The sequence below is a fragment of the Azospirillum sp. UENF 211521 genome (genome assembly GCF_058780535.1).
The window spans coordinates 1,919,146-2,031,641 of sequence record NZ_JBSNCF010000001.1; the positions used below are offsets into that span (position 1 = coordinate 1,919,146).

Annotated in this window: 97 protein-coding genes and 1 tRNA gene (1 of these 98 running past the window's edge); 37 read left to right on the plus strand and 61 right to left on the minus strand. The window is 70.0% G+C overall.

Annotated features, from left to right (window positions below; translation table 11 throughout):
- Positions 1-117 precede the first annotated feature (117 nt).
- The gene (locus ACWPN5_RS08980) at positions 118-1,314 is read left to right on the plus strand and encodes an MFS transporter (protein WP_200477966.1); all 1,197 of its coding nucleotides are present in this window, start codon (positions 118-120) and stop codon (positions 1,312-1,314) included.
- A gap of 131 nt (positions 1,315-1,445) precedes the next feature.
- Here ACWPN5_RS08980 and ACWPN5_RS08985 read toward each other — a convergent pair whose 3' ends face one another.
- Together ACWPN5_RS08985 and adhE are read right to left on the minus strand one after the other, a co-directional pair.
- Positions 1,446-3,077, minus strand: coding sequence for a helix-turn-helix domain-containing protein (locus tag ACWPN5_RS08985; protein WP_492295227.1), 1,632 nt, complete (start codon positions 3,075-3,077; stop codon positions 1,446-1,448).
- Between the two features lie 293 nt (positions 3,078-3,370).
- Complete coding sequence (gene adhE, locus ACWPN5_RS08990; RefSeq protein WP_492295228.1) at positions 3,371-6,031, minus strand: bifunctional acetaldehyde-CoA/alcohol dehydrogenase; 2,661 nt, start codon at positions 6,029-6,031, stop codon at positions 3,371-3,373.
- 340 nt (positions 6,032-6,371) lie between these two features.
- On the opposite strand from adhE, the gene ACWPN5_RS08995 reads away from it, so the two are divergent.
- The 3 genes from ACWPN5_RS08995 (at position 6,372) to ACWPN5_RS09005 (ending at position 8,525) form a co-directional block, all read left to right on the plus strand.
- Positions 6,372-6,447 (plus strand) — tRNA-Phe (locus tag ACWPN5_RS08995).
- Between the two features lie 286 nt (positions 6,448-6,733).
- Positions 6,734-8,242, plus strand: a complete 1,509-nt coding sequence (locus ACWPN5_RS09000) for an FAD-binding oxidoreductase (RefSeq protein ID WP_492295229.1) — start codon at positions 6,734-6,736, stop codon at positions 8,240-8,242.
- A 118-nt stretch (positions 8,243-8,360) separates the two neighbouring features.
- Entirely contained in the window at positions 8,361-8,525 is a 165-nt protein-coding gene (locus ACWPN5_RS09005) for a hypothetical protein (protein ID WP_014199676.1), read from the plus strand.
- Here the strand turns inward: ACWPN5_RS09005 and ACWPN5_RS09010 are convergent.
- From ACWPN5_RS09010 to ACWPN5_RS09030, 5 genes are all read right to left on the minus strand, one after another.
- Entirely contained in the window at positions 8,509-9,063 is a 555-nt protein-coding gene (locus ACWPN5_RS09010) for a histidine phosphatase family protein (protein WP_492295230.1), read from the minus strand. The two genes, ACWPN5_RS09005 and ACWPN5_RS09010, sit on opposite strands and share 17 nt — an antisense overlap.
- Positions 9,057-9,752, minus strand: coding sequence for a phosphoglycolate phosphatase (gene gph, locus ACWPN5_RS09015; protein WP_492295231.1), 696 nt, complete (start codon positions 9,750-9,752; stop codon positions 9,057-9,059). Before gph ends, ACWPN5_RS09010 begins: the two co-directional genes overlap by 7 nt.
- Before the next feature lie 13 nt (positions 9,753-9,765).
- Entirely contained in the window at positions 9,766-10,911 is a 1,146-nt protein-coding gene (locus ACWPN5_RS09020; RefSeq protein ID WP_492295232.1) for an ABC transporter ATP-binding protein, read from the minus strand.
- Between the two features lie 14 nt (positions 10,912-10,925).
- Complete coding sequence (locus ACWPN5_RS09025) at positions 10,926-12,638, minus strand: ABC transporter permease (RefSeq protein WP_137118134.1); 1,713 nt, start codon at positions 12,636-12,638, stop codon at positions 10,926-10,928.
- Positions 12,639-12,713: 75 nt separating this feature from the next.
- Positions 12,714-14,060, minus strand: a complete 1,347-nt coding sequence (locus tag ACWPN5_RS09030; RefSeq protein ID WP_492295233.1) for an ABC transporter substrate-binding protein — start codon at positions 14,058-14,060, stop codon at positions 12,714-12,716.
- Between the two features lie 550 nt (positions 14,061-14,610).
- On the opposite strand from ACWPN5_RS09030, the gene aspT reads away from it, so the two are divergent.
- Together aspT and ACWPN5_RS09040 are read left to right on the plus strand one after the other, a co-directional pair.
- A complete protein-coding gene (gene aspT, locus ACWPN5_RS09035; RefSeq protein ID WP_492295234.1) occupies positions 14,611-16,299 on the plus strand; it encodes an aspartate-alanine antiporter in 1,689 nt (562 codons plus the stop codon).
- 21 nt (positions 16,300-16,320) lie between these two features.
- Positions 16,321-17,952: a bifunctional aspartate transaminase/aspartate 4-decarboxylase gene (locus ACWPN5_RS09040; RefSeq protein ID WP_492295235.1), complete on the plus strand. Its 1,632-nt coding sequence runs from the start codon at positions 16,321-16,323 to the stop codon at positions 17,950-17,952.
- A 30-nt stretch (positions 17,953-17,982) separates the two neighbouring features.
- Here the strand turns inward: ACWPN5_RS09040 and ACWPN5_RS09045 are convergent, their stop codons facing one another.
- From ACWPN5_RS09045 to ACWPN5_RS09065, 5 genes are all read right to left on the minus strand, one after another.
- Positions 17,983-19,323 carry a sigma-54-dependent transcriptional regulator gene (locus tag ACWPN5_RS09045; RefSeq protein ID WP_200477959.1) on the minus strand — a complete coding sequence of 447 codons (1,341 nt, stop codon included), beginning with the start codon at positions 19,321-19,323 and terminating at the stop codon, positions 17,983-17,985.
- 10 nt (positions 19,324-19,333) lie between these two features.
- The gene (locus ACWPN5_RS09050; protein ID WP_492295236.1) at positions 19,334-21,748 is read right to left on the minus strand and encodes an ATP-binding protein; all 2,415 of its coding nucleotides are present in this window, start codon (positions 21,746-21,748) and stop codon (positions 19,334-19,336) included.
- Positions 21,745-23,136: an ABC transporter substrate-binding protein gene (locus ACWPN5_RS09055; RefSeq protein ID WP_492295237.1), complete on the minus strand. Its 1,392-nt coding sequence runs from the start codon at positions 23,134-23,136 to the stop codon at positions 21,745-21,747. Before ACWPN5_RS09055 ends, ACWPN5_RS09050 begins: the two co-directional genes overlap by 4 nt.
- 101 nt (positions 23,137-23,237) lie before the next feature.
- A complete protein-coding gene (locus ACWPN5_RS09060; RefSeq protein ID WP_137142699.1) occupies positions 23,238-25,622 on the minus strand; it encodes an EAL domain-containing protein in 2,385 nt (794 codons plus the stop codon).
- Positions 25,623-25,750: 128 nt separating this feature from the next.
- On the minus strand, positions 25,751-26,644 hold the full coding sequence (locus ACWPN5_RS09065) for a LysR family transcriptional regulator (protein WP_137142698.1): 894 nt from the start codon (positions 26,642-26,644) through the stop codon (positions 25,751-25,753).
- Positions 26,645-26,921: 277 nt separating this feature from the next.
- Between ACWPN5_RS09065 and ACWPN5_RS09070 the strand changes: the two genes are divergently transcribed.
- Entirely contained in the window at positions 26,922-27,380 is a 459-nt protein-coding gene (locus ACWPN5_RS09070; protein ID WP_014199673.1) for a (2Fe-2S)-binding protein, read from the plus strand.
- A gap of 3 nt (positions 27,381-27,383) precedes the next feature.
- Positions 27,384-29,585: a xanthine dehydrogenase family protein molybdopterin-binding subunit gene (locus ACWPN5_RS09075; RefSeq protein WP_492295238.1), complete on the plus strand. Its 2,202-nt coding sequence runs from the start codon at positions 27,384-27,386 to the stop codon at positions 29,583-29,585.
- 119 nt (positions 29,586-29,704) lie between these two features.
- On the opposite strand, the gene ACWPN5_RS09080 is transcribed toward ACWPN5_RS09075, so the two are convergent.
- Both ACWPN5_RS09080 and ACWPN5_RS09085 read right to left on the minus strand, forming a co-directional pair.
- Positions 29,705-30,088 carry a bleomycin resistance protein gene (locus tag ACWPN5_RS09080; RefSeq protein ID WP_492295239.1) on the minus strand — a complete coding sequence of 128 codons (384 nt, stop codon included), beginning with the start codon at positions 30,086-30,088 and terminating at the stop codon, positions 29,705-29,707.
- 169 nt (positions 30,089-30,257) lie between these two features.
- On the minus strand, positions 30,258-30,686 hold the full coding sequence (locus tag ACWPN5_RS09085; protein WP_145689350.1) for an Lrp/AsnC family transcriptional regulator: 429 nt from the start codon (positions 30,684-30,686) through the stop codon (positions 30,258-30,260).
- 146 nt (positions 30,687-30,832) lie between these two features.
- On the opposite strand from ACWPN5_RS09085, the gene ACWPN5_RS09090 reads away from it, so the two are divergent.
- Positions 30,833-31,972 carry a saccharopine dehydrogenase family protein gene (locus ACWPN5_RS09090; protein WP_492295240.1) on the plus strand — a complete coding sequence of 380 codons (1,140 nt, stop codon included), beginning with the start codon at positions 30,833-30,835 and terminating at the stop codon, positions 31,970-31,972.
- 30 nt (positions 31,973-32,002) lie between these two features.
- Here ACWPN5_RS09090 and ACWPN5_RS09095 read toward each other — a convergent pair whose 3' ends face one another.
- A complete protein-coding gene (locus tag ACWPN5_RS09095) occupies positions 32,003-33,757 on the minus strand; it encodes a thiamine pyrophosphate-dependent enzyme (RefSeq protein ID WP_492295241.1) in 1,755 nt (584 codons plus the stop codon).
- A 290-nt stretch (positions 33,758-34,047) separates the two neighbouring features.
- Here ACWPN5_RS09095 and ACWPN5_RS09100 point away from each other — a divergent pair, with 290 nt between their 5' ends.
- From ACWPN5_RS09100 to ACWPN5_RS09115, 4 genes are all read left to right on the plus strand, one after another.
- Positions 34,048-34,974 (plus strand): PDR/VanB family oxidoreductase, encoded by a 927-nt coding sequence (locus tag ACWPN5_RS09100; protein WP_492295242.1) that lies wholly within the window; start codon positions 34,048-34,050, stop codon positions 34,972-34,974.
- A 28-nt stretch (positions 34,975-35,002) separates the two neighbouring features.
- Positions 35,003-35,428, plus strand: a complete 426-nt coding sequence (locus tag ACWPN5_RS09105) for a PAS domain-containing protein (RefSeq protein ID WP_492295243.1) — start codon at positions 35,003-35,005, stop codon at positions 35,426-35,428.
- A gap of 99 nt (positions 35,429-35,527) precedes the next feature.
- A complete protein-coding gene (locus tag ACWPN5_RS09110; protein ID WP_492295244.1) occupies positions 35,528-35,854 on the plus strand; it encodes a hypothetical protein in 327 nt (108 codons plus the stop codon).
- 146 nt (positions 35,855-36,000) lie between these two features.
- Complete coding sequence (locus ACWPN5_RS09115; RefSeq protein WP_014199667.1) at positions 36,001-36,174, plus strand: DUF1328 domain-containing protein; 174 nt, start codon at positions 36,001-36,003, stop codon at positions 36,172-36,174.
- Between the two features lie 4 nt (positions 36,175-36,178).
- On the opposite strand, the gene ACWPN5_RS09120 is transcribed toward ACWPN5_RS09115, so the two are convergent.
- Complete coding sequence (locus ACWPN5_RS09120) at positions 36,179-37,420, minus strand: S41 family peptidase (protein ID WP_492295245.1); 1,242 nt, start codon at positions 37,418-37,420, stop codon at positions 36,179-36,181.
- Between the two features lie 86 nt (positions 37,421-37,506).
- On the minus strand, positions 37,507-38,439 hold the full coding sequence (locus ACWPN5_RS09125) for a LysR family transcriptional regulator (RefSeq protein ID WP_492295246.1): 933 nt from the start codon (positions 38,437-38,439) through the stop codon (positions 37,507-37,509).
- Positions 38,440-38,542: 103 nt separating this feature from the next.
- Between ACWPN5_RS09125 and ACWPN5_RS09130 the strand changes: the two genes are divergently transcribed.
- Entirely contained in the window at positions 38,543-39,307 is a 765-nt protein-coding gene (locus ACWPN5_RS09130) for an SDR family NAD(P)-dependent oxidoreductase (protein ID WP_492295247.1), read from the plus strand.
- Positions 39,308-39,374: 67 nt separating this feature from the next.
- Here the strand turns inward: ACWPN5_RS09130 and ACWPN5_RS09135 are convergent, their stop codons facing one another.
- The gene (locus ACWPN5_RS09135; protein WP_145689359.1) at positions 39,375-40,022 is read right to left on the minus strand and encodes a DUF47 domain-containing protein; all 648 of its coding nucleotides are present in this window, start codon (positions 40,020-40,022) and stop codon (positions 39,375-39,377) included.
- Between the two features lie 165 nt (positions 40,023-40,187).
- Positions 40,188-41,096, minus strand: coding sequence for a transcriptional regulator GcvA (gene gcvA / locus ACWPN5_RS09140; protein WP_492295248.1), 909 nt, complete (start codon positions 41,094-41,096; stop codon positions 40,188-40,190).
- Positions 41,097-41,205: 109 nt separating this feature from the next.
- Between gcvA and ACWPN5_RS09145 the strand changes: the two genes are divergently transcribed.
- Complete coding sequence (locus ACWPN5_RS09145) at positions 41,206-42,876, plus strand: thiamine pyrophosphate-binding protein (RefSeq protein ID WP_492295249.1); 1,671 nt, start codon at positions 41,206-41,208, stop codon at positions 42,874-42,876.
- 116 nt (positions 42,877-42,992) lie between these two features.
- Entirely contained in the window at positions 42,993-44,495 is a 1,503-nt protein-coding gene (gene amaB, locus ACWPN5_RS09150) for an L-piperidine-6-carboxylate dehydrogenase (RefSeq protein WP_492295250.1), read from the plus strand.
- A gap of 63 nt (positions 44,496-44,558) precedes the next feature.
- Here amaB and ACWPN5_RS09155 read toward each other — a convergent pair whose 3' ends face one another.
- The 9 genes from ACWPN5_RS09155 to ACWPN5_RS09195 all read right to left on the minus strand — a co-directional run bounded on the left by ACWPN5_RS09155 (position 44,559) and on the right by ACWPN5_RS09195 (position 55,738).
- The gene (locus ACWPN5_RS09155) at positions 44,559-44,756 is read right to left on the minus strand and encodes a hypothetical protein (protein ID WP_145689363.1); all 198 of its coding nucleotides are present in this window, start codon (positions 44,754-44,756) and stop codon (positions 44,559-44,561) included.
- Positions 44,757-44,925: 169 nt separating this feature from the next.
- Positions 44,926-45,855, minus strand: coding sequence for a DMT family transporter (locus ACWPN5_RS09160; RefSeq protein ID WP_145689364.1), 930 nt, complete (start codon positions 45,853-45,855; stop codon positions 44,926-44,928).
- Between the two features lie 181 nt (positions 45,856-46,036).
- On the minus strand, positions 46,037-47,020 hold the full coding sequence (locus tag ACWPN5_RS09165; RefSeq protein WP_492295251.1) for a copper chaperone PCu(A)C: 984 nt from the start codon (positions 47,018-47,020) through the stop codon (positions 46,037-46,039).
- A gap of 157 nt (positions 47,021-47,177) precedes the next feature.
- A complete protein-coding gene (locus tag ACWPN5_RS09170; RefSeq protein ID WP_492295252.1) occupies positions 47,178-48,845 on the minus strand; it encodes an ATP-binding protein in 1,668 nt (555 codons plus the stop codon).
- 9 nt (positions 48,846-48,854) lie between these two features.
- Complete coding sequence (locus ACWPN5_RS09175; RefSeq protein WP_145689366.1) at positions 48,855-50,348, minus strand: ATPase domain-containing protein; 1,494 nt, start codon at positions 50,346-50,348, stop codon at positions 48,855-48,857.
- 282 nt (positions 50,349-50,630) lie between these two features.
- Positions 50,631-51,227, minus strand: a complete 597-nt coding sequence (locus ACWPN5_RS09180; protein ID WP_145689367.1) for a hypothetical protein — start codon at positions 51,225-51,227, stop codon at positions 50,631-50,633.
- Positions 51,228-51,357: 130 nt separating this feature from the next.
- Entirely contained in the window at positions 51,358-54,000 is a 2,643-nt protein-coding gene (locus ACWPN5_RS09185) for a PAS domain S-box protein (RefSeq protein ID WP_492295253.1), read from the minus strand.
- Between the two features lie 102 nt (positions 54,001-54,102).
- Positions 54,103-55,002, minus strand: coding sequence for a hypothetical protein (locus ACWPN5_RS09190; protein WP_492296372.1), 900 nt, complete (start codon positions 55,000-55,002; stop codon positions 54,103-54,105).
- Complete coding sequence (locus ACWPN5_RS09195) at positions 54,896-55,738, minus strand: hypothetical protein (protein ID WP_492295254.1); 843 nt, start codon at positions 55,736-55,738, stop codon at positions 54,896-54,898. Before ACWPN5_RS09195 ends, ACWPN5_RS09190 begins: the two co-directional genes overlap by 107 nt.
- A 1,049-nt stretch (positions 55,739-56,787) precedes the next feature.
- Here ACWPN5_RS09195 and ACWPN5_RS09200 point away from each other — a divergent pair.
- On the plus strand, positions 56,788-57,750 hold the full coding sequence (locus tag ACWPN5_RS09200) for a replication initiator protein A (protein WP_492295255.1): 963 nt from the start codon (positions 56,788-56,790) through the stop codon (positions 57,748-57,750).
- A gap of 14 nt (positions 57,751-57,764) precedes the next feature.
- On the opposite strand, the gene ACWPN5_RS09205 is transcribed toward ACWPN5_RS09200, so the two are convergent.
- Positions 57,765-58,691, minus strand: coding sequence for a LysR family transcriptional regulator (locus ACWPN5_RS09205; protein WP_492295256.1), 927 nt, complete (start codon positions 58,689-58,691; stop codon positions 57,765-57,767).
- A 68-nt stretch (positions 58,692-58,759) separates the two neighbouring features.
- Here ACWPN5_RS09205 and ACWPN5_RS09210 point away from each other — a divergent pair, with 68 nt between their 5' ends.
- Complete coding sequence (locus tag ACWPN5_RS09210; RefSeq protein WP_492295257.1) at positions 58,760-59,800, plus strand: YeiH family protein; 1,041 nt, start codon at positions 58,760-58,762, stop codon at positions 59,798-59,800.
- On the opposite strand, the gene ACWPN5_RS09215 is transcribed toward ACWPN5_RS09210, so the two are convergent.
- Both ACWPN5_RS09215 and ACWPN5_RS09220 read right to left on the minus strand, forming a co-directional pair.
- On the minus strand, positions 59,793-60,023 hold the full coding sequence (locus ACWPN5_RS09215; protein ID WP_492295258.1) for an Ada metal-binding domain-containing protein: 231 nt from the start codon (positions 60,021-60,023) through the stop codon (positions 59,793-59,795). The two genes, ACWPN5_RS09210 and ACWPN5_RS09215, sit on opposite strands and share 8 nt — an antisense overlap.
- A 159-nt stretch (positions 60,024-60,182) precedes the next feature.
- Positions 60,183-60,713, minus strand: coding sequence for a hypothetical protein (locus tag ACWPN5_RS09220; RefSeq protein ID WP_492295259.1), 531 nt, complete (start codon positions 60,711-60,713; stop codon positions 60,183-60,185).
- Between the two features lie 279 nt (positions 60,714-60,992).
- Here ACWPN5_RS09220 and ACWPN5_RS09225 point away from each other — a divergent pair, with 279 nt between their 5' ends.
- Both ACWPN5_RS09225 and ACWPN5_RS09230 read left to right on the plus strand, forming a co-directional pair.
- Positions 60,993-61,646, plus strand: a complete 654-nt coding sequence (locus tag ACWPN5_RS09225; RefSeq protein WP_200479917.1) for an HAD family hydrolase — start codon at positions 60,993-60,995, stop codon at positions 61,644-61,646.
- A gap of 110 nt (positions 61,647-61,756) precedes the next feature.
- Positions 61,757-61,954: a hypothetical protein gene (locus ACWPN5_RS09230; protein ID WP_014200232.1), complete on the plus strand. Its 198-nt coding sequence runs from the start codon at positions 61,757-61,759 to the stop codon at positions 61,952-61,954.
- 71 nt (positions 61,955-62,025) lie between these two features.
- Here ACWPN5_RS09230 and ACWPN5_RS09235 read toward each other — a convergent pair whose 3' ends face one another.
- The gene (locus tag ACWPN5_RS09235; protein WP_247888459.1) at positions 62,026-63,126 is read right to left on the minus strand and encodes a lipid II:glycine glycyltransferase FemX; all 1,101 of its coding nucleotides are present in this window, start codon (positions 63,124-63,126) and stop codon (positions 62,026-62,028) included.
- 444 nt (positions 63,127-63,570) lie between these two features.
- Positions 63,571-63,795 (minus strand): hypothetical protein, encoded by a 225-nt coding sequence (locus tag ACWPN5_RS09240; protein ID WP_014200230.1) that lies wholly within the window; start codon positions 63,793-63,795, stop codon positions 63,571-63,573.
- Between the two features lie 179 nt (positions 63,796-63,974).
- Between ACWPN5_RS09240 and ACWPN5_RS09245 the strand changes: the two genes are divergently transcribed.
- Together ACWPN5_RS09245 and ACWPN5_RS09250 are read left to right on the plus strand one after the other, a co-directional pair.
- A complete protein-coding gene (locus ACWPN5_RS09245) occupies positions 63,975-64,997 on the plus strand; it encodes an AAA family ATPase (RefSeq protein ID WP_145689376.1) in 1,023 nt (340 codons plus the stop codon).
- Positions 64,987-65,844 carry a ParB/RepB/Spo0J family partition protein gene (locus ACWPN5_RS09250; RefSeq protein ID WP_114861549.1) on the plus strand — a complete coding sequence of 286 codons (858 nt, stop codon included), beginning with the start codon at positions 64,987-64,989 and terminating at the stop codon, positions 65,842-65,844. The genes ACWPN5_RS09245 and ACWPN5_RS09250 overlap by 11 nt, the downstream gene beginning before the upstream one ends.
- Before the next feature lie 320 nt (positions 65,845-66,164).
- On the opposite strand, the gene xsc is transcribed toward ACWPN5_RS09250, so the two are convergent.
- From xsc to ACWPN5_RS09325, 15 genes are all read right to left on the minus strand, one after another.
- Positions 66,165-67,940 (minus strand): sulfoacetaldehyde acetyltransferase, encoded by a 1,776-nt coding sequence (gene xsc / locus ACWPN5_RS09255; protein ID WP_492295260.1) that lies wholly within the window; start codon positions 67,938-67,940, stop codon positions 66,165-66,167.
- 47 nt (positions 67,941-67,987) lie between these two features.
- A complete protein-coding gene (locus ACWPN5_RS09260) occupies positions 67,988-68,356 on the minus strand; it encodes a hypothetical protein (RefSeq protein WP_492295261.1) in 369 nt (122 codons plus the stop codon).
- A 40-nt stretch (positions 68,357-68,396) separates the two neighbouring features.
- Complete coding sequence (locus ACWPN5_RS09265; RefSeq protein WP_492295262.1) at positions 68,397-69,362, minus strand: dimethyl sulfoxide reductase anchor subunit family protein; 966 nt, start codon at positions 69,360-69,362, stop codon at positions 68,397-68,399.
- Between the two features lie 12 nt (positions 69,363-69,374).
- Positions 69,375-70,130, minus strand: coding sequence for a 4Fe-4S dicluster domain-containing protein (locus ACWPN5_RS09270; protein WP_492295263.1), 756 nt, complete (start codon positions 70,128-70,130; stop codon positions 69,375-69,377).
- Positions 70,127-73,123, minus strand: coding sequence for a molybdopterin oxidoreductase family protein (locus ACWPN5_RS09275; protein ID WP_492295264.1), 2,997 nt, complete (start codon positions 73,121-73,123; stop codon positions 70,127-70,129). The genes ACWPN5_RS09270 and ACWPN5_RS09275 overlap by 4 nt, the downstream gene beginning before the upstream one ends.
- A 118-nt stretch (positions 73,124-73,241) precedes the next feature.
- Complete coding sequence (locus tag ACWPN5_RS09280) at positions 73,242-74,150, minus strand: succinate--CoA ligase subunit alpha (RefSeq protein ID WP_145689382.1); 909 nt, start codon at positions 74,148-74,150, stop codon at positions 73,242-73,244.
- A complete protein-coding gene (gene sucC, locus ACWPN5_RS09285) occupies positions 74,147-75,271 on the minus strand; it encodes an ADP-forming succinate--CoA ligase subunit beta (protein WP_145689383.1) in 1,125 nt (374 codons plus the stop codon). Before sucC ends, ACWPN5_RS09280 begins: the two co-directional genes overlap by 4 nt.
- Before the next feature lie 11 nt (positions 75,272-75,282).
- Positions 75,283-76,710: an acylating sulfoacetaldehyde dehydrogenase gene (gene sauS, locus ACWPN5_RS09290; RefSeq protein ID WP_492295265.1), complete on the minus strand. Its 1,428-nt coding sequence runs from the start codon at positions 76,708-76,710 to the stop codon at positions 75,283-75,285.
- 46 nt (positions 76,711-76,756) lie between these two features.
- Complete coding sequence (locus ACWPN5_RS09295; RefSeq protein WP_492295266.1) at positions 76,757-78,310, minus strand: tripartite tricarboxylate transporter permease; 1,554 nt, start codon at positions 78,308-78,310, stop codon at positions 76,757-76,759.
- A gap of 24 nt (positions 78,311-78,334) precedes the next feature.
- Complete coding sequence (locus ACWPN5_RS09300) at positions 78,335-78,871, minus strand: tripartite tricarboxylate transporter TctB family protein (protein ID WP_200479019.1); 537 nt, start codon at positions 78,869-78,871, stop codon at positions 78,335-78,337.
- A gap of 52 nt (positions 78,872-78,923) precedes the next feature.
- On the minus strand, positions 78,924-79,913 hold the full coding sequence (locus tag ACWPN5_RS09305; protein WP_145689387.1) for a Bug family tripartite tricarboxylate transporter substrate binding protein: 990 nt from the start codon (positions 79,911-79,913) through the stop codon (positions 78,924-78,926).
- A 54-nt stretch (positions 79,914-79,967) separates the two neighbouring features.
- Complete coding sequence (locus tag ACWPN5_RS09310) at positions 79,968-80,966, minus strand: bifunctional enoyl-CoA hydratase/phosphate acetyltransferase (RefSeq protein WP_492295267.1); 999 nt, start codon at positions 80,964-80,966, stop codon at positions 79,968-79,970.
- A 14-nt stretch (positions 80,967-80,980) separates the two neighbouring features.
- Positions 80,981-81,868, minus strand: a complete 888-nt coding sequence (locus ACWPN5_RS09315) for an IclR family transcriptional regulator (protein WP_492295268.1) — start codon at positions 81,866-81,868, stop codon at positions 80,981-80,983.
- 209 nt (positions 81,869-82,077) lie between these two features.
- The gene (locus tag ACWPN5_RS09320; protein WP_492295269.1) at positions 82,078-82,887 is read right to left on the minus strand and encodes an IclR family transcriptional regulator; all 810 of its coding nucleotides are present in this window, start codon (positions 82,885-82,887) and stop codon (positions 82,078-82,080) included.
- A 458-nt stretch (positions 82,888-83,345) separates the two neighbouring features.
- Entirely contained in the window at positions 83,346-83,825 is a 480-nt protein-coding gene (locus tag ACWPN5_RS09325; RefSeq protein WP_103040629.1) for an Lrp/AsnC family transcriptional regulator, read from the minus strand.
- Positions 83,826-84,017: 192 nt separating this feature from the next.
- On the opposite strand from ACWPN5_RS09325, the gene ACWPN5_RS09330 reads away from it, so the two are divergent.
- The 11 genes from ACWPN5_RS09330 (at position 84,018) to ACWPN5_RS09380 (ending at position 93,947) form a co-directional block, all read left to right on the plus strand.
- Positions 84,018-84,398 (plus strand): Rid family detoxifying hydrolase, encoded by a 381-nt coding sequence (locus ACWPN5_RS09330; RefSeq protein ID WP_014200209.1) that lies wholly within the window; start codon positions 84,018-84,020, stop codon positions 84,396-84,398.
- A gap of 7 nt (positions 84,399-84,405) precedes the next feature.
- The gene (locus ACWPN5_RS09335) at positions 84,406-85,557 is read left to right on the plus strand and encodes a PLP-dependent cysteine synthase family protein (protein WP_145689391.1); all 1,152 of its coding nucleotides are present in this window, start codon (positions 84,406-84,408) and stop codon (positions 85,555-85,557) included.
- A gap of 75 nt (positions 85,558-85,632) precedes the next feature.
- Positions 85,633-86,130, plus strand: a complete 498-nt coding sequence (locus ACWPN5_RS09340; protein WP_014200207.1) for an L-2-amino-thiazoline-4-carboxylic acid hydrolase — start codon at positions 85,633-85,635, stop codon at positions 86,128-86,130.
- A gap of 32 nt (positions 86,131-86,162) precedes the next feature.
- Positions 86,163-87,296 (plus strand): ABC transporter substrate-binding protein, encoded by a 1,134-nt coding sequence (locus tag ACWPN5_RS09345; RefSeq protein WP_492295270.1) that lies wholly within the window; start codon positions 86,163-86,165, stop codon positions 87,294-87,296.
- 129 nt (positions 87,297-87,425) lie between these two features.
- Entirely contained in the window at positions 87,426-88,343 is a 918-nt protein-coding gene (locus ACWPN5_RS09350; protein ID WP_059399728.1) for a branched-chain amino acid ABC transporter permease, read from the plus strand.
- Entirely contained in the window at positions 88,324-89,391 is a 1,068-nt protein-coding gene (locus ACWPN5_RS09355) for a branched-chain amino acid ABC transporter permease (protein WP_119509291.1), read from the plus strand. The genes ACWPN5_RS09350 and ACWPN5_RS09355 overlap by 20 nt, the downstream gene beginning before the upstream one ends.
- Positions 89,392-89,399: 8 nt before the next feature.
- Entirely contained in the window at positions 89,400-90,167 is a 768-nt protein-coding gene (locus tag ACWPN5_RS09360) for an ABC transporter ATP-binding protein (RefSeq protein ID WP_094307113.1), read from the plus strand.
- Positions 90,157-90,900, plus strand: a complete 744-nt coding sequence (locus ACWPN5_RS09365; protein ID WP_492295271.1) for an ABC transporter ATP-binding protein — start codon at positions 90,157-90,159, stop codon at positions 90,898-90,900. Before ACWPN5_RS09360 ends, ACWPN5_RS09365 begins: the two co-directional genes overlap by 11 nt.
- 19 nt (positions 90,901-90,919) lie before the next feature.
- Positions 90,920-91,450 (plus strand): L-2-amino-thiazoline-4-carboxylic acid hydrolase, encoded by a 531-nt coding sequence (locus ACWPN5_RS09370; protein ID WP_051658725.1) that lies wholly within the window; start codon positions 90,920-90,922, stop codon positions 91,448-91,450.
- Positions 91,447-92,646: a M20 aminoacylase family protein gene (locus ACWPN5_RS09375; protein WP_492295272.1), complete on the plus strand. Its 1,200-nt coding sequence runs from the start codon at positions 91,447-91,449 to the stop codon at positions 92,644-92,646. Before ACWPN5_RS09370 ends, ACWPN5_RS09375 begins: the two co-directional genes overlap by 4 nt.
- Entirely contained in the window at positions 92,643-93,947 is a 1,305-nt protein-coding gene (locus ACWPN5_RS09380; protein ID WP_492295273.1) for an NAD(P)/FAD-dependent oxidoreductase, read from the plus strand. Before ACWPN5_RS09375 ends, ACWPN5_RS09380 begins: the two co-directional genes overlap by 4 nt.
- Positions 93,948-93,963: 16 nt before the next feature.
- On the opposite strand, the gene ACWPN5_RS09385 is transcribed toward ACWPN5_RS09380, so the two are convergent.
- Positions 93,964-95,166: an MFS transporter gene (locus ACWPN5_RS09385; protein WP_492295274.1), complete on the minus strand. Its 1,203-nt coding sequence runs from the start codon at positions 95,164-95,166 to the stop codon at positions 93,964-93,966.
- Positions 95,163-96,356: a serine hydrolase domain-containing protein gene (locus ACWPN5_RS09390; RefSeq protein ID WP_492295275.1), complete on the minus strand. Its 1,194-nt coding sequence runs from the start codon at positions 96,354-96,356 to the stop codon at positions 95,163-95,165. Before ACWPN5_RS09390 ends, ACWPN5_RS09385 begins: the two co-directional genes overlap by 4 nt.
- 116 nt (positions 96,357-96,472) lie before the next feature.
- Here ACWPN5_RS09390 and ACWPN5_RS09395 point away from each other — a divergent pair, with 116 nt between their 5' ends.
- Positions 96,473-97,381 carry a LysR family transcriptional regulator gene (locus tag ACWPN5_RS09395; RefSeq protein WP_492295276.1) on the plus strand — a complete coding sequence of 303 codons (909 nt, stop codon included), beginning with the start codon at positions 96,473-96,475 and terminating at the stop codon, positions 97,379-97,381.
- A gap of 82 nt (positions 97,382-97,463) precedes the next feature.
- Positions 97,464-99,584: a tetratricopeptide repeat protein gene (locus ACWPN5_RS09400; protein ID WP_492295277.1), complete on the plus strand. Its 2,121-nt coding sequence runs from the start codon at positions 97,464-97,466 to the stop codon at positions 99,582-99,584.
- Positions 99,585-99,590: 6 nt separating this feature from the next.
- Here ACWPN5_RS09400 and ACWPN5_RS09405 read toward each other — a convergent pair whose 3' ends face one another.
- From ACWPN5_RS09405 to ACWPN5_RS09420, 4 genes are all read right to left on the minus strand, one after another.
- Entirely contained in the window at positions 99,591-100,466 is an 876-nt protein-coding gene (locus ACWPN5_RS09405) for an FkbM family methyltransferase (protein WP_492295278.1), read from the minus strand.
- A 375-nt stretch (positions 100,467-100,841) separates the two neighbouring features.
- Positions 100,842-101,084 (minus strand): hypothetical protein, encoded by a 243-nt coding sequence (locus ACWPN5_RS09410; protein ID WP_040137885.1) that lies wholly within the window; start codon positions 101,082-101,084, stop codon positions 100,842-100,844.
- A 109-nt stretch (positions 101,085-101,193) separates the two neighbouring features.
- Positions 101,194-101,622 (minus strand): VanZ family protein, encoded by a 429-nt coding sequence (locus tag ACWPN5_RS09415; protein ID WP_145689403.1) that lies wholly within the window; start codon positions 101,620-101,622, stop codon positions 101,194-101,196.
- 100 nt (positions 101,623-101,722) lie between these two features.
- Complete coding sequence (locus ACWPN5_RS09420) at positions 101,723-101,923, minus strand: hypothetical protein (protein WP_145679878.1); 201 nt, start codon at positions 101,921-101,923, stop codon at positions 101,723-101,725.
- A gap of 305 nt (positions 101,924-102,228) precedes the next feature.
- Between ACWPN5_RS09420 and ACWPN5_RS09425 the strand changes: the two genes are divergently transcribed.
- Positions 102,229-102,909 (plus strand): LuxR C-terminal-related transcriptional regulator, encoded by a 681-nt coding sequence (locus ACWPN5_RS09425; protein WP_014200193.1) that lies wholly within the window; start codon positions 102,229-102,231, stop codon positions 102,907-102,909.
- Between the two features lie 61 nt (positions 102,910-102,970).
- Here ACWPN5_RS09425 and ACWPN5_RS09430 read toward each other — a convergent pair whose 3' ends face one another.
- The 6 genes from ACWPN5_RS09430 to ACWPN5_RS09455 all read right to left on the minus strand — a co-directional run bounded on the left by ACWPN5_RS09430 (position 102,971) and on the right by ACWPN5_RS09455 (position 110,838).
- Positions 102,971-104,572 (minus strand): sensor histidine kinase, encoded by a 1,602-nt coding sequence (locus ACWPN5_RS09430; protein WP_145689404.1) that lies wholly within the window; start codon positions 104,570-104,572, stop codon positions 102,971-102,973.
- A 143-nt stretch (positions 104,573-104,715) separates the two neighbouring features.
- On the minus strand, positions 104,716-105,303 hold the full coding sequence (locus ACWPN5_RS09435; protein ID WP_145689405.1) for a DUF6655 family protein: 588 nt from the start codon (positions 105,301-105,303) through the stop codon (positions 104,716-104,718).
- Between the two features lie 267 nt (positions 105,304-105,570).
- Positions 105,571-107,304, minus strand: a complete 1,734-nt coding sequence (locus tag ACWPN5_RS09440) for a fructose-specific PTS transporter subunit EIIC (protein WP_492295279.1) — start codon at positions 107,302-107,304, stop codon at positions 105,571-105,573.
- A gap of 35 nt (positions 107,305-107,339) precedes the next feature.
- Positions 107,340-108,302, minus strand: coding sequence for a 1-phosphofructokinase (pfkB, locus tag ACWPN5_RS09445; protein ID WP_492295280.1), 963 nt, complete (start codon positions 108,300-108,302; stop codon positions 107,340-107,342).
- A complete protein-coding gene (locus ACWPN5_RS09450; RefSeq protein ID WP_492295281.1) occupies positions 108,299-108,739 on the minus strand; it encodes a putative PEP-binding protein in 441 nt (146 codons plus the stop codon). The genes pfkB and ACWPN5_RS09450 overlap by 4 nt, the downstream gene beginning before the upstream one ends.
- Entirely contained in the window at positions 108,640-110,838 is a 2,199-nt protein-coding gene (locus ACWPN5_RS09455; RefSeq protein ID WP_492295282.1) for an HPr family phosphocarrier protein, read from the minus strand. Before ACWPN5_RS09455 ends, ACWPN5_RS09450 begins: the two co-directional genes overlap by 100 nt.
- A 221-nt stretch (positions 110,839-111,059) precedes the next feature.
- On the opposite strand from ACWPN5_RS09455, the gene ACWPN5_RS09460 reads away from it, so the two are divergent.
- Positions 111,060-112,088, plus strand: a complete 1,029-nt coding sequence (locus ACWPN5_RS09460) for a LacI family DNA-binding transcriptional regulator (RefSeq protein ID WP_492295283.1) — start codon at positions 111,060-111,062, stop codon at positions 112,086-112,088.
- Between the two features lie 127 nt (positions 112,089-112,215).
- On the opposite strand, the gene ACWPN5_RS09465 is transcribed toward ACWPN5_RS09460, so the two are convergent.
- On the minus strand, positions 112,216-112,496 hold the 3' end of the coding sequence (locus tag ACWPN5_RS09465) for a TetR/AcrR family transcriptional regulator (RefSeq protein ID WP_145690998.1). It continues 484 nt past the right edge of the window; only the last 281 of its 765 coding nucleotides appear in the window; its start codon lies off the right edge, out of view; the stop codon is at positions 112,216-112,218.

The window sequence follows — 112,496 nt, forward strand, 5'->3', positions numbered from 1 at the left end:
CTGCATGACTGATGCGGTTTGTGAAAGTGCGATAGGGTCTGTTTCAGAGATCATCGCCTTGGGCTCAGTAGCCCTCTCCCCTCTGGGGAGAGGGGATGTTGCAAAAGGACCCCTGTCATGAGCATCACCGACACAATGCCCCACACATCAACCCACACGCCCGACCACACCCGGCTCGGGCGCGGGCTGACCTTCGCCATGGCGACCGCCGCGGGGCTGGCCGTCGCGAACATCTACTACAACCAGCCCATGCTGGGCCTGATCGAGGGCGACCTGCCCGGCCCGCTGACCGGCATGATCCCGACCGCCACGCAGTTGGGCTACGCCGCCGGCCTGCTCCTGCTGGTGCCGCTGGGCGATCTGGTGGAGCGGCGGCGGCTGATCGTCGGACAGTTCCTCCTGCTCGCCGCGGCGCTGGTCGCGACGGCGCTGGCGCAAGGCCCCGCCCTGATGGTCGCCGCCTCGCTGCTGCTCGGCGTCTCGGCGACGGTGGCGCAGCAGATCGTCCCCTTCGCCGCGCATCTCGCCTCGCCGCAGCGGCGCGGGGCGGCGGTGGGGACCGTCATGTCGGGGGTGCTGACCGGCATCCTGCTCAGCCGCACGCTGGCCGGCTTCGTCGGCACGCACGAGGGCTGGCGCGCCATGTTCTGGCTGGCCGTGCCGCTGGCGCTGGGTGCCGCCGCGCTGATGGCCGTCATGCTGCCGCGCAGCCACCCGAACGCAACCATGCGCTACCCGGCGCTGATGCGCTCGCTGGTCCATCTGTGGCGGGAGTTCCCGGCCCTGCGGCTGGCCGCGGTCACCCAGGGGCTGCTGTTCGCCGCCTTCACCACCTTCTGGACCATCCTGGCGCTGCGTCTGGCCGAGCCGCGCTTCGGCCTGGGCGCCGACGCGGCGGGGCTGTTCGGCATCGTCGGCGCCGTCGGCATCCTGGCCGCCCCGCTGGCCGGGCGGATCGCCGACCGCAGCGGGCCGCACCGGGTGATCCTGCTGGGCACGCTGCTGACGCTGGCGTCCTGGCTGCTGTTCGGGCTGTGGACGTCGCTCGCCGGTCTGGTCGCCGGGGTGATCCTGCTCGACTTCGCGGTCCAGGCGGCGCTGGTGTCGAACCAGCACCTCGTCTACGCCCTGCGCCCCGAGGCCCGCGCCCGGCTGAACACCATCTTCATGGGCGGCATGTTCCTGGGCGGCGCCGTGGGGTCGAGCGCGGCGACGCTGGCCTGGAACGCCGGCGGCTGGACCGCCGTGACCGGGCTGGGCATCGCCGTCGCCGCCCTGGCCACCGCGCTCCAGCTCGCCGCGCGGCGCGGCTAGGCAAGGTCCGACGGACAGGGTCCGCGAGGCGGCTGGCGCGAGCGCAAAAGTGCTCGCGCCAGCCGCCAGCCGTTCTGGAGGGCGCCCATGGTTCATGGACACCAGCGCCCGGCACCCATCGGCCGATTGGCTCACCCGCGGACGGCGGTCAGGTTGCGCCGATACTCGCGCGGGCTTTCCCCGACGAGGCGGCGGAAGCTCTTCTCGAAATGGCTGAGGTCGCCGTAGCCGACGCTCATCGCCACCTCGGTGATCGGCAGCCGGCGCTCGGCGGCCAGCAATTCGCGCGCCTTGTGGATGCGGATGCGGCCGAGCAGACCCTTGAAGGAGGTCTGAAGCTCCGTCCGGAACAGATAGCTGAGGTGGGACGGGCTGACATGCGCCTGCCGGGACAGCTCATCCAGCGTGATCGGGTCGGCGAAGCGCTCGCCCAGGAACAGCAGCGCCTTGCGCAGACCGCCGTGCAGCCGGGCCAGGGCGTCCTGGTCGCGGGTCAGCGCGCAGCGCACCCAGCGGTCGGCGGGTGGCGGAGCCGGAGGAGCCGTCGGCACGGCCTCCGGATGGTCCTCCGGATGAGGGCCGGAGTCCGGCGCCGCCGGCATGGCGCCGCCGACCATCCAGGGGGCGTGGCGGCGCACGTCGCCATGGCGGATCGGCCGGCCACCGGTCATCACCGCCAGCCGGGCGATCACCCGCTCCAGCTCGAACAGGTTCTCCGGCCAGGAATGGGCCTTGCACAGGGCGATCAGCTCGTCGGTCCGCGTCTCGTCGGCACGCCCGCCGTGGCGCTCCAGGGCAGCGAGGACCAGCGGCTCGATGTCCGCCGGGCGGTCGCGCAGCGGCGGCACGGTGGCGCACAGGAAATCCAGCTCGGCGAGCAGCGGGCGGGAGAAGCGCCCCTCCTCCGCCAGCCGCCGCAGATCGGCGGTGGTCGAGGCGATGACCCGCGGGTTCCCCATCCCACTGGCCATACCGGCGGCCGCTCCGCCGGCGGACAGCGTCCAGCCGCCCGGCGCGTCGAGCCATTGGCCGAGTTGGGACGGCATGTGCTGGACGATCTGCCCTTGAAGGGACGGCGTCATCTCGTCGACTCCGCTGAGGAACAGGGTCCCCCCGGCGGCCCGCGCGAACCAGTCGGCGGGCGTTCCCACCGGGTCCGCCCCATTGACCTGGACGAAGGGGCCGTCGCGCCGCGGCCCGCAACCGTGGATCGCCGCGGCGAGCTGCGCCTTCTCCGTTCCGAACTCGCCGGTCAGCAGGACGGGCAGCGCGCTGTGGGCGGCCTGCTCCAGGAAGGCGTCCAGTTCGCGCAGCGCCGGGCTCATGCCGACCATCATCAGGGGACGGCCGAACCGCCGCTCCGCCCAGCGCCGCACCTCGTAGCGCTTGGCGAGATAACCGCACTGGCGGGCAACGTCCTGCAGGATGGGGGCCTCGGGCGCGGCGCCGTCCGGCGCGCGGTCGAGGACCAGCCGCATCTCGCCGACCGGCGCGTCGGCGTAGGTGATAGGCACCACCACCGCCTCCGGGTCGGCCGCGGCCTCGTTGGGATCGCCGTCCGCCGTCCAGCAGAGACGACCGCCCGCCCGGTCCTGGGCGAGCACCAGCGTGCCCATGTCCTGGAGCCACAACGCCCCGCCGCGCAGCGGCGCGCGGTCGACCAGCCGGTCCATCAGCCCGCCGATCAGGTCCGGCAGGCTGCGGAAATCGGCCGAGCCCAGGTGCAGAATCTCGTCCAGCGCGCCACCGACCGACACAGTCATCGCGTCGCCTCCGTGGAAAAACCGTGCCGCGTCTTCCGCGCGCGCCGGACCCTGAAGACGAATGCATGCATCGCGGATCCGCGATGACGGTAATCGGATTGATAGGAGCGAATCATGACCGGAATCTCCTGCCGCCGTTTCAGACAATAGGCTCACAGCCAATCGACGCTTCATGGCGTCAGGGCGTGAAGTCTTCGGCGGACCGGCTTTTTTTCCGGACAAAAGAAAGGGCCGCCCGGCGTCCGGTTCCCCGGAGACGGGCGGCCCGTCAGGCCTCAATCACATTGGGAGACTCAGCGCGACCGGACCAGCGCCACCGGCTTGCGCTCAGCCGCGGGTTCCGGCGCACGCTCCGCCCCCTCGGCGTAGGCGCGGCCGTAGTAGCTGTCGAGCAGGAGCTGCCGGATCTCCGCGACCAGCGGGAAGCGCGGGTTGGCGCCGGTGCACTGGTCATCGAAGGCGGCCTCGGCGATGGCGTCGAGCCGGGCCAGGAACTCCGCCTCCGGCACCCCGGCGGCCTGTATCGAGGCCGGGATGTCCAGCGTCCGCTTCAGCTCCTCCACCCAGGCCACCAGCGTCTCCACCCGCTCATGGTCGCGGCTGCCGCCGAGGCCGAGGTGGCGGGCGATCTCGGCGTAGCGGGCGACGCCCTTGGGCCGGTCGTACTGGCTGAAGGCGGTCTGCTTGGTCGGGATGTCGGCGGCGTTGTAGCGGATGACGTTGGCGATCAGCAGGGCGTTGGCGACGCCGTGCGGCAGGTGGAACTCCGCCCCCAGCTTGTGCGCCATCGAATGGCAGACGCCGAGGAAGGCGTTGGCGAAGGCGATGCCGGCCAGCGTGGCAGCGCTGTGCACCTGCTCGCGCGCCTTGGGGTCCTTGGCGCCGTTGGCATAGGCGGAGGGCAGATGCTCCTTCAGCAGCTTCAGCGCCTGGAGCGCCTGACCGTCGGTGTATTCGTTGGCCAGGACGGAGACGTAGGCCTCCAGCGCGTGGGTCACCGCGTCGATGCCCCCGGCGGCGGTCAGGCCCTTTGGCATGTCCATCACCAGATTGGCGTCGATGATCGCCATGTTGGGCGTCAGTTCATAGTCCGCGATGGGGTACTTGATCCCGGTGCGCTCGTCGGTCACCACGGCGAAGGGCGTGACCTCCGACCCGGTGCCCGAGGTGGTGGGGACGGCGACGAACTGCGCCTTCACCCCCAGCTTGGGGAAGGTGTAGATGCGCTTGCGGATGTCCATGAAGCGCAGGGCCAGATCCTCGAAGGCGACGTCCGGCGCCTCGTACATCACCCACATGATCTTGGCCGCGTCCATCGGCGAGCCGCCACCCAGAGCCAGAATGACGTCCGGCTGGAAGGCGTTGGCGAGCGCCAGCCCACGCCGCACCAACGCCAGGGTGGGGTCGGCGGCGACCTCGAAGAAGGTCTCCACGGCGAGGCCCAGCCCCTTGAGGATGCGCACGGTCTCGTCGACGTGTCCGTTCTCGAACAGGAAGCGGTCGGTGACGATCAGGCAGCGCTTCTTGCCGCGCATTTCCTCCAGGGCGAAGGGCAGGCAGCCGCGGCGGAAGTAGATCGATTTCGGCAGCTTGTGCCACAGCATGTTCTCGGCCCTCTTCGCCACGGTCTTGCGGTTGATGAGGTGCTGCGGCCCGACATTCTCGGAGATTGAGTTGCCGCCCCAGGAGCCGCAGCCGAGCGTCAGCGACGGCGCCAGACGGAAATTGTAGAGGTCGCCGATGCCGCCCTGCGACGACGGCGTGTTGATCAGGATGCGCGCCGTCTTCATCGCCTGCCCGAAATGGCGGATGCGCTCCGGCTGCTGGTCCTGGTCGGTGTAGAGGGCGGAGGTGTGGCCGATGCCGCCGAGCGCGACCAGCGCCGCCGCCTTCTCGCAGGCGTCCATGAAGTCGCGGGCGCGGTAAAGCGCCAGGGTCGGCGACAGCTTCTCGTGGGCGAAGGGCTCGTCCTCGGTCACCGCCTCGACCTCGGCGATCAGCACCTTGGTGTGATTGGGCACGCTCACCCCGGCCATGGCGGCGATGGCGCCGGCCGACTGGCCGACGATGTCGGCGTTGAGCGCGCCGTTCTTCAGCAGCACCTTGCGCACCGCGTCGGCGTCCGCCGCCGACAGGATGTGCCCGCCATGGTGGGCGAAGCGGTCGCGCACCGCGTCATAGACGGCGTCCACGACGATGGCCGACTGCTCCGACGCGCAGACCACGCCGTTGTCGAAGGTCTTGGACATCAGGATGGAGGCGACGGCCCGCTTGATGTCGGCGAACTCGTCGATCACCGCCGGGGTGTTGCCGGCGCCGACGCCGATGGCCGGCTTGCCCGAGGAATAGGCGGCCTTGACCATGCCCGGCCCGCCGGTCGCCAGGATCAGGGCGATGTCGGGGTGGTGCATCACCGCGTTCGACAGCTCCACCGAGGGCTCGTCGATCCAGCCGATGATGTCCGGCGGCGCGCCGGCCTCCACCGCCGCCTGGAGGACGATCCGCGCGGCCTCGCAGGTCGCCTTGCGGGCGCGGGGGTGCGGCGAGAAGACGATGCCGTTGCGCGTCTTCAGGCTGATCAGCGCCTTGAAGATGGCGGTCGAGGTCGGGTTGGTGGTCGGCACGATGGCGCAGATCAGGCCCACCGGCTCGGCGATCGTCATGATGCCGTATTCCGGGTCCTCCTCGAGGATGCCGCAGGTCTTCTCGTCCTTGTACTTGTTGTAGATGTACTCGGAGGCGAAGTGGTTCTTGACGACCTTGTCCTCCATCACGCCCATGCGCGTCTCGGCAACCGCCAGCTTCGCCAGCGGGATGCGCGCGTTGGCGGCGGCCAGGGCGGCGCTGCGGAAGATGCGGTCCACGGTCTCCTGCGAGAAGCCGGCGTAGAGTTTCTGCGCCTCCCGGACGCGAAGGACGAGGTCGTTGAGGTCTGCAAGCGTGGTGACGGGCATATCGTGTCGCCTCTGCGGTTGGCGCGCCGCCGGCCCCTTCGGGCCGGTCCTGGACAACGGGTGCGGGCGGACGGTCACCCTTCAAACACCGGCATCCAGGGCACGCACGGAAAATCGGTCATGCCGGGCGGCGCTTCGGTCCTGTCCGCGCGGCAGGAAAACTATCCCCCAGCCATGGACGAGGGGCCATGACCCAGGTCAAAACTGGTATGACCACTTTCGGGGTAGCGCCACCCCCAACCCGCCCGGCCGGCCCGGAAAAATCTCTTCCCAAAGGGTGTCGGATTGCGCTGGACAAGCGCTCCGGTTCTTCATATAAGACGCCCCCGCAAGCAGCGGCGCCCAGGTAGCTCAGTTGGTAGAGCAGGGGACTGAAAATCCCCGTGTCGGCGGTTCGACTCCGTCCCTGGGCACCATTTTCCTCACGATCCTGTTCGAGGAGATGGTGTTCCGGCCATAGTCGCCGCCTCCATACGCTGCGCTCCATTCTCCCATATCTTTGATTCGACCCGGCGCCCTGATGGCGCGCCGCAACCGTCTTTTGCGCAGGCGAAACGCCGGCTCTTCACACCGGCATGCCCAACGGATCACAGCCAGGACGGCGGTCCTTTCGGTCTTGATCGCCGCATGGGAGCGCGCACCTTCCCGGTACTCTCAAAAAGTTGTACATACTCCCATAATAATCCGTGGGAGGGGTATCCGATGTTCAGCGCCGTTCAGCCGAGTCGCCGCACGTTCCTGGTCGGGGCGGGCCGTTTCGCCGCCGCGTCGGCGCTCACCAGCGTCGCCCCCTTCCCCGCCATCGCAGAGCCGCGCCCCCACCGGATCGCGGCCTCGGCGCTCAAAGACCTGGCCGGGGCCGTCCAGGGCGGCGTCGTGCTGCCCGATGATCCGTTCTTTGGCGACTACGCCCGGCCGAACAACCTGCGTTTCCAGACGCTTCCGACGGCCATCGCGCGCTGTGCGAGCGAAGCGGACGTGCAGGCCTGCGTCGCCTGGGTGAGGAAGCACGGCGCCCGCTTCGCCGTGCGCAGCGGCGGGCACAATTACGCGGGCTTCTCCACCACCCCCGGGCTGCTCATCGACATGACGCCCCTCAGCGCGATCACCGCCCTGCCCGGCGGGGACGGGCTGGTCAAGGTGGAGGGCGGTGCCCTGAACGGGATGGTCTATCAGGCGCTCGAACGGCTGAACCGCACCGTCACCCACGGGCGCTGCACGACCGTGGGGGCGGCGGGGTTCCTGCTGGGCGGCGGCATCGGCTTCAACATGCGCATGTTCGGCATGGGGTCGGATCTGTTGCAGGCGACGAGCATCGTCACGGCGGACGGCGCGCTGCATGCCGACATCCAGGACAGCGGCGAGGGCAGCGACCTGTTCTGGGCCTGCCGCGGCGGTGCCGGCGGGAATTTCGGGATCAACACGTCCTTCACCCTGCGCACCTTCCCGGTGGAGACGGTCACCTTCTTCGACATCACCTGGACCACGGATGTGGGCGAGGTGCTTTACACCCTGCTGACGCGTCTGGCGGACGCGCCGCCGGAGTTCGGCAGCAAGATCAACGTCACCAAACCGGCGCGCGGCAGCGGCGATCCGCGGCTCACCGTCTCCATCCTCGGCCAGTTGCACAAATGCGGCACGACGGTCGAGGCGATCATCGGCCCGGTCCTGGAGAAGGCGTCGAAGACGCGGATCGACCGCGACATCGCCTATTGGCCGGCGCAGGACCTGCTGAGCGAATTCACCTACCCCTACTTCTATCAGGAGAAGTCCTCCTACATGAGGGCGGTGGACATCACGCCCGAGTCCGTCGCCGCCATGATCCGGCTCGCCGAGCGCATGCCGGGCACCAGCATGGCCAACGCCTTCAAATTCTTCCAGGTCGGGGGCACGATCAACGCCATGGCGGCGGACGCCACCGCCTACGTCCACCGCGGCTACGACTGGCTGTTCTCCTCCGAAGTGAACTGGTGGAACCGGAAGGACCCGAAGTCCCTGGTGGACGAAAATCTGGCGTGGCAGGAGCGGTTCTACGCCACGGCCAACGCGACCACCAGGGCGGTGGGCGCATTCCAGAACTTCCCCGACCCGTCCCTGAAGGACTGGTCATCGGCCTATTACGGCGGCAATTACGCCCGGCTGCGGCGGGTGAAGAGCGCCTACGACAAGGCCGATCTCTTCACCTACCGGCAGGGCATCAAGCCGTTGTGACGGCGCCGCCGATCGCTCTTTGGCGCCGCCATCCGCCCTTCGGCGGAGAATCCCGGCGCCAAAGCCCCCGCTCGCCTGTTATCGTAGCGGGAAGCCTCTCGCGCCACGGGGTCCGGGCATGGAAGAAAAGCTGATCGCCTACATCGGCCGGTTGAAGGAGCAGATCGCCACCCTGCGCTCCGCCGACTTCACCACCCCGGAGGAACGGGTGTCCTGCGAGGCGGTGGCCGACAGCCTGGAGCTGGTCGTGCGCGAGTTGACGGACCTCATCGAGATTCGCTGACCGGCGTCCCGACGCTTTCAAAAAAACCGGCGCGCTCCAGCGTGACGGGCATCGCGTTGGGCGGCCACAGCGTGTCCGGGGCGAGGCCAAGCCAGCGGCACAGGGCATGCCACGTGCCGGCGTGCGCCACCACCAGCGGCGGCCGCCCGTCCGCTGGAACCGGCACGCCGTCCAGCGCGGCGGCGACGCGGGCCTGGAAGGCGGTGAGGCTTTCACCGCCCGGCACCTCCTCGCGCAGGAGATCGCCCGGCACGGCGCCGCCTTCCAGATCGCCCCAGCGCCGCTCCTCCAGACCGGGAACGACGGTTACCGGAAGCCCCAGCGCCGCACCGATGACGTCGGCGGTCTCCAGCGCGCGCCGCTGCGGGCTGGAATGGATGGCGGCGACCGGAGCCCCCTGGGCGGCCAGCGCAGCGGCGGCGGCGTGGGCCTGCGCCCATCCGCGCTCGGTCAGCGACACGTCGCGCGACCCGGCCAGCCAGCCGCCGACGTTGCTTTCCGTTTCGCCATGCCGGCAGAAGACGAGACGGTTCAGCATGCCGAGGCCGCGGACAGCGCCCCCGTCAGGTCGCCGAAGCGCTCCAGGATGCCGTCGTGGGGAAGGCTGTCGAGCGGCACCCGCGCGTAGCCGTAGCGCAGCACCAGCACCCGCGCCACCCCGGCGGCGCGGGCGGCGGCCACGTCATGCTCGTTGTCGCCGACGAAGACGGTCTCCTCCGGACGCACATCCATCAGGGCGAGCAGGCCGAGCACCGGCTCCGGCGAGGGCTTGCGGGTGGGGAAGCTGTCGCCGCCGACCACCGCCGTGAAGCGGTCGGCAATGCCGAGGTCGGCGAGCAGCCGCCGGGTCGCCGCCATCGGCTTGTTGGTGCACACCCCCAGTTTCAGCCCGGCCGCGGACAGCGCCGTCAGCGTCTCCGCGACGCCGGGATAGAGCGCGCTGTGGGCGCTGGGATCGGCCTCGTAGATGGCCAGGAAGCGGCGGGTGTGGGCCGCCGTCTCCTCCGCTCCGGGCAGGCCGCCGGTGGCGGTCAGGACCCGCTCCACCAGCTTGGCCACCCCGTCGCCGATGAAGGAGCGCACCGCCGGCAGATCGACCGGCGGGCGGCCCAGCTCGGCGAGCAGGGCGTTGGAGGCGTGCATCAGGTCGGCGGCGCTGTCCACCAGCGTGCCGTCGAGGTCGAAGGCGACGGCACGCAAGGGGGTGCGGTTGGGAAGGCTGGTCACCGGGGTGCGACTCCTATCGGCGCAGGAAGCGGGCCTTGTCGGCCGCGAGGTCGAGGGTGATCGGGGTGTCGGTCGGCAGCAGCGCGTCGCCGGCCTGGTGCGGGGCGTCAACCTGCACCTGCTGCCCCCCGATGTCCACCGCGTAGCGGATCGAGGCGCCGAGGAACTCGCGGTGCCGCACCACGCCCACCAGCCGGACATGGCCGGCGCGCGGCGCCCCGCCATCCTGGTGCCCATCCTCTTGGTGGATGAACAGGTTCTGCGGCCGGAACATCAGCTTGCCCTCGGCCCCCGGCTCCACGCCGCGCGGCAGCGGGATCGCCACGCCACCGCCCGTGACGAAGACCGTCCCGCCGTCCACGGCGCGCACCAGCCCCTCCAGCACGTTGGCGGTGCCGAGGAAGCCGGCGACGAACAGGTTGGCCGGGTGGTCGTACAGCTCCTGCGGGGTACCGACCTGCTGGACGATGCCGTCCTCCATCACCGCGATGCGGTCGCAGATGGTGTTGGCCTCCTCCTGGTCGTGGGTGACAAAGATGGTGGTCAGCCCCAGCTTGCGCTGCAGGCTCAGCAGCTCCTGGCGCATCTGCACGCGCAGCTTGGCGTCGAGGTTCGACAGCGGCTCGTCCAGCAGCAGCACCTTCGGCTCGATCACGATGGTGCGGGCGAGCGCGACGCGCTGCTGCTGGCCGCCGGACAGCTGCGACGGCCGGCGGTCGGCCAGATGCTTCAGCCCGACGAGGTCGAGCGCCGCGTCCACCCGCTGCTCGATCTCGGCGCGCGGCACGCGCCGCTCCTCCAGCCCGAAGGCGACGTTGCGGCGCACCGTCATGTGCGGCCACAGCGCGTAGCTCTGGAACACCATGCCGACGTCGCGCTTGTGCGCCGGCAGGCCCGAGATGTCGCGCCCGCCGATCGTCACCGCCCCGCGCTGCGCCGTGTTGAAGCCGGCGATCAGCCGCAGCAGCGTGGTCTTGCCGCAGCCCGACGGGCCGAGGAAGGCGAAGAACTCGCCCGGCTTGATGTCGAGATGGATGTCCTTCAGCACGCGGTGGCTGCCGTAGGACAGGTCCACGCCGTCGATGCGGACGCCGACGCTCTCCATTCCGGCGGACAGGGCAGCGGGGGAAAACTGAGTGGGGGAGAATTGATGGTTCATGGTGGCGGTTCCCCTCAATGGTCCTGGCCGCGCTCGCGCCGGCCCCGCTCGATGATGACGTGCGACAGGTAGGTGCCCAGCCCGACGATGACGACGGCGAAGACGCCCAGCGCCGCCCCGGGACCGCGCCCGGCCGCCGACTGCATGTAGACGTAGAGGCCGTAGGCCAGCGGCGCGTCGCTCTGCGAATGGACCAGCATGATGGTCGCCGACAGCTCGACCGCCGCGGTGGCGAAGCTGGTGACGAAGCCGGCCAGGATGCCGCCGGACATCAGCGGCACGACCACGCGGCTGATGGTGCGCAGCTTGGTGGCGCCCAGATTTTCGGCCGCCTCCTCCAGCGAGTTGCTGACCTGCTGCAGGGCCGCCGTGCAGGCGCGCAGCGCGTAGGGCAGACGGCGGATCGCCAGCGCGAAGACCAGGATCAGCCAGAAGCCGGACAGCGGCTGCCCGGTGAAGGGCATGGGCACGTCGTAGAAGCTGCGCAGATAGCCGATGCCCAGCACCACGCCCGGCACCGCCAGCGCCGCCATGGCGATGTAGTCCAGCCATTGCCGGCCCGGCAGCTTGCTGCGCAGCACCAGATAGGCGATGGCCGTGCCGATCACCACGTCGAGCAGTGCGGCCAGCGAGGCGTAGAGCAGCGTGTTGGTGATGTACTGGCCGCTCTCCAGGAAGACCGTCCCGTAATGCTTCATGGTGAAGGCGTCGGGGAACGGGCTGAAGGACCAGATCGTCGCGAAGGACAGCAGCGTCAGGCCGATGTGCGGCGCCAGCACCAGCACCAGGATCAGCAGCACGACGGCGTAGGCTGCCACCAGCTCCAGCGGCTTCATGCGCCGCCGCGCCAGACCGCCGCCGCCGCGCTGGACGGTCGCGTAGTCCTTGCCCTTCATCGCCAGCGCCGACACCCAGAGGGCGAGCAGCGAGCAGACGATCAGCACCACCGAGATCACGTAGCCCATCGGGTCGGCGATGCCGATGGAGGAGATGCGCAGGTAGGCCTGCGGCGCCAGCATGTCGTTGACGTTGAGCAGCAGCGGCGTGCCGAGGTCGTCGAACACCTTGATGAAGACCAGCGACGCGCCGGCGACGTAGCCCGGCATGGCCAGCGGGAAGACGATGCGGCGGAACAGCCGGAAGCCGTGGCAGCCGAGGTTCTGCGCCGATTCCTCCATCGCCCGGTCGATGTTCTTCAGGCTGGCCGACAGGTTGATGAGGATGAACGGGAAATAGTGGATGCTCTGCACGAAGATGACGCCGTTCAGCCCCTCCATGAACGGAATGGAGATGCCGAAATGGTCGCGCAACAGCAGGTTGACCGTGCCGTTGCGCCCGAACAGGAGCTGCATCGCCACGGCGCCGATGAAGGGCGGCATGATCAGCGGGATGATGCCCAGGCTCTGGATCAGCACGGCGCCGCGGAACTCGAACCGCGTCGTCAGATAGGCCAGCGGCAGGGCCAGCGCGCTCGCCACCACCACCGACATGGCGGAGACGTAGAAGGAGTTCCAGAACGACCGCATGAACAGGTCGTTCTGGAAGAAGTCGGCGAAGTTGATCAGCGTGAAGGACCCGGTCGTCTTGTCCTGGAAGGCGACGAAGATGACCTGGACGACCGGCACGACGAGGAACAGCAGCAGGAACAGCGCGATCAGCACAGCCGCCACCGCCGGCCCCGGCCGCACGCGCGCGATGCTTTCGCGCGTGAGCGCAAGAGACGTCATGGTTCAGCCCAATGGTATCGGGGGAGAAGGCGAGGCGAGGCGCCCGCGTGGGGCGCCCCTCCCGTCACGCGCGGGTCAGCGGGCCAGCGCCAGGGCCTCTTCGGCCTTCTTGCGGGCGGCGGCGTAGTTGTCTTTGGCGAAGGCGGCCCACTTCTGCTCCACCTGGGCCTGACGCTCCGGCACGGCGTCGGTGGCGCTCTTGCGCTCCACCGTGAAGGCGCCGGAGAGCTGCGGGTCGGCGGCCTCCTGGGCGGTCACCGGCATGGCGGCGACGAGGTCGCGCGCCTCGGCCAGCAGCGCCTTGGCCTTGTCGTTGGGCTTCTTGGCCAGCGCGGCGTCGGCCTGATGGATGGCCCGGGTCGCCGCCTTCAGCCCGTCGAGCTGGAAGGTGATGAGCTGGTCGAACAGCGCGTCCACCACGTTGTAGCGGGCCTGCGACACCTCGACGTCGAAGTTCACCTGCGAGCCCAGCGAGGTGTCCTTGAACGGGTTCGGATAGTCGGCCGGGGCCTTGGCGTAGGTCGCCGGGTTGACCGGCAGGCGGCGGATGGCCGGCTGCAGCAGCACCTCCTGGCCCTGCGGCGACAGGATGAAGTCGACGAAGGTCTCGGCGGCGGCCTTGTTGGGAGCGTTCTTCACGATACCGATGTTGGCCGGCACGATGGTGGTGACCGTCGGATAGACGAACTCCACCGGGAAGCCCGAGGCCTGGGACGACAGCGCGAAGAAGTCGATCACGATGCCGATGCCGAAGCTGCCGGAGTTCACGCCGTCCGGCACGCCGAAGCTGCGCTCGGTGATGGTGCGATAGTTGCCGGCGATCTCCTTGTTGGTCCGCCAGCCCTTCTCCCAGCCCTCGCCCTGGAGGATGGTCTCGATGGTCAGGTGCGTGGTGCCGGAGCGCGACGGGGCGGAGATGGCGACGTGGTCGTAATAGACCGGCTTGGCGAGGTCCGACCACTCCTTGGGGGCCGGCAGCTCGTTGGCCTTCATGTAGCGGCTGTTCCACATGATGCCGTAGCCCGAGGCGGCGAAGCCGGCGTACATGCCCTCCGGATCGTTGATCGGGTAGGCGCCGACCTTCTCCGGGATGCCCTCGACCTTCGGCTTGTAGGCTTGCAGCAGCTTGGCGCCCTTCAGGACCTCGAAGGCGTCAGGGGCGGAAGCCCAGAACAGGTCGGTGCCGTTGTTCGACGCCGTTTCCTGGAGATACTTCACGCCCGCGTTGGTGTTGCGGTTCAGAACCTCCAGCGTGACCTTCGGGTAAGCCTTCTGGAAGGCCTGCTGGAAGGCGCTGGTCAGGTCCTTCGGGAAGGAGGTGACGACGACCAGCTTGCCCGACGGGTCCTGGGCGAAGGCGGCGGTGCTGGAAGCGAGCAGGACGGCCAGGGCGGCCGCGACGCCGTGCAGCGTGCGAGACATAGGTATGGTTCCTCCCAGTGTTTTTCTGCGCGCTCTTTCAGCAATCCGCGTGCCAGACCGTTCGCAGGCGAATTCACTGGGGTCGCGCCGGAAAGATGGGTAAAGCCGGTAACATCGGGTGCGTGCGATGGGTAACGGCGGGAACAGGGCGGTCCAATTCCAGGGCGTCCCCGGACTCCATCCCGGATCGGAGGTCCTTCCCGCCCGCAAGCGAAGCCTGACGACGAGTCCCAGCGACGAAGAAGGCGACTCTCCGGCCAAAAGCGTTACCGCTTCTCAAAGTACCCAACCTCTCCTTGAATGGGTTGGTCCGGCGCATCGGTAACTGAGAAAAGTATTTAAAACAAAAAAAGCTTGCGAAAACCCCGCAAGCCGCTGATTGAAAACAAAACAACTCGCCAACGCATTTAAAACATGATCATATTCCTTAAAATATTGTCCCTTATGGAGCAAATTTGAACACCTTGACCACTGATCATGATTGCTATTTCACTTGACGACCTCCCTATCAATCGATGCGCGCACAGAATGAACTTTTGAAGGAATCGCCATGTCATGGCTCCATTCGATCGTCAACCAATCCCCGGAAATCGCGTTATTTCTCTCCCTGGCCGGCGGCTATTGGATCGGCAAATTTCAATTCGGTAAATTTCAGCTTGGCGGAGTCGCCGGATCATTGCTGGTCGCCGTGGTGATCAGCCAGATTGGCGTCTCGGTCGACAACGGCGTCAAAGCGGTTCTGTTTGCTTTGTTCATTTACGCGGTCGGCTTTGAAAGCGGACCGAAGTTCTTTCAATCGCTGGGGCGACAGTCGATCCGCGAAATCGTCCTGGCGGCGGTGCTGGCGGTCAGCGGTCTGGTCACCGTCGTAATCATGGCCCGCCTGACCGGCCTCGACAAAGGTCTGGCGGCGGGCATCGCGTCCGGCGGGCTGACCCAGTCGGCGATCATCGGCACGGCCGGCTCGGCCATCGGCAAACTCGGGCTGCCGGCGGAGGAGGTGCAGCGCCTCCAGGGCAACGTCGCGGTCGGCTACGCCGTCACCTACATCTTCGGGTCGTTCGGTGCCATCCTGGTCTGCGTCAACCTGCTGCCCTGGATCATGAAGCGCGGCATCCGCGACGACGCCATCAAGGCGGAAACCGCGATGCTGGCCGGCGCCCATTTTCTGGCGCGGGGCGAGGAATACGCCATGCCGCCCCTGGTCGGGCGCCTCTACCGCATCGAGCGGGCGGCGGGACGGACGGTGGCGCAGATCGAGGCGGACTCCGCCGACGGTCCGGTCAGCGTGGAGCGGGTGAAGCGCAACAACGCACTGATCGGGATGCAGCCGGACCTGCGGCTGGAGGCCGGGGACGTCGTGCTGCTGGTCGGGAGGCGGTCCGGGGTCGTCGGCCTCGCCGACACGCTCGGTCCGGAGCTTCAGTCCTCGCAGGGCATGGACCTCATCATGCTGGTGCGCGATGTCGCCATCACCAACCCCGCCTTCGTGCACCGCACCGTCGCCGAAATCCGCAAGCTGTCCTCGGCCAACCTGTACCACGGCGTCTATGTGACCGGCCTCAAGCGGAGCGACCGGCCGCTGCCGCTCGCCCCCGACACGGTGATCGAGGCCGGCGACGTCGCCACGCTCTACGGCACCGCCGAGGACGTGCAGCGCGTCGCCACGTCGGTGGGGACGGAGGTCATCGCGAGCGACAAGACCGACTTCATCTACCACGGGCTGGGCCTGGCGCTGGGCCTGCTCGTCGGCCTCGCCGTCATCCGCATCGGCGACATCCCGCTGACGCTGGGCAGCGGCGGCGGCGCCCTGCTGGCCGGGCTGCTGTTCGGCTGGTACCGCACCCGCAACCTCGCCATCGGCAACATGCCGACACCGGCCTCCACGCTGCTGCGCGACCTGGGTCTGGCCGGCTTCGTCGCCGTGGTCGGCCTGCAATCGGGCCGGCAGGCGGTCAGCACCGTGATCGAGAGCGGGCTGAGCATCTTCCTGGTCGGCGTGGTCGTGACGCTGGTGCCGATGATCATCACCCTGTTCGTCGGCCGCTATCTGCTGCGCTACGACAACGCGGCCATCTTCGCCGGCGCGCTCGCCGGATCGCGGAGCGCCAACCCCGCCTTCGGTGAGGTGCTCGACAAGGCGGGCAACTCGATCCCGACCGTACCCTTCGCCATCACCTACGCGCTGGCGAACGTCTTCCTCACCCTGCTGGGGCCGCTGGTGGTGGCCTTCGTGTAATCCAGACGAGGAGTTCCCCTGATGGACTCGATCGATTACAGCCGATACGCGAAGCTCAGTCCCTTCGAACTGAAGGACGAACTGATCAAGCTCGCCTCCGGCCGCGAGAACCGGCTGATGCTGAACGCGGGGCGCGGCAACCCGAACTTCCTGGCGACCCTGCCGCGCCGCGCCTTCTTCCGGCTGGGCCTGTTCGCCGTCGCCGAGGCCGAGCTGTCCTTCTCCTACATGCCGAACGGCGTCGGCGGCCTGCCGCGGATCGAGGGCATCGAGGGCCGGTTCGAACGCTACGTCTCGGAGCATCGCGACCAGGAGGGGGTCGTCTTTCTCGGCCGCGCGCTGAGCTACGTGCGCGACCAGCTCGGCCTGTCGGGCTCCGGCTTCCTGCACGAGATGGTGGAGGGGGTGCTGGGGGCGAACTACCCGGTGCCGCCGCGCATGCTGGCGATCAGCGAGGACGTGGTCCGGCACTATCTGGTGAAGGAGATGGTCGGCGGCTTCCTGCCGCCCGGCAGCGTCGATCTGTTCGCGGTCGAGGGCGGCACCGCGGCGATGACCTACATCTTCAACACGATGAAGCAGAACGGGCTGGTCGAGCGGGGCGACAAGGTGGCCATCGGCCTGCCCGTCTTCACCCCCTACATCGAGATCCCGGAACTCGACGAGTACGGGCTGACCGAGGTCGCCATCAACGCCGACCCGGCCAGCCATTGGCAGTACCCGGACGCCGAGCTGGACAAGCTGAAGGACCCGGCGGTCAAGGTGTTTTTCTGCGTCAACCCCAGCAACCCGCCCTCGGTCAAGATGGACGACCGCAGCCTCGACCGCATCGCCGCCATCGTGAAGAACGAGCGGAAGGACCTGATCATCCTGACCGACGATGTCTACGGCACCTTCGCCGACGATTTCCGGTCGCTGTTCGCCGTCTGCCCCGAGAACACCATGCTGGTCTATTCCTTCTCGAAGTATTTCGGGGCGACGGGATGGCGGCTGGGTGTCATCGCCACCCACAAGACGAACGTCTGCGACCAGCGGATCGCCGGCCTGCCGGAGGAGCGCAAGGCGGCGCTGGACCGCCGTTACGGCTCGCTGGTCCCGGACGTGCGCGCCCTGCGCTTCATCGACCGGCTGGTCGCCGACAGCCGCACCGTGGCGCTGAACCACACCGCCGGGCTGTCCACGCCGCAGCAGGTGCAGATGGTGCTGTTCTCGCTGTTCGCCCTGATGGACGAGCAGGACGGCTACAAGGCCGAGCTGAAGAAGGTCATCCGCCGGCGCGAGGCCGCCCTGTACCGCGAGCTGGGCCTGCCGACGCTGTCCGACCCGAACGCGGTGGACTACTACACACTCCTCGACCTGGAGGACATCGCGCTGAAGCTCTACGGCCCGGACTACGCGGCCTGGGTGAAGGCGAACTTCGTTCCGAACGATCTGCTGTTCCGCATCGCCGCGGAGACCGGCATCGTCCTGCTGCCCGGCAAAGGCTTCGGCACCCTGCAACCGGCCGCCCGCGTCTCGCTGGCCAATCTGAACGAGTACGAGTACGCGGCGATCGGGCGCTCGCTGCGCGGAATGGCCGACCAGTCCCACGAGGAGTTCAAGAGGCAACGGCAGAACGGGAAGACACCGGACGGCAAGACGAAGCCCAACTGACCGCCCCCGCCCATCCTCATCGCTTGGCCCTCATTCCTCGGTGAAGTCGCCGCGCTGAAGGCCGTGGTGGCGCATCTTCAGGTACAGGGTCTTGCGGGTGATGCCCAGCTTGTCCGCCGTCTCGCCGACCCGCCCGCCGCAGCGGGCCAGCGCATCCTCGACGAGCTGCTTCTCGATGCGGTCCATCTGCTCGGCCAGGGGTTCGATCCCGCCGCCCCCTGCTCCGGTCACCGGTCCACCCGCCAGACCGTCACCCAGGCCCAGGGCTATGCGCTCGGCGACGTTGCGCAGCTCGCGGACGTTGCCCGGCCAGCCGTGGGCGGCCAGACGGGCCAGCGCCGCCGCATCCACCGGCGGCGCCGGACGGCGGGCACGGGCCGCGGCGGCGTCGAGGAAATGGCGCAGCAGCAGCGGCACGTCCTCGCGCCGCTCGCGCAGGGGCGGCAGCGGCACGGTGACCACGTTCAGGCGGTAGTAGAGATCCTCGCGGAACTTGCCCTCCCCGGCCTGCCGCAGCAGATCGACCTTGGTGGCGGCGACCACGCGCAGGTCCAGCGGAATCGGCCGGTTGCCGCCGACCCGTTCGATCACCCGCTCCTGCAGCACGCGCAGCAGCTTGACCTGGAGATGCATCGGCATGCTCTCGATCTCGTCGAGGAACAGCGTGCCGCCGTCGGCGTGCTCCAGCTTGCCGATGCGCCGCCCCTGGGCGCCGGTGAAGGCGCCGGGCTCGTGACCGAACAGCTCGCTCTCGATGATGGTGTCGGGCAGCGCGCCGCAGTTCAGGGCGACGAAGTTGCCGGCCCGCCGCTGCCCGGCATCGTGCAGGCTGCGGGCGACCAGCTCCTTGCCGGTTCCGGTCTCGCCGAACAGCAGCACGTCCACCTCGGCGTCGGCCAGCCCGGCCACGGCGGCGCGCAGCCGCTCGATGGCGGCGGACCGGCCGATGATGCGCGCCTCCAGCGAGCCGCCGGCGAGCTGCGCCCGCAGGCTGCGGTTCTCCAGCACCAGCCGCCGGTGCTCCAGCGCGCGGCGCACCACCTCCACGAGATGGCCGGGCTCGGCCGGCTTCTCGATGAAGTCGTAGGCGCCGCCGCGCACCGCGCGCATCGCCATGGCGATGTCGCCGTGCCCGGTCACCAGCACCACCGGCACCTCCGGGTCGGCGGCGCGCACCCGCTCCAGCAGGGCGAAGCCGTCCATCCCAGGCATGCGCACGTCGGTCACCACCACGCCCGGCCAGGACGGCCCGAGCCGGTCCAAAGCGTCTTCGGGCCGGGTCGTCGCCTCCACCGCGAAGCCTTCCAGCTCCAGCGTCTGGCGGCTGGCGTCCAGCACCTCGTGGTCGTCGTCGATCAGCAGAACGGTCATGCGGTGTCGCTCAGGCACGGGTCAGGGTCAGCAGGAAGGCGGTTCCGCCGGGGCCGCTCTCGGCCACCGACAGGGCACCGCCGAAGTCCCGCACGATGTTGTAGGAGATCGAGAGGCCGAGGCCCAGCCCGGCGCCCACCGGCTTGGTCGTGAAGAAGGGGTCGAACACCTGCCCGGCCACCGCGTCAGGGATCCCGGCGCCGCTGTCGCGCACCGTGATGCGGACGGTGTCGCCCGCCGTCTCCGCGGCGATGGCGATGCGGCGCCGGGGCGCGCCGGCCACGGCGTCCAGCGCGTTGCTCAGCAGGTTGACCAGCACCTGCTCCAGCCGAACCTCCTCGGCGCGCACACGCAGCGGCACACCGTCTTCCGGCAGCTCCACCACCAGCTCCACGGACTCCTCGCGCAGCCGGTCGCCGAACAGGGAAAGCGCGCCCTGCACCACCGGCGCCAGCTCCACCGCGCCCAGCCGGGTGTCGGGACGGCGGGCGAAGCGCTTCAGATGGTTGGTGATGTTGGCCATGCGGGCGGTCAGGTCGGCGATCTTGCCGAGGTTGCCCTCCGCCTCCGCGACCCGCCCGAGCGCGATCAGCTTGCGCCCGTTGTGGGCGTAGGAGCGGATGGCCGACAGCGGCTGGTTCAGCTCGTGCCCCACCCCGGCGGCGAGCTGGCCCAGCGCTGCCAGCTTGCCGGCCTGCACCAGCTCCGCCTGGGTGTCGCGCAGGTCGCGCTCGGCGCGCTGGTGCTCGGCGATGGACCGCTCCAGCCGCGCGTTGGTGGTGCGCAGGTCGGCGGTGCGCTCCGCCACCGTGCGTTCCAAAAGCTGCTGCGCCTCCACCCGCTCGGTCATGTCGGTCAGGGTGACGATGAAGCGCTGCTGCTGGCGCCGCCGGAAGGGGCGGATGCCCACCTGGACCGGCACCGGACGGCCGGACGGCCGCCGCCCGGCGGTCAGAATGGACAGGGACGGCGCCGCATCGTCCGGCGCCGCGCGGGCCTCGCGGAAAAAATCTTCCACGCGCCGCGCGTCGGCGGGCTCCAGCCGGTCGGCCAGACGTCCGTCCGCCCCGCCCTCCGGCGCGGCGATCAGGGCGGCGGCCAGCGGGTTGACGAATTCGATCACCCCGTCGGCGTCGGTGGTCGCCAGCCCGGCCTGGGCGTTGTCGATGATGGCCTGGGCGTTGGCCTCCTCCACCGCGATGGCGGTGTCGCGGAAGACCAGCAGGGCCGCGGCCATCTGCGACAGCTCGTCGTTGCCGCCCAGCGGAATGTCCGCCTTCAGGTTGCCGGCGGCGATCTCGTGCGCCGCGCTGCCCAGCCGTGTCAGGCGCGAGATGATGCTGCGGTTGACGTACAGCCAGGCCACCAGCACCGCCACCAGCAGGCTGACCAGCGCGCTCGCCAGCAGGGCCGACCGTCCCTCGGCGATGGCCTGGGCCGACCGCGCCGCGGCGGCGCGCGAGGTGGTTTCCACCGACTGCACCTGCTGGGCGATCAGCCCGTTCAGCCGGGCCACCAGCGTCCGGTTCTCGGCCAGCAGGCCCTGCCCCTGGTCGGCCGCGGCCAGCTCTGCGCGGCGCAGCTCCGGGACGCTGCCGTCACCGCGGGCCAGCTCCAGCAGGCGGGCGACCAGCTGCGCCAGCGACACGCCGTCCGCCCAGTCGTCCAGGGTCGCCAGATCGCGTTGCAGCCGGTCGGCCGTCTCCTCCAGGAAGCCCGCGTTGTCGTCCAGCGCCTCGGTGGTGGCGAGAGTCGCGGCCCGCGCGATCAGCCCGACCGCGAGGTTGCCGTTCGCCCCGATCTGCAGCACCGCCTCGCTGCGCCGGCTTTCCGCGCGCAGGGTGCGGACGGCCTCGGCGGAGCGGGTGCCGGCCTCGACGAGGTCGAGCGCGCTCTGGATGTTGAAGCGGGCATCGGTGACCAGCGGCTCGATCTCGTCGAGGAAGTCGGCGTGCAGCCAACGCAGCCGCTCGATGCCCTCCTGGTTGCGGCGGGCCAGGGCCAGCCGGTGCCGCACGGTGGCGTCGAGGTCGGTCAGGTTGCGGCCGAGCGCGTCCACCAGCGGCCGCAGCCCGGGGACGCCGCGCTCCCCCTCCGCCGCCAGCGCGCGGAGCGCGGCGAGCCGGCGGCCCAGCGCGTCGCGGATGGCCCCCAACTCCGGTTCCGTCTGGGCGTTGGCGAGGATCGGCGCGGTGGCGATGATGCTGCCGCCCTCCTCCGCCAGACGCGCGGCGAGGCCCAGGGCGGGCAGATGGCTCTCCGCGAACTCGTCCAGCGTGCCGCCCAGCCGGTCGTAGGAGAGCCAGCCCAGCCCGCAGGCAACCACCGACAACAACGCCACCGCGACGAAGGCCAGCAGCAGCCGCGCCCGGATGCCGAACCGCACGGGACCGGGATCCCGCCCGGCGACGGCCTCCGCGCTCACGGCCAGACCCCTTCGCCGCCGGCCACGCGCAGGATGATCAGCGCGCGCTCGGCCAGGGCCAGCGCCTCGTCCAGCCGCTCTTGGGAGAAGGCCCGCCACGCGGCTTCCAGCTCCGCCTGCCGGCTGGACACCGGAAGCCCGCGCGCCGGCCGGCGCAGCGCCATGGAGAAGGCGGGGTCGGCGGCCTCCACGGCGGAGACCGGGACGGCGGTGGCCGCCGCCCGCGCGGCGCGCAGCAGGTCGGCCGCCACCGGCTCGTGGGCGGCGGCGCCATAGAGGGCGGAGAGGCGCGCCTCCCCCTCGTGGATCAGCTGCCAGACCCGGTTCAGCGTCTTGACCCGGAAGGTCACCAGCTCGTCGAACAGCAGGTTCACCAGCTCGTAGCGGGCGCCGGACAGGGCGCGGTCGAACAGGAACAGGTCGTCCCCGGTCTCCGTCCGGTAGGGGTCGGGATAGCCGGCGGGGGCCGCCGCGTAGGCGTCGGGCCGCACCGGCAGCCGCTGGATGTCCGGGCGCACCAGCAGCGCCTGACCGGCCGGCGACAGCAGGAAGTCGATGAAGGCCCCGGCCCCTTCCGGGTTCGGCGCGCCGCGCAGCAGCGCCACGCTGGCGGGAAGGAACAGGCTGTCGGCGGGATAGGCGAAGCGCAGGTCCTCCTCGTCCGACCCGGCGGTTTGCCCGAGGAAGTCGATGCTCAGCCCGACGCCGAAGCGCCCCTTGGCGACGCCGTCGACCACGCCGTAGCTGCGCGCCGTCACGGTGGCGAGGTTGCCGGCGATCTCCAGCCACGTCGCCCAGCCGCGCTCCCACCCCTGCATCTGCAGCACGGTCTCGACCATCAGATGCATGGTGCCCGACCGCGACGGGGCGGTGATGCCGAGATGCCGGGCGTAGACGGGGCGGCGGAGATCCTCCCACCGCCTGGGCGCCGGCAGGCCGTGGCGGTCGAGGTAGCGCTGGTTCCACAGCAGCCCGTAGCCCGACAGCGCGAAGCCGAGATAGGCGCCGTCCGGATCGTTGATCGGCTGGTTCCCGACCGTCGGCGGTGCCCCTGTCGGACGCGGGGCGAGCGGCTGCAGACGCTTGGCCGCCTTCAGCACCTCGAAGGCGTCGGGGGCGGACGCCCAGAAGACGTCCACCCCATCGTCGCTCCGCTCCTGCAACTGGCTGATCGCGGCGGTGGTCTTGGTGTTGACGATGCGCAGGCGCCAGTCCGGATGCGCGGCCTCGAACGCCTCGCGCACCGGCTCGTAGAAGCCGGATGGGAAGGAGGTCAGCACCGTGACGGCGGTGCGGGTCTCCCGCCCGGCCGCGCTCTCCGGCGACAGGACGGGAAGCAGCAGAAGAGCGGCAAGGAGACGCTTGGCGAAGGCACGCAATCCGGTCATGGCGGGGGACACTGTGCGGCGGCCTCCGTCCGTTTGTCCAACGGTTCCGTCACATCATCCCGTGCCGTGGGGCGGCCGGCCCGCCCTCACGCCGGCTCCCCTCACGCCGGCTCGTAGAAGCGCGCCAGTTCGGAGGCCGGGACCGGGCGCCCGATCAGATAGCCCTGGAGCTGGTTGCAGGACTCGTTCTTCAGCAGGGTCCGCTGCTCCTCCGTCTCCACGCCCTCCGCCGTGACGGCGATGTCCAGGCTCTTGGCGAGCGCCAGGATGGTGCGGATGATCGACAGGGACTCGCGGTTCTCCGCCATCAGCTGGACGAAGGAGCGGTCGATCTTCAGCTTGTCGAAGGTGAATTTCTGCAGGTAGCTGAGGCTGGAATAGCCGGTGCCGAAATCGTCGAGCGCGATGCGGACACCGGCGGCCTTCAGCGCGGTCAGCGCCGCCAGGGCGCGCTCGGTGTCGTCGATCATCACCCCCTCGGTCACCTCGATCTCCAGCCGGTGCGGCGCCATCCCCTCCTCCTCCAGAATGCCGAGGATGGTGGCCGGGAGGTCGGAATGGCGGAACTGGACCGGCGACAGGTTCACCGCCACCTTGACCGGATCGGGCCAGTTCCGGGCGTCCCGGCAGGCGGTGCGCAGAACGAACTCGCCGAGCTGCATGACCAGCCCGCTCTCCTCGGCGAGCGGCACGAACTCCGACGGCGGGATCATGCCGCGTTCCGGGTGCTTCCAGCGCACCAGCGCCTCGAACCCGAGGACGCGGTGGGTCCGGCAATCCTCCAGCGGCTGGTAATGGACGCTGAGCGCGCCGTCGCTCAGCGCTTGGCGCAGGTCGCGCTCCAGGCCGCGGCGGGCCTGCAGACGCTCGTCCATTTCCGCCTCGAAGAAGCGGAAGGTGTTCCGCCCCTCCGATTTGGCACGGTAAAGGGCGGTGTCGGCGTGCTGGAGCAGCGCTTCCGCCCCGCCGCCGTCCTGGGGGAACAGGGCGATGCCGACGCTCGCCCCGACCACCATCCGCTGGCCGTCCAGCTCGGCGGGCAGGCCCAGCGTCTTGACCAGCCGGTCGGCCAGGGCCAGAGCCTCGCCCGGCTGGGCGATGCGGTGCAGGACTGCAAACTCGTCGCCGCTCAGCCGCGCCACCGTGTCGTGGCTGGGCACCGCCTCCAGCATGCGGCGCGCCATCTCCTGCAGCAGCCGGTCGCCCGCCGGGTGGCCCAGCAGGTCGTTCACCGCCTTGAAGCGGTCGAGGTCCAGATAGAGCACCGCCACCCCGGTGCGCGCCCGCCCCGCGCTGGTCAGCGCGCCGTTCAGCCGGTCGAGGAACAGGGAGCGGTTCGGCAGGCCGGTCAGCAGGTCGTGGTGCGCCATGTGGCGGATGCGCTCCTCCGCCCGCTTGCGCTCGCGGATGTCGCGGACGGCGACGACGCGGGCGGGCCGGCCCTCGTGCGTGATGTCCTGCCCGTGCGCCTCGACCATCACCAGCGTGCCGTCGTCGTGCAGCAGATCCAGTTCGACCCGTTCGGAGGTCGGCTGGGCCAGCTTGCGCTCGATGTCGGAGCGGCGGTTCTGCACCACGAAGCGCAGCATGGACTGGCCGATGAACTGCGCCTGCGGCCTGCCCAGCAGCTCCGCCATGGCGCGGTTGACGTCGAGGACCACGCCGTCGCGGTGGATCACGATGCCTTCGGTGGTGGCGTCGGCGAGCTGGCGGAACCGCTCCTCGCTGGCGCGCAGCCGGGCCGCCTCGTGCGCCGTCCGCGCGGCCAGCCGCTGGTCGACGATGGCCCCGACGAGGCCCAGCGCCATCACCACCGTGGCCGTCACCGCGATGGCGACCGCCAGAAAGCCCGGCTCCATGATCTGGTCGGACATGTCGTGCAGCGGGTCGGGGATCAGCGTGACGCCGGCCATGCCGGTGAAATGCAGCCCGCAGATGCCCAGCGCCAGCAGGGCGGCGCCGGTCGCCAGCCCCTTCAGCGAGCCGATGCGCAGGGCGGCGGTGAAGCCCGCCCCGCCCAGCAGGACGCCCAGGCCCAGCGCCACCGTGACGTAAACCGGGTCGTAATGCAGGTTGGCCGGCACCTGAAGCGCCGCCATTCCGGTGAAATGCATGGCGGTCGCCGCCGCCCCGGCGATGGCGCCACCCAGCGGAGCGGCCAGCCGCCCGCCGCCGATGGCGTGGCGGATGCCCACCGCGGCGCCGCCGATGGCGATCAGGCTCGACAGGACCGTCAAACCGACGTCGTAGCCCGTGGGCAGACTCGTCTGGAAGGCCAGCATGGCAATGAAATGGGTCGCCCAGACGCCGCCGCCGGTCGCGGTCGCCGCCCCGGCCAGCCAGCCCCGGCGCGCCCGCCCCACCGCCGCCGCGGCGCGGCGGGCGAGGTTCAGGGACACCCAGGCGCCGAATCCACAGACCGCCCCCGCCAGCAGCACAAGCCACAGATCGTGCTGCTGGGTTATGCAGGCATACACACGCATCATCCGGCGTTCATCCCGTTCCGGCGGCTCGGTGCCGCTTGATCCGAATTACCTTATTCTTTTGGTACGTTAATAATCCTTTTTCGGATCTGGCCGGAGCGCGGAATCGGCATGTGTAAGTTGCACGGTTGCTACAGTCGGTAGCGCAGCGCGTCGACCAGGGCGGCCAGGGCCGGTGGGATCTGCCGGCGGCTGGGGTAGTAGAGGTAATAGCCGGGAAACGGGGTGCACCAGTCGTCCAGCACGCGGACCAGCCGCCCGGCGGCGATGTGCTCCGCCACCTCGTCCTCGAAGATGTAGGCCAGCCCCCGCCCGTCGAGGACGGCGGCCATGATGACGTCCATGTCGTTGGAGACCAGCGATCCCGACACCCGGACGTTCACCGGGTGGCCGTCCTCCTCGAACTCCCAGACATAGACGGCGCCGGACGTGGTGAAGCGGTAGTTGATACAGTCGTGCCCGGCCAGATCCTGCGGGGCGCAGGGCACCGGATGCTGCGCGAAGTAGGAAGGCGCCCCAACGATGGCCGCCCGGATGTCCGGCCCGATGCGCACCGCGATCATGTCCTTTTCGAGTTGCTCGCCCAGCCGGACCCCGGCGTCGAAGCGGCTGGCCACGATGTCGGTCAGGCTGCTGTCGATGGACAGCTCCACCTGCACCTCCGGATAGTCGGCGAGGAAGCGCGACAGCACGGGCCACAGCACCCGGACGGCGGCGTGCTTGCCGGTGGTGATGCGCAGCGTGCCGGCGGGCTTCTCGCGCAGTTCCCCCACCGCGGCCAGCCCGGCGGCGATGTCGTCCAGCGCCGGCCGCAGCGTGCGCAGCAGCCGCTGCCCGGCCTCCGTCGTGGACACGCTGCGGGTGGTGCGGGCCAGCAGGCGCAGGCCCAGCCGATCCTCCAGCGCCTTCATGGCGTGGCTGAGCGCGGATTGGGACATGCCCAGCCGGGCCGCCGCCCGCGTGAAGCTCCCCTCCTCCGCCACGACGGCGAAGGCCGCCAGATCGCTGAGGTCGTTCCGGTTCATTCATGCACCAAATTCATAAGCTCAAGCGGATTGTACCGGCTATTCGGCTCGCAGCGAAGCGGTTAGGATGATCGTGGTCACGTTTGCGGGCCGAACGAACGGATAGGGCCGGCGCTTCCGCGGAAGACCAACTCCCATACTGGGATGTTTGCCACGCCCGCCGAATGGGACCACACTGCACACGGTCTTTTCGAAGCTGGGATTCACGCAGGAATTGCCCGCCGAAGGCCCGCATCATAATACCCGACAGGCAGAGTCGAGAGACAGGGATCATCCGATGATTCGTTTGAACATCAACGGGCAGGACCGGGACGTCGACGTGCCCGGCGACATGCCGCTTCTGTGGGTCCTGCGGGACGAATTGAACCTGACCGGCACCAAGTTCGGCTGCGGCATCGCCCAGTGCGGCGCCTGCACCGTCCATATGGACGGCACGCCGATCCGCGCCTGCCAGACCCCGGCGGAATCCGCCGCCGGCACCAAGATCACCACGATCGAGGGCGTGTCCGGCACGGTCGCGCAGGCCGTCCAGGCCGCGTGGCAGAAGCTGGACGTGGTGCAGTGCGGCTACTGCCAGTCCGGCCAGATCATGAGCGCCGTGGCCCTGCTGACCGACAACCGCAACCCCACGGACGACGACATCGACGCGGCCATGGACGGCAACGTCTGCCGCTGTGCCACCTACCCGCGCATCCGCGCGGCCATCAAGGACGCCGCCAAGGCGATGGGGGCCTGAGCCATGCTGAACCAGCTCATCAAGCAGGCGGCGGCCGATGTCGCCGCGCCCTCGCGCCGCGGCTTCCTCAAGGGGGCCGGCGGCGCCCTGGTTCTCGGCGCCATGCTCCCCCGGACCGGCTTCGCCAGCGAGGCCGCCGCCCCCAAGGTGGTCGGCCCGGCGGACCCGCGCCCGCAGGCCTTCATCCGCATCGCCGCCGACGACACGGTCACCGTGCTGGTCAAGCATCTGGACAAGGGCCAGGGCATCATGACCGGCCTGACCACCATCGTCGCGGAGGAGCTTGACGCCGACTGGGCGCAGATGCGCGGCGCCTTCGCCCCGGCGGACGGCGCGCTCTACGCCAACCACTTCTTCGGCATCCAGGGCACCGGCGGCTCCACCGCCGTCGCCAACAGCTGGGACGAGCTGCGCATGGCCGGCGCCGCCGCCCGCGCCATGCTGGTCGCCACCGCCGCGGCGCGCTGGTCGGTTCCGGCCTCCTCCGTCACGGTGGAGAAGGGCGTCGTCCGCCACGCCGCCTCGAACCGCAGCGCCCGCTTCGGCGAACTGGCGGAGGACGCGGCGAAGCTGCCCGTCCCGCAGAACGTCGCGCTGAAGGACGCCAAGGACTACACGCTGATCGGCAACCCGTCGCTGCACCGGCTGGACCATGTGTCCAAGACCGACGGCACGGCGATCTTCGCCATGGACATCCGCCGCCCCGGCCAGGTGACGGCGGTGATGGCCCGCTCCCCCCGCTTCGGCGGCACGGTGAAGTCGGTGGACGCCGCCGCGGCCAAGCAGGTGCCGGGCGTGCTGGAGGTGCTGACCGTGCCGAGGGGCGTCGCGGTCGTCGCCAAGAACACCTGGGCCGCCATGAAGGGCCGTGAGGCGCTGACGGTGGAGTGGGACGACGCCAAGGCGGAGATGCGCGGCACCGACGAGATGATCGCCGACTACCGCAAGCTGGCCGACCAGCCGGGCAACGTGGCCACCGACACCGGCGACGCCGCGAAGGCGCTGGCCGGCGCCGCCAAGGTGGTGGAGGCGGAGTTCGTCTTCCCGTACCTCGCCCACGCCCCGATGGAGCCGCTGAACGCGACCGTCGAGCTGACTCCCGACGGCGGCTGCACCATCTGGGCCGGCTCGCAGTTCCAGGGGGTCGAGCAGAAGGTCGTTGCCGCCATGCTGGGCTGCAAGCCGGAGCAGGTGGTCATCAACACCGTCTGGGCGGGCGGCAGCTTCGGCCGCCGCGCCACGACCGACGCCGACTACATCGCCGAGGCGGTGTCCATCGCCAAGGCCTATGGCAAGGCGCCGGTCCATCTGGTGTGGACACGCGAGGACGACATCCACGGCGGCCGCTACCGCCCGCTGTTCCTGCACAAGGTGAAGGCCGGCCTCGACGCCTCCGGCACGCTGGTGGCGTGGCGGCAGAAGATCGTCGGGCAGAGCTTCATGGAGGGCACGCCGTTCGAAGCCGTCATGGTCAAGAACGGCGTGGACGCGACCTCGGTCGAAGGCTCCTCGGACATGGCCTACGCCGTGCCGAACCTGTACGTCGATCTGCAGTCGCCGAAATCCCCGGTAACCACCCTGTGGTGGCGCTCGGTCGGCCACACCCACACCGCCTACGCCAAGGAGGTGATGATCGACGAACTGGCGGCGGCGGCGGGCAAGGACCCGGTGGCCTTCCGGCTGGAGATGCTGAAGGACCACCCGCGCCTCCAGGGCGTGCTGAAGCTGGCGGCCGAGAAGGCCGGCTGGGGCCAACCCCTGCCCAAGGGCAAGGGCCGCGGCATCGCCGTGCATGAGAGCTTCAGCAGCTTCGTCGCCCACGTCGCCGAGGTCTCGGTGGACGACAAGGGCCGCATCACCATCGACCGCGTGGTCTGCGCGGTGGATTGCGGGCAGGTCGTGAATCCCAACATCGTCGAGGCGCAGATCTCCGGCGGCACCGGCTGGGCCATCGGCCACGCGCTGCGCGACGAGATCACGCTGACCGGCGGGCTGGTGGACCAGAGCAACTTCGACACCTACCAGCCGCTCCGCAATTCGGAGATGCCGCCGGTCGAGGTGCACATCCTCCCCTCCGCCGCCCGTCCGACCGGCGTCGGCGAGCCCGGCGTGCCGACCGCCGCCCCGGCGGTCGCCAACGCGGTCTTCGCCGCCACCGGCAAGCGCCTGCACCACCTGCCCTTCACCCGCTCGGGCATGGTGTAAGCGCCGTCACCCCGGAAAGAAGCCCCTCTTCCCATCCAGGGAGAGGGGCTTTCTTTTTTCGGCTGTTCGCATGCCGCGGTTGATCCGACCCTCCGCGAAGCAGAGCCCCGGCTGCAACCTTATGTGGGGTTCGGAGTCATGGGCGCGCCGATCCGCAGCAGATTGCCGTCCGGATCGATGTGGGCAAACTCGCGCAGGCCATAGGGCGTGTCGGCAAGGGCGGTCAGACGACCATCGACTTCGGCGGCTTGCCACGCCGCATACAACGCGTCGGCGTCGTTGACGTAGAGATAGCAGGCCGCCGTTGAGCGTGCCGGTTCCAGGTCGGGAACCCGCGCCACGTGAAGGCTCACGTCGCCCCAGGCAAGAAAGCCGTAAATGGGGTCCTCATCCGAATCATTGTAGGCGGACGCCTCGAAGCCAAGACGCCGGTAATGGGCGAGCGCTGCGCGCACGTCGCGGACCGGCAAAATCGGTGTTACCCGTTCGAACTGAACAGCCATCGTGCTCTCATCCCTTGTCTCCAACCGCAACGCACGATGCAGGAGAGGCGCGGCGAAGCACAAGCCTGAGGGGGCCGACCTCGACGGGGCTTGGAAACGGACGAACGCGCCGTGCGGTGTGTTCGCACCCTTTTTGCTTTCCAAACACGAAAGGCGAACAGCCCTTTTCTCACCGCTCGAACTTCGTCGCCATGATGATCGACGAGGTCGTCCGCTCAATGCCGTCGATGGCGCCGATGCGGTCGATCAGCGCGTCCATCTCCTCCATCGTTCCGGTCCGCACCACGGCGATCAGGTCGTGCGCGCCGCTGATGGCGTGGAGCGCCCGCACCTCCGGAATCCGCTTCAGCGCCTGGACCACGGCGGCGGTCAGCTTGGGCGACAGGTTGAGGGAGACGTGGGCGCGGATCATCCGGCGCGCCGTCTCGTCCGACAGCCGCACCGTGTAGCCGGCGATCACCCCGCGCTCCTCCAGCCGCTGGATGCGGCTCTGCACCGTGCTGCGCGACACGCGCAGGCGGCGGGCCAGCGCGGCGGTGGGCTCCCGTGCGTTGTCCTGAAGCGCGTCGAGAAGCCGCTGATCCAGCTCGTCCATCATATCGCCGGCCTTTCCGTCAATCCGCCGAGCATAGTCGGGCGTTTCGGCACCCTGCAGCCTGCATATCGACAGGCCGTCCGGTCAAGATTGCGTCATAACGCCGCGAACCAGAAAGCGGCAAACCAGACAGCAGGGGGTACGGGACGATGCGCGACATTCTTCTGATGGGCGGCGGCAAGATCGGCGAGACCATCGGCGACTTCCTGAAGGCCACGGGCGATTACCGGGTGACCGTCGCCGACCGTTCGGTGGACGCGCTGGAGCGGCTGCCCGCCCACCCGCGGATGGAGACACGCGTGGTCGACGCCGCCGACCCCGCCGGCCTCGCCGAGGCGATGCGCGGCAAGTTCGCGGTGCTGAGCGCTCTGCCCTACCACCTGACCGTCGGCGTGGCGGAGGCGGCGCGGGACGCCGGCACCCACTACCTCGACCTGACGGAGGACGTGGCGAGCACGCGGCGCGTCAAGGAGCTGGCGGACGGCGCGCGTTCGGCCTTCATCCCGCAATGCGGGCTGGCGCCGGGCTTCATCTCCATCGTCGCCAACGACGTGGCCTCGCGCTTCGACACGCTGGACACGGTGCGGATGCGCGTCGGCGCGCTGCCCAAATACCCATCCAACGCCCTGAACTACAACCTGACCTGGAGCACCGAGGGCGTCATAAACGAGTATCTGGAGCCCTGCGAGGCCATCGTCGAAGGCCGCCTCGTCTCCGTCCCGCCGCTGGAGGAGCGCGAGGAGTTCTCCCTCGACGGCGTGCTGTACGAGGCGTTCAACACCTCGGGCGGGCTGGGCACGCTGTGCGAGACGCTGGCGGGCAAGGTGCGGACGCTCAACTACCGCTCCGTCCGCTATCCGGGGCACCGCGACCTGATGAAGGCGCTGCTGCACGACCTGCGGCTGGGCAGCCGGCGGGAGCTGCTGAAGGACATCCTGGAGCATTCGATCCCGGCAACCCTCCAGGACGTCGTGCTGATCTTCGTGACGGTGACCGGGACGAAGCGGGGGCGGCTGCTCCAGGAAACCTACGCCAACAAGATCTACGGGCGGGAGATCGGCGGCACCTTCTACAACGGCATCCAGATCACCACCGCGTCGGGCATGTGCGCCGTGCTCGACCTGCTGGCCGACGGCACGCTGCCGCAGCGGGGCTTCGTGAAGCAGGAGGAGGTGCGCTACGCCGACTTCATCGCCAACCGCTTCGGGCGCAACTACGCGATGACCGACGCGGCGCCCCAGCAGGGATCGCAGCAGGGCGTCCAGCCGGGGGCGGGGCGCGCCGCCTGAGCGGGCGCCCCGTTCCAACCGGGTCTTTCCTCAGATCACCTCGCGGGCGCGGCCCTTGAAGACGGTGGCGGCGATCTTCAGGGCGTCGGGGGTGCCGCGGGCCAGCGCCTCGGTGAAGTGCAGAGCCTGCTTGGCCTGGACCTTCGGCGGCATCGGCGGCTCGTTGGTGTCGACGAGGCAATCCACCACCACCGGTCCGGGATGGGCGAGTGCGGCGTCCAGCATGGCGCCGCAATCCTTCGGGTCGGTGACGGTGAAACCCCGGCCGCCGCAGGCCTCGGCCACCTTGGCGAAGTCGATGGGCTGGAGGTCGCAGACATACTCGGGATTGCCGAGCATGGCGATCTGCTCCCACTTGATCTGGCCGAGCGAGTTGTTGTTGTTGATGATGACCTTGATCGGCAGCTTGTACTTCACCGCCGTGGCGAAGTCGGCCATCAGCATGGAAAAGCCGCCGTCCCCGACATAGGCGATCACCTGCCGTTCGGGGTGGGCGAGCTGCGCCGCGATGGCGTAGGGGACACCCGGCGCCATGGTGGCGAGATTGCCGGACAGGGAGTGCATCTGGCCGCGCCGCGCCGGAATCTGCCGCGCCCACCAGGTGGCGATGGTGCCGCTGTCGCAGGCGACGATGGCCGTGTCGGACAGGCGCTTGCCCAGCTCCCACGCGACGACCTGCGGCTTCATCGGCAGGTCGGGGCGGGTGCCGCGCTCCTCCATCAATTTCATCCACTCCGCCTTGCCCGCCTGCGCCGTCTTCAGGAAGGAGCGGTCCTCGTGCCGCCGCACCCGCTCGGTCAGGATGTCCAGCGCCAGCCCGCAGTCGCCGACCAGCCCGGCCTCCACCGGATAGCGCAGGCCGATGCGCGCCGCGTCGATGTCGATCTGGATGGCGCGGGCCTGCCCCGGCTTCGGGTAATACTCGATGTAGGGGAAGGTCGAGCCGGCGATCAGCAGCGTGTCGCAGGTCTCGAGCGCCTCCTGCGAGGGGGCGGTGCCGAGCAGCCCGACCTGCCCCGTCGTGAAGGGGCTGTCGTCCGGCACCGCAGCCTTGCCCAGCAGCGCCTTGACGATCACCGCCCCGAGCTTGTCGGCCAGCCGCTCGAGCTGGTCGGTCGCCCGCAGCGCGCCCTGGCCGGCCAGGATCACGACACGCTTGCCGGCGTCGAGGATCTCCACGGCGCGGCGGGTCTGCGCCTCCGACGGGACGGGAAGCTGGGGGGCGAACAGGGCGGTGTTGTGGCCCTTCACGTTGCGCGGCGCCCGCATGTCGGCGCCGATGCCCTGCTCCTGCAAATCGACGGGGATGGTGATGTGCGACACGCCGCGGTGGGCGAGCGCGGTGCGGCAGGCGAGGTTGGCGATGTTGCGGACGTGCGCCGCCCCCATGATGCGCTGGTTGTAGAGCGCGACGTCCTGGAACACCTTGTCCAGCTCCACGTCCTGCTGGGTGTAGGTGCCGACGAGGTCGTGGTATTGCAGCCCGGTGATCGCCAGCACCGGCTGATGGTCGAGCTTGGCGTCGTAGAGACCGTTCAGCAGATGCAGCCCGCCGGGGCCGGAGGTGGCGATGCACACGCCCAGCCGCCCGGTGAACTTGGCGTAGCCGCAGGCGGCGAAGGCCGCCGCCTCCTCGTGGCGGACCTGGATGAAGCGGATCTCGTCCTGGCGGCGGCGCAGCGCCTCGACGATACCGTTGATGCCGTCGCCGGGCATGCCGAAGATCGTGTCCACACCCCAATCCACCAGAACATCCACCAGGATGTCGGAAGCCGTGCTCGCCATGAGGGAGTCTCCGTCGCAAACGGTCGTGATGAAGTCGCTCGATCCATCGGCAACCGAGCGGAGCCGGGACGGTTCCCCGAACCGCGGGACGTTCTTAGCCCTTGACCTCAAGTTAAGTTGAGGTTTTAGAGTGGCCGTAATGTATCTGGCATGCCAGCGATACCCCGATCAGTCCGGGCGTCCGAAGGCAGGCCGGGGTGCAGGATGGAGCAACCACCCGGACGGGCGAAAGAATGACGACAAGCGGTCAAAGGGAGAATGCGCAGCGGTCGCCGGCAACGACGCGGTCGATGCGCGTCCATCATATGGCGCGCGTCACACCGCAGGTGCTGCTGGTGGAGCTTCGCGACCCGGACGGCGAAGACCTGCCGCCCTACGAGCCGGGCGCGCACATCGACGTGCATCTGCCGGACGGGGCGGTGCGCTCCTACTCGCTGTGCGGCGACCCGGCGGACCGCTCAGCCTACTGGATCGCCGTGCTCAATCAGCCGGGCGGGCGGGGATCGCGCTTCATCCATGGGGAATTGCGGCTCGGCACCGCCGTCACCGTCGCTCCGCCGCACAACAATTTCCGCTTCGACGCCGCCCCGCGCTATTTGTTCATCGCCGGGGGCATCGGCATCACGCCCCTGCTGCCGATGATCCGCGCGGCGTCGCACCGGGACGCCGACTGGGTCCTGCATTACTGCGTGCGCAGCGCGGCCGAGGCGCCGTTCCTCACAGAGCTTCGCGAACTGGGCAACGGCGACGTGGTGCTCCACGCCGCGGACGAAGGCCGACGGCTGGCCGTGGCCGATCTGCTCGCGGCGACGCCCGACAACACCCTCGTCTACTGCTGCGGCCCGCAGCGCCTGATGGACGCGGTCGCGGACGCGGCGCGGCCGTCGCAGGACGTGCGCTTCGAGTGGTTCACGCCGCGCGCGGATGCCGGGCGTGACTCGGCCCCGGACGATCGCTTCGAGGTCGTCTGCGCCCGCTCCGGCGTGACCGTCGCGGTGAAGGAGGGGGTCAGCGTGCTGGACGCGCTCGACGCCGCCGGCGTCGCGGTCGCCTCGTCGTGTGAGCAGGGCATCTGCGGCACCTGCGAGACGGCGGTGCTGGAGGGGCAGCCCGACCATCGCGACAGCGTCCTGTCCGACGCCGAACGCGCCGCCGGAAAGACGATGATGATCTGCGTGTCGCGCGCACGCAGCGCACGCCTGGTTCTGGACATTTGACCGCAACACAGAAACGAGGGGGGAACCTATGACCGAGAACGATCTGCAACAGTTGGGGCTGGCGCTGCTGAACAGCCCGGCCGAGGCCATCGCCTATTCCGACCGCGCGGGCATCATCCGTTTCTGGAACGCGGGGGCCGAGCGCGTGTTCGGCTTTACCGCCGACGAGGCGCTCGGCCAGTCGCTGGACATCATCATTCCCGACCGCCAGCGCCAGCGCCATTGGGACGGCTACGATCAGGTGATGAAGACGGGCGAGAGCCGTTACGGCAGCGGCGATCTTCTGTCAGTGCCGGCGACGCGCAAGGACGGAACCCGCATCTCGGTGGAGTTCACCATCGTGCCGCTGAAGGACGCGGACGGCGCGATGCTGGGGATGGCGGCGATCATGCGCGACGTCACCGCGCGGTTCGACGAACTGAAGGCCCTCCGCCGCCAAGCCGCCGGACGCTGAGTCGCCCACGGGTGTCCGGGCTTTCGAAACCGGAACCCTCCCGGACCGGGTCCGTTGAGAAGGGCTGGACCTTCAAGACATCAGCGTAGGGAGTGCGTCATGCGCAATCTGATGATCGCGGCGTCGGCCGCGATGCTTCTGGCCGCCTGTTCGGGCATGGACGGCGGCACGAACAGCAGCGGGATGAACAGCGGCGGCTCCGGCAGCGGCCTGACGGGCGGCGGCACGTCCGGCAGCCAGGGCGTGGACGAGCCCAACGTCAACCCGAACGCCACCAGCTCCAGCCCCGGTCCCTATAACGGTGGTTCTTACGGCGGGTCGGGCGTGAGCGAGCCGCAAAGCCGCACGCGGTCGCCCAACGAGTCCGGCATGGACCAGGGCATGACGCGCCAATCGCTGCCGAACCGCTCCGGCACCGGGTGGTAATCCGCAACGGAACGGCCATCCTGCGGAATTCCGGACCCTGACGAATAGGGAGGGGCGGACCGGCCGCCGCGGGAACCCGCGGCGGTTCGCGAGGTTCCTACCCTGCCGGACGGACCGGCGGGTTTCGGGAAACGCAGGAGCGGTCCATGCTGAAATGGGCGTTGATCTTTTTCGTGGTGTCTCTGGTCGCCGGTGCGCTCGGCTTCACCAACGTGTCGTCGGCCACCGCGGGAGTCGCGAAGATCCTCTTCGGAATCGCGCTGATCATCTTCCTGGTCTTCCTGGTCCTCGCCCTGCTGGCCGGCGAGGTGATCTTCTGATCCGTCAGCGGAGCCCCGCTGACTGGGGATGAAGAGTGGACGGGGGACGAAGAATGGACAGCGCGCGGGCGAAGACCTGATCGTTGGCCGCGTTGGGAATCCCCCCGGATGCCGGGACGGACGACCCGTCCTCCGCGGCGGCCGGCTCGGCGATGGTCTCGTCGGGCTGGATGCCGATCTGGTGGATGGACTGGCCCGACGGTGTGTAATAGCGCGCCGTGGTCAGCTTCAGCGCCCCGCTGTCGAAGGGGATGACGCTCTGGATGATCCCCTTGCCGAAGGTCGTCGTGCCGATCACCGTCGCGCGCCGGTGGTCCTTCAGCGCCCCGGTCAGGATCTCGGCGGCGGAGGCGGAGCGCCCGTTGACCAGCACCACCAGCGGCAGGCCGTCCGTCTCGTCGCCGGGGGTGGCGGTGTAGGTCTTGTCCGCCCCGTGACCGGGGCCGCGGGCGGTCAGGATCGTTCCCTTGTCGAGGAAAGCGTCGGCGACGCGGACGCTTGCCTGCACCAGCCCGCCGGGATTGTCGCGCACATCGATGATGAAACCGCCGATGTCCGGCCCGATGCGCTCGCGCAGCGAGCGGATGGCCGTGCTGACCCCGGTTGCGGTCTGGCGGTCGAAACGGGCGATGCGGATGTAGCCCACCGTCCCGACGGCGCCCAGCCGGACCGAGGGGACGCGCAGCTTGGCGCGGACCACGCTGACCTCGAAGGGGTCCGGCGTCCCGGCGCGCAGGACGGTCAGCGACACCGCCGCCCCCTCCGGCCCACTCAGCATCTGTTTGACGGTCGCCAGTTCCGCCCCGCCCACCGGCTGCTGGTCCACCGCCAGGATCAGGTCGCCGGAGCGCAGCCCGGCGGCCTCGGCGGGGGAGTCGGGCACCGTCTCGGCGATGCGGACGCGGGTGCCGTGGGCCTCGTAGCGGATGCCCAGCCCGGCGAAGGCGCCGTCGTTCGACGCCTGCAATTGCCGGTATTCGCCGTCGTCGAGATAGGCGGAGTAGCGGTCCCGCCCGGCCATGGCCTTGATGGCGATGTCCACCAGCTCGTGGTCGGTCAGCGGCTCGACATACTGGCCGCGGATGGTCCGCAGCGCCCGGACGAAGCGGTCGACCTCCTCCGCCTCCGTGCTGTGGCCGTAGGGGGCGGGGTCGCCCGCGGCCTGCGCGGTCCGTCCGGTGGTCATGGCCCCCGGGATCGCGAGGAAGGCGCAAAGGGCGGCGGCGGTGACGAGGCGCAGCTTCACGGCGGCAATCTCTCGGGATCGGAGCGGCGATGCTTCGAAATTAGCCGTGAATTGGTTTATGTACCGTTAACCATAACCGGAACGTGTTAGGCCTTGCCCGCGTCGATGGACCGCCGCCACCCCGGCTCGGACAGGCGCTCGACCAGGAAGTCGGCCAGCGCCCCGACCTTCGCCGGGCGCGTGCGGGCCGACGGGGTGACGAAGTAGAGCCCGCCTTTCGGCAGCGACCAGTCGGTCAGGATGGCGGTCAGCCGCCCGCGCGCCAGATGCTCCGCGGCCATGAACTCCGGCAGTTCGGCGATCGCCAGCCCCTCCAGCAGCATCGGCACCAGGGCGTCGGCGTTGGTGACGCGCAGCGGACCGGACGGCGTCACGCTCTCCTCCTCGCCGGCGCCGTTGGTGAAATGCCAGATGTCCTGGCGCCGCCGGTAGGCGTAGCCCAGGCAATGGTGGTTCTTCAGATCACGGGGATGCCGGGGCAGGCCATGGCGGGCGATGTAGCCGGGGGCGGCAAGGACGACGGGAGCGATGGCGCACAGCCGCCGGGCGATCAGCGAGCTGTCCGGCAGCACGGCGATCCGCAGCGCGGCGTCGAAGCCCTCCCCCACCAGATCGACGGTCGCGTCGCTCAGATGCAGGTCGATGGAAATCTCCGGATAGAGACGGAAGAAGTCCGGCAGCAGGGGCGCCACCCAGCGCAACCCGAACGACATCGGCACCGCCAGACGGATCAGGCCGCGCGGGCGGCTGGACAGCTCGCGCGCCGCGTTCTCGGCCGCCTCCGCCTCGTCATAGAGGCGCATCGCGCGCTCGGCCAGGGAATAGCCGAAATCGGTCAAGGCCAGCCGGCGGGAGCTGCGGTTGAACAGCCGCCCGCCCAACCGTTCCTCCAGCCGGCCGACCGCGCGCGACACCGTGGCGACCGACACGCCCATGGCGCGGGCCGCACCGGCGAAGGAACGCTCCTCCACCACCTTGGCGAACATCGCCAGCCCTTCGAAATCCGGCAGCTTCGACATCGCCAATCCTGCAACGATGATTTTCAGTCGTTTCTATTTCGATGTGTGTCCGCCGTCGATAGCTTTGTCTCCAGCGAACACTCCAGTCCCAAGGAGACTTCCGATGTCACGCAAGCTCGACGGCAAGATCGCCCTCGTCACCGGCGCCACCAGCGGCATCGGCCTCGCCGCGGCCAAGCGCTTCGCCGCCGAAGGTGCGACCATCTATCTCACCGGCCGCCGCCCGTCCGAACTGGAGGCCGCGGTCGCGGCGATCCGCGCCGCCGGCGGAACGGCGACGGGGGTGCAGGCCGACTCCTCCAATCTGGCCGATCTCGACCGGCTCTATGCGCAGATCCAAAGCGAGGCGGGCCGTCTCGACGTGCTGTACGCCAACGCCGGCGGTGGCGGCATGCTGCCGCTGGGCGCCATCACCGAGGAGCAGTACGAGGACACCTTCAACCGCAATGTGAAGGGCGTGCTGTTCACCGTGCAGAAGGCGCTGCCCCTGCTCGGCCGGGGCGCGTCGGTGATCCTCGCCGGGTCCACCGCCGGCAGCATGGGCACGGCGGCCTTCAGCGTCTACAGCGCCAGCAAGGCGGCGGTGCGCAACTTCGCCCGCAGCTGGATCCTCGATCTGAAGGAGCGCGGCATCCGCGTCAACACGCTCAGCCCCGGCCCGATCCGCACGCCGGGTCTGGTCGAGCTGGCCGGTCCGGACGCGGCGCAGCAGCAGGGCTTGGTGGATTATCTGGCGGCGCAGGTGCCGCTGGGCCGCGTCGGCGATCCCGACGAAATCGCCAAGGCCGCCGTCTTCCTGGCGTCCGACGACAGCAGCTTCGTCAACGGCGTGGAACTGTTCGCCGATGGCGGCATGGCCCAGGTTTGAGTCGAGATCTGAGCCGGTATGTGAGCGGGGAGCGGTGTCGCTCCCCGTCCGTGAACGAGAACCGCCCTTACGCCTGATCCAGGGTGATGCCTTCGATGAGGTCGCCCACGTCGTCGCAGCGGTCGGTGACGGCCTCCAGCAGTTCGTAGACCTCGCGGCGGCCCAGGAAGTCGATCATCTCCGGGCGCTCGGCGATCAGCGACTTCATGGCGTCGCGCAGGATCTCGTCGGCTTCGTCCTCCAGGTCGGAGATCTGGCCGCAGATGTGCAGGATGCGGTCGGCGTGGACGGAGATCTTGGTCAAGAGCGGCATGACCTCGGACAGCAGGGCCGCCTGTTTGCGGCCGATCGCCGCCATGCGCATCATCCGGTCGTCGAAGGTCTCGATGCCGTAGAGCGCGGCGAGGCCCGGCACCTCGTCCATCAGGTCGATGCAGTCGTCGAGCGCGTTGATGAGCGCCTGGATCTCCGACCGGTCGAAGGGGGTGATGAAGGCGCGGTGCAGCCCACGCCCGGCGTCCTTGGCGACGCGGTCGGCGTCCTTCTCGATCCGCTTCAGCGTGGCGGTGCGGTCGGCGCGCTCCTCCGGACCGGCCTGCATGACGGCTTCCAGGGCGGCGGCGGCGTCAACGATGTGCCGGGCCTGCTCGATGAATTGCTCAATGACCCGCTCTTCCTTGGGCATCATGGAGCGGATGGCGCGCAGCAGCAGCATGGAAACGGTTCTCTCGGTCGGTTCTGCCGTTTCCTCTTAACGCCGGGCGTCATGAATTTGCAGCAAAAACGTCATACGGAGAGGGCCTGTCTGCCCTGACGAGGACGCCCCGCCCCGGCCCATTCCCCCGCCCCGCTCGCGGACGAGTGGATTTTCGCTGTCTTCTCAAGCGCTTCGGGTGTTGCTCACGGACTGCCCAAGCAGCCATTCCCGGAACGCCACCAGCGGCGGGTGACGCGCCCGTGACGGCGGGTGGACGAGGTGATAGGCGCGGTCCGGGTTCCGGTAGGGCCGGTCGAGCGCCGGGACCAGCGCCCCGTCCCGCAATTCCGCCTGCACCAGCAGGGTCGGCAGCAGCGCCACGCCCAGCCCGGTGATCGCCGCCTGGGCGGTGGTGGAGAACTGCTCGAAGAACATGCCGGCGCCCTCGTGCCGCTCGATGCCCTGGGCGGCGAACCAGTCCCGCCACGCCTCCGGGCGACTGGTGGTGTGCAGCAGCGGCAGCGCCACGAGGTCCGCCGCCGCACGGATCGGGTGGGCGGCCAGGAAGGAGGGGGCGCAGAGCGGCAGGACCTCCTCCTCCATCAGCCGCTCGCAGACGGCGCCGGGCCAGTCGGCGGCGCCGAAATGGATGGCGGCGTCCAGATCCTCCGACCGGAAGTCGAAGGGCTCCATCTTCGTCATGAAATGGATGATGACCTGCGGATGCGCCGCCTGGAAGGCGGGCAGGCGCGGCACCAGCCAGCGCGTGCCGAAGGTCGGCAGGACGGCCAGCTTCAGCACGCCGCCCTGCGGCGCGGTCATGACCCGCAGCGTCGCCGCCCCCACCCGGTGCAGCGCCTCCCGCACCTCCGCCGCGTAGGATTCGCCGGCCGGGGTCAGGGTCACGCGCTGGTCGCGGCGCACGAACAGCGGAACGCCGAGCTGATCCTCCAGCGCCTTGATCTGGCGGCTGACGGCGCCCTGGGTCAGCGCCAGCTCCTGCGCCGCGGCGGTGAAGCTGCCGGTGCGCGCCGCCGCCTCGAAGGCGGAGAGCGCGCTCATGGAGGGGAGAAGGCGGCGTTGCAGACCCATGGGTCATGACTATAGCTCATGACCTGGGGAAAGAAAGTCGGTTGCGCGGGGCGGGGCCTGCCGCCAGATTGAGGAGGATTTGAACGCCCAGCCGAGGAACGAGCGCGCCATGCAGACCAATGGCAAGACCGGAGGCCAGTTGATCGTCGAGGCGCTGGAGGCGCAGGGCGTCGAGCGCGTGTTCTGCGTGCCGGGCGAAAGCTACCTCGCCGTGCTGGACGCGCTGCACGATTCCCCGATCCGCACGATCAACGCCCGCCACGAGAGCGGTGCGGCCATGATGGCGGAGGCCGAGGGCAAGCTGACCGGCCGGCCGGGCATCTGCTTCGTCACCCGCGGCCCCGGCGCCACCAACGCCGCGCCGGGCGTCCATGTGGCGCAGCAGGACTCCACCCCGATGATCCTGTTCATCGGCCAGATCGAGCGCGGCATGCGCGGGCGCGACGCCTTCCAGGAGGTCGACTACACGCTCATGTTCGGCGGCATGGCCAAATGGGTCGCCGAGATCGACAGCGCCGACCGCGTGCCGGAGATGGTCAGCCGCGCCTTCCACACGGCGCTCGCCGGCCGCCCCGGCCCGGTCGTGCTGGTGCTGCCGGAGGACATGCTGGTGGAGACGGCGGACGTCGCCGCCGCCCGCCCGACCCAGCCGGTGGACAGCGCCCCCACCCCCGCCCAGGTCGCCGAGGTCGGGCGGCTGCTCGCCGGGGCCAAGCGCCCGCTGGTCATTGCCGGCGGCTCCCGCTGGACCGAGGACGCGGTGGCCTCGCTGCACGTCTTCGCCGAAACCTTCGCGCTGCCGGTGGCCGTCACCTTCCGCCGCCAGATGCTGTTCGACCACACGCACCCGAACTACGCGGGCGACATCGGGCTGGGCATCAACCCGAAGCTGGTCGCCCTGGTGAAGGACGCCGACGTGATCCTGCTGCTCAGCGGCCGCTTCTCGGAGGTGCCGTCGCAGAGCTACGGGCTGCTCGGCATCCCGGAGACCGGCAAGACGCTGATCCACGTCCATCCGGGGGCGGAGGAGCTGGGCCGCGTCTACAACCCCGACCTTGCCATCAACGCCACGCCGGGGGGCTTCCTCGACGCCGTGGCCGGGCTGGAGGCGCCGGCCTCCCCCGCCTGGGCCGGTCGGGCCGAGGCGGCGCACGCCGCCTACACCGCCTGGAGCGAGCCGCCGGCCACCATCCCCGGCGATGTCCAGATGGGCGCCGTCATGTCCTGGCTGCGCGACACCCTGCCCGACGACGCCATCCTGACCAACGGCGCCGGCAACTACGCCACCTGGATCCACCGCTTCTGGCGCTTCCGCCGCTTCGCCACCCAGGCCGCACCGGTCTGCGGCTCGATGGGCTACGGCCTGCCCGCCGCCGTCGCGGCCAAGCTGCTCCACCCGGAGCGGGACGTCGTCTGCTTCGCCGGCGACGGCTGCTTCCAGATGACCGGGCTGGAGTTCGGCACCGCCGTGCAGGAGGGCGCCAACCTCATCGTGCTGGTCATCGACAACGGCATGTACGGCACCATCCGCATGCACCAGGAGCGCGATTATCCGGGCCGCGTGTCCGGCACCGCCCTGACCAACCCGGACTTCGCGGCCCTCGCCCGCGCCTATGGCGGCCATGGCGAGACGGTGGAGCGGACGGAGGAGTTCGCCCCGGCCTTCGAGCGCGCCCGCGCCGCCGGCCGGCCGGCCATCCTGCACGTCAGGCTCGACCCCGAGGCCCTGACGCCGAACCGCAGCCTGTCCGACATCCGCGCCGCCGGGCGCCAGCGCTAACCCCAAGTCCCCTCTCCCCCCTGGGGAGAGGGTTAGGGTGAGGGGGTTGCGCTTTTGCCGGACCTCCCGCCATGCGCCACCCCTCCACCGGTTGCCTTACACCGAGGACCTTTTCCATGCAGCACCGCGACCTTCTCTCCCGCCTCGGCCTTGAGCTTCCCGCCGACGGGGCCGGCCTGTCCGTCCGCTCGCCCATCGACGGCGCTCCGCTGGGCGTGGCGCCGGTCACCCCGGCGTCGGAGATCCCGGAGGTGGCCGCCCGCGCCCAGCGCGCCTTCGAGGCGTGGCGCTCCGTCCCGGCGCCGCGCCGCGGCGAGCTGGTCCGCCTGCTGGGCGAGGAGCTGCGCGACGCCAAGGAGGACCTGGGCCGTCTCGTCACGCTGGAAATGGGCAAGATCGTCCAGGAGGGACTGGGCGAGGTCCAGGAGATGATCGACATCTGCGACTTCGCGGTCGGCCTGTCCCGCCAGCTCTACGGCCTGACCATCGCGTCGGAGCGTCCGGGCCACGCGATGCGCGAGACCTGGCACCCGATGGGCCCCTGCGCGGTGATCTCCGCCTTCAACTTCCCGGTCGCGGTCTGGGCGTGGAACGCCGCCCTGGCGCTGGTCTGCGGCGACCCGGTGATCTGGAAGCCGTCGGAGAAGACCCCGCTGACCGCGCTGGCCTGCCAGCGCATCTTCGAGCGCGCGGTGGCCCGCTTCGGCGACGCCCCGGCGGACCTGCTGCAGGTCGTCAACGGCGGCCGCGACGTCGGCGAGGCGCTGGTCGCCAGCCCGCTGGTCCCCATCGTGTCGGCCACCGGCTCGACCCGCATGGGCCGCGAGGTCGCGCTGAAGGTGGCCGAGCGCTTCGCCCGTCCGATCCTGGAGCTGGGCGGCAACAACGCCATGATCGTGGCGCCGTCGGCCGACCTCGACATGGCGGTGCGCGCCATCGTCTTCTCGGCGGTGGGCACCTGCGGCCAACGCTGCACCACGCTGCGCCGCCTGATCGTCCACAAGGACGTGCGCGACACGCTGCTGCCGCGCCTGAAGGCCGCCTATGCCTCCGTTCCCATCGGCAACCCGCTGGAGTCCGGCGTGCTGGTCGGCCCGCTGAACGACAAGGGCGCCTATGAGGGCATGCAGCGCGCGCTAGAGCAGGCCAAGGCCGACGGCGGCGTGGTGACCGGCGGTGGCCGCGCCCTGGCGGATCAGTACGAAGACGCTTGGTACGTGCAGCCGGCCATCGTCGAGATGCCGGGCCAGACCGACATCGTCCGCCACGAGACCTTCGCCCCGATCCTCTACGTCCTGACCTACGAGACGCTGGAGGAGGCCATCTCGCTGCAGAACGCGGTGCCGCAGGGCCTGTCCTCCTGCATCTTCACCACCGACATCCGCGAGGCCGAGAGCTTCCTGTCGGCGTCCGGCAGCGACTGCGGCATCGCCAACGTCAACATCGGCCCGTCGGGTGCCGAAATCGGCGGCGCCTTCGGCGGCGAGAAGGAGACGGGCGGCGGACGCGAGTCCGGTTCCGACGCCTGGAAGGCCTACATGCGCCGCCAGACGGCCACGGTGAACTACTCCCGCTCGCTGCCGCTGGCCCAGGGGATCAAGTTCGAGATCGCCGGCTGATCCTGCCGGGACTCAAGAAGAAGGCCGCCCGTTCCACCGGGCGGCCTTTTCTCTTTGGAAAGGTCAGTAGGCTTCGCGCGGAAGCCGTCTTGCGGGTCGTTCGGGGGAGGTGTTGCGGCGCAGGTGCTCGGCAATGGGGGTGAGCTGTGCCAGAACCTGCTCGTGGGTCAGGCGGTCCCGGCGCAACACGGCCTGGACCACGGGATCGTTCAACAGTTCGGCAACGCGGCAGCGCCACGTCTGCTTGGGCAGTCCGTTCATTGCTGTTCTCGTTGCTTGTGGGTTGAAAAAACGCCGGCCCTCACCGACCGGCGTACGGTACGCGGAGCATGTTACAGTTCGACGCGTGCGGCCCGTGATATTTCGGGTACCTGAACGTCCTGTGTACGTGCCTCCGGCATAGGGAATTCATAAGGAAAAAGGAGACCGCTCAGGGTCCCTCCGCCGCGCTTTTCGCCGCCTCTTTGATCGCGGCCTCGCGCGCCCGCACCTGCTCGCGATGGAAAATGTAGATGCCGGCGGCGACGATCACCAGACCACCGGCGAGGGTCGAGGCGCTGGGCGGCTCCCCGAAGACCAGAAGGCCGTAGAGCACCGCCCAGATCAGCGTCGTGTAGCCGAAGGGCGCCACCGTCGCCGCGTCCGCCACCGAATAGGCGCGGATCAGGCAGTAATGGCTGCACGCCCCCAGCGCGCCGAGCATGATCATCAGCGCCGCGCCCGTCAGATCCGGCGTCGTCCAGCCGAAGGGCAGCAGCAGCCCGCAGAGCACCGTCCCGGCCATGCTGGTGTAGAAGAAGGTCGTCAGCGTGGAATCGCCGCCGCGCAGCAGCCGCGTGACGATCTGGTAGAGCGCGTTGCACAGCGCGGCGGCCAGCGGCAGCAGGATCGCCCACTGGAAGACGAGGCTGGCCGGGCCGATGATGATCATCGCCCCGATGAAGCCGCCGAGCACCCCAAGGGAACGCCGCCAGCCGACCTTCTCCTTCAGGAGCGGGACCGACAGGACGGCGACCAGGACCGGCGCCACGTTGGCGATGGCCGCCACGTCGACGAAGGGCAGGATCTTGTACGACACCGCCGCCAGCAGCGTCAGAACGGCCAGCAGCGTGGAGCGGAGGATCTGCATCCCAGGGCGCTTGGCGATCAGATGGCTGGGGGAGTTCACCGCCACCACGACGAAGGCGATGGCCAGATGCACCGCGAAGCGCGCCCAGGCAACCTCCGCGAAGGGATAGGTCTGCACGAGGACGCGCAGGGTCGCGTCCTGCGTCACGAACAGAAGCGTGGTGAGCAGCATCCAGGCGATGCCCGTCCGCCCGGAGGAGCTGGCGGCCAGAGCCTTTTCGGTGGCGGTCATCGGGCGGGGCGTTCCTTCCTGTGGCGCGCCGGCCTTCTGCCGGACCGGCGCGCCACACCCTGCGCCCAAGGGGCCGGACGGTCAAATGCGATGCTGGTATATCAGTACCGACCACCACCAGCACCGCCCCTCGGTTGCGCCGCGCCAGCCCTGAACAACAGGCCGGCACGGCGCAACGCCATCAATGCTTGTGCTGCGTGCCGCCGGCCTGCGGCCCGCCGGCACCGCCGTGGGACGGGGCGGCGGAGCCGGCGCTCTGCACGTCCACCTGGACGGTGACCGGCCCGGCCTTCTCGAAGGTCAGGGTCAGCGGGAACGCCTTGCCCGGAGCGAGCGGCTGCTTCAGGCCGAACAGCATGACGTGCAGGCCGCCGGGCTGCAGCGCGGTCGGCGAGCCGGGCGATACCTCGATGGCGTCGACCTGGCGCATCTTCATGACGCCGTTGTCCATCAGGTGGGTGTGCAGCTCCGCCTTGTCGGCGACCGGCGTGCTGGCCGACAGCAGGCGGTCGCTGTCCGGGCCGTGGGTGCTCAGCACCATGTAGGCCGAGCCGTTCGGGGCCGAGGGCGCCGTGGCCCGCGCCCACGGATGCTCGATGTCGACCGGCCCGGCCTTGAAGCCATGGGCCAGGACGGGACCGGCGGTCAGAGCGACCAGCGCGGCGAGGAGGAGGGCGTGCTTCTTCATGATGACGAAGTCCTGCAAAAGCGAATGCATTGGAGATCGGGTGGACAGGGCAGGACGCGTCATCGGCGGGGCACGGGCGTTCGGGCGGAACACGCTGCGGCGGCGGAGCTTGCGGGTGCGGAGCGGAAACGCGCCCAGCGCCCCGGACAGGCGCGGCGGCGGAACGCCGACGTCCGCCGGGGAGAGCATCGCCGGAGGCGCGCAGCCGAGCTGGCAGCCCAGGCAATGCTCCAGATCGTGCTTGGGCTGGTCGGGCGCGCCGGGCATCCGGTCCGAGGCCCCGTCCGGGCCGCACAACGACGCCGCCCAGAAGGACTGCGCCAGACCGGCGGAGAGCATGGCGACCGCCTGCCCTGGGACCTGGACCAGGATCAGCAGAAGGACGGCGGCCATCGCCGCGGCCAGCCTGGACCGCCAGCGGAACGGACGCGGACGCATCGCAGGCGCGGCGCCGCCTTCCTCGCGATGCGCGCTCACCCCGTCCCGCTCCCCGAAACGGAGAGGGGAGGCCGATGGCCGTGCTGACGTTGCCCCGTTCAAACCGGTTCCCATTCCACCCACAGGACGGATGACCGGTTGTAGGCGATGTGCGTGGAGCTTGTCGAGTTGCCGCCGTTCCCTCGACACCGCAACGTCAGGCCGAATCCCCGTCCAGCAGACCACGCACCGTGATCTGCAGCGTGTCCACGCCGACCGGCTTGCTGAGCATCCGCGTGCCCGTTCCCAGGCTGTCCGGTTCGAGAGCCGCGTAATGCGCGTAGCCGGTCACGAACAGCACCCTCAACCCCGGGCGCAGGTCCCGCGCCAGGGCCGCCAGATCGCGGCCGGTCATGCCGGGCAGGCCGACGTCGGTGACCAGGAGGTCGATCGCCGCGTCGGACTCCAGGATCGCGACCGCCGCCTCGGGTTCGGCGGCCTGCAGGACGTGGTAGCCCTGCCCTTCCAGCGCCTCGACCCACAGCATCAGGACGAGGGCCTCGTCCTCGACCACCAGGATCGTTTCATCGTTGCGGGACGGGTCCTGCGGCTCCGCCTCCGCGGCATCGGACGGCGTGTCGGCGCCCTCCACCCCATCGTGCTGCGGCAGGTACAGGCTGACGGTGGTGCCCTGGCCGGGCTGCGACCGGATGGCCGCGTGCCCGCCCGATTGGCGGGCGAAGCCGTAGAGCTGGCTCAGCCCGAGGCCGGTGCCCTGGCCGATCGGCTTCGTCGTGAAGAAGGGTTCGAACGCCCGCTCCAGCACGTCCGGCGGCATGCCGCTTCCGCTGTCGGTGATGCGGAGCAGGACATAGCGGCCGGGAAGGATGTCGCCCTGCGCGTCGGAGACGGTCTCGTCCAGAACGGTGTTGCTGGTCTCGACACGGAGACGCCCGCCGTCCGGCATGGCGTCGCGGGCGTTGATGGCGAGGTTGAGCAGAGCGCTTTCGACCTGGTTGGCGTCCGCCCAGGTCCGCCAGAGCCCGTCGGCCAGCACCGTCTCCACCCGGATCGACTCGCCGACGGATTGCTGGATCAGGCCGATCATCGCGGTGGCCAGAGCGTTCAGGTCCAGGCTGCGCGGCGCCAGCGGCTGACGCCGGGCGAAGGCCAGAAGATGCCGGGTGAGCGCCGCGGCGCGGTCGCCCGCCGTGATGGCCATGGCGACGTGCCGCAGCAGCGGTTCGTCGGCGGACAGCGCGCCCCGCAGCAGGTGCAGGTTGCCGAGCATGACCTGCAGCAGGTTGTTGAAGTCGTGGGCGATGCCGCCGGTGAGCTGGCCGACCGCCTCCATCTTCTGCGCCTGCTGCAACGCCTCCTCGGCCTTCCGGCGCTCCCGCATCTCGGTCTGCAGGGACCGGGTACGCTCCGCCACCCGGCCTTCCAGCTCGTCGTTGGCCTGCTCGATGTCGGCCAGCAGCGCGCGGGTTCGGTATTGGCGCAGGCGGGCGCGCAGCGCGGACTGCGCCGCGCTCTGCAAGGCCTCGGCGTGCAAGGGCGGGTCCAGCAGCGTGACGTTGCCGAGCCGCAGGAGTTGCGCCCACCGCGCCTTGCTGGCCGACCGGTTGCCGCGCGCCGTGATCACCAGGACGGGAAGGTCCGACCAGGGCGGCTGGGCGTCCAGGCACGCGACCAGCGGCTCCATCCCCGACCGCAACAGCGCGCCTTCGGAGAGGATCAGGGCCGTGATGTCCTTCGTCAGGCCGTCGCACAGGGCGGGCAGATCGGCGCAGGTCTCGGTGATCAGGCCGACCTCGTCCAGCACGAGGCGGATGACCTCCGCGTCCCGGCCGTGCGGTGCGAACAGGAGGAACGAGGCGTCCATGCGCCGCGGTCAGCCCGTCTCGCTCCGCCCGCGCAACAACGGGTCCGCCGACCCGCTGTAGCTGGGCACGCCGGTCAGCACCCCCTGGAATTCCAGAAGCTGCGGGCCGACCTGCATGCCGTCGGGGAACAGCCGGAACTCGCGGATCGCCAGCTCATGGACGCCGGTGCGCTTCTTGACCACCGAGATCGCCTTGCGCACCTCCCCCGCCGCCTCGAAGAAGCGCAGCAGGACCACCGTGTCGCTCATGAAGGACAGGTCCACGGGGTTCTGGATGTCGCCGACGATCCCCTGCTGGGCCAGGATCAGGATGGTCACGATGCCCTGGTTGTTCAGATAGGTCAGCAGCTCGTGCATCTGCAGGATGAGCGCCTGTTCCTCCGGCATCGTGCTGAGATACGAGTTCAGGCTGTCGATCACCACGACGCGCGCCTTCTGGTCCTCCACCTGGCGGCGGACCTGCCAGACGAACTGGCCCGGCGACAGGCGCGACGGGTTCGCGCGCTCCCAACCCAGCTCGCCCTTGCGCACCGCCTCCTCGATGTCGATGCCGAGCGCGGTGCTGCGCAAGGCCAGGGTCTCGAAGGATTCGTCGAAGGAGAAATAGGCGGCATGCTCGCCACGGCGCACCGCCGCCGCGACATATTGCAGGGCGATGGACGACTTGCCGACGCCCGAGGGGCCGACGAGCATCGTCGTCGTGCCGCGTGTCAGACCACCGCCCATCAGCTCGTCCAGCCCGCTCAGGCTGCTCGACACGGCGGTCGGCTCGAACTCCGCCTTGTGCTCGTCGGCGATCAGGCTCGGGAAGATCAGCACGTTGCCCGGCGTGATGGCGAAATCGTGCCAGCCGCTCTGATATTCGGACCCGCGCATCTTGGCGATCCGCAGCCGCCGCCGCGCCGCGCCGTAGGAACGCTCGATCTGCTCCAGGCTGACCACGCCGTGCATCAGGCTGTGCAGCTCCATGGAGCCGGTCTGGCTGGTCAGGTCGTCCAGCGCCAGCGTGGTGCAGTGGCGCCCTTGCAGGAACTGCTTCAGCGCCAGGATCTGCCGCCGGTAGCGGAGCTGGTCCTGGGCGAGCAGGCGCAGCTCCGACAGGGAGTCGATCACCACGAGATCCGGCTTCTCGGCCTCGATCCGCTCGGTGATCAGGCGCATGGTTTCACCCAGCTCGACCTCGGACGGGTAGAGCACGCTCTGCTGGCGGTCGAGCTGCGCCTCCAGAGGGACGAGTTCGAAGATGCCGATGCCGTCGAGCGACCAGCCGTGGCTCTTGGCCGAGGCGCGCAGCTCCGTCTCGGTTTCCGACAGGGTCACGTACAGGCCGCGCTTGCCGTCGCGCAGGCCCTTGAGCAGGAATTGAAGCGCTATGGTCGTCTTGCCGGTTCCCGGAGCGCCTTCCAGAAGATGAAGCCGCGCGCGCGGCAGGCCCCCCCTCAGGACCAGGTCGAATTCTGGAATTCCGGTCAGGATCTTGTCCGTCTTGGTCGGCTTCGACACCCAGGTCTCCTCTTGGTCTGGCACGCTGGCGGCGCTTTGCGCCACACGCCGCCGTGATGTGGTGAACGGCCCGAACGCCTGGACGGACGGACAAACGCGCAGCCTCGGAGAGCATCCACGCCCCGCGGGCGCGGCTCCGCCACCATCAACCCAATGCCAGGGCTCCTGTTCCTTTGCGCCTTCGGGATGCCGACCGTCAGGGATGCTTGCCCGTCACCGCGGGTTACCGCGATGTTGGACGATGGACACGCGAACGAAGCGGGAGCTTGTCTTGCGCCGCCTTCACCGCCCCGCCCCCAGCACGCGGCGGCGCTTGGGGTCCGGACCGAGCGAGCGGATGAAGGGCGGCAGCCCGCCGGCCGATCGCGTGTTGAAGGCCGCCTTCGGTGCGTCCTCGCCGGCCGCCGTTTCCGGCACCGCCTTCTCTTGCCGCTCCGTCTCCGCAGGCGCGGCCGGCTTGCGGAAACCGCGGGCGATCCACAGGGCGAGCGCGCCGGACAGCAGAAGCAGCAGCGGCGGAACGGCGGCGCTCAGGCCCCAGGGCCACAGAACCTCCGCCCGGCGAGTCCAGCGCTCCGCCCAGAAGCGCTCGGCGATCCGTCGCACGCGCTCCTCGCCGAGGCCCGGCGGGGCGGCGAGGCTGGTGCCGTCGGGGAAGTCCGTCCGCGCCACGACGCCCCGCCTCACCCCATCCTCCACCACCGCCTCGTCGGCGGCGTAGTGCTGCGGCAGGAAGGCGTCCCGCGTCTCCGAATAGGCGTAGAGACCGGCGAAAGGATGGCGCCCGTGCAGATCGGCGGCGGCGAAGGCGGCGACCACCGCCACCCACAGCAGGGCGGCGGCCAGCCAGCCCCGCCACAGGCCCTTGCTCCAATTCATGTCCCGTCTCCCTCTTGCCCAAGGAGGCACTTCCCCAAGGAGGCGGAAAAACTAAAGACCCGGCCGGGGGGCGGCCAGGGTCAAAAACCGGCCTTTCGCGATCAGGCCCCCGGGATCAAGCCGTCCAGGCTCAGGCCGCGGGCTTCAGCAATTCGCGCAGGATGTGCGGGGTGATCGGCTTGTGGACGAGGCGGAAGCCGGCGCCGCGGATTTCGGTGATTCGCTCGGGCGCGGTGTCGCCGGTGAGCACCACGGCGGGGATGCGCACGCCGCAGACGCCGTGGATGTCGCGGATCGCCTCCACCCCCGTCCGCCCCTCGCGCAGCCGGTAGTCGGCGATGATGAGGTCCGGCAGACGGCCCAGCCCGTGCAGCAGGTCCACCGCCTCCTCCGCCGACACGGCGGCCACCACCTCGTAGCCCCATTGCTCCAGCAGGGTGCGCAGGCTGAGCAGCACGATGGCCTCGTCGTCGATGACCACCACCAGCCCCTGCCCGTCGTCGTTGGCGCGGTCCGGCCCGTTGCGGCGCAGGATGGCGCGGGCGCGCACGGCGGGAAGCTCCACCGAGAAGACGCTGCCCCGTCCGGGCCGCGAGCGCAAAGCCACCGTGTGGCCGAGCAGCCCGGCCAGCCGCTTCACGATGGCGAGGCCGAGGCCCAGCCCCTTGGCCCGGTCGCGCTCCTGGTTGCCGATCTGGAAGAACTCCTCGAAGACGGCCTGCTGCAGATCCTCCGGCACGCCGATGCCGCTGTCGGCCACCGCGATGCGCAGCGCGCCGTTGCGGCGCCGGCAGCCGACCACGACACCGCCCCGCTCGGTGTAGCGCAGCGCGTTCTCGATCAGGTTGCGCAGGATGCGCTCCAGCAGCATCGGGTCGGTGCGCGCCCACAGCGAGGTCGGCACGACCCGCAGCCGCAGCCCCTGCCCGTCGGCCTGCGGCCCGTATTCCGCGGCCAGCCGGTCGAGCAGCGGCCCGACCGCGCATTCGGTGACGCTGGGCTCCACCGCCCCGGCGTCGAGCCGCGACACGTCGAGCATCCCGTCGAGCAGGAGCTTCAGCGCGTCCAGCGAATGGCCCATGCTGGCCACCAGCTCATGGCCGGGATGGCCGTGCAGCTTGTCGCCCAGCACCTGCGCGAAGAAATAGAGCGACTGCACGGGCTGGCGCAGGTCGTGGCTGGCCGCCGCCAGGAACTGGGTCTTCGCCCGCTCCGCCTTCTCGGCGCGGGTCTTCTCCCGCCGGGCCTCGTCCGCCGCGGTCAGGGCGCGCTCCATCGCCTGCTCCGCCGCCTCCTTGGCGGCGAGCAGGGCCTCCGCCGCCGTCCGGCGGGCGGTGATGTCGCGCACGATGCCGGTGAAGCGCGCCTCGCCGTCGGCCTTCCACTCGGCGACCGACAGCTCCAGCGGGAACACCGACCCGTCCTTGCGCTGGCCGGTCACCTCGCGCCCGATGCCGATGATGCGCCGCTCCCCGGTGCGGTGGTAGCGCTGCAGATAGCCGTCATGGGCGCTGCGGTCGGGATCGGGCATCAGCATGCTGACGTTGCGGCCGATCACCTCCTCCGCGGCGTAGCCGAAGATGCGTTCGGCGGCGCCGTTGAAGCTGTGCAGGGTGCCGGCCCGGTCGATGACCACGATGGCGTCGACCGCCGTGTCGACGATGGCGCGGTAACGGGCCTCCGCATGGGTCACGGATTCGCTGGCGCCGACCAGCGCGGCGCTGGCCTCGGCAAGGATGCGGTGCAGGTCGTCGATCTCGCGCACCGGAACGCCACCGTCGTAGCGGATGGCCCGCCCCTCCATCAGGCTGCCGCCGTGGGCGGCCAATTCGCGGACGGGGTGGGCGAGCCGCCGCGCGAAGATCCCCGCCGACGCCAGAGACACGGCCAGCAGGACCAGTCCGAGCCCCAACGCCAGCACCACCGTGCGGTTCAGCGGGTTGAGCACGGCCTCCGTCGGCGTCGCGGCCGCGAGGGTCCAGTCGGCGCGCTTCGTGCGGTGAAAAGCGCCGATGATCTCCACCCCGTCCAGCGTGGCTCCGCGGTAGTTGCCGGCGTCAGCCGTCCCGCGCACCGCCAGGAACCAGTCGGGCACCGACCGACCCAGATACTCCGCATGCTCGCGCGAGCGGGCGGCGATGCGGTCCCGGCCGTCGATGATCACGGCGATCAGGCCGGACCGCGTCTCGAAGCCCTCCAGCAGGGTGCTCCAGGTCTGCGGGTCGACCACCGCCGACAGGACGTAGCGCAGGCCGCCGTCGCGCAGCACCGGCACCATCACGGCGATCGTCGGCCGCTCGGCCGCCGTCGCGGTCACCAGATCGGACACCGCCGGCTGGCGGGTCGCGGTCACCCGGCGCAGCGCGTCGCGCTGGGGCACATCCGGCAGCGGGACACCCAGCCGGACCGCGGTGTTGACGAACTGCCGCCCCGACGGGTCGACCAGAGCGATGTTGGTCCAGGACGGATGCTGGGTCAGCGCCAGCGTCGCCCGTTCGTAGAAGCCGGCGGTATCGTCGGCGGCCAGGGCGTCCGTCCGCGACAGCGCCCGCAGCGCCTCGATGGTCGCCTCCAACTCCCGGTCCACGATCAGGGCCAGCGCCTCCGCCGTATCGGACATGTTGTTCTCGACAGCCTCCCGCTGCTGCTGCACCAGCCAGCCGATGAGCATGCCGCCGAGCAGGAGCATCGGCACCAGAGTCACGAGCACAAGCCTCAGCAGGTACCCGCGCAGAGTCATCGGTTGCTGACGGGACACCGTCTTCAGCGGCATGGACGGACCATTCGAAAGATTGGGGACACGAACGGATTATCGCATCTTGCTCCGCTCTTTCGTGGTTCGCCACCGGAATCTGAAACGATGGGGTGATCCTGATTATATAGGCGCTGCTCTGTTGGAATAATGAAGGGACTGCCAAGCTTCAGATCGGCGGCTGGGACCAACTCCACAGTCTTGGAAGCGTCTGGTTTCTCGGATTGAACTTTTCGTACGCGAATACTTATTGAAAATGATCGATCCCTTGCCTTCACATACCCTGGTATGAAGTGCTTCGGGCACTCGATCCCTTGCGAAGCTCTTCGGCGTGGTCGGTGGTGTCTGGTCTGCCGAACGAACGGGGGGCCGTTCCATTTGCGCATCGTCCGACAGGATGGGGGTTTCTGCGGAAACCGGGGCCGGGCGCGGCGGCACGGGCGGCGCGACCAGGGCGGCGGCCTCTTGGCGGCGGGCGGTTTCCGCTTCCATCTCCTTCTGCCACCGGCGATGGGCGATCTCGCGGGCGCGGAGCTGCTGCTCCTGGCGCAGGGCCATGGCCAGCCGGCGCAGGGCGGCCGCTCCATCGGTCCGCGCCGCCTGACCAGCGGCGGCGCGGAAATCGCCGACCGTGGGGAAGCGCCGGTAGCCCGAGCGGAAGGAGGACCAGACGCCGCGGAACCCGGCGATCCATTCCTCGGCGGGCCAGCCGGCCATTTCGAGGATGTCGGCCTCCAGCATGTCGGCGTCCGGAAGCTCCAGGCCGAAACGGGCCGCCAGCTTCTCGATGCCGGTCAGCACATTTTCCACGCCGATGGCCGGGCAGGCGGTTTCGAGGGCGGCCTCAACCCGCTCGGCCAGCGCCCCGATCTCGTCGGGCGCGCGGTCCGCGATCTCAAAACGCAGGTCGGCGCGCTCAAGCCGGGCGAGCGAGGCGATCGCGCAGGGCAGAGAGGACGCCGGCGTTGCGGGCAGCCACGCCATGTCCGGCGTCTGCGGGGCGGCGCTGACGGGTAGGCTCACGGGAAAGCTCGGCAGGCTGGCGGTCATTCTGGTCGCTCCGGTTGGTGGGGCGGCGGGATGCGGGGGCGAAGGGGACGACGGTGCTTTCTGGCGTTTCACTGACAGGGGCCGCGGCGGGGGCGACCAGTTCGCGGGCCACCCATTTGCGCCAGGCGCCGGACGGGTCGGCCGGGCTGTAGCCGTTGCGGACGTTGGCTTTGCGGCACCAGGACACGAACTTGCGGGTCACCGTGGCGGGATCGACCTCCGGCCGGGTTTCCATAGCCCAAGCCAGATCGGCGGCGTCCGGCTGCCAATCCTCGGCCAGAGCGTCCCGGGTCTTGATGCTCGAAGAGCCAACCGCCCCCCCCGCCCGGAAGGAGGAGGAGTTTTGAGAATCAGGATTCAGGGGATTCCCAGTCCTTAGGAGTCCGTCAGCCGGCTGACCGGTGGTGTCGACGGGCCGACCGGAAGAGTCGGCGTCCTGCGCGCCCACCAGGGCATAGACCATCCCGCGGAAACCGCGTTCGCGGCGGGCTTCCACCAGGGACAGGGCCGGGGCCTGCAGCTTCGTCAGCACGGCGGACAGCCAGGGACGGCTCTTCCCCAGTTCGGCGGCCAGTTCATCCTGGACCAGCCCGGTGCAGACGCCGGCGGCGTCCGCACGCGCGTAAAGGCCGGAGAGCACCGCGATCTCCGCGGTCCCGACGCCGGGCGCAGCGATCCATCGCCGGTACAAGGTCGTGTACGGGGTCATTGTCTTCCCATGATCCAGCGCTTCGATTCCGGCGGAAGACAAAGTAGGAGCGTCAGCGGAATCCGCGATTCCACTTGGTTTTCCGGAACCACCCTGGCATCATGAAGTCGCCAAACCGCTGATGCGGGGGTCCGGTTCTCCCGGTCTTCCATCGGCTACCGACACTTCGGTGTGCACGAGGGCACAGGTCGCCAAACCTGTGCCCTTTGTGTTTCCGGAGGTCGTGTCCTCCCTTACCTCATCGTCGCCCCCTTCGGCGTGTCGCGGCGGTTCGACGCCGCCAGCCACAATTCCTGGCCACAGATCCCGGCCACAAACTCCGGCCGAAAATCCTGGTCCAAAAGCTATCGGTTCGGGCTGCGGTGAGCCCGTTACGCAAGATGTTGTCGTGGCCCCGACAGGCTGTCCACGATTCAAATGCGTGCGTCGGAATCGCTCCGGTTGCGCCGATGCGAGGGCCAGGAATCAGTGGAATCAAGGTGTTGAGCCCCTTGGAGCGGCGGCCGACCCCGTCCGGGTGTCGCCGTTCTGCCGAGAAACCGGGCGGAAAACGTCGCCGTTCTGCCGAAAGATTCCGGCGCACGGGGGACGGGGGCGGAGCGTCGGAGTCCGCCGGATGTCGCCGTTCTGCCGAATAATCTGGTCTGTGGCCCATCGGTGACTCCGGGAATCGCCCGAGAATCGGACTCCGACTCGCGCAACCGAGTGTCGCCGTTCTGCCAATGTGCTCCCCCCATGGCGGCCTCCGGACCCTGCGGAGCCCGGAAAGAGTCAGGGAATCCAAGCCTTTCAGCGCCGTTTCGCGGCTTGTCGGGAGTCCGGACCGTCAGAACGCGGACGCTTTCGGCAGGGAGACCCTCCAGCGGGGCACAGCGTCCGGGGGAACTGGCAGAACGACGACATTCGTCTGTACGGTCACAGCGTCGTTTCCGGCCGGTGAGGAATCTTTCGGCAGAATGGCGACGTTGGCGCCTGCGCTGTGGAACATGCGGGGCGTATCGGGAATCAATACCGGAACCGCCAACGGCGGGGCCGGGGAGATTGGGTGCATGGACGACCACAAGACCGACCAGGAGAACGCCGAACTGCTGGACCGCCCGGTCCAGCTGGCGCTGCGGCTGGATTCGCCGCTGCGCGGCGACGTGAACAACGACCGGGCCCTGATGGCCTATTCGCTGTTCGGCCTGTCGAAGGACAAGGTGGAAAGCCTTCCCACCTACGACGACGGCAAGGTGAAGATCGAGGTGCGCGCGCCGCGCGACGTCGGCGTTGCGACGATCTGGGACAAGTCGGTGCTGATCTACGCCGTCTCGCTGCTGCGCGAGAAGATGGCCGAGGGCAAGATGGGGCCGGAGGTCGGGAAGCTCCATTTCACCACCAGCGATCTCCAGCGCATCGTCGGCAAGACTGCCGGCGGCAGTGCCTACGACAAGATCGAAGGGGCGCTGGAACGGCTGCAGGGTACCCAGATCAAGACCAACCTGGAGGCCGGGGGCGAGGGCGAGAGCGGCGCCTTCTCCTGGATTTCCGACTACAAGCTGCTCTACCGCCGCGGCAAGAAGGACGGGGAGCGGCAGGTGCGCGGCCTGACCCTGGTGCTGTCGAACTGGGTGGTGCGCGCGGCGCTGGGCAACAACCTGCTGACCTATTCGGAAGACTACTTCGCGCTGAAGCCCATCGAGAAGCGGCTCTACGAGATCGCCCGCGCCCATCTGGGCCACGGCACCGCCTTCTGGATGGCGCTGGAGCCGCTGCGCAAGCGGGTCGGCTCCGACAACGACCTGCGCAAGTTCAAGAACGCGCTCGGCCCCGTGCTCCAGGCCGACCGCATCCCCGGCTACGGCGTGCGCATCGTCGAGGCCTCGGAGTACAAGGAGTTGATGACGGCGCGCGGCGCCTCGATCGCCCGCGTGCTGAACGCCGACCTGCCGGTGATCTTCTGGCGCAAGGACGCCGGCGAGCCGGAGAGCTGGATCGACATTCCCAGGGTCGAGTTCGACGAGGTGGTCTGACCCCCTCCCCTGCCCTATTCATTCAGCAAAAGATCGCGGAAGGTCCGGGCGGCGTGGCTCAGCCCGCGCTCGCGGTGGCGCAGCAGGCGGAAGGGCCGTTCGGGCAGCGGGAAGGGCACGCGGTGCAGATGCCCGGCCAACAGCGCGCCGCGCGCCACCAGATCGGACAGGGCGGTGGCCCCCGCCCCGGCCATGACCGCCGACAGCACCGCCTCGTTCGACGGCAGCTCCAGCGCCACCGGCAAATCCTCCGGCGCCCTCCCCTGCCCGCGCAGCGCCTCCTCGAACTCGGATCGGGTGCCCGACCCGGCTTCCCGCAGGACCCAGGGGGAGCGGTGCAACTCCGCCATCGGCAGATCGCTCCGCCCGCGCCAGGGATGCCCGTCGCCCACCAGCAGCAGCAGACGGTCGCCGGGCAGACGGTCCTGGTCGAGCAGCGGGTCCGTCACCTCCCCTTCCACCAACCCCAGATCGGCGGCGCCGTCCAGCACGGCCTTGGCGACCTGGGCGGTGTTGGCGGCCTTCACCGCGACGTCGACGTCCGGATGGCGCCGGTGGAACGCCACGAGCCGTTCGGGCAGCCAGTAGCCGGTGATGGTCTGGCTGGCGTGGATGGCGATGCGCCCGCGCTTCAGCGCCGACAGGTCGGCCAGCATGCGCTCCGCCGCCTCGGCGCGGGCAAGCACGGCGACGGCCTCGTTCAGGAACAGGCGCCCGGCCTCGGTCAGCTCGATGCGGCGGCCGACCCGGTCGAACAGGCGGACGGCGTGCCGCGCCTCCAGGCTGGAGACGGCGGCGCTGACCGCCGACTGCGTCAGGTTCAGGGCGGCGGCGGCCCGCGTCACATGCTGCTGCGTCGCGACCGCCACGAAGATGCGGAGCTGTTCGAGGGTCATGCGGTTCCCGCCGTTGCAATCGTTCGATTTAGTCGAACGATTCATCCACTATAATCCGTTGGAACGAACGGTCCAGAGGGGGCAGCTTCCCGGCATCGGAATTCGAGGACACCATGCCGACCCCTGCACTTTCATCGCCCCGCCAGACCCTGCGCACCCTGTTGCCGGGAGTTCTGCTCTGCTCCGGCGTGAGCGGCGCGGCGCTGGCCCTGCAAAGCCTGGAACTGCGGGTCTTCGGGCAGGCCTGGCTGGAGGGGCTGGTCCTGGCGATTCTGCTCGGGGTGGCCTTGCGCAGCGTCTGGGCGCCGGGGCGGCGCTGGAAGGCGGGGACGGACTTCAGCGCCAAGACGCTGCTGGAGGTCGCGGTGATGCTGTTGGGCGCCTCCATCGATCCGCAGACGATCCTGGCCGCCGGGCCGGGGTTGGTGGCGGGGATCGCCGGGGTGGTCGCCCTGGCTCTGGCGGTCAGCTACGGCATCGGCCGCCTGCTGGGATTGCCGCCGCGCATGGCGGTGCTGGTCGCCTGCGGCAACTCAATCTGCGGCAATTCGGCCATCGCGGCGACGGCGCCGGTGATCGGGGCGCACGGCGACGACGTGGCGGCGGCCATCGCCTTCACGGCGGTGCTGGGTGTTCTGGTGGTGCTCGGCCTGCCGCTGCTGGTGCCGTTGCTTGGGCTCAGCCCCATGCAGTACGGCGTGTTCGCCGGGCTGACCGTTTACGCGGTGCCGCAGATCCTGGCGGCGACGGCGCCGGTCGGCGCGCTGAGCGTCCAGGTCGGGACCCTGGTGAAGCTGCTGCGCGTGCTGATGCTGGGGCCGGTGGTGGTGGGGTTGGCCCTGATGGCGAAGCCGGAAGGGGACGAGCACTCCAGGACCCGCCCGCCCCTGCGCCGGCTGGTCCCCTGGTTCATCCTGGGTTTCCTGGCGCTGGCCGGGTTGCGGGCGGCGGGGCTGATCCCGGACGCCGCCCTGGCGGCCAGCCAGACCGCGGCGGGCGTCCTGACGGTGCTGTCGATGGCCGCGCTGGGGCTCGGGGTGGATGTGCGGATGCTGTCGCGGGCGGGGCTTCGTGTCACCGCGGCGGTGGTGCTGTCGCTGGCGGCGCTCGGCGCCATCGGGCTGGGTCTGATCCGGCTGCTGGGAATCATGTGAGCGTCGTCGGCGGCGCGTTGGGGCGGCAGCGCTTGCAGGGGCGGAAGCCCGCCGCCTCCGCCGCCGCCGCGTCCGGGTGGAAGGCGACGTTCTCCCGCCTGGCCCGCCGCGATGGACAGGACGGCCGGCAATAGATTCCGGTGCTGCGCACCGCGTAGACGAAGCGCCCGTCGCCGTCGCGGTCCCGGCGCGCCACCGCGCTCCACATCGCCTCCTCGTCCATGATGCCCTCCCGATCCTGCCGCGGGGATCGTCGCCGATGCCGCGAAGGCGGGCCACCCGTTTCCTGCGCCGCGCGAAAGGACGGCCGGCAAAAAAGACGGCCGGCAGAGGTCTGCCGGCCGCGAGGTTCGGGGAGGGAGGGACGCGAGGCGGGGGAGCCTTACTTCTGGATGCCGATGACCTGCTGCTGGGCCTTGTTGCCGATGCCGGCGGCGAGGTTGGAGACGGTGCCGAGGTTCTGGTTGAACAGGGCGCCCGGCGCGCCGAACTGCATGGCCTTGACCTGCTGCTGGGCGGTGTTGCCGATGCCGACCGCGCTGTTGCTGACGGTGCCGGCGTTGCTGTTGAAGCCGCCCAGGGCAAAGGGCGTCTTCGCCCCGCCGCCGCCCGCCTGCATGCCGAAGACCTGCTGCTTGGCGGTGTTGCCGACGCCGGCGGCGAGGTTGGAGACGTTGCCCAGGTTGGAGGCGGTGCCGAAGGGCCCGGCCAGCCCGCCGCCCGCCTGCACACCCATCACCTGCTGCTGCGCCTTGTTCTGGATGCCCGCGGCGGTGTTGGAGATGACGCCCAGGTTGCTGGCGTTGCCGAGCGGGATGCCGCCGGTCATCAGGTCGCCGGCGAAGGCCGGGCCAAATGAGGCGGCGGAGCACAGGACGGCGACGGCGGCGGCGATCAGGGTGGTGCGGCGCATGGTGTGGTTTCCTTCCGGTGTCTGAGGAGTTGGTGTCTGGGGGAGTTGGCTGCCGGTTCCGTCTGCGTCGGGGCCCGGCCTGTCCGATGACCAGACCCTACGCCCCGCCGCCCATCCCCGCTGTGGCCTGCGCCACACTGTGGGACAGCTTTTCCAAAAGGCCGTTTTTCCCGCCCATACCGTTGAGGTGCGGGGGATTTCCTGTACGATCCCCCGACGCCTTTTCCGGCACCCGCCCCTGTTCCGCGCGGGGCCACCACAACGATGCGAGACGGCGCAATGCTTCAGACACCCGACCGGTTGGACCCGGAGGTCGTGATCTTCGATTTCGACGGCGTCATCATCGACTCCGTGCCCACCAAGAACGGCGGCTTCGCCATCCTCTACGGCATCGACGATGCGGAGACGGAGGAGCGGATGCGGCAGACGATCTGGCGCAACGGCGGCCTCAGCCGGTTCAAGATGCTGGGGATTCTGGAGCGGGAAATGTTCGGGCGCGATCCCGGCCCGGCGGAGATCGACGACCTGGCCCGCCGCTACGCCGAGATCGTCGACCCGCGCGTTCCCGACTGCGCGCTGATCGCCGGTGCGGAGACGGTGCTGGACCAGCTGGACGGCACGCCCTGCCACCTCGTCTCGGGCACGCCGCATGAGGTGCTGATGGGCACGGTGCGCACCAAGGGGCTGGAGCGGCATTTCCGAAGCATCACCGGCTCCCCCAACGTGAAGGCGGAGGTCTTCGCGCGCATCGTCGCCGAGGGCGGCCATGACCCGGCACGGTCGCTCGCCATCGGCGATTCCCTGACCGAACTGGAGGCCGCCCGCAAGGCCGGCACGGGTTTCGTCGGCGTGGTGTCGGAGGGGCTGCCGAACCCCTTCCCGCCCGACGTGACGGTGGTCGGCGACCTGCACGGGCTCGCCCGGCTGCTCTGAGCGGCGGTGCTGAGCAGAAGCGTTGCGGAAAACGGTCGCATCGGGGTATTGTTTATGAGCCCAACAATCCATAAATGATTAGGGCATCCTATGACGAAAGGGAGGTCAGTATGCCCGTGCCGAAAGAGGCTGCCGAAGCCGCCCGTGACCGTTATCTGGCGATCCTCAGCGGGTTTCCCGGTATGACCCGCGCCGAAGTCACGAAGCTGTCCGACGACTACGCCATCGCGGTCAATTTCGCGTCGGGCATTCCCGACGATCTTCCCAAGGATCTCGACGGCGTGCCGGTGATCGCACGCACCCAGTGACGCTCAACTATTGACGCGAAAACGCGACGCCCGGTCCAGACCATGGACCGGGCGTTTCGCATTTTTGGGACTTACGCCGGGTTGGATGGGGTGGTGGCGTCGGCGCGCTCGGCCGGTCCCTTGTTCATCGCCATGGCCATCATCTGACTCGCCTGCGCGGTGCAGGTCGCGGCCAGCGTGCGCACCGTCTGGCCGCCTTCGACGAGCAGCCGGCTGAGCATCGGTCCGGGCGCCTCGAAGGTGCCGATAAAGACCCGCTCCTCCTCCCCCTTGCCGGCGAACCCGCGCTTGAACAGATGCACGCCGGGATTGGCCTGGGCGTTGACGCCGTGCAGGTCGTAGCGCTTCCCGCCGTTGGCCTTCACCCACTGCATCGCCTTCCAATGGACGAGGAAGGCCGCGTTCAGCGGCAGTCCGGCCTCCGCGGTGGCCGAATTCTGCATCAGCGCGGTGTCGCCGAGCAGCGACACCACCACGCCGGCCACCGGCTCGCCGTTGTGGGAGGCCATCACCGCGTGCATCTTCATGCCGTCGGGCAGGGCGCGGTGGACCTTCGTCAGGGTGCGGCTGTCGAAGGCGCGGAAGCCCTTGCGGCGCTGCGTCTGGATGAACAGATCGTCGATGGCGTCGAGGATCTCCGGCGAGGAACCCTCGACGACCTCCAGCCCGGCCCCCTCGGCTTTGGCGAGGCCACGCCGCCAGTGGCGGGACAGGTCCTTGTGGATCGTCGCCTCGTCGCGGGTCAGGTCCATGATGAAGGTGCGGTAGGGCGCCTTGGCGTCGCTGTGCCGCATCCCCAGCGCCTCCATGGCGGACAGCGCGCGGGCGCCCTCCCCTGCCCCGTCCTCGATGCGCGGCAGGACGCGCAGGAACAGGCCGCGCCGGACGCTGTACTCGGCCTTCATCGCGTCCATGATCGCCAGGAAGTCGGCCGGATCGGCTGGACGGCCCTTGGGACGCCACAGCGGCCCCCACATGACCAGCGCGATGCCGCCGATGCCCGGCACCCGGCGGACCAGCAACTGCGCCGCGGCGACCGGCTGGCCGTCCCGGCGCAGCACGATGTGGCTGAGGTCGCGGCCGGGATGGGCGATGCGCCCGAAATCCCAGGTCTGGAAGATGTTGGCGTCGTCGAAGCCGTTCATGACGGCGTACCAGCCGCCGCGGTCCATACGGTCGATTTCGACAGCCGGTGAAGCGTCCAGGCAATCGCCCCCAAATGCGTCGGTGTGAATCTGGCGTTTCCCCAGCGAAGTCACGTCGAGCCTCTCGCGTGGTTGGTCGAATGGGCGCAATCAGGGCGGACGTGGAACCTCGCCCGTCCCGCTTCCCTGGCCGGAGGCCAGAGCCGTCGCATCGTCGAAGGTCGAAGCTCCGCGGAAAGTTTTAGATAATTCACGCGCGGCCTACGGTCTTTGCGATCGTCCACAAACAATAGGAGACGCACGGGAAAATCACACAAACCCTGATGGGTTCGCGCAAAATCCCACTGGATTATTCTCTGTGGCTAAGCGCTTTTTCTGGGGATTGTATGGGCTACGCCCGTATCGACAGTTGCACCGCGGCGCAATACGCCCAATTCGGCGCTGATTGAGTGGAAATCCGTGCTTCGGCGTTCAGAACATCGTCAATTGGATGATGCCGTCGGCGCGGGCGTGGCGTTCCGCCGCGTTGGCGGCGGCGTCCTGGGCGCCTTCCTGCGATTGGGCGATCCCGACGGCGATGCGCTCCCCGGCCACCGAGACGGTCCAGGTCCAGCGCCCATCGGTCCGCCACGACACGGCCAACTCGCAGCCATGCGCCTGACACACCAGTTGCCGCACCGACCAGTTCGCCGCCATTCGCGCAACCCCACAGCCCCGGCGCCGCCTCCGGCCCCGCATGCCTCAGTTATGCACCGGAGAGGCCATGTTCCGCCAGTGCCGGCTGCTCCGCACCACGGGTAGACACCCATTGCGGGGGTTGGGACGACTTGATAGCTTCCCAGACGACTCCGGCACAATGGGGCGACGAGGGGGCAATGACCGGCGACGATTTGAAGCTGCTGCGCGAGAGGCGCGGCCTCACCCAGACGCAGATGGCCGCGTTCGTGAACGAACTGACCGGCCGCCGCTACGACAAGCAGCGACTCAGCAAGTGGGAGACGGGGCGCGAGCCCCTGCCCCGCGACGTGCTGGGCCGTCTGCTGCTGCTGTCGCTGGAACAGCCGGCGACCGAGGAGCCGCGCGCCGGCACGACCATCGCCATCGGCCTGCAGAAGGGCGGCACGGCCAAGACGGCGACCTCGATCAACGTCGCCTTCATGCTGGCCCGGTCGGGCAACCGCGTGCTGCTGGTGGACGCCGATCCGCAGGGCAACGCCACGGTCCATGTCGGCGTTCCGCAGACCGACGTGGTGGCGCTGACCGAGCAGGGCAGGGTGCTCTACCACGCGCTGATGGGCAAGGCGAAGCTGGCCGACGTCATCCGCCCGACCAGCGTGGAGGGGTTGGACGTCGTGCCGTCGAGCATCGCGCTCGCCAGCGCCGACACCGAGCTGCCGGGCAACCTGACCAACGCCCAGACCGCCATGGCGGAGATGCTGGACGCGGTGCGGGGCGACTATGACTTCATCCTGATCGACTGCGCGCCGAACCTGGGGGCGGTCACCATCAACGCGCTGACCGCGGCGGACTATGTGCTGATCCCCTGCCAGGCGGAGCCGCACGCCATCCTGGGCGTCAACGCCTTCCTGGACACGGTGACGAAGATCCAGCGGCGGCTGAACCCGAACCTGCGGATTCTGGGCGTGCTGCCGACCATGCTGAATCCCCGCCAGACCCAGGACCGCTCCTCGCTGGACGACATCGGCCGGCTGTGGGGCGAGGATTACCGGGTCTTCCCGCCGGTGCCGCGCGCGACGATCTACGCGCAGGCCGCCGGTGCCAACGTCATCACGCTGGACGCCGACATCGGCGCGCCCGGCGTGGAAAGCTACGCCGCCATCGCCGGTGCCCTTCTGAAGGCCACCGGACGCATCCGGGAGTCGTCCGATGCCGCCTAAGAAGCTGACCCGCCAAACCGCCGCCACGGTTCTGCAAGCCAAGAACACCGCCCCGGCCCTGGAGACCGACCGGCTGTTCGGACTGACCGGCGCCCTGCCCCGGCTGATCGAGGCCGACGTCGCCGCCATCCGCACCGACCCCAACCAGCCGCGCACAGTCTTCGACGAGACCGCCCTCGCCTCGCTGGCCGCCTCCATCGAGCGGCACGGGCTTCAGCAGCCGGTGCTGGTGCAGGAGACGGCGGAGAAGGGCGTCTACCGCCTCGTGGCCGGCGAACGCCGCCTGCGCGCCCATCAGATGCTCGGCCGCCCGACCATCGCCGCCATCATCACTAAGGGCAAGGCGGAGGAGATTGCGCTGATCGAGAACGTCCAGCGCGTGGATCTGGACGCCATCGATCTGGCCCGCGGCCTGACCCAGCTCATCGACAGCCACGGCTACGCCCAGGCGGAGGTTGCCGCGGTGCTCGGCTGCTCGGAGGCCGAGGTGTCGAAGCGGCTGAAGGTGCTGGACCTGCCGACCGACATCCTCCGCGAGTACCGGGAGAACCCCGACGCGGTGTCCCGTTCCGCCCTGGTCGAACTGGCCTTCGTCGGAGATGAAGGGGAGGTGCGGCGGCTGTGGCAGTCGGCGCGCACCGGCGGGCTGACGGTGCAGTCGGTGCGCGCGGCGCGGGCGTCCAAGGCGCCGGGTTCCGTGGAACCGATGCGCGTGCTCGGCCGCTCGATCAACCGCATCGAGAAGGAGCTGAAGGCCATCGACGCGGTCAGCACCGCGATGCAGAAGGAGCATCGGGAACTGCTGCGGGACCTGCGGATGCGCATCGACGATCTGCTGGGGGAGTGAAGGGTTTCGAAATCGAAAGCGTCTTTTGGTTGCAAGATAATGGCTTTACGTACAACTTATAAGAGCTTTCGAAGTCGAAACGCGCAACGCCATTGGGGGCCATTTTCGCAGAGTTTTGCCCCCTCCCCAACCCTCCCCCGCTTCGCGGGAGAGGGGGCCCTCCGCGAAGCGGCGGCAGTCCCCTCCACCTCATAGAGGGGGAGGGTTAGGGAGGGGGCAAAACTCTTACTCCCTGCACAACGAAGAAGGGGGAGCCGGTGCAGGCCGGCTCCCCCTTCTTCCATTCTGGAAGCACCGCGTCAGCGGCGCGGCGATCCGCCTTACACGGCCTGCTGCGGGCGCATGTCCGACGGGTCGATGCCGGCGACCGCGACCGGCTTCTTCATGGCGTCGCGGCGGAACGGCTCGCCCAGCTCCTGGTTCAGGATCACCTCGACGAAGGTGGTGATGCCGCGGCCCTGGTCCTCGATGGCCTGGCGCAGGGCGGCGGTCACCTCGTCCTGGGTGCGCGCGGTGACGCCCTTCAGGCCGCAACCCTCGGCCACCTTGGCGTAGCTGAGCTTGGGGTTCAGCTCCGTGCCGACGAAGTTGTTGTCGTACCACAGCGTCGTGTTGCGCTTCTCCGCCCCCCATTGGAAGTTCCGGAAGATCACCATGGTGACCGCCGGCCATCCCTCGCGCCCGATGGAGGACATCTCGTTCATCGAGATGCCGAAGGCGCCGTCACCGGCGAAGCCGACCACCGGCGTGCTGGGGCAGCCGATCTTCGCGCCGACGATCGACGGGAAGCCGTAGCCGCAGGGGCCGAACATGCCCGGTGCCAGATACTTCCGCCCCTCCTCGAAGGTGGGGTAGGCGTTGCCGATGGCGCAGTTGTTGCCGATGTCGGTGGAGAGGATGGCGTCGGCGGGGAGGGCGGCCTGGATGGCCCGCCACGCCTGACGCGGCGACATGCGATCGGACTCGCGCTCACGCGCCTCGGCGTTCCAGCTCGTTCCGGGATCGTCCTCCTCATGGTCGAGCGAGGACAGGAGCTGAAGCCACGCCGACTTGGTCTGGTGGATCAGGGCGCGGCGCTCCAGCCGGCCCGTGTCCCCGGCGCCGGGGGCGAGCTGCGCCAGGATTTGCTGGGCAACCTGCTTGGTGTCGCCGCAGATGCCGACCGAGACCTTCTTGGTCAGCCCGATGCGGTCGGGGTTGATGTCCACCTGAATGATCTGCGCGCCCTTCGGCCAATAGTCGATGCCGTAGCCGGGCAGGGTGGAGAAGGGGTTGAGCCGCGTGCCGAGCGCCAGCACGACGTCGGCCTTGGCGATCAGCTCCATCGCCGCCTTGGACCCGTTGTAGCCGAGCGGCCCGACCGACAGCGGGTGGCTGCCGGGGAAGGCGTCGTTGTGCTGGTAGCCGCAGCAGACCGGCGCGTCCAGCCGCTCCGCCAGCGCGATGCTGTCCGGAATGGCCCCGCCGATCACCACCCCGGCGCCGTTCAGGATGACCGGGAACTTGGCCTCCGACAGCAGACGGGCCGCCTCGGCGATGGCCTGCCGCCCGCCCGCCGGGCGCTCCAGACGGACGATCTGCGGCAGCTCGACGTCGATCACCTGGGTCCAGAAGTCGCGCGGCACGTTGATCTGCGCCGGGGCGCAGCCGCGCCACGCCTTTTCGATGACGCGGTTCAGAACCTCGGCCATGCGGCTGGGGTCGCGCACCTCCTCCTGGTAGCAGACCATCTCCCGGAACATGGCCATCTGCTCGACCTCCTGGAAACCGCCCTGGCCGATGGTCTTGTTGGCGGCCTGCGGCGTCACCAGCAGCATCGGCGTGTGGTTCCAGTAGGCGGTCTTGATCGAGGTGACGAAGCCGGTCACGCCGGGTCCGTTCTGGGCGATGGCCATGGCCATCTCGCCGGTGACGCGGCTGTAGCCGTCGCAGATCAGCGCGGCGTTGGTCTCGTGCGCGCAGTCCCAGAACCGGATGCCGGCCTTGGGGAAGAGGTCGGAGACCGGCATCATGGCCGATCCGATGATCCCGAAGGCGTGCCGGATGCCGTGCATCTGAAGGACCTTCACGAACGCTTCCTCGGTGGTCATTTTCATGGTGCGCATCCTCGTTGCATGGATTGGGGGGTAGGGCGGGGCGGCGGTCAGCCGGCGATCACGCGCGGCATGGCCCGCTCGCCGGGGCCGGGACAAATGGCGGGCCGGTGCACGGCGATCAGGGGGGCGTAACCGTCGACCCCCTCCGGCATCGGCATGGCGAACCAGCGGTAATGGCGCCCGCTCCAGACGAGCAGCCCCTGGCTGAGACCGTGGCCGTCCACCGCGAAACGGTCGATCAGGCGTCCGGCGAGGCCGGCGGACAGCGGCTCGTAGACGATGCTCGGACCGGCGCGGAAGCCCACGCGGGGGCAGGAGGGCGAGCCGCAGATGTAGAGGCTCCGGGCGTCCATCGCCTTGGCGCGGGTCATCAGGAAGGCCAGGGCGGAGCCGTGATCGGTATGGTCCTGCGGCATCTCTGTTCCTTTCCTGTGGTGGGTGGGTTAAGAGGCGGACTCAGACTTCCCCGGCGCCGTAGAAGAGGGTCACGGTGTGCTTCGCCTCGGCGAAGAAGAGCCAGCGTTCGGCGATCACCCCCAGGGCGGCGGCGGCAACGGCCAGCAGCGCCAGCGTGCCGGACAGGGCGCCGGGGCCAGCGACCAGCGCGCCGAAGCTCAGCGCTGCCGGCAGGGCGAAGGCGGCGAGGCGGGTGATGAGGCGCAGGCGGACGGCGTGGCGGCGCCCGACGCGGAAGCCCATTTCCTTGAGCAGGTAGTTGTCCTCGCTGTGCGGAGCGTCGAGCAGGCGGACCCGTCCGATGTGGCCGAGGCCGGTCGCCGTCTCCGCCGTGCTGACGGGGCGGGCGGTGGCGCAGTGCCGCCAATGCCCTTCCTTCGCCACCCAGGCCAGCCCCACCGACGCCAGAGCCAGCAGGGAGGACCAGCCTGCCGCCTGTCCTGCCACGCCCAGCAGCGCGTTCAGCAGCAGCGCCCCGGTCATCAGCGACAGCGCCAAGTACGTACGCGGCACCCAGGGGTTGGCCCATTGGCGGATCGGCTTCAGCGAGGCGTAGATCATCGCCGTGCAGTAGACGGTGACCGCCGCCATCGCCGCGGTGATCCAGCCGGCCACGCCCGCCACGCCGCTCCCGCCGCCGCCACTGCCGGCCGTCAGGACGATCCAGGCGATGGCGAAGACGCCCGCCGGCAGGAAGGTGGCGACCGCCGCCACCCCTTCGCGCGACAGCCAGGAACTGCGCCACTGCGACAGCGCCCGCCACGCCCGCTCCGGCCGGCCGAGATGGGCCAGTGAGGACAGCAGCCCGGCCACCACCAGCCCGAGGGCGAGGGCGAGGGCGGCGAGGCCGAACAGCGGGCTCGCCGGCAGCAGGCCAAACGGCGCCAGCAGGCCGAGCAGGGCGAGCAGGCCGTAGCCGGCGCCCGCCGCGCTGGTGAAGAAGATGATGGAGAAGGCTGGATGCATGGAAACCCTCCCTCAGCGCGCCAGGATGCGGTCGGCCCATTTCAGCAGGCCGTGGAGCGGCAGATCGTCGTTGGCGCTGTCCCTGGTGATGCGCTCGTCGAGCGCCAGGGTGGGGCGGGGCCGGGGCGGCAGGTACTTGTTGGTCGGCTCGTAGCCCAGCTCCGGCATCAGGTCGTAGCCGCCGCGCTCCGCCACCAGCTTCGAGACGGCGGAGGACGGGTCGGCGAGGTCGCCGAAATGACGGGCGGAGGTCGGGCAGACCATGACGCAGGCCGGCACCCGCTCCGATTCCGCCAAGGTCTCGTTGTGGATGCGGTCGATGCACAAGGTGCATTTCTTCATCACGCCAACGTCCTGGTCGAACTCCCGCGCGCCGTACGGGCAGGCCCAGGAGCACAGCTTGCAGCCGATGCACAGATCCTCGTTGACCAGCACGATGCCGTCCTCTGCGCGCTTGTAGGAGGCGCCGGTCGGGCAGACGGTCACGCAGGCCGGCTGTTCGCAATGCAAGCAGGAGCGCGGGAAGTTGGTGGTGCGCGACCCGCAGCCGCCTTGCTCGGAGCCGGCCTCGAAGCTGTGGATGCGGTTGAACCACACCCCGTCCGGGCCGGCGCCATAGGCGTCGGTGTCGGTCAGCGGCGCCATGTGGCCGCCGGCGTTCCACTGCTTGCAGGCCACCGCGCAGGCGTGGCAGCCGACGCAGGTGTCGAGGTCGATGACCAGCCCCAGCCGGGGGGCGCCGGGTTCGCGGTTGGGCAGGCTCGTCATGGCTGGACCCTCCGAGACGTGGGCCGGAAGGCGGCGCCGGTGCGCAGGATGGCGGGCGGTGGCTCGACGCCCGGCGGCATGGCCTGGGCGGGGAAGCGCGGCATCGTCTCGGCCCGCTCCTTCGGCGGGGCCTTCTCGACGCGGACGCGCAGGTCGTACCAGGCGGCCTGTCCGGTCACCGGGTCGGCGTTGGCGTGGCGGTAGCCGTTGCGCTCCGGCAGTAGCTCCGAGATCAGGTGGTTGAGCAGGAAGCCCTTCGTCCCCTCCGGCGCGTCGGCGGACAGGTTCCAGGCGCCGGAGCGCTTGCCGATGGCGTTCCATGTCCACACCGTCCCGGCCTCCACCCCGTCCATCAGATGAACCGGCACCCGGATGCGCCCGGTCGGGCTGGTCACCCAGGCCCAGTCTCCGTCGGCGAGGCCGAGCGCCTCGGCGGTGGAGCGCGCGATGTAGAGGCTGTTGCGCGCCAGGATCTGGCGCAGCCAGGCGTTCTGCGAGCCCCAGGAATGGTACATGGGCATCGGGCGCTGGGTGACCGCGTGCAGCGGGAAGGCGCTCTCGTCCAGCCCGTCCTCCTCCAGCGGCGGATACCAGAAGGGCAGGGGGTCGAAGTAGGCCTCCACCCGCTGCCGCTTGTCGGCGGGCGGCACCACCGCGCCGTGCCCGCGCGCGGCGAGGCGGAATTTCTGGAGCGGCTCGACGTAGAGCTGGAGGATCACCGGCTCCGGCTTGTCGAGGAAGCCCATGCGGGTGGCGGTTTCCAGATAGGCCTGGTTGGCGTGCTTGAAATAGTGCTGCTCCGGCGGCAGCTCGAAATGCCAGAAGCAGCCGTTGCGGACGTAGCGGTCGAGCTGGTCCGGGTTGGGCGCGCCCTTGCCGGCGTCCTTGCCGTCGGCGCCGCGCCAGCCGGCCAGCGGGCCGATGCCGGGCTTGCGCTCGTGGTTGGTCATGTAGTCGGGGTAGCCGCCGGGGTAGCGCGGGCTGCCGTCCTCCCGCACAAAGGCGGGCAGGCCGAGACGGGCGCCCAGCTCGATCAGCACGTCCTGGAAGGGCCGCACGTCGCGGTCGGGGGTCAGCACCGGCTGGCGGATGGAATCGCCGGGGCCGTGCGCGCTGCCGATCGGACGGTCGAGCAGCGAGATGCAGTCCCACCGTTCTAGGTAGGTGGTGTCGGCCAGAACGAGGTCGGCGTAGGCCACCATCTCCGAGGCGTAGGCGTCGCAATAGACGATGAAGGGGATGCGGTACTCGCCGCTGTCGGGGTCCTTGTCGGACAGCATCCGCATCGTCTCGGACGTGTTCATCGACGAGTTCCAGGCCATGTTGGCCATGTACATGAACAGCGTGTCGACGCGGTACGGGTCGCCCTCCCAGGCGTTGGCGACCACCATATGCATCAGCCCGTGCACCGACAGCGGCGCGTCCCAGCTGAAGGCCTTGTCGATGCGCAGCGGCTGCCCATCCTCGCCGACCAGCAGGTCCTCCGGCCCCATGGGGTAGCCGAGCGGCATCCCGTGGATGGCCTTGCCGGGGCCGGTCTCGCCGCGCTTGCCGGCGGGCTTGGGGCCCGGCGGGGCGGGGCGGGGGTAGGGCGACTTGTAGCGCCAGCCGCCCGGCACGTCGATGGTGCCCAGCAGGATTTGCAGGATGTGGATGGCCCGGCAGGTGTGGAAGCCGTTGGAATGGGCGGAGATGCCGCGCATGGCGTGCATGGCGATGGGCCGCCCGACCATCCGCTCGTGGCGCCGCCCCGCCCAGTCGGTCCAGGGCTGCTCGATGGTCAGCGTCTCCTGGAAGGCGAGGTGAGCCATCTCGGCGGCGATGCGGCGGATGGTGTCGGCGGGAACGCCGCAGCGCTCGGCCACCGCCTCCGGGGCGTGCTGCGGGTCGAGGTAGCGTTCGGCCAGCAGATGGAAGGAGGGCACGGCCCGCCGCCCGTCGGGCAGGGTGACGGCGCCGACCAGCGCCGGGCGGATGCCGGCCTGCGTGGCGGGAACGGCGCGCTGCTCCACCGCGTCCCAGGCCAGCGGGGCGCCGTCGGCGTCGCGGGCGAACAGCCCGTCGTCGGGGGCGCCGGGGTCCTGGATGACCAGCCAGGGGGCGTTGGTGTAGCGGACCAGATACTCGGCGTCGATGCGGTCGGCGCGCAGAAGCTCGTGGATCAGGGCGAAGACGAACAGCCCGTCACTGCCCGGACGGATGCCGACCCATTCGTCGGCGATGGCGGAATAGCCGGTCTTGATCGGGTTGACGGAGACGATCTTGGCGCCGCGCGCCTTCATCTTCGACAGACCGATCTTGATCGGGTTGCTGTCATGGTCCTCAGCCACGCCGAACAGCAGCAGGTAGCGGGTGTGGTCCCAGTCCGGCTCCCCGAACTCCCAGAAGCTGCCGCCCAGCGTGTACATGCCCGCCGCCGCCATGTTGACGGAGCAGAAGCCGCCGTGCGCCGCGAAGTTGGGCGTGCCGAACTGCGCCGCCCAGAAGCCGGTCAGCGACTGGCTCTGGTCGCGCCCGGTGAAGAAGGCGAGCTTGCTGGGGTCGCTGTCGCGGATCTTGGACAGGCGCTCGGTCAGGATGGTCAGCGCCTCGTCCCACTCGATCTCGCGGAATTGGCCGGTGCCGCGCTCCCCGGTGCGCAGCAGGGGCTTGCGCAGCTTGGCCGGGGAGTTCTGGGTCATGATGCCGGCGGACCCTTTGGCGCAGATCACGCCGTGGTTCACCGGATGGTCCTTGTTGCCCTCGATGAAGCGGAGCTGGCCGTCCTTGATGTGCACTTTGATGCCGCAGCGGCAGGCGCACATGTAGCAGGTGGTGTATTTGACCGTGTCGGAGACGGTCGGCGAGGGGTCGATGTCCTCGCGCGGCGACTGGTAGCGGTCGAGCCAGCCGCGCGCGTCCTCGGGCGCCGCCGGCCCGCTCCTTCGCTGGAAGCCCTGGGTGAAGGCGAACCCGCGCGCACGCTGGCCGCCGACGTCGTCGATCTTCGCCATCCTGATCCGTTCCCTTCCGGAATGCCTCCCCCGTTCTCTCCCGGCGAGGGGCCGGGAGAGGGGGCCAGGAGAGGGGGGCTGTGCTGCCGTGCCGTTCTTCAAAAAGGCGGCTGTGTGGTCAGTCCGCGAGCCGCTGCGCGCCCGACCGTTTCGCGGCCTCGGCCATCAGCGCGTCGAGGGCCGCCGGCAGGTCGCCGGGCACGTCCACCACCACGGCGCCGGCGCGTTCCAGCGCGCCGCGCTTGGAGGCGTAGCTGCCGCGGTCTCCGGTCACGATGGCGCCGGCGTGCCCCATCTTCTTGCCCGGCGGGGAGGCGCGGCCGGCGATGAAGGAGACGACGGGCTTGTCCGTCTTCGCCACCAGCTCCGCCGCCTCCTCCTCCATGCTGCCGCCGATCTCGCCGACGAGCGCGATGGCGTCGGTGCCCGGATCGTCGATCAGGGCGGCGAGCGCGTCCTTGGTCGTCGTGCCGATCATCGGGTCGCCGCCGATGCCGAGGAAGGCCGACTGCCCATGGCCGCCGCGCACGAGGTTCAGGCAGACCAGCGTGCCCAGGCTGCCGCTGCGCGAGATGACGCCGACCCGGCCCGGCTGGAAGACGCGCGGGTTGAAGGCGGGCATGATGCCGACGAAGCCCTCACCCGGAGTCACGATGCCGGCGGTGTTCGGCCCGATGATGCGGGTGCCGTGTTCCGCCGCCGCGGCGTGCATCTCCATCACGTCGTGGGACGGGATGTGCTCGGTCAGGCAGACGACGGTCTTGGCCCCGGCCTCGATGGCGTCGATGGCGGCGGCCTTGGCGGCGGCGGGCGGGATGAACATCACCGACACGTCGAATCCGCCGTTCGCCATGGCCTCCTTCGCGGTGGCGAAGATGGGCACGCCGCAATGGCTCTGCCCGGCCTTCTTCGGGTTCACGCCGCCGACCACGGTGGTGCCGTAGGCCTGCATCTGCTCGGTCCAGAAGGTGCCCTGCTTGCCGGTGATGCCCTGCACCAGGACCCGGTCGCTCTTACGTACGATCATCGCGCGGCCTCCACGGCTGCCGAGATGGCGTCTTCCATCCGGTCGTAGGGTTCGATCCCCAATTCCTCGCGCACCATGCGCACGGCCTCGTCCTCGCCGGTGCCGTGGATGGAGAAGAAGACGGGGATGGTGGGGTTCAGCGTCTTCCAGGCCTGGATCACGCCGCCGGCCATCACGTCGGTGCGGGCGAAGGCGCCGCAGAAATTGACGACGAGGCTTTTGACGCCGGGGTTGGACAGCACGAGGTCCAGCGCCTCCGTCCCCTTGGTGTAGGCCTCGCCGCCGATCTCCAGGAAGTTGGACGGACGCCCGCCGGCGTGGCTGACCACGTCCATGGTCGTCATGGTCAGCCCGGCGCCGTTCGCCAGGACGCCGACATTGCCCTCCAGCTCGATGTATTTGAGGTCGAGCGCCCGCCCGCGCTCCTCCAGCGCCGACAGAGGCTCCTTGGCGCCCAGTTCGGCGATGTCCGTTTGCCGATAGAGCGCGGCATCGTCCACTGTCAGTTTGCAGTCCAGCGGCACGACGCGGCCGTCGGCGAGCAAGGCCAGCGGGTTGATCTCCAGCAACTCGGCGTCGTGCTGGCGGTAGACGCGGTAGAGATCGACCAGCATCGCCGCCACCGGCACCGCGGCCTCGCCGAGGTCCAGCCCCAGCAGCAGGCGGCGCGCGTCCGCCGGGCCGAAGCCCTTGCGGATGTCCACCGCCATGCGGCGCAGGGATTCGGGGCGGGTCGCCGCGACCTCCTCGATGTCCATGCCGCCCTCGGTGGAGAACAGCACCAGCGGGCTGCGGCTGGCCGGGTCGTTCAGCACCGCGGCGTAGAATTCGCGGGCGATGGCCGCCTGCTCCTCGACCAGCACGCGGGCGACCGGGAAGCCGCCGATCTCCATGCCCAGGATGGCCTGCGCGGATGCTGCGGCCGCCTCCGGCGTGGCGGCCAGCTTGACGCCGCCCGACTTGCCGCGCTTGCCCGTGGGCACCTGCGCCTTGACCACCACCGGCCCAATGGCGCGGGCGGCGGCTTCGGCCTCCTGCGCGCTGGCGCAGAGGCGGCCCTGCGGGACGCTCACCCCGGCGCGGGAGAGCACGGATTTTCCGGCATGTTCCTCGAAGTTCATCGTCGCCTCCGTCAGCGTCCGTGGCGGGACCAGAAGGGGCCGAACAGGGCCTCTTCGCTCGGCTTGTCCTCCGGGATCGGGCGGACGAGGTGGGTGATGTTGACGAAGTGCTTCCAGCTCAGGTTCTCGGAGATGGAGTTCTTCTGCCAGCTCCCGCAGCCCATGGAGAGGGTGAAGTTCAGCCCGCTGTCGAAGCCGCCGCCGTTGCCGAAGGTGTGGGCGAAGTTGACCAGCACGCGCACCACGTCCAGCTCGTCGGCCAGCCGCTTCGCGTGCGCCTCGTCCCGCGTGTGGATGCCGCAGGAATGGCCGCGCCCCTGGTGGTCGAGGATCTTGCGCACCTGATCGACCGCCGCGTCGAAGTCCGGCACCCGGTAGACGGCCAGCACCAGCGACAGCTTCTCGCCGGAGAAGGGATGCGCCTTGCCGACGCCGGTCTCCTCGACCAGGAAGAAGCGGGTCCCGCGCGCTTTGGGCGCCAGCTCGAACGCCTCGGCCAGGATGGCGGCGTCCTTGGCGATCAGCTTGCGGTTCAGCTTGCCGTTCTCCCACAGGCGGGACTGCACGCGCTCCCGCTCCTCCGCGGTGCAGAGATAGCCGCCGGCCTCCTCCAGCGCCGCGATGGTTGCGTCGTAGACGGAGTCGAGAACGACGAGGGCGTTCTCCGACGAGCAGGAGGTGGAGTTGTCGAAGGTCTTGGAGGCGCAGATCTTGCGCGCCGCCTCGGCCAGATCGGCGCTCTCGTCCACGATGACCGGGACGTTGCCGGCCCCGACGCCGATGGCCGGGGTGCCGCTGGAATAGGCGCGGCGCACGTTGTCCTGCGAGCCGGTGACGACGACGAGGTCAACCGCCTCCATCAGCGCCTGGGTCAGGCCCTTGGTGATGGGGGTGGGGATCATCTGCACCAGATCCTCCGGCGCGCCGATGCGCGCCAGCTCGGCCCGCATCAGCTCGACCGTGCGGCCGGTGGCGGCGGAGCCCATGGGGGAGGGGGCGATGATGATGGCATTGCGGCCCTTGACGGCCATCATCGCCTTGTTGACCGGCGTCGCCGCCGGGTTGGTGGAGGGGGTGACGGCGCCGACGACGCCCAGCGGCTTGGCGATCTTGACGATGCCCTTGGCGGTGTCCTCCTCGATCACGCCGACGGTGCGCACCCGCATCAGGTCGCGCAACGTCCCGAAGGTCTTGCGCTGGTTCTTGGTGATCTTGTCCGCGACGTTGCCGAGGCCGGTGTCGGCCACCGCCAGTTCCGCCAGGGCGCGGGCGCGGCCCGGCTCGTAAATGGACCAGGCGAGGGCGGCGACGGCGTCGTCCACCTGCTCCTGCGTCGCGTCGGCGAAGGCGCGCTGGGCGGCGCGGGCGCGGGCGACGAGGGCGGCGACGGCCTCCTGGTCGGCGCTGGCCGGCGTTCGGTCGAGCATGATGTTGTCCATGGTTGCTTGTCTCTCTCCCTGAAGGTTCGTTCGTTGGTTCGGACGGTCAGGCTTTGAGCACCCGCTGCGGCGGCTCCTTGCGGGGCGGGTTGCCGTGGGTCGGATCGTTGGGGGGACGGCGGAGCAGGGGCTTGACCACCGGCCACATCGACCAGGCGAGGAAGATCGCGGACAGCGCCAGGATCGTGCCGCTGATCGGGCGGGTGAAGAACACCGCCATGTTGCCTTCGTAGTTGGCGAGCGAGGTGAGGAAGTAGCGCTCGCACAGCGGCCCCAGGATCACGCCGACCACCAGCGGGGCCGGCGGGAAGTTGGTGCGCTTCATGAAGTAGCCGACGACGCCGAAGGCGAGGCAGACATAGACGTCGAAGAGGTTGTTGCGCACGCCGTAGGCGCCGACGACGCTGAGCACGATGATGAAGGCGCCGAGGATGGCCGGCGGCACGCGCATCAGCGTCGAGAAGACCCGCGCCACCCCCATCGCCGCGACGATCATCAGCAGGTTGGCGATCAGCATGCTGGCGAAGATCGTGTAGACCAGCGTGGTGTTTGAGGTGAAGAGGAGCGGGCCGGGGTTCAGCCCGTGGATCAGCATGGCGGCCAGCATGATCGCCGTGGCGGCGCTGCCGGGGATGCCCAGCGTCAGCAGCGGGATCATCGCGGTGCCGGTGGTGGCGTTCTTGGCCGCCTCCGGGGCCGCCAGCCCCTCTTCCATCCCGGTGCCGAAGCGGTCGCCCTTGCCGCAGGCCTGCTTCTCCACGCTGTAGGCGATGACCGCCCCCACCGTGGCCCCGGCGCCGGGGATGACGCCGATGGTGCAGCCGAGGCCGGTGCCGCGCAGGATCGAGGACTTGATCCGCCACAGGTCCGACAGGCCGACCTGCTTGCCGGGCTTCGTGGCGACGGAGCGGCCGCCGCCGGCCCGCTTGCAGATCAGGTCCACGACCTCGCCGATGGCGAACAGGCCGATCATCACGACCGTGAAGTTGATGCCGCTCTCCAGGTCGGGGACGCCCAACGTCAGGCGGGGCATGCCGTACATAGGATCGACGCCGACCGTCCCGATCAGCAGGCCGAGGAACATCGAGAGCGCGCTCATCAGCGGCGCGTCCTTGGCGATGGCGATGACGCTGACGAGGCCCAGGATGGTGGCGGCGAAGAATTCCGGCTGGTCGAACTTCAACGCGAAGCTGGCGAAGGGCGGGGCGCCGAAAGTCAGCAGCAACGCGCTGGCCAGCCCGCCGAAGGCGGACGCGGTGATAGCAATGCTCAGGGCCCGCGAGGACAGGCCCTTGCGCGTCATCGGGTAGCCGTCCCAACAGCTTGGCAGCGAGGCCGGCGTGCCGGGGATGTTGATGAGGATCGAGGAGATCGAGCCGCCGAACACGCCACCCACATAGATGCCGCCGAGGAAGGACATCGCCGTGACCGGCGGCAGCAGGTAGGTGAAGGGCAGGGCGATGGCCATGGCGTTGACGAAGGAGATGCCCGGCAGCGCGCCGGCCACCACCCCGAGCATCAGGCCCGAGACGAGGAGGACGAAATTGTACGGATCGAGGGCGCCGGCGAAGCCACCGGCCAGATTGGCGAGGATATCCATGGGACGATCCTTCCGGTGGCCGGCTCAGTAGATGCCGAGCAGGCGGTAAAGCGCGACGGTGAAGTCGTCGAAGACGCCATGGCCGCGGTTCAGCGGCATCTGGGCGAGGAGGACGAAGACGTAGAGCAGCACCACGCAGCCGATGCCGGTGACCAGAGCCAGCGTCAGCGGGCGCCGGATGCCGCCGATGACGCACCACAAAGCGACGAAGGCGAGGGTGGCGACCGGAAAGCCGAGTTGCGGCAGGGCGAGGCCGTAGAGGATCACCAGCCCCAGCCCGATCATGGCCCGGCCATTGGCGTAGCCTTCGTACTCCTCGTCGACCGGCTTCTGCCGGTGGACCGCGCGCCGCAGCGCCAGGAGTTCCTTGGCGATCCAGATCAGGGCGCACAGCCCGACCGCGCCCAGCATCAGCCGGGGCCAGCCCGTCGGTCCCACCGGGTCCGGCAGGCCGGCGATCATGGTGCTGTCGCGCACGATGTGTTGCGAGAGAAGAAGCGACCCGAAGAGCAGGGCCGCGGGTGTCGCCAGCCGGCGAAGACCGTGGGACAGGGGAGTCACGGTTCCCTCCCTGAAGAGCGATGAAGCGGGTGGGGCGGATGTGGAACTGGACTCAGCCCGGTGTCTGGCCGACGGTCTTCGTCGCGAAGCGGTCCAGATAGCCCTTCACGGTTTCATAAAAGGCCTTGACCTCCTCCTTGGCCTGGTCCGGCGTCACCAGCGTGTCGACGCAGGTGAAGGTGTCGGCGCAGAAGGTCTTCCATTCCGGGCTCGCCAGCACCTTGGCGGCGGCCTCGTGCAGCTTCTGCACGCGCTCGGGCGGCGTGTTGGCGGGCACCGCCAGCGTGCGGAAGTTCGGCAGGTCGCCGATGTCCAGCCCCAGCTCCGCCGAAGCCGGCACGTCGGGGAAGGAGGGGTGGCGCTGCTTGTCGAACACGACGATGGGCCGCAGGTCGCCGGATTTCAGGAACTGGGCGACGTCGCCGGGCTCCTCGTAGATCGCGTCGGTGTGGCCGCCGATGGGCGAGGCGTAGCGTTCCGACGGGCGGGCGAAGGGGACGTTGGTCACCGGCACGCCCTGGCTTCCCAGATACTTCAGCGTGATGTCGTCCTGCGTGCCGTAGCCGGAGGTGGCGACGCGCAGCTTGCCGGGGTTGGCCTTGGCGTGGGCGGCAAAGTCCTCGTAGGTCTTGAAGGGGCTGTTCTTCGAGACGTAGAGCATCGACGGCGAGTTCTGCATCATCGCCACATAGACGAAATTGTCCGGCTTCGCGGTGCCCAGGCCCGACGCCCAGGAGGAGACGGACAGCGCGATCAGCGTGCCGATCGTGTAGCCGTCGGCCGGGTTGGTCAGGACCCGCGTCAGGCCGGCGTTGCCCGACGCCCCGGACACGTTGACGACGGGCATGGCGACGCGGAGATGCGGTTCGGCGAGGCGGGCGAACTGGCGCGCCATCAGGTCGGCGCCGCCGCCGGCCCCGAAGGTCGCGATGACCTCGATGGGGCGCGACGGGTAGTCGTCGGCGCGCGCAGGGCCGGATGACAGGACGGGTGACATCAGCGCGGCCACCGCCGCGGTGAGCGTCAAGGCGTTGCGGAGCATTTGCATTCCCTCCCAGGGTTTGATTTTTTTTGGCGGGGTTCGTCTTTCTGGCCGTCAGGCGTGCAGGCCGGGTGCGGCGCCTCCCTTGGCTGCGGTGGTGGGGTAGGGCGCGCCCGGCGTGGCGGAGCGGCGGCGCCCGGCGACGATCCGGGCGATGGCGGCGGCGGCGATGCGGGCCGCCGGCGGGTCGGCGCGCGAGGTGAGGACGATCGGCACCGCAGCGCCGAGCACGATGCCCGCGGCGACCGCGTCCAGGAAATGCACCAGCGCCTTGAACAGGGCGTTGCCGGTCTCGATGTTCGGCACCACCAGGATGTCGGCGGCCCCGGCGCAGGGGTGGGACAGGTTCTTGATCCGCGCCGCCTCGGCGGACACCGCGAGGTCGAGCGCCAGCGGTCCGAACACCGTCGCCCCCGGCACCTCCTGCTGGCACAGGCGGGTCAGCCGGTCGGCGTCCATGCTGGAGGGGACCCGTTCGGTCACCTCCTCGGTGCAGGAGAGCAGGGCCACGCGCGGGTCGCTGCCGCCGACCAGCCGCCACAGCTCCACGGCGTTGCGGATGATGTCCAGCCGGGTGTTCAGCGACGGCGCCACGTTGATCGCCGCGTCGGTGATGACCAGCTCGCGCCCCGATCCAGGCAGCGTCATGTGGAAGGCGTGGGTGAAGCGGCGCCCGGTGCGCAACCCGTTCTTCGGGTCGAGGGCCGCGAGCATCAGCGTGTCGGTGTGGATGTGCCCCTTCATCAGCGCGCCGACGTCGCCGGATCGGGCGAGCGCCACCGCGATCCGCGCTGCCGCCGCGTCGTCGCGGGCCGGAACCACGCAGGCGCCGTGGAGCGTCCAGCCGATCCGGCGGGCGCTGTCGGCGATGGCCGCCGGATCGCCGACCAGCACCGGCTCGATGAGGCCGAGGGCGGTGGCGCGCCGCGCGCTTTCCAGCGCGACCGGCGACCCCGCGGCGACCACCGCCGTGGGAACCGGTTCCAGGGCGGCGCTGCGCGCCATCAGCCGGGCCGGGCAATCGGCGGCGGTCGTCTCTAGCGTCCTTGCCATGGCGTCCGTCGTCCTTAGGGTGTGAGGGCCGGCTCGGCCGGGGCGGCGTCGATGCCCAGCGCACGGGCCATGTCGCTTGCGGCGCGGTGCAGGACCGGCAGGCGCTCGGCCACCGATTCCCGCGACAGCCGGACCTTCGGCGCCTGCACCGCCAGGGCGGCGACCATCCGTCCCGCGCCGTCGCGGATCGGCACCGCCGCGCAGAAGACGCCCGGCATGTACTCCTCGTCGTCGAAGGAATGGCCGCAGGCGGCGATGCTGTCCAATTCCGCACGGAACAGCGCCGGGTCGCACAGCGTCGCCGCCGCCATGCGGGGCAGCGGCAGGCAATCCAGCAGGCGCCGCCGCGGCAGCTCCGGCAGAAAGGCCAGGAACAGCTTGCCCATCGCCGTGCAATGCAGCGGCACCCGCGAGCCGACGCCGAATTCCAGCCGCAGTGGCCAGTTTTCCACCTCGACGCGGTCGAGATAGACGACGTCGCCGCCCTCCAGCACGCCGATGTTGCAGGTCTCCCCCAGTTCCAGGCTGAGCGCCCGCAGCCGGGCGTGCGACGGCGCCTGAACCAGGGAACTGCGCAGCGTGTTGAGCGCCAGTGTGCGCAGTTTCGGGCCGACGGTCACCAGCCGGCCGTCGATCGGGCGGGCGAGAAAGCCGCGCTCCTCCAGCATGGCGATCAGCCGGTGGGCGGTCGGCTTCGGCAGGGCCAGCTTCTCGGCGATGTCCTTGACGGCCATCGGCTGCCCCGCCCCGGCCACCGCGTCCAGCAAGGCCAGGACGCGGTCGGTGAGGGGGCGTCGGTCGGCAGAGTTGTTGTCGGCCGCGCCGGTGTCGGCGGCCTCGTCGATGGTTGGTTCGGGGGGCTCCCGCAACGGACCGGAGCCCACGGCGATCTTCCGCGTCATCGTTCCTCCCGTGACTGGAAGCGTATCGCTCGGCCTCTTGGTCTCATTCAGCGATACGATTTGTATCATTAACTCACAGGACCCTGGGTCGCGCAAGCCCAAAAAGTTCGTGTACCCAATTATCCATGCATACGCGGGCATGCCCAGCCGGCATCCCGCGGCTCGGGTGATGAAACGTCCGGTTTCAAGGAGCGATGGGGGGAGGAGGGCTATCCGAACTGCGCGGACAGGGCCTCGGCTCCGCGGCGGAGGATGGGCAGGACCCGCTCGACGCGGTCGTGCGACAGCCGGACCTTGGGAGCCTGCACGGCGATGGCCGCCACCGTCCGGCCCGTGGAGGAGAGGATCGGCACCGCCACGCAGAACACGCCCACCACATACTCCTCGTCGTCGAGCGAGTAGCCGCGCGCGGCGATGGACTCCAGCTCGGCGGCCAGCGCCGCCGGATCGGTGAGGGTGTGGGCGGTCTGCGCGGAGAAGGGGCCGGAGGCGAGAAGGCGGCTGCGCATGGCGTCCGGCAGGGTGGCGAGGAACAGCTTGCCCATGGCCGTGCAGTGCATCGGCACCCGCGATCCCACGCCGAACTGGAGGCGCAAGGGCCAGTGCTCGACCTCGACGCGGTCGAGATAGACGACGTCGCCGCCGTCGAGGACGCCGACGTTGCAGGTTTCCCCCAGCTCGGCGCTGACCGCGCGCAGCACCGAGCGCACCGGCGCGCGGGACAGCGAGGCGCGCAGGATGCCGACCGCCAGCCGCGCCGCCTCGACGCCGATGATGACGTCGCGCGTTTCCAGGTCCCGCGCCAGAAGCCCCTTCTCGATCAGGCCGTTGACGAGGCGGTGGGCGGTCGGCTTGGGCAGGCCGAGCGTCGCCCCGATGGTCTTCACCGCCAGCGGGCCGGGGGCCGACGCGACCAGCTCCAGAATGGCGAAGGTCCGGTCGGTCGCGGCGGCCTTTGGCTTGGCCGCGTCGTCGGGGACGTTGGCGGTGGCGGAAGTCTGCGTGCTGCGCGTTTTCAAGGTTCGCCTGCCCTGGCGGTTTCAGCGTCTCATTGAGTGAGACGTGACGCATATAGACCGCCCGCTTTGCGCAGGCAATAGGCAACGGGGGCGGAGCGCAGGGTGATTGCATTGAAGTCCCCTCTCCCCTCCGGGGAGAGGGTTAGGGTGAGGGGGTTGTGCTTTTGCCGGACCTGCCGCCAAGCACATCCCCCTCACCGGCCCTCCGGGCCACCCTCTCCCCAGGGGGGAGAGGGTTATAGAGGCCAAACGCCCGATCCATTCACACACCGGCAGCCACGAGAAATGAATTTCTCATAGGTTGCTTTAAGCGTGGAAATATTTTCTACGGTGAAGCGTCTTCCTGGCCAAAAAAGTAAAAAATTCTCATACGAACCATGCGATATTGAGAATCACTACAGGGGCTTCGCAAAAAACGCCGAAGCGTGAGTCTAAAAAGAAAACCAACAAGTAAAATCCTAGCTGGTCTGGGTTTTTACGTAAGAAAGAGGGACTTCCGTTGTCGATTTCATTTCTTCCATGGCGAACATCGACGAGACATCCTGAAGCTCGATGCGCTCGATGAGCTTTCGGTAGAAGGCGTCGTAGGCCTTGATGTCCGGAATGACCACCCGCAGCAGATAATCGATTTCGCCGCTCAAGCGGTAGAGATCGACAACCTCCGGTATGTCGGCCACCACGCGGCGGAACTCCTCCAGCCATTCCGCCGAATGTTTGCTGGTTCGGACGGCCACGAAGACGGTCACGTCGACGTTCAGCTTGGCCCGGTCCAGCAACGCCACGCGGCGGCGGACATAACCTTCCTGTTCAAGGCGTTGCACGCGGCGCCAGCAGGGGGTGGCGGACAGGCCGACCTGCTTGCCGAGGTCGGCGAGCGACAGGGTCGCGTCGGCCTGGAGGGCGGCCAGGATCTTCCGGTCGGTGGCGTCGATGGTCATCGGGGTTGCTCAGGGCCTTCGCGGTTGGGACGGATGATTTTGCTCGTTTGGCCCGCCCGGAGAAAAGCTTTTTCGTTTTGAGGATTTTGCATGCACCCGCATGCCGCCATCGCGGGCAGACCGCCCGGCCTTTGAGCAGGCCAGCCTTTAGCAGGCGGCCGCCACCACAGGGCCAGAACAGGAAAGATCAGGATGATGACCGACACCATCGCCACGGACAAAGCCCCGGCCGCCATCGGCCCCTACGCCCAGGCCCGCGTCGCCGGGGGGCTGCTGTTCGTCTCCGGCCAGCTGCCGATCGACCCGGCCACCGGGGCCTTCGCCGGTCCGGACGCGCCCACCCAGGCGGCGCGCAGCCTGACCAACATCGCGGCGATCGCCGAGGCCGCGGGAACCAGCTTGGCGAAGGCGGTGAAGATGACCGTCTACGTGACCGACCTCACCCAGTTCAAGGCGGTGAACGAGGTCTATGCCGGCTTCTTCCAGGCGCCGTTCCCCGCCCGCTCGACCGTCGAGGTGTCGGCGCTGCCGCTCGGCGCGTCGGTCGAGATCGACGCCGTCATCGCGCTTTGAGGGTGACATGACCGCTTCCGCGCAGACCGTGCCGTTTTCTCCCGGCGCCGGTTCGATCCGTCAGCCGATCCGCCTCGATTACACCCCGCTGCCCGAGGTTGCCTGCCGCGACTGGACCCGGCGCGCGATCGAGCTGCTGGAGACCGAGGCGGCGCGGTCGCCCGACACGCCGCTGCTGAAGCTCGACGTTCCGGAGCTGTCCGGGATCGACGTCTACCTGAAGGACGAGTCGACCCACCCCACCGGCAGCCTGAAGCACCGCGTCGCCCGGTCGCTGCTGCTGTTCGCCATCTGCAACGGGCGGATCGGCGAGGGCACGCCGGTGATCGAGGCGTCGTCGGGCTCCACCGCGGTGTCGGAAGCCTATTTCGCCCGTCTGCTCGGCCTTCCCTTCCACGCGGTGATGCCGCGCGGCACCTCCGACGAGAAGGTCGCCGCCATCGAACTGCACGGCGGGCGCTGCCACTTCGTCGAATCCTCCAAGGCGATCTACGCCGAGGCGGCGGCGCTGGCGGCGCGGCTGGGCGGCGTCTATCTCGACCAGTTCACCTACGCCGAGCGCGCCACCGACTGGCGCACCGACAACATCGCCCAGTCGATCTTCGGCCAGATGCGCAGCGAGCGCCACCCGGTGCCCGACTGGATCGTGATGAGCGCCGGCACCGGCGGCACCGCCGCCACCATCGGGCGCCACATCCGCTACCGCCATCTGCCGACCCGGCTGTGCGTTCCCGACGCCGAGCATTCGGTTTTCTACGAGAGCTTCGTCAACCGCGACGCCGCGCTGACCTGCGAGCGCGGGTCGCGCATCGAGGGCATCGGGCGGCCCCGCGTCGAGCCCTCCTTCATCCCCGAGGTCGTCGACCAGATGATCAAGGTGCCCGACGTGGCCTCGCTGGCGGCGATGCGGGTGCTGTCGCGGCGGCTGGGCCGGATGGTCGGCGGGTCCACCGGGACCAACTTCTTCGGGCTGTGCTGGATCGCCGGACGGATGCGCGACGCCGGGCGGGCCGGGTCGCTGGTGACGCTGATCTGCGATTCCGGCGAGCGCTACCGCAACACCTACCACGACGACGCCTGGATGGGGCGTGCCGGTTTCGACACTGCCGCCGACGAGGCGCGGATCGAGGCCTTCCTTCAGGGCGGCCCGTCCCTCTGACGCAAAGAACAAACGCTTTCAAAAAACAAAAATCGCCACCGCAAGACAATTGGCAGAGAACAGGAGCATTCACCGATGGACGAGTTTCGCACACTTCTGCGCAACGCGATGAAGAGCCGCGCGATGGTCTATGAGGCGGCTTTCGACGAGATGCGCAAGGAGATCGGCGAGGAGAAGGCCCGGGAGATCATGGCGCGCACCATCTATCGCCGCGGTGCGGCCATCGCCCACAATTTTGCGCCGCACGCCCCGGCCGATCTCGCCGGCCTGCGCGACTCCTTCCTGAAATTCATCCCCGACGCCGAGGTCCAGTTCGGTCCGGAGGTCGTGCGCTGCACCGACGAGGTGCTGGAGATCCGCTTCCACACCTGTCCGCTGAAGGAAGCCTGGCTGGAGGCCAACCTGCCGGCCGAGACGGTGGAGACGCTCTGCGAACTCGCCGGCGCGGTCGACAAGGGCACCTTCGAGACCGCCGGCTTCGAGATCGAGGTCGACACCTGGAAGCCGGGCCGCAGCACCTGCTGCCACCTGACGATCACGCCGGGAGCCGCCGCTCCGGCCGCCGCGAATTGACCGTCCAGCCTCGCCGACAGGGGAACCGAACCATGAGGAAGAACGCCATTCTCGGCGCCGTTGTGGGCGCCATGCTGGCCGCCACCGCCGGCGCCACCGTTGCCCAGGCCGCCGACCGCGAGATCGTCATCGGCTATCAGGCGCCGCTCAGCGGCGACCGCAGCCAGTACGGCGAGATGTTCCGCAACGCCGCCCAGATCAAGCTGGAGGAGTTCAACGCCTCGGGCAAGCTGGCCGGCGCCAAGGTCGCCATCACCTTCGAGGACAGCAAGGACGATCCCAAGGAGGCGCGCAACATCGCGCACAAGTTCCTCGACAATTCCAAGGTCGTCGGGGTGATCGGCGACTTCTCCTCCACCGTGTCGATGGCGGCGGGCGAGATCTACGCGGCGGAGAAGATGCCGCAGCTCTCCCAGACCGCCTCGCACCCGGATTTCACCAAGCTCAGCCCCTGGCAGTTCCGCAACATCACCACCCAGGCCTTCGAAGGCCCGTACAACGCCGACTGGATCATCGCTGCGGGCAAGAAGACGGCGGCGGTGATCTACATCCAGAACGACTGGGGCATCTCGGCGCTCGACGGCTTCGTCAGCGGCTTCAAGGCCAAGGGCGGCAAGATCACCGCCACCGAGGCCTTCAACCCCGGCAACCGCGATTTCCGCTCCATCCTGACCAAGGTCGCCCGGCAGAAGCCCGACGTGATCTACCTCGCCATGTTCTACGAGGAGGGGGCCGCCTTCGCCCAGCAGCGCGAGCAGCTCGGCATCAAGATCCCGCTCTACGGCACCAGTTCGCTCTATTCGCCCAAGCTGATCGAGCTGGGGCGTGACTCGGTGGAGGGGCTGCATCTCGCCACCACCTTCACGCCCGACAACCCCGACCCGGCGGTGCAGACCTTCGTCAAGGAATACGCCGCGCGCTTCAAGTCGGAGCCCGGCATGTTCGCCGCCCAGGCCTACGACGCGGTCGGCATCATGCTGGACGCCGTCGCCAAGGCCGGCCCGTCGGTGACGCGTGAGAGCCTGCGCGACGCGCTGGCCGCCACCACCGGCTATCCCGGCGTGACCGGCGCCACCAGCTTCGACCCCGTCACCCGCGAGCCGGCGAAGGCGCTGGCCAAGATGATGGTGAAGGACGGCCGCTTCCAGGTCGTGACCGGTCCCTGACCGGTACCGTCTAAGGACGCCCCCAGGGACGCCCCAGGGCTATCCACACGATCCGCTTTTCGGGACACACGCCGTGGTGCGCGCTCCGCCGGGACCGGCGGGCGCGCTCCCCGAAGCCTGGAGCACGCCATGGTCTTCGATGTCTTCTTCCTTCAGCAGGTCATCAACGGCCTGTCCATCGGGTGCGTCTACGCCCTGATGGCGATCGGCTTCACGCTGATCTTCGGCGTCCTGAACGTCGTCAACTTCGCCCATGGCGAGGTCTACACCATCGGCGCCTTCGTCGGGCTGATGGTCATCACCGCGATGGCCCCGCCGCTGCTGGCGGTGGTGCCGCTGGTTCTGGCGGTGGGCGCGGTGTCCGGCGTCGGGCTGGAGCGCATCGCCTTCCGCCCCTTCCGCCGCTTCACCGACGAGGCCAGCCAGAAGTCCCGCGCCATGCGCGAGGCGACGCTGCTCTCCTCGCTCGCCGTGTCGATCGTGACGCGCGAGATCATGATGCACATCTTCGGCGGCGACATGCAGGGCATCCCGTCCGGCTACCTGCTGCAGCAGCCGGTCGCCATCGGGCCGGTCATGGTCGCCAGCGGCAGCCTGGTCATCTTCGCCACCTCCGCCGTCATGCTGGGCGCGCTGCAGTTCCTGCTCTACCGCACCCAGACCGGCCTCGGCATCCGCGCCGTGTCCAACAACCAGCTCGGCGCCCGCTACGTCGGCATCAACACCGACCGCACCATCGTCACCACCTTCGCGGTCGGCTCGATGCTGGGCGCCACGGCGGGAATCCTGGTCGGCCTCTACGACGGCGCCATCTCGCCGCACATGGGCTTCGCGCCGGGCGTCAAGGCCTTCGTCGCCATGGTGATGGGCGGCCTGTCGAGCATCCCCGGAGCGGTCGCCTGCGCCCTGCTGCTCGGCGTGTCGGAGAGCATCGCGACCGAGTTCCTGTCCAGCGGCTGGAAGGACCTGATCACCTACAGCCTTCTGGTCATCACGCTGGTCTTCTTCCCGCAAGGATTGTTCGGACATGGACGTGAACGTGCCTGACGCCCGGCTGATGCCGGACACCCTCGCGCCGCCCGCCGCGTTTTCCGGGCGAGGCCGGCGGTTCGCCTGGACCCTGCTCCTGCTGGCGGTCGCCTTCGGCGCCGTGCCCGCCGCCATCGTCGGCACCGGGTCCAGCTACCTCGCCCAGATCGCCATCACGACGATGATCTTCGTCATCCTGTCGGCCAGCCTGAACCACGTGACGGGCACCGCCGGGCTGCTGTCGATCGGCCACGCCGCCTTCTACGGCATCGGCGCCTACGCGGCGGCGCTGCTGTCCACGAAGCTCGGCCTGCCCTTCATCGTCACGCTGCCGGCGGCGGGGCTGATCGCCGCGCTGTTCGGCTTCCTGGTGGCGCTGCCGACCATGCGGCTGGTCAGCATCTACTTCGCCGTCGCCACGCTGGGCATCGGCGAGATGATCTACGTGGTCCTGCTGAACTGGGTGGACGTGACGCGCGGCCCGATGGGCATCCGCGGCATCCCGCCGATCTCGCTGTTCGGCTGGCAGGCCGACACGCTGCTCAGCCGTTATCTGGCGGTCGCGGTCATCGCCGTCGCCTGCGTCTGGGTGCTGCACCGGCTGACCCACTCCTACTACGGCAACGCGCTGCGGGCTCTGCGCGAGGACGACCAGTGCGCCGACAGCATGGGCATCAACGTGGAGCGGCTGAAGATCGAGTCCTTCGTCGTCGCCACCTTCTTCGCCGGCATCGCCGGGGCGCTGCTGGCCCACACCTCCGCCTACATCGCGCCGGACAACTTCCGCTTCATGGAATCGATCCTGATCCTGGCGATGGTGGTGGTCGGCGGGCTGGGCAGCCTTCCCGGCGCGGTCGTCGGCGCCCTGTTCATGATCGTCCTGCCGGAGGCGCTGCGCGACATCGGCGATTACCGCATGATCGCCGTCGGCGCGACCATGTTCCTGTCCATCCTGCTGCTGCCCAAAGGCATGCTGGCCGAAGGCACCGCGCTGGGCTTCGTCCGCCGCTCCTTCTCCCGCGGCTGGGCCACCATCGCCGGCGGCACGCCCGTCGGCTGGAAGTGAGGCGGATCATGAGCAACACGCTTCTCTCCATCCAGGGGCTGACCCGGCGCTTCGGCGGCCTGCTGGCGGTCAGCGACGTCAGCGCCACCATCGCCAAGGGCGAGTTGGTCGGGCTGATCGGCCCCAACGGCGCCGGCAAGACCACCCTGTTCAACCTGATCACCGGCTTCACCCCGCCGTCGGACGGCACGGTGACCTTCGACGGGCAGGACGTCACGGGCCGCAAGCCCTGGCAGATCGCCCGCATGGGCATGGGCCGCACCTTCCAGAACCTGCGCGTCTTCCCCAACATGACGGTGTTCGACAACGTGTCCGTCGGGGCGGTCGGCGCCTTCGGCCAGTCGCCCTGGCGGGCGCTGGTCAACGGCGGCGCCCACAGCCGCGCGGTCAGCGAGCGGAGCTGGGAGGCGCTGGAGCGCGTCGGCCTGACCGCCCAGGCCGGGGACATCGCCGCCAACCTGTCCTACGGCAAGCGCAAGTATCTGGAGATCGCCCGCGCCCTGGCGACGGCGCCCCGGCTGCTGATCCTCGACGAGCCGGCGGCGGGCCTGAACGACACCGAGACGGCGGAGCTGGCCGACTTCATCCGCCGCCTGCACGCCGGCGGCGTCACCGTTCTGCTGGTCGAGCACGACATGGGGCTGGTGATGGGAAGCTGCAGCCGCGTCATCGTCCTGGCGTCCGGCCGCAAGATCGCCGACGGCACGCCGGAGGCGGTGCAGCGCGACCCCGCCGTTCTCGAAGCCTATCTGGGAGTGGAAGACGATGCCGCTTGACGGAGCCCAGGCCAGCAACACCACCTCCCGCCGCATCCTGGAGGTCCGCGACCTGACGGTGCGCATGGGGCCGCAGGAGATCCTGCGCGGCGTCTCGCTCGACGTGGCGGAGGGGGCCATCGTCGCCGTGCTGGGCGCCAACGGCGTCGGCAAGACCACGCTGATGCGCGCCCTGTCGGGCATCTACCGCACCACGGGCGGCGCCACCGTCTTCGACGGCGAGGACATGACCGACAGCCCCAGCCACGAGGTGGTGCGCCGCGGCCTCGCCCAGGCGCCGGAGGGGCGGCAGATCTTCGGCACCATGACGGTGCGGGAGAATTTGCTGCTCGGCGGGCGGACGTTGCGCCACGACCGCGCCGCCCGCATGGAGCGGATGCTGGAGCTGTTTCCCCGCCTGCGCGAGCGGCTGACCCAGAAGGCGGGGTCGCTGTCGGGCGGCGAGCAGCAGATGCTGTGCATCGCCCGCGCCTTGATGTCGAAGCCGCGCCTGCTGCTGCTCGACGAGCCGTCGCTCGGCCTCGCGCCGATGGTGGTGAAGCAGATCTTCGACCTGCTGGTCCAGATCCGCGGCGAGGGCACCTCGATCCTGCTGGTGGAGCAGAACGCCCGCGCCGCGTTGCGCGTCGCCGATCACGCCTATGTCATGGAGGCGGGAAGGGTGACACTCTCGGGCAGCGCCGCCGATCTGGCCGCCGACCCGCGCGTGCGGGCGGCCTATCTCGGCGGCTGACGGAAAAAGGATCGCAGCGATGACCACCGACACCGAAAACGCCGCCCCCGCGTCCGCCCCCCTGCCCATCCTGGAGCGGCGGCGCATCGAGGCGGCCTTCGCCAAGGCGCTGTACGACCAGCTCCTGCCCGAGATCGGACGGGAGCGGGCGCGCGCCGTGCTCGCCCGCGCCATCGAGGTGATGGCCCGCGAGGCCGGCGCCGCCATGGCCGCGGAGGACCGCGCCACCCGCGGCACCGCCGACCTCGCCACCTTCCACGAGCGGCTGGCCCTGTGGACCGCCGGGGACGCCCTGCGGTTGGAGGTGATCGAGAGCGCGCCCGACCGGCTGGGCTTCAACGTCACCCGCTGCCGCTACGCCGAAAGCTACCGCGCCATGGGCGTGGAGGAGATCGGCGACATCCTGTCCTGCAACCGGGACGGCGAGTTCATGTGCGGCTACCGGCCCGACGTCCGCTTCACCCGCACCCAGACCATCATGCAGGGCGCCAGCCACTGCGACTTCCGCTACAGCCTGCCGGCGGGCGGACCCCAGGAGTCCCCGGAATGACCATCCCCGCGAACGTCCGCCTGCACCCCGCCGCCGAGGCCCTGGCCCCGGAGATGCGGCAGTGGCGGCACCATCTGCACGCCCATCCCGAAACCGCCTTCGAGGAGCACGAGACCGCCGCCTTCGTCGCGGACAAGCTGCGCGCCTTCGGGCTGGAGGTGGCGACGGGGCTGGGGCGCACCGGCGTGGTCGGCACGCTGAAGGGCCGGCGGCCCGGCGGCCGGGCCATCGCGCTGCGCGCCGACATGGACGCGCTGCACATCCACGAGACCAACGACTTCGCCCACCGCTCGGTCAATCCGGGGCGGATGCACGCCTGCGGCCACGACGGCCACACCACGATGCTGCTGGGGGCGACCAAGGTCCTGGCCGACGACCCCGACTTCGCCGGGACGCTGCACGTCATCTTCCAGCCGGCCGAGGAAAACGAGGGCGGCGCCCGCGAGATGGTCGCCGACGGGCTGTTCGAGCGGTTCCCGGTGGACGGCGTCTATGGCATGCACAACTGGCCGGGCCTGCCGCTCGGCCAGATCGCGCTGCGGCCGGGGCCGATGATGGGCAGCTACGACATCTTCGAGGTGACGGTCCACGGCAAGGGCAGCCACGCCGCCATGCCGCATCTCGGCCACGACCCGATGACCGCCGCCGGCCATCTGCTGACCACCCTGCAGACCATTCCCGGCCGCAGCCTTCACCCGCTGGACAGCGCCGTGGTCTCCACCACCTGGATCACCGGCGGCGACACCTGGAACGTCATCCCGGCGGAGGTCACGCTGCGCGGCACCGTCCGCGCCTTCAAGGAGGGGGTGCAGGACGTGGTCGAGGCGCGGCTGCGCGCGCTGGCCGAGCACACCGCCGCCGCCTTCGGCTGCACCGCCGGCGTGCGCTACGAGCGGCGCTACCCGGCGACGGTCAACAGCGCCGCCGAGACCGCGCTGTGCGCCCGCGTCGCCGCGTCGCTGGTCGGCGAGGCGAACATCGATCACGACCCGATGCCCTCCATGGGTGCGGAGGATTTCGCCTTCATGCTGAAGCAGCGGCCGGGCTGCTACGTCTGGCTGGGCAACGGGCCGACCGACGGCGGTTGCCTGCTGCACAACCCGGGCTACGACTTCAACGACGCCAATCTGGCCATCGGCGCCAGCTACTGGGTGGCGCTGGCCAAGACGCTGCTGGTGGAGGAGGGGACCCGATGAGCGCGCTTCTCAAACCGCTGCTGGACGCGCCGCCGCCGGACTCCCATTGGGCGGCGAGCGCCGTCGCCGGTCCGGAGACCGGTCCGCTGGACGGGGCGGTCCGGGCGGACGTGGCGGTGGTCGGGGCGGGAGTCACCGGCCTGTCCACGGCGATCCATCTGGCCGAGCAAGGCGTGCGCGTGGCGGTGCTGGAGGCGCGCGAGCCGGGCTTCGGCGGGTCGGGCCGCAACAACGGCCAGATCATCCCGACGCTGTCGCGCCTCGACCCCGCCAACCTGACGGCGGCCTACGGCGAGGCGAAGGGATCGGCGCTGGCCCGCATGGTCGGCGGCTCGGCGGCGCTGGTCTTCGACCTGATCGAGCGCTACCAGATGCGCTGCGACGGCGTGCAGAAGGGCTGGATCCAGCCGGCCCACCGGCCGGGCCGCATGAAGGCGGCCGAGCAGCGGGTCGCGCAGTGGCGGGCGCTGGGGGCGGAGGTCGCGCTGCTCGACGCGGCGCAGACGGAGCAAGCGCTGGGCACGCGCTTCTGGCACGGCGCCATGGTCGCCCCGACCGGCGGGCATGTGAACCCGCTGTCGCTGGCCCGCGAGATGGCGCGGGCCGCCCTCGGGCTGGGCGTGGCGATCCACAGCGACACTCCGGTCGTGTCCATCGCGCGCTCCGGCACCGGCTGGACGCTGACCACGCCGCGCGGCAGCGTGACCGCCGACCGCGTCGTGCTGGCGACCAACGCCTACACCGACGATCTGTGGCCGGGGCTGCGCCGCTCCGTCGTGCCGGTGCTGAACTTCCAGATGGTGACGGAGCCGCTGCCCGCCGCCCTGCGCGCCAGCGTGCTGCCCTCCGACATGGCGTGCAGCGACACCCGCGGCGACCTGCATTTCTTCCGCTGGACCGCCGACAACCGGCTGGTCTCCGGCTGCACGCTGGTGCGGTCGGCGGACGCCGAGCGGCGGGCGCGGGAACGCACGCGGGAGCGCATCCGCCGCGTCTTCCCCCAGATCGGCAACCCGGCCATCGCACGGAGCTGGAGCGGGCATCTGGCGATGACCGCCGATTTCCGGCCCCACTTCCACGAGCTGGCGCCCGGCGTGACCGGGGCGGTCGGCTACAACGGGCGCGGCATGGCGCTGGGCACCGCCGTGGGCCGCGAACTGGCGCTCCACGCCACGGGGACGGGCGCGCCGGAACTGGCCTTGCCCTTCACCCCGGTGAAGCCGCTGCCCTTCCACGATCTGGTGACGCGCTTCTCCCGGCTCTACATGCTGCATCTGCGCCGGCTGGATCGCACGGACTGACGGCGGCGGCGCCCTTTCACGCTCCGGCCGCGTCGGCCGGGGCGGGAAAGCCGTGCCGCCTCGCCCCCCACACCGCCAGCAGCGTCGCCGCCAGCAGCACCAGGACGGCCGGCGCGAAGGCGCCGACGCCCAGCCGTTCGAGCAGCACGCCGCCGAGGAGGCCGCCGCCGGCGATGGCCGTGTTCCAGGCGGTGACCAGCATGGACTGGGCGACGTCCGCCGCGTCGCCCGCCGTCCTGGCCAGGGCCGTCTGGAACAGCGTCCCCGCACCGCCGAACGCCAGGCCCCAGGCGGCCACCGCCGCAAGGATCACGGCCGGGGCATCGCCCGCCACGCCGAGCACCAGCGCGGACAGACCGAACAGGACGGTGCTGGCCAGCGTCAGCGCCCGCAGATGGCCGTCGATCAGCGCGCCGACGATCCAGATGCCCAGCAGAGACGCGGCGCCGAACAGCAGCAGCGCCAGATCCGTCCGCCCTTCCATGCCCGCCGCCGCCAGGAACGGCGCGATGTAGGTGTAGAGGATGTTGTGCGCCAGCACGAAGGCCAGCACCACGAACAGCACCGGGCGCACGCCGGCCAGGGTGAACACGCGCCCCGGAGACAGCCGACTGCCCGCCGCCTGCCCGGCGAAGTCCGGCACCACGACGCGCACCCACAGCATGAGCGCCAGCGCCAGCGCGCTCATGAGTCCGAAGCACACCCTCCAGTCCACCAGATTGCCCAGGAAGGTGCCGGTCGGCACGCCGAGCGACAGAGCCAACGGCGCGCCGACCATCGCGACGGCGATGGCCCGGCCCTTCTGGTGGTCGGGCACCATGCGCGCGGCATAGCCCGCCAGCAGTGCCCACATCAGGCCGGCCGACACGCCCGCCAGGAAGCGCGCCACCATGGTCAGGGCGAAACTGCCGGACAGGGTCGTGACGGTGTTGGCGACGACGAAGCCGGCGATGGCCGCCAGCAGCAGCGGGCGGCGGCGCACCCCCTGCGCGGCGGCGGTCAGCGGGATGGCCGCCGCCAGCGAACCGGCGGCGTAGATCGTCACGGTCTGCCCGACCCAGGCTTCGGTCACTCCCAGCCCTTGGGCCATCTGCGGCAGCAGTCCGGCGGGCAACGCTTCGGTGAGGATGGTGATGAAGGCCGCCATGGCCAGCGCCAGCAGCGAGGCTAGGGGCAAACGGTCCGAAGCGGCGGCGCTTGTGCGCGGGGGCGTCCTCATGGCCGCGCCTCCAAAGCGCCATAGACCGCGTCGCGCAGATCGGTGACGAAGCGGCCGCACATGCCCTCGTAGAGCGTGTTGGTGAAGGCGACGACGCTGAGGCCCCGCGCCCGGTCCACGAACCAGGAATGGCCATAGGCGCCGCCCCAGCGCCAGGTCCCTTCCGATTCGGGCGAGGCGGCCGATGCCGGGTCGCGCAGGACCGAGAAGCCCAGCCCGAAGCCGAAGCCGGGCGCGTTGGGCAACTCCCGGCCGGCCGTCTGGTCCCGGGCCATCTCCGCGATCAACTCGCCGGGCAGGAGCGCGCCGCCGCCCTGGCGCAGGGTCTCCAGCAGCCGCAAAAGATCCTCCGCCGTCCCCGCCATGCCCGCGCCGCCCGACGGAAAGGCCTGTGGATCGAAGATGCGTTCAGGGCTGTAGGCGATGCCGACGGCGCCCTCGAAGGGGGAGACCGTCTCGCCCTCGGCCAGCCGATGCGGCTGTGGTGCATCGCTCACATAGGCGGTCGCGACGCGCCGGGGATCGCGGGCGGTGAAGCCGGTGTCCGCCATGCCCAGCGGGCCGGTCACCAGACGGCGCACCGCCTCGTCCAACGGCGTGCCGTGGACCCGCGCGACCAGCGCGCCCAGCACGTCGGTCGCCAGTGAGTAGCCCCAACCCATCCCCGGTTCGTAAAGAAGCGGCACGCCGGCGAGGCGGCGCAGGTTCTCGTCCAGGGTGATGCCGGAGGCGTCCATGCCGTCCGACACGCCGGCCCGCGCATAGGGGCCGTCCGCGTCGGCTTCGAAGAAGCGGTAGCCGAGACCGGCGGTGTGGCTGAGCAACTGCCGCGCCGTGATGCGCGCCGGTCGGCCGTCGGCCAGCCGGGGCTGGAACCGGGGCAGCCAGCGCGTGATGTCCGCGTCGAGGTCGAGCCGGCCTTGCGCCACCAGCGCCAGCGCCGCGGTGGAGACGATGGGCTTGCTGACCGAGGCCAGACGGAAGACCGTCTCCACGGCCATCGGCCGCGCGCTTTCGCGGTCGGCGAAGCCGGCGGCCTGCCGGTGGAGCAGCGCGCCGTCCCGCGCCACCAGGACGACGGCGCCGACAAGCCGCTGCTCGTCGAGCGCCCGCTGGACGACGCTGTGGACGCGCTCACGGAGGGTCGCCGGCGGAACGCCTTGGCGGAGGGCAATGGGTGGATGGGTCATGGCACGCGGCTCGTTTCAATGGGCGATGACCTGACGATAAAAATCCTGCTATTAAAGAAAAAGCCGGGTGCAGTTCCTGATTGTGCGGAGCTGGATGTCCGCAATGGAGGCGCCGGATGGACAGCCTGAACGGCTTCGTGGTGTTCGTGCAGGTTGCCGAGACGCGCAGCTTCGTCGCCGCCGGCCGGCTGCTCGGCGTGTCGGCCTCGGCCGTGGGCAAGAGCGTGGCGCGGCTGGAGGAGAAGCTGGGCGTGCGCCTGTTCCACCGCAGCACGCGCAGCGTCACGCTGACCGCCGAGGGCGCGCTGTTCCTGGAGCGCAGCCGCCGCATCCTGGCAGAGATCGAGGCGGCGGAGCTGGAGCTGTCCCAGGCCTCCGCCGCGCCGCGCGGGCGCCTGCGCGTCAGCCTGCCGCTGGTCAGCTCGCTGCTCCTGCCGGTGCTCGGCGAGTTCATGCGCGCCTACCCCGAGATCGAGCTGGACCTGGACTTCACCGACCGCATGGTCGACGTGATCGAGGAGGGCTTCGACGCCGTGGTGCGCACGGGCGAGCCGGCCGATTCACGGCTGTCGGCGCGCCGGCTGGGGAACTTCCGTTTGTTGCTGGTCGCCTCGCCGGATTATCTGGCGCGGCGGGGCACGCCGCGGACACCGGCCGATCTGCGGCGGCACGACTGCCTGCACTACCGCTTTCCCAGCAGCGGCAAGCTGGAAAGTTGGGCGCTTCGGCAGGCGCCCGGCGAGCCTGACCTGCAACTGCCGACCTCGATGATCTGCAACAACATCGAAACGCGCGTGTGCTTCGCGCTGCAGGGGCTGGGGATCGCCTACCTTCCGGACTTCGCCATCCGCGATCTGTTGGCCGATGGCCGGCTGGAGCCGGTCCTGGCCGATCACGTGGGGCGCACCAGCGTTTTCCATGTGCTGTGGCCGGCGAGCAAGCACCCCTCGCCGAAGGTGCGGGCGCTGGTGGACTTCCTGCGCGCGCGGGTGTTCCCGGCCGCGAAGGCCAAGCCGGGCGTTTGAGAGTCCGGCGGTTGACAGTCCGGGGGTAGCCCAGCCACTGTGGCGCCATCCCGAAGCGGCCCCACGCGGATTGCCCCGGCTCATGGCCACCGTCTCCGAAGCCCTGTCCATCGCGCTCGACCATCACATCGCCGGGCGCATGGCGGAGGCGGAGACCCTCTATGGGCGGATCCTGGAGGCGGTCCCCGGCCATCCCGACGCCAGCCATCTGATGGGGCTTCTGCTGGCCCAGACCGGGCGGGTCGCGGCGGCGCTTCCCCATCTCGACGCCGCCGTGGCCGGCGATCCGGCATCGCCGACCTATCACCTCAACCGCGGCAAGGTTCAGGACGCGCTCGGGCAGACCGCGGCGGCAGCGGCAAGCTGGCTCGCCACGCTGCGTTTGCAGTCGGATCATGGGGAGGCGGCGGAGCGGCTGGCCCCGGCGCTTCGCGTGTTGGCGGAGGCCGCCTTCGATTCCGGCACCCTTGCCTCTTCCGTGGCGCTTTACGAACGGGTGCTGGCGCTCGATCCGCAAAACCTCTCCGCCGCCTTCGACGCGGCGATGGCGGCCAAGGGGCTCGGAAGGTTGCAGGGGGCCGCCCGGCTGGCCGGGCTCGCGGCCCGGCTCGACCCGACGTTGTTGCGCGCCCGCATGGCGGAGGCGGAGGCATGCCAGGCGCTCGGCCAGACGGAACGGGCCATCGCGGCGCTTCGTCCGGCGCTGGCCCTGGACCCCGCGCAGGGCGGGTGTTGGGCGAGCCTGTGCCTGCTGCGCAACGAGCTGGGGAGGCGCGGCGCGGCGGTCACGGCGGGCCGGCGCGCGGCGCTGGCCGCACCCGCCGACACCGGCTTGCTGGTCCGGCTCGCCGCCGCCCAGCAGATCGCCGAGAAGCCGCGCGCGGCGGTGGCGGCGGCGCGGCGCGGCTTGTCGCTCGACCCCGCCTCGGCGGAACTGCACCTCGCCCTCGGCGCGGCGCTCGACGCGGTGCACGCCCTGGAGGCGGCCGGGCGGGCGCTGGACCGGGCCGGCCGGCTGTGTCCCGGCGATGCGGCGGTGCTGGCCGAACATGGCCGGCTGTGCGAGCGCGCCGGATTGGCGGAGCGGGCGGCGATGCTGCTGCAACGGGCGCTGGCCGCGCGCCCGGACGACGGGGACTCCTGGGTGGCGCTCGGCCGCGCCGTGCTGCGACGGGGCGATGCGGCCTGGGCCGGCCGCTGCGCGCGTTGGGCGCTGCGGCTCGCCCCCGGCCTGCCCACCGGCCTGCTGCTGGCCGGCGCGGTCCGCGAGGCGCAGGGGGCCGACCGCGAGGCGCTGGCCCTCTACGACCGCGCGATCGCCGCCGCACCGGGCATCGGCACCGGCTTCTCGCGCCGGGCAATGTTGCTGCTGCGCCGGGCCGTGGGCGACGCCCCGCCGCCGCGCCAACCGTCGGGCAGGCGGCGGCTGTCGGTGTCCACGCTCGGCCATGCCGGCCGGTTCGGCAACCAGCTCCTCCAATACGGGTGTCTGCGCGTCTGCGCGGAGCGGAATGGGATGGAGTTGGAAACGCCGGAGTGGATCGGTCGTCCTCTCTACGGCCTGGACGATCCGCTCCCCGGCCCGCCGCTGCCCAGCCTGCACGAGGAGGATTGCGGCGTTCCGGCGCTGCTGGAGGGGCGGGCGTTGGCGGGTCCGGACGGTCACGACGTGGTCGGCTACTTCTGCGGCGACACCGCGCCGCTGGCGCCGCACCGCGCGCGGTTCCGCGCCCTCTTCACGCCGGTCGGCGCGGTGGCGGAGCGGGCCGCGGCGGCGCTGGACGGGGTGCGGGTGCGCGGCCGGACCCTGGTGGCGATCCATCTGCGCCGCGGCGATTTCGGCCTCAACGACCGCTTCTGGATCGCCCCGGAGGCTTGGTATCTCGACTGGCTGGCCGGGGTGTGGCCCAGCCTGGACCGGCCGGTGCTCTATCTCGCCACCGACGCGCCGGAGCTGGCGGAGCGCTTCGCCCGCTACCGCCCCGTCCTCGCCGGCGATCTGGGGGCGCCGCTGCCTGGGGCGGAATTCTTCACCGACCACTGGATCCTGTCGCGGGCCGACGTGGTCGCCGTGTCCAACAGCTCCTTCTCGGTGACGGCGGCGATGCTGAACCCGGCGCTGCGCGCCTCCCTGCGGCCCGACCGCGAACGGGCGCGGCTGGTGCCCTTCGATCCCTGGAGCGCGCCGGTCCTGCTGCCCTGACGGGTGTCAGCCGGGACGGCGGACGTAGAGCGCGTCGCCCCAGCTGTGATGGTAGGGGCTGGTCTCGGCGACTCGGTCGAAGCCGTGGGCGAACAGGATGTCGTCCACATCGGCGGCGAGGCCCGAGCCTTCATACAGCTCGGCGTAGCTCACCTCGGTCACCACCGCGTCGAACCCGGCCAGCAGATCGCCGCAGCCGGTGAGAATGCGGCACTCCGACCCCTGCGCGTCGATCGCCAGCACGTTGAACTCCTCGGGCGCGAGGCCGTTGGACGCCAGCAGATCCGGCAGGGTCCGGGTCTCCACCTCGATGACCTCGTCGACGGTGATGTGGGGATAGACGCTCAGATGGCCGGTCGGCTCCAGCAGGGAGCTGGACTGGCGGCTCGACATGCGCGAAAAGCGCGCCCGCCCGGCCCGGTCGGACACCGCGGCGTTCAGACAGATAACATCGCCGTTGCCGACGAAACGGGCCTGAAGCGTGGCGAAGGTCGCCGGGTCCGCCTCGACGAAGAGGACGCGGTCGGCGCCGGCCTCCCGGTAGTTGGCGTACTCCTCGCCCTCATGGGCGCCGACATGGATGATGCCGCGCGGCGCGACTCCGTGGCGGGGGAACAGGTCCTTGTAGCGGAACATGCCCTGGCTGCGCGTGAACAGCCGATTCCAGTGCCGGGGGGCGACCGCCATGTGCGTGCCGCCGCGCCCGTCTTCCGGCGGCGTGGCGCGGAACTCCAGATTGCGGTCGGCGAAGCGGAACAGGGAATAGCCGTTGGCTTGCAGGCGCGCGTACAGCGCGGCCATTTGCCCACCGGCCTCAGACTCGTCGAACTGAAGGAAGTCGATGCGGCGCAGGCGCAGCAGATCTGTGGCACCGTCCAGCACCGCCAAAGCGTCGCCGCAACCGTCCAGAACCAGCCAGTTCGATCTGGCGCGGCCCGACCGGACCGCACCACGCGTCGAGTCCCGATAGGGAGGACGGCAGGGCGAAGCATCTCTTGCCGGAGGCGGCGTCGGTCCAACGCCCGGCACCGGTTCCGACCGCCACCAGAATGGCTTCGGGTGGCAGGAAGGCTTTCTGAAGCGAAAGGCCAGGAAGGGAAGATGTCTCGTGCTGCATCTCGTCACCGCAATGGGGCTGATGAACAGTCCCAAGGGATGATCGCAGCCGCTTCCCGTCGCCTTGGCACGGTGGCCATTGTGGAAGCGGACGCGGGGCGGGTCAACGGCACCGCCCCGATCGCATCGTTCAACGGCGCGTCAGGCCGCGCGGTGGAGGAAGCCCAGATGCTGCGGCGCCAGGGTGGAGGCCCACTCCTCCGCCGCGTCCTGCGCCTCGCGGCGGGTGGCGAACCAGCGGGCGTCGGGGGTCCAGCTCAGCCCCTCATGCTCCGCGTGCCAGTTCCACCAGCCGTCGGTGGCCTCGCAGACCGTCAGCATCACGCCGAACGCGGATTCCAGGGCGCGGGCGCCGGTCTTAGCCTTTTCGTTATGCCAGTCCATAAGCGTTACTCCAGATGTCCTGCCTTTCGGCATAGCATAGTTCGGTAGACGAACAAAACCAAAAACGGAGGAGGGTGCTCGGGATTGTCGATCCGGACGCTGCGTCCCCTCACTCCGGTAAGGACGCAAACGCCGCGGGCTGCGTGACTATTCCATGGCGCGCGCGGCGCGCGCGTTGGATGGCGCGATGTCCCAGCCGGACGGTCATGATTCCCAGGGCGATTCCCACGGCGTCCCCGGCCAGATCGGACAGGCTGGCCTCGCGTCCCGGAACGAAGGATTGCGCCACCTCGATGGCGGCGCCGAGCGCGAAGACCGCCAGCACCGCCAGGACGGCGGCGCGCCGGCTGGCGCTGGCCAGGATGCCGAGCAGGGTGAGGAGCCCGAAGGCCCCGGCGTGCACCAGCTTGTCGAAGCCGTAAAGGCCGCTGGGCGCCAACTGCGGTTGCAGCGCGGCCCAGAAGGCGATCCCCATGAGGCCGAGAAGGGCGCAGAGCGCGAGCCGGCGCCAGAGAAGGGGAAGTGGGCGGAACGTCATGACGGCCTCCTGCGACGAAGGCCATCCTGCGCGGAACAGTCTCAAGGGCCGGTTAACCGCCCGATGTCCGCGCTGTGACATCCGGCGGGCAAGGCCCGTTTCAGGCTCCGGTCGCCAGCCCCATGGCGATGCCGCGCGCTTCGGTGAAGGCGGCGCGCTGCTGCACCAGCGTCCCGTCGGCGTAGACGCCCCAACCGCTCTGCGAGCCGGTGGCGTGGTAACGGATTTCGATCCGGCGGTGACAGTCCTGCATCACGAAGTGACAGGGACTGATCTTCTTCCACATGGACACCATCGGCATGTCGGGCACCCATCCAAGCGATGAATTACGATGACTGTACCAATGGCCGATTATGGTTGCCGTGATATTAACGAGACGGCGTCCGATTCCCGCGCAAAATGGGTAGTGGCCTGTTCAGGCGTGGTTTTTCCGAGTTTCCAGGCATCCGGGAGCGTCCTGGACCGGCTTTCCGGGGAGGGCATATGCCCGATGGGAGGACGTGCCTCGGACTTCATTGGTTAATATTCTACTAACGGACGGGTAGCCGGCCCGCCAACGATAGGGTAGGGTTGCTCATCTCAATCACCTTCGAGAGTGACTGGACGATGCAATCGGTCTCCATCTTTCTGATCGACGCCAACAAACTTTTCCGCGAAGGCATGAAGGCCCTCTTCTCGGAAGGGGAGTTCCGCATCACGAAAGAGGCCGCCAGTTTCAGCGACGTACCGCCGCCGGGCATGATGGAGGGCGACACGCCCGAGCTGATCATGATGGACCCGGCTTCCGCCAACGGCACGGTCCAGGCCGTCACCGTCCTGCGGGAGCAGTATCCGACCGCGCGGCTCGTCCTTCTGGCCAGCCACCTCGACGCCCAGGAAATGGCCAACGCCATCCAGGCCGGCGCCGACGCTTTCCTGATGAAGGACATTTCCCCGGCCGCGCTGGCGCAGTCGCTGCGTCTGGTGATGATCGGCGAAAAGGTCTTCCCGACCCACCTCGCCGCCCTCCTCATCACCGGCAAGGCCGGCGCCAACACCAGCGCCAACGGCCCGACCGCGGCCAAGGGCTTGTCGCAGCGCGAGACGCAGATCCTGGAGCGCCTGCTGCAGGGTGACAGCAACAAGATGATCGCCAATCATCTGAACATCACCGAAGCGACGGTGAAGGTTCACCTGAAGAGCCTGCTGCGCAAGATCAACGCCTCCAACCGCACCCAGGCCGCCATCTGGGCGCTGGAGAACGGGTTCGGCGGCAAGGTCGAAAAGCCGATGGAAGCCGTCGCCTAAGGATCAGGACGCCGCGCCATCCCGGAACCCCGTGGCTTCGACGCCTGACGCGCTGGACGGGTCAGGCTGGAAAAGTCAGGACGAAGCGGGTTCCGGGGCGGCCGCCCTGATCGGGGCGGTCGATTTCCAGCCTTCCGCCGAGCTGGCGCACCAGACCGTGCACCAGCGTCATGCCCATTCCCTGCCCCGACCCGGCGGGCTTCACCATGCCGGCGCCGTCCGGCAGGCCAGCCCCGTCGTCGGTCACCGTCAGCCGGCGGTCGTCGCCGCAGGCTTCGAAGCGGACCGTTACCGTCCCCTGCTGGTGCGCGCCGAAGGCGTGCTTCAGGGCGTTCAGCACCAGCTCCGTCACGATCAGCCCCATGGACGAGGCCTGCGCGGCGGGCATCGGGATTCCGTGCGCGGCGTCGATGACCAGGGTGCAGCGGCCCGAATCGATGAAGGCGCCGGTCAGGCTTTCCCCCAGCCGTTGCAGGTAGTCGGCCGCGTCGAGCGTGGCGAGGTCGTTGCGCGTCGCCTCGAACAGGCGGCGCTGCACCAGCGCCATCGCCTGGATTCGCGAGAAGGCCTGCTCCACCGCCTTGCGCGCCGCCGGGTCGGTGACCGTGGCGGTCTGCATCGACACCAGCCCGTGCAGAAGCTGGAAGCTGTTCATGATGCGGTGGCTCATCTCATGGGCCACCAGCTCGCTGCGCCGGGCCTCGTCCAGCGCCGCGGCCAAGCCCTGCGCCGCCCGCTTTTCCGCGTCGATGTCGCTGACCACGGCGACCACGCCGGTAATTTGTCCCGCGCCGTCGCGCAGCGGGGCCGCCGACACGCGCGTCCAGTGCTCCGTCCCGTCGGCGGCGCGGTGCAGGAAATCCATGCCGGGCGCCACGATCTCGCCGCGCAGGGCGCGCGCGCCCGGAAACGCGCTGCGGTCGACCGGGCTTCCGTCGGGCTGGAAGGCGCGCCAACGCTGCGCCTCCCGGTCGTCGGCGGAGGGCAGCGAGCCGTTGGTGTAGTCGCGCATCAGCCGGTTGTTGCGGGTGGTGCGGCCCTGCGTGTCGTAGACGGCGACGCCGACCGGCAGATGCTCCAGCACGGAGGACAGCAGCGCTTCGCTGGACTGGCGCTCCCGTTCCGTCCGGTCCCGCTCGATCAGCAGGGCGGCGGTGCGGGTCAGCCGATCCATCGCGTCCAAATCCTGCGGGCCGGGCGCGCAGGGGGTGGCGTGGTAAATGGTGAAGGCGCCCAGCACCGTTCCGGTGGCGGTGCGGATCGGGGTGGACCAGCAGGCGGCGATGCCATGGTCAAGCAACGGCGCTCGGCCGGATGCCCAGCGCGGGTCCTGCGCCACATTTGCGATGACCACCCGCTCTCCGCTGTGGGCGGCCAGAGCGCAGGGAAAGTCTTGCGGACCGATGGCGGTCCCATCCACCGCCCGCCGGTAGGACTCCGGCAGGCCGGCCGCGACGCCGAAGCGCAGGGTGCGACCGTCGTCGCTCATCAGGATGATGGCGGCGCGCCCGCCGAACCGCTCGGCCGCCGCTTGCGCCAGAAGGTCCAGCGCCTCGTCAAGCCCGGCGCCGCCGATGGCTTGCTCCAGGGCGGTCGTCTGGGCCAGCAGCAGCCGTTCCGATTGCCGGACGCCACTGTCCTGTTCCGCCCCATGATCGTCCACTGTGCCGTCGCCTTTGCGCTTGATGCCGCGCCCCGCGGGGCCACGGCATGGTACGCGTCCACCCCCCGCCGCGCCAGAGAATGCGGCTATGGCTTTGGGCGAACGCAAAATCCGTGCGGACAGGTCCGCGTCGGTCGGTGTCGTCAGTTGGTGTCTTCGGGGTAGGGGGGCGAGGTGCGCCAGGAGAACAGCGTCATCGCCCGGTAGCTCTGCTCCCCCGACAGGCCGTAGGCCGGCTCCGTCGAGGCGACCAGGGCGCCGCTCTGGTTGTCGTAGGCGAAGGCGGAGAATTTCGCGACCGCCTGGTTCTCGGTGGAGCTGTAGACCGACGCCTCCGGCAGGGTGATCGCGCCGGGCAGGGTGATCGGGGGAATGCCCAGCACCGTCTTGCTCTGGTTCACCGACAGGGCGCCCAGCCGGATCTCGATGATCGTGTCGGCGGCGGCCCGGTCGGGGACAAGGCGGACGCCCTGGCGCAGCAGCGATTCCTTGATCGCGCTCGCGGCGTATTTGGCGTCGGTGCCGTCGAAGTTGCCGGTGTCGAGGAAGGCGCGCTTGTCCGCCGGCAGATCCAGCCGCAGGCGGTTGGCGGCGTTGTCCGCGGCGCTGGAGATCAGAAGCTGTTCGGTGGCGGTCCGGGACGGAAGGCTTTCCTTCACATCGGTGCATCCGGCGGCCAGGGCCGCGGTGGCCGCCAGCGCTGCAAGGATCATCGGTCTGTTGCGGGGCATTCGGGTCCTCGTGCTTTTCGTCTCCGGCTTCTCAGGTTCGCCCGGTCCGGGCAAGGGAGAGATTTGGGACCGGCCCCGCACGCCGAACAGACGAAACGCGCCGGACAAAAAAAAGCCACGCACGGGAACCGCACGTGGCCTGAGTCTAGGGAGGAAACGCCCTATAGAGCGTGCTGCCGAGGCAGCAATAGAAAGATAGGGCTGACGAGGCGTTCTGTCCAGGGGTTATGTAAACGTTTTCATCTCATCGACGCTTTCGCAGCGCTGTTACGCGGTCACCACGCTACTGACCGGACGCTTCAGGAACCGCAATGCGACCGCGGTGGTGACCGTCCCGGCGACCAGCGCCACGACGTAGCCAGCCAGATGGGTTACGGCGTTGGGGATGGGCAGGACGAAGATTCCGCCGTGCGGAACCTTCAGCTCCGCCCCGATGCCCATGGAGATGGCGCCGGTCAGCGCCGCGCCGAGCACCAGCGCCGGGATGACGCGCAGCGGGTCGTGGGCGGCGAAGGGGATGGCGCCCTCGGTGATGAAGGCGATGCCCAGGATGCCCGCGGCGTTGCCGGCCTCCCGTTCCTCCCGGGTGAAGCGGTTGGCGAACAGCTTGGTGGCGAGCGCGAGGCCGAGCGGCGGCACCATGCCGGCGGCCATGGCGGCGGCCATCGGCGTGTAGACCTGGGACGCGATCAGGCCGGTGGAGAAGGCGTAGGCTGCCTTGTTGACCGGCCCGCCCATGTCGAAGGCCATCATCGCGCCGATCAGCAGGCCGAGCAGGATGGCGCTGCTGCCCTGCATGCCTTTCAGCCAGGCGCTCAGCACCGCCAGGGCCTCGGCCACCGGGGCGCCGACCACGTAGATCATGGCGAGGCCGGTGATCAGCGAGCCGAGCAACGGCAGGATCAGCACCGGCTTCAACCCCTCCAGATTCTTGTGCAGCCGGATGTTGCGGTTGAGGAAGCTGGTGGCGTAGCCGGCGATGAAGCCCGCAACGATGCCGCCGAGGAAGCCGGCGCCGAGGTTGGCGGCGAGGATGCCGCCGACCATGCCCGGCGTGATGCCCGGACGGTCGGCGATGGAGAAGGCGATGTAGCCGGCCAGCGCCGGGACCATCAGCGCGAAGGCGCCCTTGGCCCCGATCTGGAACAGCGCGTTGCCCAGCGTGCCCTGCTGGCTGTCCTCGAACACATAGATGCCGCCGAGCGCGAAGGCGATGGCGATCAGCAGGCCGCCGGTCACCACGAAGGGCAGCATGAAGGACACGCCGGTCATCAGATGCTTGTAGGGGCCGGTGCGCTGCGCCGCCGCCCGCTCCGCCTTGCCCGCCGCCACGCCGTCGGCCGGTGCCGGGGCGGCGCCGTGGGGCTGCGCCTCGGCCAGGGCGCGTTCGACCAGGGCGCGCCCGTCGTTGATGGCGGGCTTGGTGCCGCTCTTGAAGACGCGCTTGCCGGCGAAGCGGGCGAGGTCCACCTGCGTGTCGGCGGCGATCAGCACCACGTCGGCCTCGCGGATTTCCTGCTCGGTCAGCGTGTCGCGGGCGCCGACCGAGCCCTGGGTTTCCACCCGCACGGCGTGGCCCAGCGCCTGGGCGGCCTGCTGGATGCCCTCCGCCGCCATGAAGGTGTGGGCGATGCCGGTGGGGCAAGAGGTGATGGCGACGATCTTCTTCGTCCCCGTTCGCGCCGGCGCTTGGGCCGGGGCGGTCGCCAACGCCTGCTCCAGCACGGCCTGCGCGTCGCGCAGCACGGCGTCGAGCGCCGCGGCGCTGCGCTTCAGACCGGCGAAGCGCTCCTCGCCCAGATCGCCGGAACCGACGAGGATGACCCCCTGCGCGCCCTGCGCCGCCCCGGCGGGCAGCGTGTTGCGCACGCCGAGGCTGGAGCGCACCTCCACCTGGATGGTGTGGCCGAGCGCCGCCGCGGCCTTGCGCAGCGCCTCGGCGGCCAGGACGGCCTGGGTGCTGAGATCGCCCGCCGCGATCACGGCCAACATGTTCGCCATGGTTTCCTCCCGAGCGGTCACCCGCTCCCCGTTCATTAAAGCGTTGAGAGTTCGACCTGTCCGGCCAGCGCGCGGACCGCGTCCGCCCCCGGCAGGTTGGGTCCGAAGCAGCCGAGCTTCGCCGTGGCGAAGGCCACCGACAGGCGGGCGACGCCGTCCAGCGGCGCGTCCGCGCCGAAGGCGGCGATCAGCCCCGCCACCATGGCGTCGCCGGCCCCCACCGTGCTCAGCGCGTTGACCGCCGGCAGCCGGGCGTGCAGAGCCGGACCGTCGGCCACGAACAGCGCACCGTCCGCCCCCAGCGAGACCACCACGACCGCCACGCCGCTGCGGTGCAGGCCGCGCGCCGCCTCCAGCAGGTCGGCGGTGGCGGGCAGGGGGGCGCCGGCCCAGGCTTCCAGCTCGTGCCGGTTCGGCTTGATGCAGAAGGGCAGGTCCGGGGCGGCCAGCGCCGCCACCAGCGGCGGGCCGCTGCTGTCCAGCACGACGCGGGCGCCCTGGGCGCGCAGGTCCGCCGTCAGCGTCGCGTAGCTGTCCGCCGGCAGCCCGTCCGGCAGGCTTCCCGCCAGCAGGACCGGCGTGTCCGGCAGGACCAGCTCGCGCAGGGTGCGGCGGACGCGGTCGAGCGCGTCGGCATCGGCGGTCAGGCCGGGCAGGTTGAGGTCGGTGGTGTCGGCGGCGGCGAGGTCGGCGATCTTCACGTTGACGCGCGTCTCGCCGGGCAGCCGGACGAAGCGGTCGGCGATGCCCTTGGCGGCGAACAGCGCCTCGAAGGCGGCGGCGTTGCCGCTGCCCAGCAGGCCGGTGGCGACCACCGGCGTGCCCCAGTCGGCGAGGCAGCTCGCCACGTTCACGCCCTTGCCGCCGGCGTTGCGCCGCACGGCGCTGGCCCGGTGGACATGGCCGGGGCGCAGCGCCTCCACCGTGATGGTCTGGTCGATGGCCGGGTTCAGCGTGACGGTGACGACGGGCCGGATGTCGTCTTCGGGCGTGCTCATGCAGCACCTCCGTCGAGCGCGCGCACCGCGTCGGCGGTCTCGCACTCCAGCGCCCGTTGCGCGGCGTCCTTCAGGGCGGACAGGTCGCTGCCGCGCAGCCGGTCCTTCACCGCGGGGATGTCGCGCGGCGTCATCGACAGCTCGCGCACGCCGAGCCCGGTCAGCAGGGCCGCGCCGAAAGGGTCGCCGGCGATGCCGCCGCAGACGCCGACCCAGCGGCCGTGCCGCTCCGCCCCCTCCACCGTCATACGGATCAGCCGCAGGACGGCGGGGTGCAGGCTGTCGGCCTCCGCCGCCAGTTCGGGGTGCTGGCGGTCGATGGCCAGCGCGTATTGGGTCAGGTCGTTGGTGCCGATGGAGAAGAAATCGACATGGCGGGCCAGGACGTCGGCCTGGATGGCCGCCGCCGGAACCTCGACCATGATGCCCAGCGGCACGGCCGGTGCGTCCAGCTCCCCCGGATGCGCTCGCAGGCGGCGCGCAGGGCCTGGACCTCGCCCAGCGCCGTGATCATCGGGAACATGATCGACAGGGCGCCGCCGTCCTTGGCCCCACCATCTTTGGCAGCGCGGTAGAGGGCGCGAAGCTGCGTCTCCAGAAGCTCGGGCCTGCGCAGCAGCAGGCGGGCGCCGCGCACGCCGAGGAAGGGGTTCTCCTCGTGGGGAAGCTGAAGGTGCGGCACCTGCTTGTCGCCGCCGATGTCCAGCGCGCGGACGATCAGCGGACGGCCCTCCAGGGCGGTCAGCATGCCGCGGTAGGTCTCGTACTGCTCGTCCTCGCTCGGGGCGTCGCCGCGCTCCAGGAACAGGAACTCGGTGCGCATCAGCCCGACGCTCTCCGCGCCTTGCGCCAGGGCGACCGCCACCTGATCGGGACGGTTGACGTTGGCGCCGATCTCCATCGCGTGGCCGTCGCTGGTGCGGGCGGGCAGGCCGCGCCGGGCCTCCTCCTCCGCCTTGCGGGCCTCCTCCCGCGCGATCCAGGCGCGGGCGTCGGCGGTGTCGGCCTTGGCGGGGGACAGGTGCAGGCGCCCGGTCTGGCCGTCGAGGATGGCTGGGGTGCCGTTCGCCAGCTCCATCAGCGCCGCGCCGCCCGCCACCATGGCCGGAAGCCCCAGCGTGCGCGCCAGGATGGCGGTGTGGGAGGTAGGGCCGCCCTGCGCCGTCGCCAGCCCGATCACCCGCGCCATGTCCAGCGCCGCCGTGTCGGAGGGCGACAGGTCCTCGGCGATCAGGATGCAGGGGGTGTCCGGCAGGTCCGGCGCGCCGCCGGCGCGCAGCGCCGGGTCAATCCGCGCCAGCACGCGCTGGCCGACGTCGCGCAGGTCGGCGGCACGGGCCGCCAGCACCGGGTTGTCGAGCGCGGCCAGCCCGGCGGCGGTGCGCTCCACCGCCTGATGCCAGGACCAGGCGACGCCGTGCCCCTCGACCATGAGCTGGCAGGCCAGAGTCACGAGGTCGGTGTCGTTCAGGATTTCCGCCTGGGCGGTGAAGATCGCCGCTTCGGACGGCCCGAGCCGCCGGGCGGTGTCGTCGGCCAGCGCCTTCAGGGTTTGGCGGGTCAGGCTCAGCGCCTCGTGCAGGCGGTCGCCGCCCTCGATCAGCGGGACCGGCTCGTCGGGCACGGACACCGCGGCGCGCGGCAGCACATGCACCGGGCCGATGGCGAGGCCGGGGCTGGCGGCGATCCCCGGAACGGCGGGCAGCGGGTTCGGCGGCGTCCAGCCGCGCGCGGGGGCGCGGGACTTCTGCGCCGCGGCGGCGGCGTCCGCCTTCTCGCGCGCGGTCAGGCGGGTGATGGTCGCCTTCATGCGGGCGAGCGCCGCCACGGCGTCCTCGCCCTCCGCCGAGACGACCACGCTGTCGCCGGCGCGCAGGCCGAGCTGGAGCAGCGCCACCAGCGCCTTGGCGTCGGCCACCAGATCGCCGTGGCGGACCTGGATGCGGGCGGCCGACGCGCGCGCCGTCTCCACCCAGGCGGTGGCCGGCCGGGCGTGCAGACCGGTGGGGTAGTCGACCACCCAGTCGAAGCGCTCCGCCAGATCGCTGCCCGGTGTGGCCGGGGCGGCGACGGGGGCGTCCTCGCCGAGGGCGGCGGCGAGGGTGGCGGGGTCGGTGACGGTGAACAGGGCGGTCAGCCGCGCCTCGTCCTGCATCAGCCGGGTCAGGCGGCGCAGCACGGCGATGTGGGCGTCGGACTGGGCGGCGATGGCGACCACCAGATGGGCCGTCTGGCCGGGATTCCAGTCGATGCCGCCCGGCACCTGGAGGACGGCGATGCCGCTGCGGCGGACCATGCCGCGGTCCTCGACCATGCCGTGGGGGATGGCGACGCCGTGGCCGAGGAAGGTGTTCGCCACCGCTTCCCGGCGCAGCATGCTGGCGGCGTAGGCCGGATCGATGCAGCCGGCGGCGATCAGGAGCTGGGCGGCCTCGCGGATCGCCTCCTCCTTGCCGGCGGGGCTGGCGTTCAGCCGCAGCAGATCGGGCCGCAGCAGATCGGTGGGCATGATGGCGGTGTTGGCGTCGGGGGCCATGGCGGGTCCGTCTCCTCCGTTCGGTGTGGCGCCGGGCGGTCTTGGGTGTCGTCCTTGCAGCGCTGTTATTGAAAACGATTACATCTGGGTCTGTCAACGGAGTTTGCATTGAATCCACGGACTCCTTCGGGCAGACTGTGCCGTATGGGGCGGTTAAATGGCCCTAAGGGATGGAAACGATTTCAGAAACAGTTTCACGACGGATCGGTGACCGCATCATCATGAGCGACAGCGTCAAAGCCACCAGCATCAAGGCCGTCGGTATCAAGGATGTCGCCCGCGAGGCCGGGGTCTCGGTCGCCACGGTGTCGCGGGTGCTGAGCAACGGCCCGGTCAGCGACGCGCTGCGCGCGCGGGTGGAGGACGCGGTGCGGGCCACCGGCTACCGCCCGAACCTGTCGGCGCGGCGGCTGCGGTCGCAGCATTCCCAGACCATCGGGCTGATCGTCTCGGACATCCGCAACCCCTTCTTCACCGCGGTCAGCCGCGCGGTGGAGGACGCCGCCTTCCAGGCCGGCATGCGGGTGATCCTGTGCAACACCGACGAGAACCCTGAGCGGGAGGCCATGTACCTGCGGCTGATGCAGGAGGAGCGGGTGACCGGCCTGATCTTCGCGCCGACCCGCGCAACTCTTGCCCAGCTCGACCGGGCCGACCTCGATTTTCCGGTGGTGCTGATCGACCGCAGCGCGCCGGCCGGGCGGTTCGATTCGGTGGTGCTGGACAACCCGCAGGCCGCCGCCCTGCTGGTCGACCACCTGCACGGTCAGGGCTACCGCCGCATCGCCGGCCTGTTCGGCAACACCAGCACCACGGCGGTGGAGCGCCACGCCGGCTATCAGGCGGCGCTGGCCGCCCACGGGCTGCACGCGGAGGCGCGCTTCGTCCCGCCGACCGCCGAGGCGGCGGAGGCGGAGATCGCCCGCTGGCTGGCGGAGGCGCGGCGCTCCGGCGCCATGCCGGACGCGGTGATGGTCAGCAACAGCCTGCTGCTGATGGGGGTGGTGAAGGCGACGCGGACGCTGGGGCTGACGATTCCCGGCGATCTGGCGGTGGCCGGCTTCGACAACGAGCCCTGGACGGAGCTGGTCGGCCCCGGCCTGACGGTGATCGAACAGCCGGTCCACGAGATCGGGCGGGCGGCGATGACTCTGCTGTTCGAGCGGCTCGACGACCCGGAGCGGGCGACGCGCAAGGTGGTGCTGTCGGGGACCTGCGTGGCGCGGGGATCGACGGGTGGGGTGGGGTGAGTGGTTGCGGCGGAGCCCCCACCCAAACCCTCCCCCGCTGCGCAGGGGAGGGCTTAACTCCTCCCACTGCGCAGCGGGGGGAGGTCGGGAGGGGGGCACCAAGGCGACCACTCTCCAAAAATAAACCTTACCCCCGCTTCCTCCGCCCCGGCGCCCGCGCCGGTTCCGGCACCGGGGCCAGCATTCCGGCGCTGACGAAGCTGCTGATCTCCGTGATGATCTCGTCCGGGTCGCCGGGGTTGCAGATGCCCGGCGCCAGCTCCTCCAGCCGGTGGGTGTCGGAGAAGGCGTAGAGATAGGCGCCGATCATCAGCGTCATCCGCCAGTAGACGTCCCGCTCCGACAGATGCGGCAACGCCTCCTTCAGCGCGGCGGCGAAGATGCGGGTCGAGGCGTCGTAGGCCTCGT

What these genes read in the sequence shown, in the direction of transcription:
- ACWPN5_RS08980 (WP_200477966.1), top strand. Translation starts at nt 118, where the DNA reads ATGAGCATCACCGACACAATGCCCCACACATCAACCCACACGCCCGAC.
- ACWPN5_RS08985 (WP_492295227.1), bottom strand. Translation starts at nt 3,077, where the DNA reads ATGACTGTGTCGGTCGGTGGCGCGCTGGACGAGATTCTGCACCTGGGC.
- adhE (WP_492295228.1), bottom strand. Translation starts at nt 6,031, where the DNA reads ATGCCCGTCACCACGCTTGCAGACCTCAACGACCTCGTCCTTCGCGTC.
- ACWPN5_RS09000 (WP_492295229.1), top strand. Translation starts at nt 6,734, where the DNA reads ATGTTCAGCGCCGTTCAGCCGAGTCGCCGCACGTTCCTGGTCGGGGCG.
- ACWPN5_RS09005 (WP_014199676.1), top strand. Translation starts at nt 8,361, where the DNA reads ATGGAAGAAAAGCTGATCGCCTACATCGGCCGGTTGAAGGAGCAGATC.
- ACWPN5_RS09010 (WP_492295230.1), bottom strand. Translation starts at nt 9,063, where the DNA reads ATGCTGAACCGTCTCGTCTTCTGCCGGCATGGCGAAACGGAAAGCAAC.
- ACWPN5_RS09020 (WP_492295232.1), bottom strand. Translation starts at nt 10,911, where the DNA reads ATGAACCATCAATTCTCCCCCACTCAGTTTTCCCCCGCTGCCCTGTCC.
- ACWPN5_RS09025 (WP_137118134.1), bottom strand. Translation starts at nt 12,638, where the DNA reads ATGACGTCTCTTGCGCTCACGCGCGAAAGCATCGCGCGCGTGCGGCCG.
- ACWPN5_RS09030 (WP_492295233.1), bottom strand. Translation starts at nt 14,060, where the DNA reads ATGTCTCGCACGCTGCACGGCGTCGCGGCCGCCCTGGCCGTCCTGCTC.
- aspT (WP_492295234.1), top strand. Translation starts at nt 14,611, where the DNA reads ATGTCATGGCTCCATTCGATCGTCAACCAATCCCCGGAAATCGCGTTA.
- ACWPN5_RS09040 (WP_492295235.1), top strand. Translation starts at nt 16,321, where the DNA reads ATGGACTCGATCGATTACAGCCGATACGCGAAGCTCAGTCCCTTCGAA.
- ACWPN5_RS09045 (WP_200477959.1), bottom strand. Translation starts at nt 19,323, where the DNA reads ATGACCGTTCTGCTGATCGACGACGACCACGAGGTGCTGGACGCCAGC.
- ACWPN5_RS09055 (WP_492295237.1), bottom strand. Translation starts at nt 23,136, where the DNA reads ATGACCGGATTGCGTGCCTTCGCCAAGCGTCTCCTTGCCGCTCTTCTG.
- ACWPN5_RS09060 (WP_137142699.1), bottom strand. Translation starts at nt 25,622, where the DNA reads ATGATGCGTGTGTATGCCTGCATAACCCAGCAGCACGATCTGTGGCTT.
- ACWPN5_RS09065 (WP_137142698.1), bottom strand. Translation starts at nt 26,644, where the DNA reads ATGAACCGGAACGACCTCAGCGATCTGGCGGCCTTCGCCGTCGTGGCG.
- ACWPN5_RS09070 (WP_014199673.1), top strand. Translation starts at nt 26,922, where the DNA reads ATGATTCGTTTGAACATCAACGGGCAGGACCGGGACGTCGACGTGCCC.
- ACWPN5_RS09075 (WP_492295238.1), top strand. Translation starts at nt 27,384, where the DNA reads ATGCTGAACCAGCTCATCAAGCAGGCGGCGGCCGATGTCGCCGCGCCC.
- ACWPN5_RS09080 (WP_492295239.1), bottom strand. Translation starts at nt 30,088, where the DNA reads ATGGCTGTTCAGTTCGAACGGGTAACACCGATTTTGCCGGTCCGCGAC.
- ACWPN5_RS09085 (WP_145689350.1), bottom strand. Translation starts at nt 30,686, where the DNA reads ATGATGGACGAGCTGGATCAGCGGCTTCTCGACGCGCTTCAGGACAAC.
- ACWPN5_RS09090 (WP_492295240.1), top strand. Translation starts at nt 30,833, where the DNA reads ATGCGCGACATTCTTCTGATGGGCGGCGGCAAGATCGGCGAGACCATC.
- ACWPN5_RS09095 (WP_492295241.1), bottom strand. Translation starts at nt 33,757, where the DNA reads ATGGCGAGCACGGCTTCCGACATCCTGGTGGATGTTCTGGTGGATTGG.
- ACWPN5_RS09100 (WP_492295242.1), top strand. Translation starts at nt 34,048, where the DNA reads ATGCGCGTCCATCATATGGCGCGCGTCACACCGCAGGTGCTGCTGGTG.
- ACWPN5_RS09105 (WP_492295243.1), top strand. Translation starts at nt 35,003, where the DNA reads ATGACCGAGAACGATCTGCAACAGTTGGGGCTGGCGCTGCTGAACAGC.
- ACWPN5_RS09110 (WP_492295244.1), top strand. Translation starts at nt 35,528, where the DNA reads ATGCGCAATCTGATGATCGCGGCGTCGGCCGCGATGCTTCTGGCCGCC.
- ACWPN5_RS09115 (WP_014199667.1), top strand. Translation starts at nt 36,001, where the DNA reads ATGCTGAAATGGGCGTTGATCTTTTTCGTGGTGTCTCTGGTCGCCGGT.
- ACWPN5_RS09125 (WP_492295246.1), bottom strand. Translation starts at nt 38,439, where the DNA reads ATGTCGAAGCTGCCGGATTTCGAAGGGCTGGCGATGTTCGCCAAGGTG.
- ACWPN5_RS09130 (WP_492295247.1), top strand. Translation starts at nt 38,543, where the DNA reads ATGTCACGCAAGCTCGACGGCAAGATCGCCCTCGTCACCGGCGCCACC.
- ACWPN5_RS09135 (WP_145689359.1), bottom strand. Translation starts at nt 40,022, where the DNA reads ATGCTGCTGCTGCGCGCCATCCGCTCCATGATGCCCAAGGAAGAGCGG.
- gcvA (WP_492295248.1), bottom strand. Translation starts at nt 41,096, where the DNA reads ATGGGTCTGCAACGCCGCCTTCTCCCCTCCATGAGCGCGCTCTCCGCC.
- ACWPN5_RS09145 (WP_492295249.1), top strand. Translation starts at nt 41,206, where the DNA reads ATGCAGACCAATGGCAAGACCGGAGGCCAGTTGATCGTCGAGGCGCTG.
- amaB (WP_492295250.1), top strand. Translation starts at nt 42,993, where the DNA reads ATGCAGCACCGCGACCTTCTCTCCCGCCTCGGCCTTGAGCTTCCCGCC.
- ACWPN5_RS09155 (WP_145689363.1), bottom strand. Translation starts at nt 44,756, where the DNA reads ATGAACGGACTGCCCAAGCAGACGTGGCGCTGCCGCGTTGCCGAACTG.
- ACWPN5_RS09160 (WP_145689364.1), bottom strand. Translation starts at nt 45,855, where the DNA reads ATGACCGCCACCGAAAAGGCTCTGGCCGCCAGCTCCTCCGGGCGGACG.
- ACWPN5_RS09170 (WP_492295252.1), bottom strand. Translation starts at nt 48,845, where the DNA reads ATGGACGCCTCGTTCCTCCTGTTCGCACCGCACGGCCGGGACGCGGAG.
- ACWPN5_RS09180 (WP_145689367.1), bottom strand. Translation starts at nt 51,227, where the DNA reads ATGAATTGGAGCAAGGGCCTGTGGCGGGGCTGGCTGGCCGCCGCCCTG.
- ACWPN5_RS09185 (WP_492295253.1), bottom strand. Translation starts at nt 54,000, where the DNA reads ATGCCGCTGAAGACGGTGTCCCGTCAGCAACCGATGACTCTGCGCGGG.
- ACWPN5_RS09195 (WP_492295254.1), bottom strand. Translation starts at nt 55,738, where the DNA reads ATGACCCCGTACACGACCTTGTACCGGCGATGGATCGCTGCGCCCGGC.
- ACWPN5_RS09200 (WP_492295255.1), top strand. Translation starts at nt 56,788, where the DNA reads ATGGACGACCACAAGACCGACCAGGAGAACGCCGAACTGCTGGACCGC.
- ACWPN5_RS09205 (WP_492295256.1), bottom strand. Translation starts at nt 58,691, where the DNA reads ATGAATCGTTCGACTAAATCGAACGATTGCAACGGCGGGAACCGCATG.
- ACWPN5_RS09210 (WP_492295257.1), top strand. Translation starts at nt 58,760, where the DNA reads ATGCCGACCCCTGCACTTTCATCGCCCCGCCAGACCCTGCGCACCCTG.
- ACWPN5_RS09215 (WP_492295258.1), bottom strand. Translation starts at nt 60,023, where the DNA reads ATGGACGAGGAGGCGATGTGGAGCGCGGTGGCGCGCCGGGACCGCGAC.
- ACWPN5_RS09220 (WP_492295259.1), bottom strand. Translation starts at nt 60,713, where the DNA reads ATGCGCCGCACCACCCTGATCGCCGCCGCCGTCGCCGTCCTGTGCTCC.
- ACWPN5_RS09225 (WP_200479917.1), top strand. Translation starts at nt 60,993, where the DNA reads ATGCTTCAGACACCCGACCGGTTGGACCCGGAGGTCGTGATCTTCGAT.
- ACWPN5_RS09230 (WP_014200232.1), top strand. Translation starts at nt 61,757, where the DNA reads ATGCCCGTGCCGAAAGAGGCTGCCGAAGCCGCCCGTGACCGTTATCTG.
- ACWPN5_RS09235 (WP_247888459.1), bottom strand. Translation starts at nt 63,126, where the DNA reads ATGGACCGCGGCGGCTGGTACGCCGTCATGAACGGCTTCGACGACGCC.
- ACWPN5_RS09240 (WP_014200230.1), bottom strand. Translation starts at nt 63,795, where the DNA reads ATGGCGGCGAACTGGTCGGTGCGGCAACTGGTGTGTCAGGCGCATGGC.
- ACWPN5_RS09245 (WP_145689376.1), top strand. Translation starts at nt 63,975, where the DNA reads ATGACCGGCGACGATTTGAAGCTGCTGCGCGAGAGGCGCGGCCTCACC.
- ACWPN5_RS09250 (WP_114861549.1), top strand. Translation starts at nt 64,987, where the DNA reads ATGCCGCCTAAGAAGCTGACCCGCCAAACCGCCGCCACGGTTCTGCAA.
- xsc (WP_492295260.1), bottom strand. Translation starts at nt 67,940, where the DNA reads ATGAAAATGACCACCGAGGAAGCGTTCGTGAAGGTCCTTCAGATGCAC.
- ACWPN5_RS09260 (WP_492295261.1), bottom strand. Translation starts at nt 68,356, where the DNA reads ATGCCGCAGGACCATACCGATCACGGCTCCGCCCTGGCCTTCCTGATG.
- ACWPN5_RS09265 (WP_492295262.1), bottom strand. Translation starts at nt 69,362, where the DNA reads ATGCATCCAGCCTTCTCCATCATCTTCTTCACCAGCGCGGCGGGCGCC.
- ACWPN5_RS09270 (WP_492295263.1), bottom strand. Translation starts at nt 70,130, where the DNA reads ATGACGAGCCTGCCCAACCGCGAACCCGGCGCCCCCCGGCTGGGGCTG.
- ACWPN5_RS09275 (WP_492295264.1), bottom strand. Translation starts at nt 73,123, where the DNA reads ATGGCGAAGATCGACGACGTCGGCGGCCAGCGTGCGCGCGGGTTCGCC.
- ACWPN5_RS09280 (WP_145689382.1), bottom strand. Translation starts at nt 74,150, where the DNA reads ATGATCGTACGTAAGAGCGACCGGGTCCTGGTGCAGGGCATCACCGGC.
- sucC (WP_145689383.1), bottom strand. Translation starts at nt 75,271, where the DNA reads ATGAACTTCGAGGAACATGCCGGAAAATCCGTGCTCTCCCGCGCCGGG.
- sauS (WP_492295265.1), bottom strand. Translation starts at nt 76,710, where the DNA reads ATGGACAACATCATGCTCGACCGAACGCCGGCCAGCGCCGACCAGGAG.
- ACWPN5_RS09295 (WP_492295266.1), bottom strand. Translation starts at nt 78,310, where the DNA reads ATGGATATCCTCGCCAATCTGGCCGGTGGCTTCGCCGGCGCCCTCGAT.
- ACWPN5_RS09305 (WP_145689387.1), bottom strand. Translation starts at nt 79,913, where the DNA reads ATGCTCCGCAACGCCTTGACGCTCACCGCGGCGGTGGCCGCGCTGATG.
- ACWPN5_RS09310 (WP_492295267.1), bottom strand. Translation starts at nt 80,966, where the DNA reads ATGGCAAGGACGCTAGAGACGACCGCCGCCGATTGCCCGGCCCGGCTG.
- ACWPN5_RS09315 (WP_492295268.1), bottom strand. Translation starts at nt 81,868, where the DNA reads ATGACGCGGAAGATCGCCGTGGGCTCCGGTCCGTTGCGGGAGCCCCCC.
- ACWPN5_RS09325 (WP_103040629.1), bottom strand. Translation starts at nt 83,825, where the DNA reads ATGACCATCGACGCCACCGACCGGAAGATCCTGGCCGCCCTCCAGGCC.
- ACWPN5_RS09330 (WP_014200209.1), top strand. Translation starts at nt 84,018, where the DNA reads ATGATGACCGACACCATCGCCACGGACAAAGCCCCGGCCGCCATCGGC.
- ACWPN5_RS09335 (WP_145689391.1), top strand. Translation starts at nt 84,406, where the DNA reads ATGACCGCTTCCGCGCAGACCGTGCCGTTTTCTCCCGGCGCCGGTTCG.
- ACWPN5_RS09340 (WP_014200207.1), top strand. Translation starts at nt 85,633, where the DNA reads ATGGACGAGTTTCGCACACTTCTGCGCAACGCGATGAAGAGCCGCGCG.
- ACWPN5_RS09345 (WP_492295270.1), top strand. Translation starts at nt 86,163, where the DNA reads ATGAGGAAGAACGCCATTCTCGGCGCCGTTGTGGGCGCCATGCTGGCC.
- ACWPN5_RS09350 (WP_059399728.1), top strand. Translation starts at nt 87,426, where the DNA reads ATGGTCTTCGATGTCTTCTTCCTTCAGCAGGTCATCAACGGCCTGTCC.
- ACWPN5_RS09355 (WP_119509291.1), top strand. Translation starts at nt 88,324, where the DNA reads ATGGACGTGAACGTGCCTGACGCCCGGCTGATGCCGGACACCCTCGCG.
- ACWPN5_RS09360 (WP_094307113.1), top strand. Translation starts at nt 89,400, where the DNA reads ATGAGCAACACGCTTCTCTCCATCCAGGGGCTGACCCGGCGCTTCGGC.
- ACWPN5_RS09365 (WP_492295271.1), top strand. Translation starts at nt 90,157, where the DNA reads ATGCCGCTTGACGGAGCCCAGGCCAGCAACACCACCTCCCGCCGCATC.
- ACWPN5_RS09370 (WP_051658725.1), top strand. Translation starts at nt 90,920, where the DNA reads ATGACCACCGACACCGAAAACGCCGCCCCCGCGTCCGCCCCCCTGCCC.
- ACWPN5_RS09375 (WP_492295272.1), top strand. Translation starts at nt 91,447, where the DNA reads ATGACCATCCCCGCGAACGTCCGCCTGCACCCCGCCGCCGAGGCCCTG.
- ACWPN5_RS09380 (WP_492295273.1), top strand. Translation starts at nt 92,643, where the DNA reads ATGAGCGCGCTTCTCAAACCGCTGCTGGACGCGCCGCCGCCGGACTCC.
- ACWPN5_RS09385 (WP_492295274.1), bottom strand. Translation starts at nt 95,166, where the DNA reads ATGAGGACGCCCCCGCGCACAAGCGCCGCCGCTTCGGACCGTTTGCCC.
- ACWPN5_RS09390 (WP_492295275.1), bottom strand. Translation starts at nt 96,356, where the DNA reads ATGACCCATCCACCCATTGCCCTCCGCCAAGGCGTTCCGCCGGCGACC.
- ACWPN5_RS09395 (WP_492295276.1), top strand. Translation starts at nt 96,473, where the DNA reads ATGGACAGCCTGAACGGCTTCGTGGTGTTCGTGCAGGTTGCCGAGACG.
- ACWPN5_RS09400 (WP_492295277.1), top strand. Translation starts at nt 97,464, where the DNA reads ATGGCCACCGTCTCCGAAGCCCTGTCCATCGCGCTCGACCATCACATC.
- ACWPN5_RS09410 (WP_040137885.1), bottom strand. Translation starts at nt 101,084, where the DNA reads ATGGACTGGCATAACGAAAAGGCTAAGACCGGCGCCCGCGCCCTGGAA.
- ACWPN5_RS09415 (WP_145689403.1), bottom strand. Translation starts at nt 101,622, where the DNA reads ATGACGTTCCGCCCACTTCCCCTTCTCTGGCGCCGGCTCGCGCTCTGC.
- ACWPN5_RS09420 (WP_145679878.1), bottom strand. Translation starts at nt 101,923, where the DNA reads ATGCCGATGGTGTCCATGTGGAAGAAGATCAGTCCCTGTCACTTCGTG.
- ACWPN5_RS09425 (WP_014200193.1), top strand. Translation starts at nt 102,229, where the DNA reads ATGCAATCGGTCTCCATCTTTCTGATCGACGCCAACAAACTTTTCCGC.
- ACWPN5_RS09435 (WP_145689405.1), bottom strand. Translation starts at nt 105,303, where the DNA reads ATGCCCCGCAACAGACCGATGATCCTTGCAGCGCTGGCGGCCACCGCG.
- ACWPN5_RS09440 (WP_492295279.1), bottom strand. Translation starts at nt 107,304, where the DNA reads ATGGCGAACATGTTGGCCGTGATCGCGGCGGGCGATCTCAGCACCCAG.
- pfkB (WP_492295280.1), bottom strand. Translation starts at nt 108,302, where the DNA reads ATGAGCACGCCCGAAGACGACATCCGGCCCGTCGTCACCGTCACGCTG.
- ACWPN5_RS09455 (WP_492295282.1), bottom strand. Translation starts at nt 110,838, where the DNA reads ATGGCCCCCGACGCCAACACCGCCATCATGCCCACCGATCTGCTGCGG.
- ACWPN5_RS09460 (WP_492295283.1), top strand. Translation starts at nt 111,060, where the DNA reads ATGAGCGACAGCGTCAAAGCCACCAGCATCAAGGCCGTCGGTATCAAG.